Annotated in this window: 100 protein-coding genes, 5 tRNA genes, 2 rRNA genes and 1 pseudogene (2 of these 108 cut by a window edge); 42 read left to right on the top strand and 66 right to left on the bottom strand. The window is 64.0% G+C overall.

Going from position 1 to position 113912, the window contains the following annotated elements:
* The 8 genes from H9K76_RS22770 to H9K76_RS22735 form a co-directional block, all read right to left on the bottom strand.
* On the bottom strand, nt 1-64 hold the beginning of the coding sequence (locus tag H9K76_RS22770; RefSeq protein WP_187597511.1) for a protein-glutamate methylesterase/protein-glutamine glutaminase. The gene continues 1058 nt to the left of window position 1, outside the view; only the first 64 of its 1122 coding nucleotides appear in the window; the start codon lies at nt 62-64; the stop codon falls past the left edge of the window.
* Between the two features lie 4 nt (nt 65-68).
* Nucleotides 69-743, bottom strand: coding sequence for a chemoreceptor glutamine deamidase CheD (gene cheD / locus H9K76_RS22765; protein ID WP_187597510.1), 675 nt, complete (start codon nt 741-743; stop codon nt 69-71).
* A complete protein-coding gene (locus tag H9K76_RS22760; RefSeq protein ID WP_187597509.1) occupies nt 740-1663 on the bottom strand; it encodes a CheR family methyltransferase in 924 nt (307 codons plus the stop codon). The genes cheD and H9K76_RS22760 overlap by 4 nt, the downstream gene beginning before the upstream one ends.
* Nucleotides 1664-1685: 22 nt before the next feature.
* Nucleotides 1686-2171, bottom strand: a complete 486-nt coding sequence (locus tag H9K76_RS22755) for a chemotaxis protein CheW (protein WP_425489715.1) — start codon at nt 2169-2171, stop codon at nt 1686-1688.
* Nucleotides 2172-2173: 2 nt separating this feature from the next.
* Entirely contained in the window at nt 2174-4423 is a 2250-nt protein-coding gene (locus H9K76_RS22750) for a chemotaxis protein CheW (RefSeq protein ID WP_187597507.1), read from the bottom strand.
* Nucleotides 4424-4466: 43 nt separating this feature from the next.
* On the bottom strand, nt 4467-4829 hold the full coding sequence (locus tag H9K76_RS22745; RefSeq protein ID WP_187597506.1) for a response regulator: 363 nt from the start codon (nt 4827-4829) through the stop codon (nt 4467-4469).
* A 66-nt stretch (nt 4830-4895) separates the two neighbouring features.
* Complete coding sequence (locus tag H9K76_RS22740) at nt 4896-5336, bottom strand: hypothetical protein (RefSeq protein ID WP_187597505.1); 441 nt, start codon at nt 5334-5336, stop codon at nt 4896-4898.
* A gap of 337 nt (nt 5337-5673) precedes the next feature.
* Nucleotides 5674-7173, bottom strand: a complete 1500-nt coding sequence (locus tag H9K76_RS22735) for an aminotransferase-like domain-containing protein (RefSeq protein ID WP_187597504.1) — start codon at nt 7171-7173, stop codon at nt 5674-5676.
* Between the two features lie 163 nt (nt 7174-7336).
* Here H9K76_RS22735 and H9K76_RS22730 point away from each other — a divergent pair, with 163 nt between their 5' ends.
* The 10 genes and pseudogenes from H9K76_RS22730 (at nt 7337) to H9K76_RS22685 (ending at nt 17274) form a co-directional block, all read left to right on the top strand.
* Nucleotides 7337-7936, top strand: coding sequence for a LysE family translocator (locus tag H9K76_RS22730; protein ID WP_187597503.1), 600 nt, complete (start codon nt 7337-7339; stop codon nt 7934-7936).
* A 152-nt stretch (nt 7937-8088) separates the two neighbouring features.
* The gene (locus H9K76_RS22725) at nt 8089-9279 is read left to right on the top strand and encodes an aminotransferase-like domain-containing protein (protein ID WP_187597502.1); all 1191 of its coding nucleotides are present in this window, start codon (nt 8089-8091) and stop codon (nt 9277-9279) included.
* A 103-nt stretch (nt 9280-9382) separates the two neighbouring features.
* The gene (locus H9K76_RS22720) at nt 9383-10003 is read left to right on the top strand and encodes a glutathione S-transferase (protein WP_187597501.1); all 621 of its coding nucleotides are present in this window, start codon (nt 9383-9385) and stop codon (nt 10001-10003) included.
* Between the two features lie 96 nt (nt 10004-10099).
* Nucleotides 10100-11026, top strand: a complete 927-nt coding sequence (locus H9K76_RS22715; RefSeq protein WP_187597500.1) for a PhzF family phenazine biosynthesis protein — start codon at nt 10100-10102, stop codon at nt 11024-11026.
* Entirely contained in the window at nt 11023-11742 is a 720-nt protein-coding gene (locus H9K76_RS22710) for a VOC family protein (RefSeq protein WP_246475205.1), read from the top strand. The genes H9K76_RS22715 and H9K76_RS22710 overlap by 4 nt, the downstream gene beginning before the upstream one ends.
* Nucleotides 11743-11762: 20 nt before the next feature.
* On the top strand, nt 11763-12752 hold the full coding sequence (locus H9K76_RS22705) for a threonine dehydratase (protein WP_187597499.1): 990 nt from the start codon (nt 11763-11765) through the stop codon (nt 12750-12752).
* A 226-nt stretch (nt 12753-12978) separates the two neighbouring features.
* On the top strand, nt 12979-14055 hold the full coding sequence (locus H9K76_RS22700; protein WP_187597498.1) for a cyclase family protein: 1077 nt from the start codon (nt 12979-12981) through the stop codon (nt 14053-14055).
* Between the two features lie 45 nt (nt 14056-14100).
* Nucleotides 14101-15375, top strand: a complete 1275-nt coding sequence (locus H9K76_RS22695; protein ID WP_187597497.1) for an ABC transporter substrate-binding protein — start codon at nt 14101-14103, stop codon at nt 15373-15375.
* A gap of 9 nt (nt 15376-15384) precedes the next feature.
* Nucleotides 15385-16269, top strand: a pseudogene (locus H9K76_RS23630) (SDR family oxidoreductase); the annotation flags it as partial.
* 333 nt (nt 16270-16602) lie between these two features.
* Nucleotides 16603-17274, top strand: a complete 672-nt coding sequence (locus H9K76_RS22685; protein WP_187600802.1) for a histidine phosphatase family protein — start codon at nt 16603-16605, stop codon at nt 17272-17274.
* Nucleotides 17275-17277: 3 nt separating this feature from the next.
* Here the strand turns inward: H9K76_RS22685 and H9K76_RS22680 are convergent, their stop codons facing one another.
* Both H9K76_RS22680 and H9K76_RS22675 read right to left on the bottom strand, forming a co-directional pair.
* Nucleotides 17278-17721 (bottom strand): PaaI family thioesterase, encoded by a 444-nt coding sequence (locus H9K76_RS22680; protein WP_187597496.1) that lies wholly within the window; start codon nt 17719-17721, stop codon nt 17278-17280.
* Nucleotides 17722-17802: 81 nt separating this feature from the next.
* Nucleotides 17803-18678: a creatininase family protein gene (locus H9K76_RS22675; protein ID WP_187597495.1), complete on the bottom strand. Its 876-nt coding sequence runs from the start codon at nt 18676-18678 to the stop codon at nt 17803-17805.
* Between the two features lie 149 nt (nt 18679-18827).
* Here H9K76_RS22675 and H9K76_RS22670 point away from each other — a divergent pair, with 149 nt between their 5' ends.
* Nucleotides 18828-20282 (top strand): MATE family efflux transporter, encoded by a 1455-nt coding sequence (locus H9K76_RS22670; RefSeq protein ID WP_187597494.1) that lies wholly within the window; start codon nt 18828-18830, stop codon nt 20280-20282.
* On the opposite strand, the gene H9K76_RS22665 is transcribed toward H9K76_RS22670, so the two are convergent.
* The gene (locus H9K76_RS22665) at nt 20269-21243 is read right to left on the bottom strand and encodes a Bug family tripartite tricarboxylate transporter substrate binding protein (protein WP_187597493.1); all 975 of its coding nucleotides are present in this window, start codon (nt 21241-21243) and stop codon (nt 20269-20271) included. The two genes, H9K76_RS22670 and H9K76_RS22665, sit on opposite strands and share 14 nt — an antisense overlap.
* A gap of 243 nt (nt 21244-21486) precedes the next feature.
* Between H9K76_RS22665 and H9K76_RS22660 the strand changes: the two genes are divergently transcribed.
* From H9K76_RS22660 to priA, 9 genes are all read left to right on the top strand, one after another.
* Nucleotides 21487-23721 carry a protein-disulfide reductase DsbD family protein gene (locus tag H9K76_RS22660; RefSeq protein WP_187597492.1) on the top strand — a complete coding sequence of 745 codons (2235 nt, stop codon included), beginning with the start codon at nt 21487-21489 and terminating at the stop codon, nt 23719-23721.
* 262 nt (nt 23722-23983) lie between these two features.
* On the top strand, nt 23984-24514 hold the full coding sequence (locus tag H9K76_RS22655; protein ID WP_187597491.1) for a hypothetical protein: 531 nt from the start codon (nt 23984-23986) through the stop codon (nt 24512-24514).
* 234 nt (nt 24515-24748) lie between these two features.
* The gene (gene nhaA / locus H9K76_RS22650; protein WP_187597490.1) at nt 24749-26023 is read left to right on the top strand and encodes a Na+/H+ antiporter NhaA; all 1275 of its coding nucleotides are present in this window, start codon (nt 24749-24751) and stop codon (nt 26021-26023) included.
* Between the two features lie 98 nt (nt 26024-26121).
* A complete protein-coding gene (locus tag H9K76_RS22645; RefSeq protein WP_187597489.1) occupies nt 26122-27327 on the top strand; it encodes a GGDEF domain-containing protein in 1206 nt (401 codons plus the stop codon).
* 73 nt (nt 27328-27400) lie between these two features.
* A complete protein-coding gene (locus H9K76_RS22640) occupies nt 27401-27919 on the top strand; it encodes a CoA-binding protein (protein WP_187597488.1) in 519 nt (172 codons plus the stop codon).
* Nucleotides 27920-27948: 29 nt separating this feature from the next.
* Complete coding sequence (locus tag H9K76_RS22635) at nt 27949-29271, top strand: O-acetylhomoserine aminocarboxypropyltransferase/cysteine synthase family protein (protein ID WP_187597487.1); 1323 nt, start codon at nt 27949-27951, stop codon at nt 29269-29271.
* Nucleotides 29272-29300: 29 nt separating this feature from the next.
* The gene (locus H9K76_RS22630; protein WP_187597486.1) at nt 29301-29723 is read left to right on the top strand and encodes a hypothetical protein; all 423 of its coding nucleotides are present in this window, start codon (nt 29301-29303) and stop codon (nt 29721-29723) included.
* A gap of 90 nt (nt 29724-29813) precedes the next feature.
* The gene (gene hemE, locus H9K76_RS22625) at nt 29814-30932 is read left to right on the top strand and encodes a uroporphyrinogen decarboxylase (protein ID WP_187597485.1); all 1119 of its coding nucleotides are present in this window, start codon (nt 29814-29816) and stop codon (nt 30930-30932) included.
* Nucleotides 30933-31671: 739 nt separating this feature from the next.
* Nucleotides 31672-33852, top strand: coding sequence for a replication restart helicase PriA (gene priA, locus H9K76_RS22620; protein WP_187597484.1), 2181 nt, complete (start codon nt 31672-31674; stop codon nt 33850-33852).
* Nucleotides 33853-33867: 15 nt separating this feature from the next.
* On the opposite strand, the gene H9K76_RS22615 is transcribed toward priA, so the two are convergent.
* Nucleotides 33868-35073: a M48 family metalloprotease gene (locus H9K76_RS22615; protein ID WP_187597483.1), complete on the bottom strand. Its 1206-nt coding sequence runs from the start codon at nt 35071-35073 to the stop codon at nt 33868-33870.
* 293 nt (nt 35074-35366) lie between these two features.
* Between H9K76_RS22615 and H9K76_RS22610 the strand changes: the two genes are divergently transcribed.
* Nucleotides 35367-36509 carry a type II asparaginase gene (locus H9K76_RS22610; protein ID WP_246475579.1) on the top strand — a complete coding sequence of 381 codons (1143 nt, stop codon included), beginning with the start codon at nt 35367-35369 and terminating at the stop codon, nt 36507-36509.
* 349 nt (nt 36510-36858) lie between these two features.
* Here the strand turns inward: H9K76_RS22610 and H9K76_RS22605 are convergent, their stop codons facing one another.
* The 5 genes from H9K76_RS22605 to H9K76_RS22585 form a co-directional block, all read right to left on the bottom strand.
* The gene (locus H9K76_RS22605) at nt 36859-37815 is read right to left on the bottom strand and encodes an AEC family transporter (RefSeq protein WP_187600801.1); all 957 of its coding nucleotides are present in this window, start codon (nt 37813-37815) and stop codon (nt 36859-36861) included.
* A 155-nt stretch (nt 37816-37970) separates the two neighbouring features.
* On the bottom strand, nt 37971-38330 hold the full coding sequence (locus H9K76_RS22600) for a hypothetical protein (protein WP_187597481.1): 360 nt from the start codon (nt 38328-38330) through the stop codon (nt 37971-37973).
* 164 nt (nt 38331-38494) lie between these two features.
* Nucleotides 38495-38905, bottom strand: a complete 411-nt coding sequence (locus tag H9K76_RS22595) for a roadblock/LC7 domain-containing protein (protein WP_187597480.1) — start codon at nt 38903-38905, stop codon at nt 38495-38497.
* A complete protein-coding gene (locus H9K76_RS22590; protein WP_187597479.1) occupies nt 38902-39438 on the bottom strand; it encodes a GTPase in 537 nt (178 codons plus the stop codon). The genes H9K76_RS22595 and H9K76_RS22590 overlap by 4 nt, the downstream gene beginning before the upstream one ends.
* Before the next feature lie 7 nt (nt 39439-39445).
* A complete protein-coding gene (locus H9K76_RS22585; RefSeq protein ID WP_187597478.1) occupies nt 39446-40198 on the bottom strand; it encodes a hypothetical protein in 753 nt (250 codons plus the stop codon).
* A 519-nt stretch (nt 40199-40717) separates the two neighbouring features.
* Between H9K76_RS22585 and H9K76_RS22580 the strand changes: the two genes are divergently transcribed.
* From H9K76_RS22580 to H9K76_RS22570, 3 genes are all read left to right on the top strand, one after another.
* On the top strand, nt 40718-42787 hold the full coding sequence (locus H9K76_RS22580; protein WP_187597477.1) for an ATP-dependent helicase: 2070 nt from the start codon (nt 40718-40720) through the stop codon (nt 42785-42787).
* Between the two features lie 54 nt (nt 42788-42841).
* Entirely contained in the window at nt 42842-43285 is a 444-nt protein-coding gene (locus tag H9K76_RS22575; RefSeq protein ID WP_187597476.1) for a hypothetical protein, read from the top strand.
* Nucleotides 43286-43355: 70 nt separating this feature from the next.
* Entirely contained in the window at nt 43356-44510 is a 1155-nt protein-coding gene (locus H9K76_RS22570) for a phospholipase A (protein ID WP_187600800.1), read from the top strand.
* 67 nt (nt 44511-44577) lie between these two features.
* Here the strand turns inward: H9K76_RS22570 and H9K76_RS22565 are convergent, their stop codons facing one another.
* Genes H9K76_RS22565 through H9K76_RS22535 form a run of 7 tightly spaced genes read right to left on the bottom strand, consistent with a single transcriptional unit; the run spans nt 44578 to nt 52379 of the window.
* Complete coding sequence (locus tag H9K76_RS22565) at nt 44578-44994, bottom strand: RidA family protein (protein ID WP_187597475.1); 417 nt, start codon at nt 44992-44994, stop codon at nt 44578-44580.
* 37 nt (nt 44995-45031) lie between these two features.
* The gene (locus tag H9K76_RS22560; RefSeq protein ID WP_187597474.1) at nt 45032-45505 is read right to left on the bottom strand and encodes an acyl-CoA thioesterase; all 474 of its coding nucleotides are present in this window, start codon (nt 45503-45505) and stop codon (nt 45032-45034) included.
* Nucleotides 45502-47133, bottom strand: a complete 1632-nt coding sequence (locus H9K76_RS22555) for a benzoate-CoA ligase family protein (protein WP_187597473.1) — start codon at nt 47131-47133, stop codon at nt 45502-45504. The genes H9K76_RS22560 and H9K76_RS22555 overlap by 4 nt, the downstream gene beginning before the upstream one ends.
* Before the next feature lie 33 nt (nt 47134-47166).
* Nucleotides 47167-48330 carry an acyl-CoA dehydrogenase family protein gene (locus H9K76_RS22550; RefSeq protein ID WP_187597472.1) on the bottom strand — a complete coding sequence of 388 codons (1164 nt, stop codon included), beginning with the start codon at nt 48328-48330 and terminating at the stop codon, nt 47167-47169.
* Nucleotide 48331: 1 nt separating this feature from the next.
* Complete coding sequence (locus H9K76_RS22545; RefSeq protein ID WP_187597471.1) at nt 48332-49192, bottom strand: enoyl-CoA hydratase family protein; 861 nt, start codon at nt 49190-49192, stop codon at nt 48332-48334.
* 34 nt (nt 49193-49226) lie between these two features.
* Nucleotides 49227-50018 carry an SDR family NAD(P)-dependent oxidoreductase gene (locus tag H9K76_RS22540; protein ID WP_187597470.1) on the bottom strand — a complete coding sequence of 264 codons (792 nt, stop codon included), beginning with the start codon at nt 50016-50018 and terminating at the stop codon, nt 49227-49229.
* A 9-nt stretch (nt 50019-50027) separates the two neighbouring features.
* Nucleotides 50028-52379: a bifunctional salicylyl-CoA 5-hydroxylase/oxidoreductase gene (locus H9K76_RS22535; RefSeq protein WP_187597469.1), complete on the bottom strand. Its 2352-nt coding sequence runs from the start codon at nt 52377-52379 to the stop codon at nt 50028-50030.
* A 141-nt stretch (nt 52380-52520) separates the two neighbouring features.
* On the opposite strand from H9K76_RS22535, the gene H9K76_RS22530 reads away from it, so the two are divergent.
* Nucleotides 52521-53051, top strand: a complete 531-nt coding sequence (locus H9K76_RS22530; protein ID WP_187597468.1) for a MarR family winged helix-turn-helix transcriptional regulator — start codon at nt 52521-52523, stop codon at nt 53049-53051.
* A 188-nt stretch (nt 53052-53239) separates the two neighbouring features.
* Nucleotides 53240-53632: a hypothetical protein gene (locus tag H9K76_RS22525; RefSeq protein WP_187597467.1), complete on the top strand. Its 393-nt coding sequence runs from the start codon at nt 53240-53242 to the stop codon at nt 53630-53632.
* Nucleotides 53633-53669: 37 nt separating this feature from the next.
* Here the strand turns inward: H9K76_RS22525 and H9K76_RS22520 are convergent, their stop codons facing one another.
* Complete coding sequence (locus H9K76_RS22520; RefSeq protein WP_187597466.1) at nt 53670-54149, bottom strand: universal stress protein; 480 nt, start codon at nt 54147-54149, stop codon at nt 53670-53672.
* Between the two features lie 100 nt (nt 54150-54249).
* Between H9K76_RS22520 and tgt the strand changes: the two genes are divergently transcribed.
* The gene (gene tgt / locus H9K76_RS22515; protein WP_187597465.1) at nt 54250-55422 is read left to right on the top strand and encodes a tRNA guanosine(34) transglycosylase Tgt; all 1173 of its coding nucleotides are present in this window, start codon (nt 54250-54252) and stop codon (nt 55420-55422) included.
* Between the two features lie 232 nt (nt 55423-55654).
* On the top strand, nt 55655-57094 hold the full coding sequence (locus H9K76_RS22510) for a GGDEF domain-containing protein (RefSeq protein WP_187597464.1): 1440 nt from the start codon (nt 55655-55657) through the stop codon (nt 57092-57094).
* 42 nt (nt 57095-57136) lie between these two features.
* Here the strand turns inward: H9K76_RS22510 and H9K76_RS22505 are convergent, their stop codons facing one another.
* The 5 genes from H9K76_RS22505 to H9K76_RS22485 all read right to left on the bottom strand — a co-directional run bounded on the left by H9K76_RS22505 (nt 57137) and on the right by H9K76_RS22485 (nt 62010).
* The gene (locus H9K76_RS22505) at nt 57137-57949 is read right to left on the bottom strand and encodes a DUF2145 domain-containing protein (RefSeq protein WP_187597463.1); all 813 of its coding nucleotides are present in this window, start codon (nt 57947-57949) and stop codon (nt 57137-57139) included.
* 19 nt (nt 57950-57968) lie between these two features.
* A complete protein-coding gene (locus H9K76_RS22500; protein ID WP_187597462.1) occupies nt 57969-58433 on the bottom strand; it encodes a hypothetical protein in 465 nt (154 codons plus the stop codon).
* Nucleotides 58434-58513: 80 nt separating this feature from the next.
* Nucleotides 58514-58996, bottom strand: a complete 483-nt coding sequence (locus H9K76_RS22495) for a YiaA/YiaB family inner membrane protein (RefSeq protein WP_187597461.1) — start codon at nt 58994-58996, stop codon at nt 58514-58516.
* 151 nt (nt 58997-59147) lie between these two features.
* Nucleotides 59148-61094, bottom strand: coding sequence for an MFS transporter (locus H9K76_RS22490; RefSeq protein ID WP_187597460.1), 1947 nt, complete (start codon nt 61092-61094; stop codon nt 59148-59150).
* Between the two features lie 109 nt (nt 61095-61203).
* Entirely contained in the window at nt 61204-62010 is an 807-nt protein-coding gene (locus tag H9K76_RS22485; protein WP_187597459.1) for a hypothetical protein, read from the bottom strand.
* A gap of 121 nt (nt 62011-62131) precedes the next feature.
* Here H9K76_RS22485 and H9K76_RS22480 point away from each other — a divergent pair, with 121 nt between their 5' ends.
* A complete protein-coding gene (locus H9K76_RS22480) occupies nt 62132-62884 on the top strand; it encodes a helix-turn-helix domain-containing protein (protein WP_187597458.1) in 753 nt (250 codons plus the stop codon).
* A gap of 141 nt (nt 62885-63025) precedes the next feature.
* Nucleotides 63026-63445 (top strand): YXWGXW repeat-containing protein, encoded by a 420-nt coding sequence (locus tag H9K76_RS22475; RefSeq protein ID WP_187597457.1) that lies wholly within the window; start codon nt 63026-63028, stop codon nt 63443-63445.
* Nucleotides 63446-63482: 37 nt separating this feature from the next.
* Here the strand turns inward: H9K76_RS22475 and H9K76_RS22470 are convergent, their stop codons facing one another.
* Both H9K76_RS22470 and H9K76_RS22465 read right to left on the bottom strand, forming a co-directional pair.
* Nucleotides 63483-64781, bottom strand: coding sequence for an FIST signal transduction protein (locus tag H9K76_RS22470; protein WP_187597456.1), 1299 nt, complete (start codon nt 64779-64781; stop codon nt 63483-63485).
* 28 nt (nt 64782-64809) lie between these two features.
* Nucleotides 64810-65652, bottom strand: a complete 843-nt coding sequence (locus tag H9K76_RS22465) for a PhaM family polyhydroxyalkanoate granule multifunctional regulatory protein (protein WP_187597455.1) — start codon at nt 65650-65652, stop codon at nt 64810-64812.
* Between the two features lie 254 nt (nt 65653-65906).
* On the opposite strand from H9K76_RS22465, the gene H9K76_RS22460 reads away from it, so the two are divergent.
* On the top strand, nt 65907-66341 hold the full coding sequence (locus H9K76_RS22460) for an HU family DNA-binding protein (RefSeq protein WP_187597454.1): 435 nt from the start codon (nt 65907-65909) through the stop codon (nt 66339-66341).
* Nucleotides 66342-66455: 114 nt separating this feature from the next.
* Here the strand turns inward: H9K76_RS22460 and H9K76_RS22455 are convergent, their stop codons facing one another.
* From H9K76_RS22455 to H9K76_RS22425, 7 genes are all read right to left on the bottom strand, one after another.
* The gene (locus tag H9K76_RS22455; RefSeq protein WP_187597453.1) at nt 66456-67214 is read right to left on the bottom strand and encodes a tyrosine-protein phosphatase; all 759 of its coding nucleotides are present in this window, start codon (nt 67212-67214) and stop codon (nt 66456-66458) included.
* A gap of 129 nt (nt 67215-67343) precedes the next feature.
* Entirely contained in the window at nt 67344-67619 is a 276-nt protein-coding gene (locus tag H9K76_RS22450) for an H-NS histone family protein (protein WP_187597452.1), read from the bottom strand.
* 117 nt (nt 67620-67736) lie between these two features.
* Nucleotides 67737-68540 (bottom strand): 2,5-didehydrogluconate reductase DkgB, encoded by an 804-nt coding sequence (dkgB, locus tag H9K76_RS22445; RefSeq protein ID WP_187597451.1) that lies wholly within the window; start codon nt 68538-68540, stop codon nt 67737-67739.
* Between the two features lie 178 nt (nt 68541-68718).
* Entirely contained in the window at nt 68719-70716 is a 1998-nt protein-coding gene (locus H9K76_RS22440; RefSeq protein WP_187597450.1) for a TonB-dependent receptor domain-containing protein, read from the bottom strand.
* 118 nt (nt 70717-70834) lie between these two features.
* A complete protein-coding gene (locus tag H9K76_RS22435) occupies nt 70835-71176 on the bottom strand; it encodes a DUF3325 domain-containing protein (RefSeq protein ID WP_187597449.1) in 342 nt (113 codons plus the stop codon).
* Entirely contained in the window at nt 71173-72894 is a 1722-nt protein-coding gene (locus tag H9K76_RS22430; RefSeq protein WP_187597448.1) for a PepSY-associated TM helix domain-containing protein, read from the bottom strand. Before H9K76_RS22430 ends, H9K76_RS22435 begins: the two co-directional genes overlap by 4 nt.
* A complete protein-coding gene (locus tag H9K76_RS22425) occupies nt 72891-73220 on the bottom strand; it encodes a DUF3649 domain-containing protein (protein WP_343066295.1) in 330 nt (109 codons plus the stop codon). Before H9K76_RS22425 ends, H9K76_RS22430 begins: the two co-directional genes overlap by 4 nt.
* A gap of 273 nt (nt 73221-73493) precedes the next feature.
* Here H9K76_RS22425 and H9K76_RS22420 point away from each other — a divergent pair, with 273 nt between their 5' ends.
* Both H9K76_RS22420 and H9K76_RS22415 read left to right on the top strand, forming a co-directional pair.
* Nucleotides 73494-74195 (top strand): response regulator transcription factor, encoded by a 702-nt coding sequence (locus H9K76_RS22420; RefSeq protein ID WP_187597447.1) that lies wholly within the window; start codon nt 73494-73496, stop codon nt 74193-74195.
* The gene (locus H9K76_RS22415) at nt 74179-75492 is read left to right on the top strand and encodes a sensor histidine kinase (protein WP_187597446.1); all 1314 of its coding nucleotides are present in this window, start codon (nt 74179-74181) and stop codon (nt 75490-75492) included. Before H9K76_RS22420 ends, H9K76_RS22415 begins: the two co-directional genes overlap by 17 nt.
* A 2-nt stretch (nt 75493-75494) precedes the next feature.
* Here H9K76_RS22415 and H9K76_RS22410 read toward each other — a convergent pair whose 3' ends face one another.
* The gene (locus H9K76_RS22410; protein ID WP_187597445.1) at nt 75495-76238 is read right to left on the bottom strand and encodes a type 1 glutamine amidotransferase; all 744 of its coding nucleotides are present in this window, start codon (nt 76236-76238) and stop codon (nt 75495-75497) included.
* A gap of 378 nt (nt 76239-76616) precedes the next feature.
* Here H9K76_RS22410 and H9K76_RS22405 point away from each other — a divergent pair, with 378 nt between their 5' ends.
* A complete protein-coding gene (locus H9K76_RS22405; protein WP_187597444.1) occupies nt 76617-78752 on the top strand; it encodes a TonB-dependent receptor in 2136 nt (711 codons plus the stop codon).
* Between the two features lie 63 nt (nt 78753-78815).
* Here the strand turns inward: H9K76_RS22405 and H9K76_RS22400 are convergent, their stop codons facing one another.
* Nucleotides 78816-79736, bottom strand: coding sequence for a LysR family transcriptional regulator (locus tag H9K76_RS22400; RefSeq protein ID WP_187597443.1), 921 nt, complete (start codon nt 79734-79736; stop codon nt 78816-78818).
* 43 nt (nt 79737-79779) lie between these two features.
* The gene (locus H9K76_RS22395) at nt 79780-79926 is read right to left on the bottom strand and encodes a hypothetical protein (RefSeq protein ID WP_187597442.1); all 147 of its coding nucleotides are present in this window, start codon (nt 79924-79926) and stop codon (nt 79780-79782) included.
* On the opposite strand from H9K76_RS22395, the gene H9K76_RS22390 reads away from it, so the two are divergent.
* Both H9K76_RS22390 and H9K76_RS22385 read left to right on the top strand, forming a co-directional pair.
* Nucleotides 79925-81031: an agmatine deiminase family protein gene (locus H9K76_RS22390; protein ID WP_187597441.1), complete on the top strand. Its 1107-nt coding sequence runs from the start codon at nt 79925-79927 to the stop codon at nt 81029-81031. The genes H9K76_RS22395 and H9K76_RS22390 overlap by 2 nt on opposite strands.
* A gap of 10 nt (nt 81032-81041) precedes the next feature.
* Nucleotides 81042-82133 carry an agmatine deiminase family protein gene (locus tag H9K76_RS22385; protein WP_187597440.1) on the top strand — a complete coding sequence of 364 codons (1092 nt, stop codon included), beginning with the start codon at nt 81042-81044 and terminating at the stop codon, nt 82131-82133.
* Between the two features lie 30 nt (nt 82134-82163).
* Here H9K76_RS22385 and H9K76_RS22380 read toward each other — a convergent pair whose 3' ends face one another.
* Nucleotides 82164-83141 (bottom strand): NAD(P)/FAD-dependent oxidoreductase, encoded by a 978-nt coding sequence (locus tag H9K76_RS22380; RefSeq protein ID WP_246475577.1) that lies wholly within the window; start codon nt 83139-83141, stop codon nt 82164-82166.
* Nucleotides 83142-83453: 312 nt separating this feature from the next.
* Between H9K76_RS22380 and H9K76_RS22375 the strand changes: the two genes are divergently transcribed.
* Nucleotides 83454-83984, top strand: a complete 531-nt coding sequence (locus tag H9K76_RS22375) for a GNAT family N-acetyltransferase (RefSeq protein WP_187597439.1) — start codon at nt 83454-83456, stop codon at nt 83982-83984.
* A gap of 74 nt (nt 83985-84058) precedes the next feature.
* Here the strand turns inward: H9K76_RS22375 and H9K76_RS22370 are convergent, their stop codons facing one another.
* A complete protein-coding gene (locus tag H9K76_RS22370) occupies nt 84059-85561 on the bottom strand; it encodes an IPTL-CTERM sorting domain-containing protein (protein ID WP_187597438.1) in 1503 nt (500 codons plus the stop codon).
* A 517-nt stretch (nt 85562-86078) separates the two neighbouring features.
* On the opposite strand from H9K76_RS22370, the gene H9K76_RS23735 reads away from it, so the two are divergent.
* Nucleotides 86079-87266: an IPTL-CTERM sorting domain-containing protein gene (locus H9K76_RS23735; protein WP_425489640.1), complete on the top strand. Its 1188-nt coding sequence runs from the start codon at nt 86079-86081 to the stop codon at nt 87264-87266.
* Nucleotides 87267-87384: 118 nt separating this feature from the next.
* On the opposite strand, the gene H9K76_RS22360 is transcribed toward H9K76_RS23735, so the two are convergent.
* Nucleotides 87385-87831, bottom strand: a complete 447-nt coding sequence (locus H9K76_RS22360; protein WP_187597436.1) for a hypothetical protein — start codon at nt 87829-87831, stop codon at nt 87385-87387.
* 590 nt (nt 87832-88421) lie between these two features.
* On the opposite strand from H9K76_RS22360, the gene H9K76_RS23610 reads away from it, so the two are divergent.
* The 3 genes from H9K76_RS23610 (at nt 88422) to H9K76_RS22345 (ending at nt 89944) form a co-directional block, all read left to right on the top strand.
* Nucleotides 88422-88994 carry a hypothetical protein gene (locus H9K76_RS23610; RefSeq protein ID WP_187597435.1) on the top strand — a complete coding sequence of 191 codons (573 nt, stop codon included), beginning with the start codon at nt 88422-88424 and terminating at the stop codon, nt 88992-88994.
* 371 nt (nt 88995-89365) lie between these two features.
* Nucleotides 89366-89563, top strand: coding sequence for an IPTL-CTERM sorting domain-containing protein (locus H9K76_RS22350; protein ID WP_187597434.1), 198 nt, complete (start codon nt 89366-89368; stop codon nt 89561-89563).
* Between the two features lie 24 nt (nt 89564-89587).
* The gene (locus tag H9K76_RS22345; protein WP_187597433.1) at nt 89588-89944 is read left to right on the top strand and encodes a DUF1304 domain-containing protein; all 357 of its coding nucleotides are present in this window, start codon (nt 89588-89590) and stop codon (nt 89942-89944) included.
* 216 nt (nt 89945-90160) lie between these two features.
* On the opposite strand, the gene H9K76_RS22340 is transcribed toward H9K76_RS22345, so the two are convergent.
* From H9K76_RS22340 to H9K76_RS22250, 19 genes are all read right to left on the bottom strand, one after another.
* Nucleotides 90161-90236, bottom strand: a tRNA-Phe gene (locus H9K76_RS22340).
* 83 nt (nt 90237-90319) lie between these two features.
* On the bottom strand, nt 90320-91045 hold the full coding sequence (locus H9K76_RS22335) for a response regulator (protein ID WP_187597432.1): 726 nt from the start codon (nt 91043-91045) through the stop codon (nt 90320-90322).
* Between the two features lie 40 nt (nt 91046-91085).
* Nucleotides 91086-93380, bottom strand: a complete 2295-nt coding sequence (locus H9K76_RS22330) for a sensor histidine kinase (RefSeq protein ID WP_187597431.1) — start codon at nt 93378-93380, stop codon at nt 91086-91088.
* The gene (locus H9K76_RS22325; protein WP_246475200.1) at nt 93377-94003 is read right to left on the bottom strand and encodes a DUF4390 domain-containing protein; all 627 of its coding nucleotides are present in this window, start codon (nt 94001-94003) and stop codon (nt 93377-93379) included. Before H9K76_RS22325 ends, H9K76_RS22330 begins: the two co-directional genes overlap by 4 nt.
* 19 nt (nt 94004-94022) lie before the next feature.
* Entirely contained in the window at nt 94023-95444 is a 1422-nt protein-coding gene (gene rsmB / locus H9K76_RS22320) for a 16S rRNA (cytosine(967)-C(5))-methyltransferase RsmB (protein ID WP_187597429.1), read from the bottom strand.
* Between the two features lie 35 nt (nt 95445-95479).
* Complete coding sequence (locus H9K76_RS22315) at nt 95480-96034, bottom strand: LemA family protein (RefSeq protein ID WP_187597428.1); 555 nt, start codon at nt 96032-96034, stop codon at nt 95480-95482.
* 209 nt (nt 96035-96243) lie between these two features.
* On the bottom strand, nt 96244-100479 hold the full coding sequence (rpoC, locus tag H9K76_RS22310; protein WP_187597427.1) for a DNA-directed RNA polymerase subunit beta': 4236 nt from the start codon (nt 100477-100479) through the stop codon (nt 96244-96246).
* A gap of 22 nt (nt 100480-100501) precedes the next feature.
* Nucleotides 100502-104626, bottom strand: a complete 4125-nt coding sequence (gene rpoB / locus H9K76_RS22305; protein ID WP_187597426.1) for a DNA-directed RNA polymerase subunit beta — start codon at nt 104624-104626, stop codon at nt 100502-100504.
* Nucleotides 104627-104988: 362 nt separating this feature from the next.
* Nucleotides 104989-105366: a 50S ribosomal protein L7/L12 gene (gene rplL / locus H9K76_RS22300; protein ID WP_187597425.1), complete on the bottom strand. Its 378-nt coding sequence runs from the start codon at nt 105364-105366 to the stop codon at nt 104989-104991.
* 52 nt (nt 105367-105418) lie between these two features.
* Nucleotides 105419-105925 (bottom strand): 50S ribosomal protein L10, encoded by a 507-nt coding sequence (gene rplJ / locus H9K76_RS22295; protein ID WP_187597424.1) that lies wholly within the window; start codon nt 105923-105925, stop codon nt 105419-105421.
* 246 nt (nt 105926-106171) lie between these two features.
* Nucleotides 106172-106867: a 50S ribosomal protein L1 gene (gene rplA, locus H9K76_RS22290; RefSeq protein WP_187597423.1), complete on the bottom strand. Its 696-nt coding sequence runs from the start codon at nt 106865-106867 to the stop codon at nt 106172-106174.
* A gap of 2 nt (nt 106868-106869) precedes the next feature.
* Complete coding sequence (gene rplK / locus H9K76_RS22285; protein WP_187597422.1) at nt 106870-107301, bottom strand: 50S ribosomal protein L11; 432 nt, start codon at nt 107299-107301, stop codon at nt 106870-106872.
* 127 nt (nt 107302-107428) lie between these two features.
* Entirely contained in the window at nt 107429-108016 is a 588-nt protein-coding gene (gene nusG / locus H9K76_RS22280; protein ID WP_187600798.1) for a transcription termination/antitermination protein NusG, read from the bottom strand.
* An 18-nt stretch (nt 108017-108034) separates the two neighbouring features.
* Nucleotides 108035-108418 carry a preprotein translocase subunit SecE gene (gene secE / locus H9K76_RS22275; RefSeq protein WP_187597421.1) on the bottom strand — a complete coding sequence of 128 codons (384 nt, stop codon included), beginning with the start codon at nt 108416-108418 and terminating at the stop codon, nt 108035-108037.
* An 89-nt stretch (nt 108419-108507) separates the two neighbouring features.
* Nucleotides 108508-108583: transfer RNA gene (locus H9K76_RS22270), tRNA-Trp, on the bottom strand.
* A 13-nt stretch (nt 108584-108596) separates the two neighbouring features.
* On the bottom strand, nt 108597-109787 hold the full coding sequence (gene tuf / locus H9K76_RS22265; protein WP_187597420.1) for an elongation factor Tu: 1191 nt from the start codon (nt 109785-109787) through the stop codon (nt 108597-108599).
* Nucleotides 109788-109853: 66 nt separating this feature from the next.
* Nucleotides 109854-109928: transfer RNA gene (locus H9K76_RS22260), tRNA-Thr, on the bottom strand.
* A gap of 42 nt (nt 109929-109970) precedes the next feature.
* Nucleotides 109971-110044, bottom strand: a tRNA-Gly gene (locus H9K76_RS22255).
* Nucleotides 110045-110095: 51 nt separating this feature from the next.
* Nucleotides 110096-110181 (bottom strand) — tRNA-Tyr (locus tag H9K76_RS22250).
* 345 nt (nt 110182-110526) lie between these two features.
* Here H9K76_RS22250 and H9K76_RS22245 point away from each other — a divergent pair.
* Complete coding sequence (locus H9K76_RS22245) at nt 110527-111057, top strand: GspH/FimT family protein (RefSeq protein WP_187597419.1); 531 nt, start codon at nt 110527-110529, stop codon at nt 111055-111057.
* A gap of 259 nt (nt 111058-111316) precedes the next feature.
* On the opposite strand, the gene rrf is transcribed toward H9K76_RS22245, so the two are convergent.
* Nucleotides 111317-111429 (bottom strand): 5S ribosomal RNA (rrf, locus tag H9K76_RS22240).
* Between the two features lie 136 nt (nt 111430-111565).
* Nucleotides 111566-113912, bottom strand: a 23S ribosomal RNA gene (locus H9K76_RS22235) (it continues 532 nt past the right edge of the window).

The raw sequence follows: 113912 nt of genomic DNA, 5'->3' as shown, positions 1-113912 counted from the left end.
CCTTGAGCAGGTTGCGCACCAGCGCCGAATCGTCCACCACGAGCACACGCGTTCTGGCTGCCATGCCCTCACCCCCTGCGCTGGCCGAAGATGTCCACCGACCCGCCGCGCGTCGCGCGTACCACCGAGGCGGCATTGCCGCGCGCCTCCTGGGCGGCCAGTTCCTCTCGGTGCGTATGGGCAAGCCGCTTGACCATCGCCTTGCCCGAGGTGCCGAAGAAAACCACCTTGCGCGGAAAGATGTCCAGCACATCCTCCGAGACGACCGGAATGCGTTCGGTGCGCAGGTAGTCGCGCACGAACTGCGTGTTGCGTTCACCGACGTTCATGTTGGTGAAACCATGGATCACCTGCGCCCCTCCGAAGATCTTGGCCTGGATGTATTCGCGCCGCGCGCCGCGCTTCATCATTTCGTTGATCAGCAACTCCATCGCGTAGGAACCATAACGGCCCGAGAGATCCGTCGAATCGCCCACCGGCAGCATGAAGTGGTTCATTCCCCCCACTCCCATGCGGCTGTCCCACAGGCAGGCCGCAATGCACGAACCCAGCACGGTGACCAGCAGCAGGTTCTCGTCGGTGACGTAGTACTCGCCCGGCAGCACCTTCACTGCATTGTGCTGGAAATGGTTGTCGTGAAAGAAGAACGACGCCTGGCCGGGCCTGGCCGGACGCTCGCGCAGCTCCTCCAGCGAGATGGCGCGGGGCAGGCGGCTGCCGGGAAGGGACAAGTCGGCACTCATAGGCGCTCGTACGTCGTCTTGCCGCGCAGGACGAAGAGGTCCCTGGCATCGCTGAAATGTTCGGCATGCCCCACGAAGAGCAGCCCGCCCGGCCGGATCACGCGGTGCAGGCGCTCGAGCACGCGGCGCTGCGTCGGCGCATCGAAGTAGATCATCACGTTGCGGCAGAACACGACGTCCAGCGGCGTCTTGAACGGCCAGTCGTCATCGATCAGGTTGATGTGCATGAATTCGACCGCCTGGCGCAGTTCCGGACGAACGCGCACCAGTCCCGAATTCGTGCGGGTGCCGCGCAGGAAGAAGCGGCGCAACCGTTCCTCGCTCAACCCCTTGAGATGATCGGAACGATAGACGCCCTCCTGCGCACGCGCGATCACACGCGAATCGATATCGCTCGCCAGCACCTTGAAAGACGCATGGCCTCCGAGAACTTCCTGCGCCGCCATCGCGATCGAGTAGGGCTCCTCGCCGGTCGATGCCGCGCAACTCCACACATTCCAGGGGCCCTGCGGATGCCGGGACAGCCATTGCGCGAACAGATCGAAGTGATGCGGCTCGCGAAAGAAGGCCGTGAGGTTCGTGGTCAGTACATTCACGAACTCCTGCCATTCGGCGTCCTCCTGGAGTTCCAGCCAGTTCAGGTACTCATGAAAGCTCGTGTGTCCGGTTTCACGCAGGCGGCGGGCCACGCGGCTGTAGGCCATGGCCTGCTTGCCGCTGTGCAGGTGGATGCCTGCACGCTCGCGGATCATCGTCCTGATGCGCTCGAAGTCTTCTCGCGTCCAATGGAACTCGCGCGCCTCGGCCCCGTCATCCGGATCTTCGACGAGGCGTGCAGCCGCACGCCGGCGCCGCGTATCCGAACGATCCTCCGGATGGTCCGGACGATCCGGGTACAGAGAGCCGATTGCGCCGTTCATGGTCGCCACATCCATGTCGTCGTCAGGCGTCCGCCGCGACCAGTCCCATGTCCACGTTGGACATGAGCTTCTCGATATCCAGCAGGATCAGCATGCGGTCACCCACCGTGCCCAGCCCCTCGATGCTGTCCACCTCGATGGCGCCTTCGAACTCGGGCACATCGCTGATCTGTTCGTCCGACAGGCGCAGCACGTCGCTGACCGAGTCCACCACGATCCCGACCACCCGGTCGAGCAGATTGAGTATGACCACGACGGTGAACTCCGAGTACACAGGCCTGCAGTCCTGATGCAGCTTCATGCGCAGATCGACGATGGGCACGATCGTCCCGCGCAGGTTGACCACCCCCTTGATGAAGGCCGGTGTGCGGGCGATGCGCGTGGGCGCCTCGTAGCGGCGGATCTCCCGCACCTTGAGAATGTCGATACCGTACTCTTCCTGCGCAATGCGGAAGGTAAGGTATTCGCGGCCCTCCACCGTGCCATCGAGCCCGTGCGGCAACCCCATGGTCATGCCAACTCCCCCAGTTCCTGATATCCGATCTCGTGTGGCAGCGGGCGCGACCCGCGCGCACGGCGCACGATCGCGGCGGTGTCCAGAATCAACGCAACGGAGCCGTCTCCCATGATGGTGGCCCCCGACACGTTGGGTATCTTGCGGTAGTTGGTCTCGAGATTCTTGACCACCACCTGGTGCTGCCCGAGCAGCTGGTCTACCTGCAGGGCTGCGCGGTTGTCATCGACCTCGATCACGACCATGATGGCTGCATGCCCCGTACCCGTACCCGTACCCGTACCCGTCACCGCACCGGCTACCGCGCCCTTGCGCGGCACGTCGAACAGCCTGTCCAGTTCGACGACCGGCATGTATTCGTCGCGCACCTTCACCAGTGGCGTGCCGCGCGCCACCGTATTCACGCTGCCGGCCGTCACCTGGAATGACTCGACCACCGCCGAGAGCGGCAGGATGTAGACCTCATCGCCCACGGCCACGGACATGCCGTCCATGATGGCCAGGGTGAGCGGCAGGCGCACCGAGATACGTGTGCCGTAGCCTTCGGCTGAATCGATCTCCACGCTGCCGCCCAGTGCGGCGATGCTGCGCTTGACGACATCCATGCCGACGCCCCGGCCCGAGATGTCGGTGATGACCTCGGCGGTGGAAAACCCGGGCTCGAACACCAGGCTCCAGACCTCCGCATCGCTCATCAGGTCCGACACCGCCAGGCCACGTTCGCGCGCCTTGCGCAGGATCTTCTCGCGCGAGAGTCCGCGCCCGTCGTCATGCACCTCGATCATGATCGAGCCGCCCTGGTGCGACGCGGACAGCGTGATCGTCCCGTGCTCGGGCTTGCCCGCAGCCACGCGCTCCGCAGGCGTCTCGATGCCGTGGTCGCAGCTGTTGCGCAGCAGGTGCGTCAGCGGATCGGTGATCTTCTCGACCAGGCTCTTGTCGAGTTCCGTCGCCTCGCCGATCGTCACCAGTTCCACGTTTTTTCCGCATTTGAGCGCCAGGTCACGCAGCATGCGCGGAAAGCGGCTGAAGACCACCGACATGGGAATCATGCGGATCGACATCACCGATTCCTGCAGCTCTCGCGTGTTGCGGTCCAGATCCGCCAACCCCGCCAGCAACTGCTGGTGCAGGCGCGGATCGAGGTCGCGGCTGTTCTGCGCCAGCATGGCCTGCGTGATCACCAGTTCGCCCACCAGGTTGATGAGCTGATCGACCTTGTGAACCGCGACCCGTATCGTCGCGGCCTCGATGCCCGCGCCGGTGCCGTTGCCGTTGCCGTTGCCGTTGCCGTTGCCGCCCACCTTGTGCTCGAATGCGGCAGCCGACAATGCTGTCGGCCGCTCAGGCGCTGCACCGGCAGGCACGGCCGCCGACTCTGCCGCGTTCTCGGCGGGCAAGCCCGGTGCTCCGGAGAACAGGCCGAAGAACTCGTCCTCCATGTCGCTCATCGCCGAATTGAAGCTGCTCGCCGCAGGCAGGGCCTCCCGCGCATCGTGGCCCGGATCGACCTCGATGCCCAACTGGTCCGTCGTGGCATGGAACGCCAGCAGATCGCGCAACTCCTCGTCGGTGAGCGTGGTCTCCACGACCAGCGCGCGGACATTCGCCTGCAGCACCGGCAGCTCATGCAGTTGCTCCACATGGGGAAAGCTGCACAGCAGGCTGGCAATCTCGTCCGCGGCTTCGGCCGTCGCCATGGGGCCGATGCGCAGGACCAGCTTGCGCGGGCGCCTCTGCTCATCGACGGGAAGATGGGTGGCCTCGAAACCGCTGTCGATGACCGAGTCGATGACGGAGGGCAGCGCAGAGGGCTGGCTGCCCGCCATCACCTCGCTGATGCGGCGCACCAGCTCCGCCGTCGATGGCGGCTCGCCGGACTGGTGGCCCTGGTGCCTTGCCAGCAACACGCGCGACAGGTCGGCCGAATCCAGCAGCACGTCCACCACATGCGGGGTCAGGGAGAGTTCACGGCGGCGCACGCGGTCCAGCAGGGATTCCATCTGGTGCGTGAGTTCGGCGATGTCCGCGAAGCCGAACGTGGCCGCGCCGCCCTTGATGGAATGCGCGCAGCGGAAGATGGCGTTGAGCTGTTCGTCGTTGGCCGTGGCCAGATCGACATGCAGCAGCATGTGCTCCATCTGATCGAGGTTCTCCGCAGCCTCGTCAAAGAAGATCTGGTAGAACTGGCTGAGGTCGAACTGGGATCCTGCTCCAGTGCCCGGCGGCGGGTGGGTATCGGCCATGCTGTTCTCCACGAATGTCGGCAACGCAGCGCCCGCTGCGGCTTCAGCGCAAAACCTTTTGGATCACCTCGATCAGGCGGTTGGGATCGAACGGCTTGACCAGCCAGCCCGTCGCGCCTGCGGCGCGCCCTGCCTGCTTCATCTGCTCGCTCGACTCGGTCGTCAGGATCAGGATCGGCGTGCTCTTGAACTTGGGGTGTTCGCGCAGCTTGCGCGTGAGGCCGATGCCATCGAGGCGCGGCATGTTCTGATCCGCCAGCACCAGGTCGATATCGTGCGTCTCGGCCTTTTCGAGCGCATCCTGTCCATCCACCGCCTCCACCACCTGGTAGCCCGCGCCGGTCAGCGTGAAGGACACCATTTTTCGCATGGAAGGCGAGTCATCAACAGCAAGAATGGACGGCATGTACGTGTGAACCTTATAGAACTTTCAATATTTCGGGGACGGGCACTGGCGGGTGGTACGCGGCCATCAGAACAGCTCGATGGAGCCTGCCGCCATTTCGCTCTGCGTGACGGGATTGGGACGTGCCGGCGCGGCATCGGGCTCCGCTGCGGGCTCGTCCCCCTGCCCCATGGCCTCGGCACCCAACTGGAACGCACAGGAGCGAACCACCTGGGTGGTATGCGTGATCAATTGCGTGGCCATGTCGTGGAACTGCAGTTCGGTGACGGCGCTGCGCAGCGCCGCCCGGGCACGCTCCAGCCGCTCGGAATGCATGACCAGGTCGTCGCCCAGCAATCCGTTGGCCTCGCCAAAGCGCTGCAGCAGGTTGTCGGTGGCGTCGCCCAGCAATCCTTCGAGACGATGCAGGTCATGCATCACCATCAGCAGCGAATCCTGCAGCTCTGCCACCGTCATCACTGACACGGGGACCGCGGGATCACCAGAGCTTGTCAGTCGAGATTGCATTGTTTCTCCATGTACGGGCCTCATCGCCGAACTCATCTTCATCGTGCGCATTGCTGGTGCGGCCACGGTCCATTCCGATACCAACCGTTTCAGAAAAACGGACATGCGGCGATGTACACGCTCATTTCAGGATGTAAGCGAAATGATACCGGCTTCTCACTATCAAAGGCCGTATGTGCAAACCCACTGCCAATCAAACAACCTGGGCTCCGAACACGCCAATTGTTATTTCGAATGTTTGACGATAAGCCAATACATGATGCCTTGATTGAAAGCACCGATTCAATTGGTGAGATTAAACGCTGATTGTTAACAATCTCGCAGCGTATCGCCGGTTTCAGGCGCCTCCGCTCGCAGCGGCACCACTCTCGGCCACCACGCGCTTCCACACGCGCCAGAAGTTCGGGTCCTGCGAGTTGGCGAAGTTGATGCGCATGAGCGTGCAGGGCTGGCGGGTCGCGTGGAACAGCGCGCCGGGCGCTATCAGATAGCCCTCGTCGAGCATGCGCTGCGTGAGCATGTCGGTATCGACGCCGGTCTCCACCCAGCCGAACATGCCGGCCGGTTCGGAGGCGAACGTGACGCCCGCCTCCAGCGCCACCTGCACGGCACGCGCACGCGCCGCGGCGATGCGCATGCGCATGCGATCCGAATGGCGCCGCAGCTGCCCCTGGTCGATGCACAGCGCGAGCGCCTTCTCGAGAATGCTGGGCGTGGTCAGCGTGGACAGCAGCTTGGTATCGAGCAGCCGCTCCACGATCTCCTCCGGCGCCGCGATGTAGCCGATGCGCCAGGCGGGCGCGAGGATCTTGGCGAAGCCGTTCACGTAGATGGTGCGCCGCAGGCCGTCCAGCGTGGACAGCCGCGTGGCATGGGGTGGAGCGATGTGCCCGTAGGTGTCGTCCTCCACCACGTGGAAGTTGTAGCGCTCGGCCAGTTGCAGGATCTGGTGCGCACTGCCGGGCGACAGGCTGTAGCCCGTGGGGTTGTGCAGCACGCTCACGCTCACGAACAGCTTGGGGGCATGGGTCTCGCAGTAGCGTGCCATCACGGCCAGGTCGGGGCCGTCGGGGCCGCGCGGCACCGGCAGCACCTTCATGCCGAGCGCATCGAGCCGCGCGAACTCTACGGACCAGCCCGGCTCCTCCACCATTACCGGATCACCCGCCTTCAGCAGCGAGCGGCTGATGATGTCGAGCGCGTGGGTCGCGCCCACCGTGGTCATGATCTGGTCCGGCCCCACGGCAATATCGACGTCCGTCAGCCGCTGCGCCAGTGCCTCGCGCAGGCCGCGGTCCCCCATCGGCTCGCCATAGGTCAGCGATCCCTGCCGCAGGGTCTCGAGGTTGGTGATCTTGCGCACCGCCGCCGACATGAAGCGCGCCTCTTCGAGCCAGGCGACGGGCAGCACGCCCGAGCCCGGCTGCGGATGATCGGACGCGTGATAGAACATGCCGCGGATCAGGGCCGCGGCATTGATGCGCGAGCCCGAGGAGCGCGCGGTGCTCGGCCGCGACGGAGAGGCGGCCCTGACAATCTCCGCCAGGCCGACGCCCGCAGAGGTCGCCTTGCCATCCTGCGCCGGCGCAGCAGCGGTCTTCTGCAGCAGGTCCCGCACATAGAAGCCGCGCTGGCGGCGTGCCTCGACCAGCCCCTGGGCCAGCAGCTTGTCATAGGCGGCCACCACCGTATAGGCGCTCACGCCCTGCTGGTGCGCACAGGCGCGCACCGAAGGCAGGCGCGCACCGGCGGGCAGGAGCCGCATGCGGATGCGCTCGGCAAAGCGGTCCACAAGCTGGTCTGTCAGGGTCTGATCCGAGGTGCGGGTGAGTGCCATGGCTGCTGTTGCAATGCGTGGGGTTGCGCTCTTCGTTCACGGTCTGTACTGGAGAGCAGACCAATACAGAACATGATTTGTAGAGCCTGACTGTATCGGTACTGTAATGGTTTTTTAACCTACAGTGGTTTCCACACCCTCGAAAAACACAACGCGTCAGCCCATGCCTTTCGTTGAATTCTCCGCACTGCTGGTTCTCGCCACGGCGATGAGCTTCTCGCCCGGCCCCAACACCACGTTGGCCGCCGCGCTCGCGGCCAATCGAGGCATCCGCCCCGCCATGCGGTTCGTGCTGTCGGTTCCCGTGGGCTGGTGCGCGCTGCTGCTGCTGTGCGCCGGCGGGCTCGGCGCCGTGATGATGGCGGTCCCCGCGCTGCGCTGGGGCATCAAGATCGTGGGCATCGGCTATCTGCTGTGGCTTGCCTGGAAGCTCAGCCGAAGCGCGCGCCTGTCGGACGCCGATGCCTCGCGCATGGACATCACCTTCTGGCAGGGCGCGGCACTGCAATTCGTGAACATCAAGGCATGGATGCTGGCGCTCACCATCGTCGGCAGCTGGATCATCGGGCACGACAACATCGGCCAGCGACTGGCGGTCGTGGTTCCCGTGATGGCCCTCTTTGCCTTCAGCAGCAACCTGCTGTATGCCTCGGTCGGCGCCGTGCTGCGCCACTGGCTGGCCATCGGGCAGCGGCTGCTGTGGTTCAACCGCTTCATGGCCCTGATCCTGGTGCTCACGGCGTTCTGGATGCTCCGCACCTGAAAACGCCCCACCCGCCCAGGCACCGCCGATGCACCCGTTTTTTAGCGTCTAATTCCACTACCTTCCCACTGTTTTCACCCACGTTCGATCATCCTGGCACCTCGCGAAGACGATGTGCCCCTGACCGCCACACCACTGACCCTAGCAGCATCATGACCCAATGGACCCTGGCCGCCCGCGCCGAAAAAATGAACCCCTCGGTGATCCGCGAGATCCTCAAAGTGACCGAGAAGCCCGGCATCATCAGCCTGGCAGGCGGCCTTCCCTCGCCCAAGACTTTCCCGATCAGCGAGTTCGCGCAGGCCGCCGCGGCCATCCTGGACACTGACGGCTCCTCCGCGCTGCAATATGCCGCGAGCGAAGGCTACATCCCGCTGCGCAATGCGATTGCCGACTTCCTGCCCTGGGACGTGAGCCCGGACCAGATCCTGATCACCACCGGCTCGCAGCAGGCACTGGACCTGATCGGCAAGGTCCTGATCGATGCCGGCAGCCGCATCCTCGTGGAGACGCCCACCTACCTCGGCGCACTGCAGGCGTTCTCGCCGATGGAGCCGAACGTGGTGTCGGTGGCCAGCGACGAGGAAGGACCGATCGTCGAAGACTTCGCCGCCAAGGCCGGCACGGGCGCCGACAAGGCGCGTTTCATGTACCTGCTGCCCAACTTCCAGAACCCGACAGGCCGCACCATGACCGAGGCACGCCGCGCCGCGCTGGTGGCCAAGGCCATGGAGCTCGGCATTCCGCTGGTGGAGGACAACCCCTACGGCGACCTGTGGTTCGACGAGCAGCCGCCGCTGCCGCTCACCGCGCGCAACCCGGAGGGTGGCCTGTACATGGGATCCTTCTCCAAGGTCCTCGCCCCGGGCCTGCGCCTGGGCTACGTGGTCGCGCCGAAGAACATCTACCCCAAGCTGCTGCAGGCCAAGCAGGCGGCCGACCTGCACACGCCAAGCTTCAACCAGCGCCTGGTGGCCGAGGTCATGAAGAACGGCTTCCTTGATCGCCACGTTCCCAAGATCCGCAAGCTCTACAAGGAACAATGCGACGCCATGGTCGCCGCGCTCGAGCGCGAGATGAAGGGCCTGGACGTGAAGTGGAACCGTCCGATCGGGGGCATGTTCATGTGGCTGCGCCTGCCCGAAGGCATCGACACGGCGAAGCTCCTGCCCAAGGCGGTCGACCGCAACGTCGCCTTCGTGCCCGGTGCCGCGTTCTATGCCGACAACGCCGATGTGCGCACCCTGCGCCTGTCCTTCGTGACCGCGACGGTCGAACAAATCAACACAGCCATCGCCGCACTGGCCGCCACAATCAGGGAAGAGCTGGGCGCCCAGCGCTGAGCCATGTGAATCCGGCCGATCCGGCCCGCAGGGCGGCGCGCTCCATGCACGAAGCGCCCGCCTGTGCCGTCACCCGACTAACCGACAACCCGCAAGGCACACCATGCTGAGACTTTGGGGCAGGACTTCTTCGATCAACGTGCGAAAGGTCGTGTGGACGGCGCAGGAGCTGAACCTGACCCTGCAGCGCACCGACGCCGGCGGCCAGTTCGGGCTGGTGCGCGAGGCCGAGTTCCTCGGCCACAACCCCAACGGTCTCGTCCCGCTCATCGAGGACGAGGGCTTCCGCCTCTGGGAATCCAACGTGATCGTGCGCTATCTCTGCGCCCGCCACGCGAGCGGATCGCTCTGCCCCGAAGACCTGCAGGCACGCTTCATCGCCGAGCAGTGGATGGACTGGCAGCAGACCACATTCAATCCTGCGGGCCGCGACGCCTTCATCCAGCTGATCCGCACCCCGGAGGGCGAGCGCGATGAATCGCGCATCGCCCATTCGATCCACGCCACCGTGCCGCTGCTCGCGCTGCTCGAGGCACACCTGGGCAGGCAGGCCTACATGACGGGCGAGCAGTTCACCATGGCCGACATTCCCATCGGCTGCGAAATCCACCGCTGGTTCGGCCTCCCGCTGCAACGCCCGGCCATGCCGAACATCGAGCGCTGGTTCCAGGCGCTCTGCGAGCGCTCCGGCGCGCGTGGCGTACTCGATCAGGCCCTGGCCTGAGCCAAGCCCCAGACCCGGAATCGGACCCGGCCGACATGGCCCGGGTTCCTCGCCTCTCCTCTTTTCTTTCCATTCACTCTCTCTTTCCTTCAGACCATGCGCCAACGCCGCTTCATGCAGATCGATGTGTTCTCGTCCACGCCCTTTCGGGGCAACCCGCTCGCCGTCGTCGTCGACGCGGAGGGGCTGAGCGACGCGGAGATGCAGAATTTCGCGCGCTGGACCAATCTGTCGGAGACCACTTTCCTGCTGCCGCCAAGCCACCCCGACGCCGACTACCAGGTGCGCATCTTCACGCCCAGCGATGAGTTACCGTTCGCGGGCCACCCCACCCTCGGCAGCTGCCACGCATGGCTGACGGCCGGCGGCAAGCCGCGCAGCAGCAGCCATGTCGTGCAGCAGTGCAAGAAAGGCCTGGTGCGCATTCGCATGGATGCCGACAACACAACAGCGCCGCTCGCATTTGCCGCACCCGATTCGACACGCCACGCGGTCACCGAGGAAGAACTCGCTCCGGTGCTCCAGGCGCTGGGGCTTGAGCGCGCAGAGGTCGGCGCGCACAGCAAGCTCGACAATGGCCCGCTGTTCTGGGCGCTGCTCGTGAACAACCCCGACCGCCTGCTGGAGCTGCAGCCCGACTGTTCCAAGCTCTATGCGATGGGCGTGAACATCGGCATCGCGGCGCCCTATCCGCAGGAGAACGCCGGGCTCATCGGCCGTGCCAGCCGGGAAGCCCGTGCCTTCGCGCGCAGCGAGCCAGACAAGGCGGCCACGCCCGACCTGGAAGTGCGTGTGTTCTTCGATGCCACCACCACCTCCGTGGAGGACCCGATCACCGGCAGCTTCAACGCCTCGCTCGCGCAATGGCTGATCGAGGAAGGACATATCCGTGCGCCCTACATCGCCGCGCAGGGTACGTGCCTCGACCGCGACGGCATCGTCGAGATCACGCAGGATGAACACTCCCAGGTATGGGTCGGCGGCGCCAGCCATACCTGCATCTCCGGAACGATCACGATATGAGTGGCGACATGGGAGCCCCCGCGCAGCTCGACCACCTGGTGGTCATGGCCGACACGCTCGAGGCCGGCGTCTCCTGGTGCGAACGCACGCTGGGCATCACGCCCGCCGCGGGCGGCGCGCATCCGCTGATGGGCACGCACAACCGCCTGATCAACGTGTCGGGCGCTGCGTTTGCGCGAGCCTATCTCGAGATCATCGCCATCGACCCCGAGGCCCAACCAACACGCGCAGCGCCCCTCCGACGCTGGTTCGACATGGACGACGATGCGCTTCGCACCGAGGTCGCACAGAACGGCCCGCGGCTCATTCACTGGGTGGTATCCGTGCCCGACCTTGCGCACGTTCATGCGGAGTGGTCGCGACTCGGCATCGACCGTGGCGCCGTTCTCGAGGCAAGCCGGCCGACTCCCGATGGCCTGCTGCAATGGCAGATCACCGTACGCGACGATGGTCGGCGGCTGTTCGACGGCTGCCTGCCCACGCTCATCCAGTGGGGCGCGCAGCACCCGGTGCAGAGCCTTCCCGCGAGCGGCGTGCAGCTGCAGTCGCTGCATCTCGCGCATCCCGAGGCACCGCGGCTTGAGCAGGCACTGCACGCCGCCCATCTGCCGCCAGGCGAGCTCGCCACCACCATGACCACGGCCCATGCGCCCGCGCCCGTGCTGCGTGCCACCTTCAGCACACCGCGCGGCCCCGTCACCCTTTCCAACCGCTGATCGCCAGCCCTGCCCTACCCATGAACGCCGTTCTCTCCCCTTCCCCTGCAACCGCCCTGCCCACGCTGGCCGACATCGAGACCGCGGCCCGCACGGTCCACGCGGAATTCCAGGCCACGCCCCAATATCGCTGGGCGCTGCTCTCCGAACGCCTTGGCACGGACTGCTGGCTCAAGCATGAGAACCACAACCCGGTCGGCGCGTTCAAGATCCGCGGCGGACTCACGTTCTTCGAGCAACTGGCGCAGAGCGGTACACTGCCCCGACAGGTGATCAGCGCCACGCGCGGCAACCACGGGCAGAGCATCGCCTGGGCCGCGCGCAAGAATGGCGTGGCCTGCACCATCGTCGTTCCACATGGCAATTCAGTGGAGAAGAACGCGGCCATGCGCGCGCTCGGTGCAGACCTCATCGAGCACGGCGACGACTTCCAGGCCGCGCGCGAGCATGCGATCGCGCTGGCCGCGCAGGGCAGTGCCATGATGGTGCCGAGCTTTCACACCGATCTGCTGCGCGGCGTCTCCACGCTCTGGTGGGAGTTCTTTCGCGCCGTGCCGGACATGGACGTGGCCTATGTCCCCATCGGCCTGGGCTCGGGTGCCTGCTCGGCCATTGCCGCCAAGCTCGCACTGAAGCACCGCGTGCGCATCGTCGGCGTGGTGAGCGATCGCGCCACCACCTACGCCGATTCGATCCGGGCCGGCCGGGTGGTCGAGGCCCCCGTCTCCACTCAGATCGCCGACGGTCTTGCCGTGCGGGTGGCCGATCCCGGCGCGCTCGAGGTTCTGATGGAACATCTCGACCACGTGGTGCAGGTGAGCGATGAGGAAATCGCCGCGGCGATGAAGGCCATCTTCGAGGATACGCACAACGTTGCCGAAGGCGCGGGCGCAGCCGCCTTCGCCGCCGCGATGCAGGAGCGCGGGCAGCTCAAGGGACAGGTGGTGGGTGCCGCGCTCACGGGCGGAAACGTCGATACCGCCGTTTTCTCCCGGGTCCTCGCCGGCTGACAAGCGGCCCCTTCCACTGTTTTGTCTGTCAAAACAGAATTTCCATGCTGCGCGGCATCCCGCCGGCATCGCGGTGCGCACCCCTTGAAAACAGGAATGTTTGCAAGGGTTTTCCCGAAAATCAATTTCACGGAACGAAACTTTTCGGAAGAGGTTTGACTACCTCGCACCTCGCTTCCACCATTGCGCCTCAATGCCCGAACACAACGGCCAAGGAGACACAGCAATGCGATGGAAGCGGCGCCCTGAAGGTTCCAACTGGGGCGATTTCGGAGCGGACGACCAGCTTGGCCGTACCAACCTCATCGGCCCCGAGCAGGTGCGCAAGGGCGTCGCCGAGGTGCGCGAAGGCCTGAGCTTCTGTCTCTCGCTGCCGCTTGATTTCCCCGGCGGCAACACCCTGAACGTGCGCCGCCATGCACCTCGGCTGCAGCCCACGCGGCGCGACGACGTCGACTACCTGAACTTCCCGCTGGGCCACGTGCACCCGGGCGCGAGCGATGTCGTGAGCGACGACCAGGTGCTGCTGTCGCTGCAATACTCCACGCAGTGGGATTCGTTCGCGCATGTCGGCTCACTGTTCGATGCACAGGGCGACGGGCAGGAGCGCATCACCTACTACAACGGCTATCGCGGGCACGAACATGTGCTGGGCCCGGTCGATCATGGACTTCCGTCCCGCGGCCGCTACCAGCCGACATGCTGCGCGGGGGCCGCCGGCGCCAGCGGGTCGAGCGCCGCCAGGGCCCTCGGCATCGAGAACCTGGCCGTCAAGGGCATGCAGGGCCGCGCGGTGCTTATCGATATCGCCCGCGTGTTCGGAATGGAGTTCCAGGACATCGGCTATGAACAGCTCATGCACGCCATGCAGGTGACCGGCGCCACCGTGGAGCCCGGCGACATGGTCGTGCTGCGCACCGGTTTCGCCGAACTCGTGCTGTCCATGAATCGCCAGCCCGACGCGCACAGGCTGCACAACAGCTGCGCCGCGCTCGACGGCGGCGACCCGCGTCTGCTGCAATGGATCACCGACAGCGGCCTCACGGCGCTGATCGCCGACAACTACGCCGTCGAACGCCATCCCCCACGCCATGCACCCACCGATGGGGCGCGCCACGCGGTGCTGCCGCTGCACGAGCACTGCCTGTTCAAGCTGGGCATTCCGCTGGGCGAGCTCTGGCATCTCCAGGAACTGGCAGACCGGCTTCACGCGCTGGAGCGCACCCGCTTTCTGCTGACCGCACCGCCGTTGCGGCTGCCCGGAGCCATAGGCTCGCCGGTCACGCCGATCGCCACGATCTGACCCCTCATCCACACCGAAGACAACCCAGGAAAACAGGAGACAAGCATGCACAACATCACACGACAGGTCCGGCAAGGCACCACATCCTCCCTCACCCGGGCCGCCCGCAAGCTGGCCTGCGCCACGGCGCTGCTGGGCCTTGCAGCCACCGCCGCACACGCACAGGATGCACAGGTATCCGACGATGTCGTGCGCCTGGGCGTGATCTCCGACCTCGCGGGGCCGTTCGCCGACATCACCGGCCCGGGCACGGTGACCGCAGTACAGATGGCCATCGATGACTTCGGTGGCAAGGTGCTCGGCAAGAAGATCGAACTCGTGACGGCCGACCACCAGAACAAGGCGGACATCGCAGCGAGCAAGGCACGCGAATGGTTCGACACGGGCAAGGTCGACGCGCTCATGGATGTCGCCGTCTCGGCGCCTGCGCTGGCCGTGCTGGAGGTGGCCAAGCAGAAGAACAAGGTCATTGTCTTCAACGGCCCCGGTATCGACCGCCTCACCAACGACCTGTGCATGCCGAGCACCGTGCACTACGTCTACGACACCTATGCGCTCGCCAATGTGACCGCCAGCGCCATCACGCAGCGCGGCGGCAAGGACTGGTTCTTCCTCACCGCCGACTATGCCTTCGGCAACAGCCTGCAGGAGGAGGCGAGCAAGGTGATCACGGCCAACGGCGGCAAGGTACTGGGCGCGGCCAAGCATCCGATTGCGGCGACCGACTTTGCATCGTTCATGATGACCGCGCAGCAGAGCAAGGCGCAGATCATCGGGCTGGCCAATGCGGGCGCCGACACGGTCAATGCGGTGAAGGCTGCACGCGAGTTCGGACTCATCGGCAACAACAGCAAGCAGACCATGGCGGGCCTGCTCATGTACATCACCGACGTGCATGCGCTCGGCCTGCGCACCGCATCGGGATTGATGCTGACCGAAGGCTTCTACTGGGACATGAACGACGAGACCCGCGCGTGGTCCAAGCGCTACTTCGCGAAGATGAAGAAGATGCCCAACATGAGCCAGGCCGGCGCCTACTCGTCGACCATGCACTACCTGAAGGCGGTGCAGGCCGCGAAGTCGGACGATACCGCCAAGGTGATGGCGCAGATGAAGTCCACCCCCATCAATGACTTCTTCGCCAAGAACGGCCGCATCCGCGAAGATGGCCGCATGGTGCACGACATGTATCTCTTCCAGGTGAAGTCGCAGGCGGAGTCCAAGTACCCATGGGACTACTTCAAGCTCGTCGCGACGGTTCCGGGCGACAAGGCCTTCCTGCCACTGTCGCAGTCGAAGTGCCCGATGGTCAGGAAGTGACCCCCGGCCATGGATTCGAACAGCATGAAGACGGCGCTTGTCGTGGGTGCCACCGGCGTGGTCGGCCAGGCCTGCCTTGGCCACTTCGCCAGCCTCGCGGACTGGAACGTGATCGGGGTGGCACGCCGCCCGCTGCAGTTGCCGGAGGGCGTGACGTCGCTGCAGCTCGATCTGCAGGATCGCGCCGCGTGCGATGCCGCGCTCGCGGGCCGGAACGACATCACGCATGTCATCTACGCCGCCGTCTACGAGCAACCCGGGGGGCTGGTCGGGGGCTGGCGCGACCGGGATCAGATGCGCATCAACCTCGAGATGCTGCGCAACGTGATCGAGCCGCTGGATCATGCCGGCAGCGCGCTGGCGCATGTGAGCATCATGCAGGGCGGCAAGGCCTATGGCGTGCACATCCACCCGCGCATCGCCGTGCCCGCGCGCGAGCGCTGGCCACGGGATGAGCACGAGAACTTCTACTGGCTGCAGGAAGATTTCCTGCGCGAGGCACAGGCTCGCTCGCAGCGCTGGCACTTCAGCATCTTCCGTCCGCGCATCGTGTTCGGCGACGCCATGGGCAGCAACATGAATCCGATTCCCGCGATCGGCGTGCATGCCTGGCTGCGCCATGAGCGCGGCCTGCCGCTCGCCTATCCCGGCGGGCCGGAACGCGTCAACCAGGCCATCGACGCAGAGCTGATCGCACAGGCCTGCGCCTGGGCTGCCACCTCGCCGAACGCGCGCAATGAAACCTTCAATCTCGACAACGGCGACGTGTTCGTGTGGCAGAACGTCTGGCCTGCCATCGCCGATGCACTGGGCATGGAAGCCGGCGATCCCGAACCGCAGTCGCTTGCGCAGACGCTCCCCAACGAGCAGGCGGCCTGGGAGCAACTGGTCGACAAGTACGGGCTGAAGGCGCCGCGTGATCTCCGGGCATTCATCGGCCAGGGCGCCGCCTATGCCGACTTCCAGATGAACCATGGCAAGCAGGCGCCGCTGCCGCCCGTCATCATGAGTTCGGTGAAGATCCGGCAGGCCGGATTCAACGGCTGCATCGACACCGAAGACATGTTCCGCAAATGGTTCACGCGGCTGCAGGAACGCGGACTGCTGCCCCCGCGCGCATGGCGCGGATCCACCGCCACTGACCCACAGCCCCAGCCCGGCCCGGCCAACGTGCGGGAGTCTCCGCAGAGACAGCCCCGCACGCATCCTGCGAACACAATCCGCGCCATGGGAACGCTATATCTTGTACGCCACGGACAGGCCTCCTTCGGCGCTGAAAACTACGACCAGCTGAGCGCGCGCGGCCATGAACAGGCCGTGCGTCTCGGCGAGTACTGGCGCGAGCGCGGAATGAAGTTCGATGCGGTGATCCGGGGATCGCTGCAGCGCCACGCGCAGACGCTGGAGGGCATCTGCGAGGGTCTGCAGATGCAGTGCGATCCCCTGGTGACGCCCGCGCTCAATGAGTACGAAAGCATGGCGCTGATCGAGGCCATCCAGCCGGGCCCTCATCCGGCGGCCGACACGCCCGAGCGCTACCGCCAGCACTTCCGCTTGCTGTGCGATGCACTGGCGCAGTGGATGGGCGGCACGATCACGCCACGCGGCATGCCGAGCTGGAGCGATTTCGCGGGTGGTGTTCGCGGGGTGCTGGAACTGGTGCGCGAGCGCCACGCCAACCACAACGTGCTGCTGGTGTCGAGCGGCGGACCCATCGCCACGGCCGTCGGCGAAGTGCTCTCCACGCCTGCCGAGGTGATGATTGCGCTGAACATGCGTGTCCGCAACAGCGCGGTGAGCGAATTCAGCATCAGCCCCAAGCGCCTGATGCTGCAGACCTTCAACACGCTGCCGCACCTCGACTCCGAGCAGCACGCCAGCTGGGTGACGCACGCCTGAGGCTCAGCCGGTCTGGCGAGCCCGGTCCACCAGCTTGAAGGTGCCGCTTGCCATGCCAAGCAGCTCGCCCGCGTCGTTCCTGATTTCGCCACGCACGAAGCTCAGGCTCAGCCCGCGCTTCTCGCACACCGCCGTGCAGATCACGTCTGCCGCCGCGGGGGCGATGTAGTGGATCGTGAGGTCCACGGTGATCACGCCGTAGCGCGTGGGATCATGGGCACGCGCGGCAGCTGAAAGGCCCACGTCGAGCAGCGTGGCGAGCGCACCGCCGTGCATGTCGCCGCGGCTGTTGGTGAACTGCTGCCGGTAGGGCATGCGTACACGGCAACGGTCGTTGCCGATGGCCTCGCCCTTCAGGCCGAAGGCCTGCGCCATGGCCATCGGCAGGCCGAAGATCAGGTTGTCGGCCTCGGGGGGATACGCTGGAATGTCGATGGGCATGTTCATGGTGAGTCTTCGTTCGGAAATGCGCGGGCGGGGACGCAGCCGGATGCTCGCGAGCTCGCGCGAAAGCGCCGGCGGTTCGGTTCAGCGCCCGACGGGTGATTCGAGTGCGTGCAACTCCGCCAGCAGGCGTGCGAGCGAAGCCGCCGCGGCCTGCACGACGCGCGCGCCCTGGTCCGCGGTAGCCGATGCCGAGTCGCCCACCGCACCGCTGGGGTTGTAATCCTCGATGGCCCAGCCCATCTTGGCGCTGCGGCCGTTGCCGAGAATGGCGAAGCGTTCGGCACGGTCCTGCGAGGTGGACCGCCAGTTCTGCGCACGCTCCATATGCACCAGATGCGGTGCGAGGTGCAGCATCATCGACGTCTCGACCTGCCCGGCATGGATGCCGAAGCGATGCTCCTGCGCGCTGAACTGGCCGCTCACGTCGTCGGGCAGCGGCAGGCTGAACCAGCTGGCGCTGTAGACCATCAGCCCATGCTGCACGCGCAGCTCGCGTGCGACGATGTCCATCACGCTGACCTGGCCTCCATGCCCGTTGAGCAGCAGCAGCTTGCGCACGCCTGCGCGCGCCACACAGGCACCGAGCTCGGTCCACAGCGCAATGATGGTCGAGGGAGAAAGCGTCAGCGTGCCCGGGTAGCTGATGTGCTCCGTGCTGAAGCCGATGCTCTGCGGCGGCATGAACAGCACCGGCAGCGATGCGTCGATCTGCGGCAGCGCCGCATCGATCACGCCCTGCAGCAGCAAGGCGTCCACGTTCAACGGCAGATGCGGCCCATGCTGCTCGACAGCGGCCACCGGCAGCACGGCAATGGTTTCAGCCGCGAGGCCATGGGTCTGTGCGAGCGCGAAGTCATGCGCGCTGACCTCGGCCCAATGGCGCGAGGGCCAGGCACTGGCCCCAGGGGCGGCCGCGGGTGGTGGCGTTGCCGATGAATGGGAAGCGGAAGCGGTCATGCTGGATTGTCTTGCGGTCCAGCGTGCATTGTGGCAGGAAGCGCCGGCGTCTGCGGCGGCCGTGCCATTCGCTGCATGTATGCGGTACTGCCCGCTTCGCGCCCTTGTCTGGCAGACTGTGCAGGTCCCATGCCCCACACTGCGCGCTCATGCCCGATCCCGTTGCCAGCGACCCCAGCATCACTGCACTCCCCGAACGCTCCACGCGGCGTGCCCCGACGCGCGACCTGACCCGGGGGCCCATCGGCTATACCCTGTTCGTTTTCTCGCTGCCGATTCTTGCCGGCAATGTGCTGCAGTCGCTCAACGGCTCGGTCAACGCGATGTGGATCGGCCGCTTTCTCGGCGAGGCCGCACTCACTGCCACGGCAAACGCCAACAACGTGATGTTCGCGCTGATCGGCTTGATCTTCGGTGTCGGCATGGCCGCGACCATCCTGGTGGCCCAGTCGATGGGAGCGCACGACCTGGCACAGGCCAAGCGCGTGCTGGGCTCGAGCGCCACGTTCTTTGGCGCGGCATCGGTGGTGATTGCGGCAGCGGGCTGGCCGCTCTCGCGCAGGATCATGGTGTGGATGGGTACCCCCGCGGATGCGCTGCCACTGGCCGAGGCCTATCTGCAGGTGATCTTTCTCGCGATTCCCCTGCTCTACCTGTTCGCCTTCGTCTCCGCCGTGCTGCGCGGCGCGGGGGATACCCGCACGCCGTTCTGGTTTCTGCTGCTGGTGGTGATTCTGGACACCGCGCTCAACCCCTTGCTGATCTTCGGCTGGGGCCCGGTGCCGCGCCTGGGCATGACCGGTTCGGCGCTCGCCACCTTCATCGCCAATGCCATCGGCTTCGCCTTGATGCTGGCATGGCTGCGCATGCGCCAGCATCCCCTGTGGATCGGCAGCCACGAACTGGCATTGTTCCGGCCCGATGGCGCCATCATCCGCGCGCTGGTCACCAAGGGCCTGCCGATGGGTGCGCAGATGGTGATGATCTCGCTGGCGATGATCGCCATGATTTCGATGGTGAATGCCTACGGCGTCCACACCGCGTCGGCCTATGGCGCGGCACTGCAGCTGTGGACCTATGTGCAGATGCCCGCGATGGCGATCGGCGCGGCATGTTCATCGATGGCCGCGCAGAACGTCGGTGCGCAGCTCTGGGATCGCGTGGAAGGCACGGCGCGCGCGGGCGTGCTCTGCAATGTCGCGATGACGGGAACCCTGATCGCCCTCATCATCGCGGCCGACCGCTACATGATGGGCTGGTTTCTGCCCGCCGGCAGCGAGGCCATCGAAACCGCGCGTCACCTCAACCACATCGCGATCGGCTCGTTCCTGTTCTTCGGCGTGACCTTCGTCCTCTCGGGCGTGATCCGCTCGACCGGCGCGGTGATCCCGCCGCTGGTGATGCTGGCGATCGCCATGTGGGGCATCCGGGTGCCGGCGGCGCATTTCCTGCAGCCCTACTGGGGGGCGGACGCCATCTGGTGGAGCTTTCCGATCAGCGCGTTCTGCTCGATGCTGATGACGATGGCCTACTACCGCTACGGCAACTGGCGCAAGGCGCACATGCTGGCACGCGCACCGACTCGCGGCGTCAACCCAGCTTGAAGTTGGTCTCCTTGACCACGCGCTTCCAGCGCTCGTTGTCGGCCTGGATGATCCTGCCGAATTCCGCGGGCCCTGCGGCATGCGGCAGGTAGTCGTAGGTCTTGAGCCTGGCCAGCACGTCCGGGCTCTGCGCCGCCTTGCGCAGATGCTGCGACAGCGTCTCGACGATGTCCCGGGGCGTTCCCTTGGGGGCGAGCATGCCGGCCCAGGAGGCGAAATCCATGTCCTCGATGCCTGTCTCCCGGAACATCGGCACCTGCGGGAACGATTCCGCGCGCTTGGGCAGGATCACGCCCAGGGCCTTCACCTTGCCTGCCTTGATCATTTCCACCGAGACGAAGGAGTCGAACGAGAAATCGACTTCGCCCGAGACCACGGCCTGCATCTGCGGGCTGGTCCCCTTGTACTGCGCGTTGATGATGTTCGGCGCGTTGATGACGCGCTTGAACTGTTCGGTGATCAGCGCGATCATGCTGCTGCCCGATGACGCGGTCAGCGGCTTGTCGCTCTTGTGGGCCAGCGCGATCAGCTCCGCCATGCTGTTGGCGGGCAGGTCCTTGCGGGCGATGACGACGAAGCCCACGTCGCAGACCATGCCGATGGGCTCGAAGCTGCCGAGCGCCTCGTAGTTGGCGTTGTAGAGCACCGGGCTCAGGGTCTGTGCCCCGGCGGTGTTGAACAGCAGCGTGTAGCCGTCGGCCGGTGCGCGCGCGACCAGTTCCGTGCCGATGATGCCGTTGGCACCGCCCTTGTTGTCCACGATGAAGGACTGCCCCATGCTCTCGCCCATCTTCTGCAGGATGAGTCGCGCCACCACGTCCGTCGTTCCGCCTGCCGGGAACGGCACGATCACCTTGACGGTCTTGTCCGGATACCTGGATGCCGCTGCCGTCCATTGCGGCAGGCCGATGGCGGCTGCGGCGCCCGCCGCCAGAAATCCACGACGCGAAGTTGCATGCATGTGCCTGTCTCCTTTATCGGATGGTGTGCGCACATGATCACGGCTCACCCGCCAAAGTCCAATTGCAAAAGGCAATGCGTGCATTCGTTTCGCGTATCGTTCATCGCGGCACCGGAGCGTCCCTCTCGGAGGGCGTGTGGATGCTGCACCGCAGCACGTCGCACCCGGTGAAAACCATGAGCCATCCGCCGCTGCCACAATAGCGGGAAACTTTAGCCGCGCCGCAGGCTCTCAAGCAAGGCCATGTCATTCATACGTCCGCAGCGCTGGCTGCCTTCACTTCTTCTTTTCATAGCAGCAAGCACCCTGTTCATGGGGGCTTCTGCGCAGATCCAGCTCAAGAGCGGAGGCGCTTCCGCAGCCATGGGCAGCAGCACGGTCACCACCGACCATGTGCAGGCCGAACTCGTGGCGCAGGCACCCGACGGCATCGGCCCGGGCAAGCCGCTGTGGCTGGGCCTGTCGATCACGCACCAGCCAGAGTGGCATACCTACTGGAAGAATCCGGGCGATTCCGGCCTTCCGACCCAGCTTGAGTGGAAACTGCCCGAAGGCATCGACGCCGGCGAGATCGCCTGGCCGGTGCCGCACAAGATTCCGCTCGGCACGCTTGCCAATTTCGGCTACGAAGGCACGGTGCTGCTGCCGGTTCCCATGACCGTGGCGAGCACGTTCCAGCCCGGCCCGCTGGCCAAGGATGTGACGTTCGAGCTGCACGCGACGTGGCTGGTCTGCCGCAAGGAATGCATCCCCGAGGAAGGCACCTTCGTGCTGCAGGTGCCCGTCCAGGGCACCACCGCGCTGCACTCCACCGCCTTCGATGCCGCCGCCAAGGCCCACCCCGTCAACCTGCCAGCCCAGGCAAGCGCCAAAAGTTCGGTCACGGTCGATGGCAATGCGATCCGCCTGCGCGTCGAGGGCCTTCCCGCAGAGCTCCAGGGCAAGACGCTGTCGGTGTTTCCCGAGACGGAGGCCGTGATCGAGACCGCCGGCGAGATCAGCCAGCAATGGGACGGTGCCGTCTGGACCGCGCGCGTTCCGCTGTCGCCGCACCGCAGTGAAAGCCCCTCGCCGATGCCCTTCGTCCTGGCCAGCGAGGGACGCGGCTGGCGCGCGGAGTTGCCGGTCGAAGGCGGCTGGCCGAAGACGGCCGATGCGGCCAAGGTATCGCCCGCGCTCGAGGCCGCACTCAAGGCGAATGCCCAACTCGGCAATGCGGGGGGCAACACGGGACCTGCCCCATCGTCCATTTCGGCCGCGCCCGCGGGCATTTGGGTCACCGCGCTGCTGGGTGCACTGATCGGCGGCCTGATCCTGAACCTCATGCCCTGCGTCTTCCCGGTGCTGGCGATCAAGGTGGTGGGCTTTGCGCAGCATGCGCAGGACCGCCGTGCGCACCGTGCGAGCGGCCTGGCCTACACGGCCGGGGTGATCCTGTCCTTCCTTGCGCTCGGCGCTCTGATGCTGGGCCTGCGCGCAGCGGGCGAGGCCGTGGGCTGGGGTTTCCAGCTGCAATCGCCTGTCGTCGTGGCCGCGCTCGCCGCGCTGTTCACCGTCATCGCGCTGAACCTGTCGGGTGTGTTCGAATTCGGACGCATGCTGCCCTCGTCGGTCGCCAGCATGCAGGCCCGCAATCCCGTTGCGGACTCGTTTCTCACGGGCATCCTGGCCGTGGCCGTGGCCTCTCCCTGCACCGCTCCGTTCATGGGGGCCTCGCTGGGCCTGACGGCGACGCTGCCGTCCTACCAGGCGCTGTCGATCTTCGCGGCGCTGGGCCTGGGCCTGGCGCTGCCTTATCTTCTCGCGAGCTGGATTCCCGCCGTCGCACGGGCCATGCCGCGTCCCGGCGCGTGGATGGACACGCTGCGCCGCTTCATGGCGTTCCCGATGTTCGCCACGGTGGTCTGGCTCGTCTGGGTGCTTGGGCAGCAGAGCGGCATCAACGGCGCAGCGGCGCTGCTCGCGCTGCTGGTGGCACTGGCGATGGCGATCTGGGCGCTGTTCAGCCTGCAGGGCCGCAGCCGCATGGTGGTCGCGCCCCTCTCCCTGATCGTGCTGGGGTTTCTGGCATGGACCTTCGCTCCGCGCATCACGCAGCTGCAGGCCGAGCCGCAGGCTGCACTGGCATCAAGCGATGGCACGGCCTGGCGTGCATGGGAAAGCGGCCTGCCCGAGCAGCTCGTGGCACAGGGCCGGCCGGTGTTCGTGGACTTCACCGCCGCATGGTGCGTGACCTGCCAGTACAACAAGTCCACGACGCTGGCGGACGCCGCGGTGATGAAGGATTTCGCCGATCGCAACGTGGCCCTGCTGCGCGCCGACTGGACGCGCCGTGACCCACAGATCACCGCCGCATTGCGCGCCCTCGGCCGCAGCGGCGTGCCCGTCTACGTGCTCTATGCCCCTGGCCGCGAGCCCGTGGTGCTGACCGAGTTGCTGAGCAAGGGCGAAGTGCAGTCGGCCCTCGCCGCGCTGTAGCCTGCCGCACCCCGATGGGGCTGCCAGCGCGTTCTGTCGTGAAGAAGGCTGGCTCCATCGGGTTAATACCCGGCCCGCGGGCGGTTGGCCTACATGCGCGCCGGGACGCAAACACCTAAACTGAAGCGGTCCGAAGGACACTGCATCCAATCACTCGGCGCCGCAGCGGCCGCGTCCGCCTTCGGATGTATTGCGCAGATTTCCCAAGCGCACCCTGACACGAGCGGCCACTGCCCGCCCTGTACCGCACAGGAGGTGGGCCATGCATGCTTCTTCAACCCTTCAGCATTCGATACTGCACCCGTCGCAACGCAGCAAGAACCTGCTGCTGGCCGTCGCGCTGGCCAGTCTCGCGATCGCAGGCTTCGTGTTGCCGTTCGTGTGGAATGTGCTGGCCTTCATCGACGCCATGCCCAAGATGGCCTGGCTGCAGCAGCTGCTGCACTCCGTCCCCGTCGCCAGCTGGCTGCTGATGTTCGCCTGGGGTGCGGCGATTCCCCTGATGCTGCTGTTCGCACTGCACCAGTCGCCACGGCATCGCGTTCGCAATGGCATCTTCGTGGCCGTTCTGATGTTCATTGCGATCACCTGGTACGTCCACATGCCCGCCGCCTACCGCTGCGACGCCATGTATCCTCAGGCCGAACTGGCCTGCAGCGCCTTGAAATGGGGCTTCAGCACCAGCCTGGGCCTGGCGACGGCCGCCTATGTCTTCGCGATTTTCGTGGTCGCGTTCTCGTCCGTGGGATTGCTGGCGCAATGCATCGAGGACAAGTCATCGACCCCTCGTTGACTGGGGCTCCTCCACGCTAAACAGGCACATGTGCAGGGGGCATTGGACATGTGCCTTCCTGCTTTTTTCTTAAAATAGCGGCTGGGTGTCCCCGGAGCAATGGAGCTCTGGGACAGGTTTGTTCAGCGCGGGTCGGGCCGCCCGCGCACACGCTGCAATGCGATTGCCGCAGCTGCATGTCTTGCATGCAGCCTGCGCACCGGCACCGCATGCGGCAGACCTACCGAGCCCATCATGTCCCGACTCCATTCCCCTACGGAAGGCGCAGCATGCGCGCGCCAGCCCGCACTCCTCGCCTTTTCCGATCGTCTTCGCGCACTGCTTTCGCGCATCGCACATTCCGACGCTGCCGCGGGCGTGATGCTGCTGCTGGCTGCGGCCGTCGCCCTGGTGTGGGCCAACTCCTCCGCGCAGGACAGCTATCACGCGCTCTGGCATGCCGACATCGGCTTCACGCTGGGGCAGTGGAGCTTTACCCAAAGCGCCCACTTCTGGGTGAACGACGCACTGATGACCGTGTTCTTCCTGATCGTCGGCATGGAGATCCGCCGCGAGCTCCATAGCGGCGCGCTGGCCGAGCCGCGCCAGGCGCTGTTGCCGGTGCTGGCAGCGCTGGGCGGCGTGGCCGTGCCGGCGATGATCTACCTTGCGCTGATCCCGTCGGCCGGGCTGCGCCCGGGCTGGGCCATCCCCACCGCCACCGACATCGCGTTCGCGGTGGGTGTTCTTGCGCTCGTGGGGCGCGGCTTGCCTCCGGCACTGCGGGTGTTTCTGCTCACCCTCGCCATCATCGACGACCTCATCGCAGTGCTGATCATCGCGCTGTTCTATTCGGGCGGGCTGCAGTGGAGCATGCTGCTGGTCGCCGGACTGGGGCTGCTGGGCGTCTACGGACTGCAGGCGCTTGGCGTGCGCCGCGCATGGTTCTACGTGCTGCCCGGTGCCGTGCTCTGGTGGGGCGTCTGGCAGACCGGCGCACATCCCACGCTCGCGGGCGTGGTGCTGGGGCTGCTCACGCCCGTGCACATGCTCGCGGGCCGCGAAAGCGCCGCACCGGTGGAGCGGGTGGCCAGCGCCCTGCACCCCTGGGTGACCTTCGGCATCATGCCGCTGTTCGCGCTGGCCAATGCCGGGGTCACGCTGCAGTCCGGTGGGTTGACGGATGAGGGCAGGTACCTGCTGCCCGCCATCGTCACCGCCCTCGTGCTTGGCAAGCCGCTGGGCGTGATGCTCACCAGCTGGGTCGCCGTGCGGCTGTCCATCTGCTCGCTGCCGCCATCGGTGCGCTGGTCGCACATGCTGCTGGCAGGGATGCTCGCGGGCATTGGCTTCACGATGGCGATCTTCATCGCGACGCTGGCATTTCCCGATCCCGGACTGCTCAATGCATCCAAGCTCGGCGTGCTGATGGCCTCGGGCGGCGCGGCCGTGCTGGCACTGGCGTGGGGTTGGGGCCTGCGATACCTCGACACGCGGGCCGGGATGCAGAGGGAGCAGATCGCGGCCTGACCGGGAGCCCGGGAGGCGCCCTCATGGGGTGAAAGTACATGACGGTGGTCAAGCGCCCGGCAAGACGCTAAACTGGGGTGTTCAACAAATTGTTGCACATGACCGCCCCAGTTACTGACCTTCCGAACACGTTCGGCATGATCGCGATCGCCGCCTGGACCGCCTCGTGGGTGCTCTGGGTGCTGGGTCGCCAGTACGTGCGCCAGGGCATGCCGCTTGCCATCGCCAGCACCGCGCTGCTCGGGCTCTCGTACCTGGGGCTCGCATTGCACGGCACGCTGGAATGGGCGGGACAGCAGGTGTTTTCAAGGGTCATGGCGAGCGCGGCACTCGCCGCCTTCACCATCGCGCTGCAGCGGTTCAGGCAGAGCCGCGAGTGGCAGCGCGACAGCGCCACCGTGCTGATTCCGCTGCTGGGCTCCCTGGCCCTGGCTGCACTGTTCCTGCCGAAGGATCCGAGCGCATTCCACCGCATGCACGCCGTCATCGCCGCGCTGCAGACGGCCTACACGCTCGTGGTGCTTGCCGGAATGCGCTCGAATACGCCGGGCCCTGGATGGGTGCTGGTCACCGTCGCCACCACCGCGCAGCTGCTGGCCCTGCTGCCGCTCATCCTGCTTCACGACCGCCCCTCCGCCGCCTTCGAGCAACATGGGCTGCCCGGAAGCACCCCGGTGTGGTGGGTCGTCGTGGGCCTGCTCCTCTATCTTGCGCTGGCGGGAACCTCCATCGGATTCCTGGTCATGCAGCGCGACCGCGAGGCCGCAAACGCCCCGCAGCGGGCCGAACTCGATCCGCTCACGCAGTTGCCCCGACGCACCGCGTGGCTGCGCACGCTGGGGCGTGCCGCCGATGCGGCGCGCAGCGACAACAAGCCCGTCGCGGTGATGCTGATCGACATTGATCACTTCAGGCGCTTCAACGGAAGGCATGGCCATCTGCTGGGCGACCAGGCGATCCGCTCGCTCGCCGATGTTCTCAAGCAGCAGTCGCGCGGCAGGGACGTGGTGGCCCGCTTCGGTGGCGATGCCTTCATCCTGGTGTTGCCGTCCACCAATTCGGACGAGGCACTGACCATGGCCCAGCGCCTCGTCCGCGCCATCCGCAACCTGCCCATCCTGCCGACCGGCGGCGAACGGCTCGGCGTCACGGTCAGCATCGGCATCCACAGCTGCATTCCCGCCAAGGGCGAGGGCTGCGCCCCGCTGGTCGCGGCAGCGGAAGCCGCACTGCGCAAGGCCAAGAGCACCGGTCGCGACCGCGTAGTGCTCTCCGCCCCGCCGCCCCTCGCAACCGGCGTGTAGGCCGGGCTCGGCACCGCGCCTACGTAGCGCACCCGATAGGCCGCGCCAACGCCCGGCCCTACACTCGTCCTCCATGCCTCTACAAACACCCGATACCGTCAGCACGCTGCGTGACGTTCTCTCGCACTGCCGTACCCTTGCCGTCGTGGGCCTGTCTCCGCAATGGAATCGCCCCAGCCACTTCGCCGCCAAATACATGCAGGCGCATGGCTACCGCATCATTCCCGTGAACCCGCTCGTGGCCCGGGATGGCGGAGACATCCTGGGCGAGAGGGCCTATGCCAGCGTCACGGAGGCTGCCCGGGCGATGAAAGACCAGGGTGTCGCAATCGACATGGTGGACTGCTTCCGCAAGAGCGAGGACATCCCGCCGCTGGCCGAAGAGGCTATCGCCGTCGGCGCGAAATGCCTGTGGCTGCAACTGGGCGTCTTCAACGAGGCTGCGGGCATGAAGGCCGAGGCCGCCGGCCTGCAGGTGATCGAGAACCGCTGCGTGAAGATCGAACATGCACGCCTGTTCGGCGGCCTCGGATGGGTGGGCGTGAACACGCGCGTCATCTCCGCCAAGCGCCTGCGCCAGCTGCCCTATTGATTTTCCTGACCCGTTTTCTCGCCCATCCCATGACAGATTCCACCCGCCCTTCCGGCGACCGCCATTTCGGCTTCGGCACTCGAGCCATCCACGCAGGTGCACAGCCCGACCCCGTGACCGGGGCGCGCGCCACGCCGATCCACCAGACCACCTCCTTCGTCTTCGACGACGCCGAACACGCCTCCAGCCTGTTCAACCTGCAGACCTTCGGCAACGTCTACAGCCGCATCAGCAATCCCACCGTGGCGGTGTTCGAGGAGCGCATCGCCAGCCTGGAGAACGGCCGCGCCGCCATGGCCTGCGCGAGCGGCATGGCCGCCCAGATGGCAGCGCTCCTGGCCATCCTGAAGAATGGCGACCACATCGTGGCCGCCTCCACGCTGTACGGCGGCACCGTGGGCCAGCTCGGCGTCGGCTTCTCGCGCATGGGGATCGAGACCACGTTCGTCGATCCGTCCGATCCGGAGAATTTCGCTCGCGCGATGCGCCCGAACACGCGGGCCGTGTATGGCGAAACCATCGGCAATCCGCTGGTCAACGTGCTCGACATCGCGGCCATCGCCGAGGTCGCGCATGCGCATGGCGTGCCGCTGGTGATCGACAACACCGTGGCCAGCCCGTACCTTTGCAACCCGCTCGCACTGGGTGCGGACATCGTCGTGCACAGCGCCACCAAGTACATCGGCGGCCACGGCACGACCATGGGCGGCGTGATCGTCGAAGGCGGCCGTTTCCCGTGGGACAACGGCCGCTTCCCCGAGATGGTGGAGCCGAGCCGTGCCTATCACGGCGTGAAGTTCTACGAGACCTTCGGAGACTTCGGCTACACGATGAAGGCCCGCATGGAGGTGAACCGCACCTTCGGCGGCGTGCTGTCGCCGATGAATGCATGGCAGTTGCTGCAGGGCGCGGAAACACTGCATCTGCGCATGCGCGAGCATTGCCGCAACGCGCTGGCGATCGCCAGGCATCTCGAGCGGCATCCACTGGTGGCGTGGGTCAACTACCCGGGCCTCGAGAGCTCTCCCTACTTCGATCTTGCGAAAAAGCAGTTCCGCAGCGTGGATGGATTGCCGGGCGCATCGGGCATCCTCACGTTCGGCGTGAAGGGCGGAGCGGCAGCCGGCGAGAAGTTCATCGACGCCTGCGAGTTCCTGAGCCACCTGGCGAACATCGGCGACGCCAAGTCGCTGGTGATCCACCCGGCTTCGACCACGCACCGCCAGCTCACCGAGGATGAGCTGGCCAAGGCCGGCGTCTCGCCCGACATGGTGCGCCTGTCCGTGGGCATCGAGGACCTGGACGATATCCTCTGGGACATCGACCAGGCGCTGGCGCGCTCGCAGCGCTGACCGCCTGCGTTGCCACGGCAGTGCGCGACATGAGCCGCCCTCCCGCCCCGCCAGCGCTGCGCGTGGTCCACTCGATCACGGAACTGGGCGCGCTGGATGCGGGCTGCATCGCGGTCAGCGGTTCGCACGGCGGGCTGTCCGCGGCACGCTACGCGGTGGCGGCACGTCCGCTGCTCAGCGTGTTCAACGATGCCGGCATCGGCAAGGATGATGCGGGCATTGCCGGCCTTGCACTGCTGCAATTGCACCGGCTCGCGGCCTGCACCGTGAGCCACCACAGCGCACGCATCGGCGACGCGCAGAGCACGCTCGACGACGGGGTGATCCAGCACATGAATGCGGAGGCCCGCGCACTCGGCGTCCAGGCGGGCGAGCGCTGCGCGACCGTCGTGCAGCGGCTGCTGGAAGGTGGCGGCGCAATCGCGGGAGCGCCCCGGACCACCCGCCGCTGACTTGACGGACGTCAATAACCGGCCTCACACCGCGGTGCCATGCGGGGAGATTCCGGCCCTCAACCGCCTGCACCCTGCGACAATCGCGGGATGAGCTTCCCAACCCTCTCCAACGACCAGTTTCTGCGTGCCTGCCGTCGCCAGGCCACCGACTACACACCTTTGTGGCTGATGCGCCAGGCTGGCCGCTATCTGCCGGAGTACAAGGCCACGCGCGCCAAGGCGGGCAGCTTCATGGGCCTGGCGACGAATGTGGACTACGCCACCGAGGTCACGCTGCAGCCGCTCGAGCGCTTTCCCCTCGACGCGGCGATCCTGTTCTCGGACATCCTCACCGTGCCGGATGCCATGGGCCTGGGGCTGTCGTTTGCCGAGGGCGAGGGCCCGCGGTTTGCGAAAGTGGTGCGCGACGAAGCGGCCGTGGCGGAACTCGCCGTACCCGACATGGACAAGCTGCGCTATGTATTCGACGCCGTCACCAGCATCCGCCGGGCGCTGGATGGCCGTGTGCCACTGATCGGCTTCTCCGGAAGCCCCTGGACGCTCGCCTGCTACATGGTCGAGGGCAAGGGCAGCGACGACTACCGCCTCGTCAAGTCGCTGATGTATTCGCGTCCCGACCTGATGCACCGCATCCTCGCGGTGAACGCCGACAGCGTGGCCGCGTACCTGAATGCGCAGATCGATGCCGGCGCCCAGGCCGTGATGATCTTCGACAGCTGGGGCGGCGTGCTCGCCGACGGCGCATTCCAGGAATTCAGCCTCGCCTACACCCGGCGCGTGCTCGGACAGCTCAAGCGCACGGGCGTGGACGGCACGGATGTACCGCGCATCGTGTTCACCAAGGGCGGCGGCATCTGGCTCGATGACATGAAACCGCTCGATTGCGAAGTGCTGGGCCTCGACTGGACCGCCAACCTCGGCAAGGCACGCGCCATCGTCGGGGACAGCAAGGCACTACAGGGCAACATCGACCCGAACGTGCTGTTCGCTCCGCCCGCCCAGATCGCCGCGCAGGTGAAATCGGTGCTGGAGAGCTTCGGCACGCCACATCTCGACCCCCACACCACCGGCCCGACGCACATCTTCAACCTCGGCCACGGTATCAGCCAGTTCACGCCGCCCGAGCACGTGGCCGCGCTGGTGGAAGCCGTTCACAGCCAGTCACGCGCCATGCGAGGTGCAACTGCAGCAAAGGTTTCTGCCTGACGCCCCTCCAGGAAGTGGGTGCGTACCAACGCTCTGCTTCCTTACTTATTCACAAATTGCATAGGGCAGAAAATTGCCAACAGTTTGTGACACATGCCCCCTCGCACGCTACGCCCGCATTGCAAAACAACGCGTAAATCTTTGATTTACAATAGTTTTTCAGAACACGTAATTTCCTCTATCGCGGGACATGGGTACCGGTCGCCTTGTCACCGCATTTCGGGGCCTGCTGATATCAACAAAGTTATCCACAGACAATCTGGATGACTTTGTTTTCTCACCAAAAATCAAACACTTACCGCCTGTTCTGCAAGCAGAATCGCGCTTTTTTCGGCGTCACAAATACAAATCTCCACAGTGTTCGGAGATCCGCACCGAACTTGTGCACATGTTGAAGCCAGCGGGAAATGCTCCAGGCCAGAGGCCACTCAATAGCAACATGATATTTTCAATGCAACATAGAGCATTGATTTACTTGACAATTTTCAGAACAACTCTGAATGTCAAGGCATGCTTCAATGGACCGACATTTCCGCACTGCAGCAGTGGCGCCTCAGTAGTTAACAAAGTTATCCACAGAATTGACTTTCCATTGTTGAAAATCAGTACTTACACTTAGAGATACCCAGTTCTAGTGATATCGATGCATGCTTGTCAATTGATTCATCCGAGGCTCCGAACGCCTCGAAAAAGGCGCATCATCTGACCGCGCACACCGGCTCCCCGGTTCCACGGCCCCATGACCCTCGAGACAGCAGTTACCTCCCCCCAGGACACATTTCCGACCGCACGGCACCGGCTGTGGGTGGCCGTGGCCACGCCCGCGCACAGCAATGTGGGCGAGCCGCTCACCTATCTCTGCGACCATGAACTGTCCCCCGGCACGCTGGTGCGCGTGCCTCTCGGACGGCGCGAGGTGCTGGGCGTGGTCTGGGATGCCCCCGAAGAAGGCGAGCCCCCGATGCCTGAGGGCGTGAAGGCCCGCGCGATCACCGGCGTGCTGGAGGGTGTGGCCCCCTTGAGCGCCAGTTGGCGCCGGCTGGCTGCATTCACCGCGCGCTACTACCAGCGCGCACTCGGAGAGGTAGCCCTCGCCGCCCTGCCCCCGCAACTGCGCGATCTCACCCCCGAGCAGATGGCGCGGCGCGTCAAGCGATCCACCAAGGCCGCCGGGGCCGTTGCAGCGGACGCAGCGGCCCTCCCCCACGAACACTCCGTGACGCTATCTGCGGAGCAACTGCACGCGACCGCGCAGATCGCTGGCGAGTCCGGCCCCTTCCTGCTGTATGGATCAACGGGCAGCGGCAAGACCGAGGTGTACCTGCACAGCGTGCAGCAGGCACTGGCAGCCTCCCCCAGCGCACAGGCGCTCGTGATGGTGCCGGAGATCAACCTCACGCCACAGCTCGAGGAGCGCTTTCTCCAGCGCTTCGCACCGATCTATGGCGCTGCGGCCGTGGTCTCCATGCACAGCGGCATGACCCCGGCACAGCGTCTCAAGAGCTGGCTCGCCGCGCACACCGGCGAGGCGCGCATCGTGCTGGGTACGCGCATGGCGGTGTTCGCGAGCATGCCGCACCTCGCGCTCATCGTGGTAGACGAAGAACACGATGCCAGCTACAAGCAGCAGGAAGGCGCCCGCTACTCGGCCCGCGACCTGGCTGTGTGGCGCGCGCGCGAGCAGCATGCCAAGGTGATCCTGGGAAGCGCCACGCCGTCCCTGGAGACCTGGCATGCGAGCCGTCCTCCGACCCCCGAAGACCCGCAGGGCGGGCGCTATCTGCGGCTGAACATGCCGAGCCGCATCGGCTCCGCAGAACTCCCGCGCGTACGGATCGTCGACATGGGCCAGCAGCCCCGTGCCGCGGTGTTTTCACCGCCACTGCTGCAGGCGATCACCGAGCGCGTGGAACGCGGCGAGCAATGCCTGGTGCTGCTCAACCGGCGCGGCTTCGCGCCCGTGCTGCACTGCAAGGAATGTGGCTGGAAGAGCGATTGCCCGCACTGCAGCGCGCACCAGGTGTTCCATAAGATCGACCGCACGCTGCGCTGCCACCATTGCGGCTTCACGCAGCGCGTTCCGCACGCCTGCCCCGCTTGCGGCAATGTGGACATCGCGCCGATTGGTCGCGGCACCGAGCAGCTGGAAGAGCAGCTGGCCGCGCTGCTTCGCAACGTGATCACGCCGGAGCGCCGCGCCGCGCGCGTGGCACGCATCGATGCCGACACCACCAAGGCCAAGGGAGCACTCGAGGAGCAGTTGGCCGCCGTGCACAACGGCGAGATCGACGTGCTGGTCGGCACGCAGATGGTCGCCAAGGGGCACGATTTCCGTCGCATCACGCTGGTGGCCGCCGTGCAACCGGATGGAGCGCTGTTCAGCAGCGACTTCCGCGCCCCTGAACGCCTGTTCGCGCTGCTGATGCAGGCCGCGGGCCGCGCGGGGCGCGATGCGCAATACATCGCGAGCCAGGGCGGGGAGCCGCCCGAGATGTGGATCCAGACCTGGCACCCCGAGCATTCGCTGTACATGGCGCTTCGCCAGCATGACTATCCGCGCTTTGCATCGGAGCAGTTGCAGGAGCGGGCGGACGCCGGCATGCCGCCCTTCGCCCACCAAGCCCTGGTGCGCGCCGATGCGCGTACGCAGGAGGCCGCTCAGGCGTTCCTGAAGGCGGTGAGCAGCGCGGCGCACGAGGCACAGCTGCCGGGCCTTGCGCACGTGTACCTGTTCCCGCCGGTGCCGATGGCGGTGCAGCGCATCGCGAATGTCGAGCGTGCGCAGATGCTGGTGGAGAGCACGCACCGCGGCGCGCTGCAGCATTTCCTCGCGGCCTGGCAGGGCGTGCTGCATGCGGAGCGCGCGCACCACAAGGCGGTGATCCGCTGGTTGGTGGACGTCGATCCGCAGGGAATCTGACGCCCCCGGGCCGAATCAATCCGCCGAATCGTCCTCGCCGCGGCAGGTGAGAGGCAGCGCCTTCTTCATGCGGCGCGTGTCGCCGTCGCAATGCCACTGCACCCGTCCATCCACCTCGGACGGCAGCATCGTGAATGTGCCCAGCCTGGTGTCGATGCTCAGGCTCATGTTGCTCGAGTCGTACTCGAAACGCTGGGCCAGGTCGCCTCGCACGCCTGCGTCCTGCAGGGTGTCGGGCACCTCTTCCCTCGATTGGTAGTACGCACCCAGCGCGTTGCGTGCGCCCGCCGCGTCGTTCCAGTAGCCGGTCAGCTCGGTGCGCGTCTTGTACTCCTGGTAGGCGGGCATGCCCACGGCAGCGAGAACACCGATCGCCGCAACCATCATCATCAAGATCACGAAACCGGCCGCGCCTCCCGCCCGGCCCGCGAACGGAACGAACAGCGCCAGCACATAGGCAAACGGGTTGCGCCCCGGCATCTTGATGTCTGGATTGAGAATGCGCGCGACCCGCTTGGTCAGCCATGGATAGCCACTGATCAGCTCATGCAGGCTGGGGAAGAATCCACGGTTTGCGAGCGTCTGGCGTGCATAGCTCACGAGATTCACCGAGCGCCATTTCTGGGCACCCACGGCCAGGACGGCCATCGCGCGCGCGGCCACCTCGGGGCTGGTGCAGCAGGCCGCGCCATGCATGTCGCAGGTGTACTCCCGCGCACGGGAGTAGGCCGCGCCGATCAGCGGCAGCCAGAGCACCGGAGCGCGCCAGAAATGCCCCGTGAGGTGGCCCTGCTTGATGTGGCCGAGCTCATGCCCGAAGTAGAAATTCACGCCGTCGGGCAGGTCCTGCACCGCGTCCACCGTATCGGAGAGCACGATCACGAAATTGCGGCCGAGAAAGCGTGTGGCGAATGCATTCATCAGGCCGTCGCCTTGAAGCAGGTACGCTTCGGGCGGCTCCTTGATGCCGAGCTTCTCGCAGCAGCCCAGGTATTGGTGATAGAGCTGCGGCAGTTGTTCCTCTGACAGTCGCGCGCCCGTGCCGCGCAGCCAGGCAATCAGTGCCGATTGCGCGAACAGGTAGCCGATGAAGCCGAAGAGCAGGTAGATGAGCGCCGTGCCCAGGGTGCCCACCACCACCAGGATCCAGACGATGATGCCCAGCACCAGCGTGATTGTTCCCAAGGTTTTCTCGCGCGGATAAACCAGTTTCTTGTCCATTCGTTTCCTCCCCGGCCAGGTGCGGCCGCTTTGCCCCGGATTATGTGCGGTTGCACAACTCTATCGAAGCGCGCCTTGCCATCGAGGGTCAGCACTGATGCATCGCAACAACAAACCGTGTTGATCAGCTTGATTGACCATGAAGCCGCCCGTTGGAGACCCTTGCCGGCATCAGGGTATGCCCTGATGCCGGCCGGACAGGCATGCCGCATCGTGCGAGGCTCACGACGCCCCACCCACAAGGCCTGGGCGCATCGCGAGCATTCAATTTCTGGAGCACACACAACATGGCTATCCAAAAACAAGCGTTTCTTCGCAAGACCGTGGCCGCTGCGGCCGTTGCCGCCTCCCTGCTGGGCGGACTCGCCAGCGTTCCCACACTGAGCTTTGCCCAGGATGCATCCGCCGCGGCCAAGGCCGCCGCCGACGCCACCGCCAAGGCGGCCAAGCCCAACGTCGTGGTGCTGGCCACGGGCGGCACCATTGCCGGCGCCGGCGCTTCGTCGGTCAACAGCGCAACCTATGCCGCGGCCAAGGTGCCGGTGGACAAGCTGCTGGCAGGCCTGCCCGAGCTGAGCAACTACGCCAATGTGAAGGGCGAGCAGGTCTTCCAGATCGCCTCCGAGAGCTTCACGAACGACAACCTCGTCACCCTGGCCAAGCGCGTGTCGCAGCTGGTCAAGCAGCCGGACGTGGATGGCATCGTCGTGACGCACGGCACCGATACCCTGGCCGAGACCGCCTACTTCCTGAGCCTGACGGTGCACACCGACAAGCCCATCGTGGTGATCGGCTCCATGCGCCCCGGCACGGCCCTGTCGGCCGACGGCGCGCTGAACCTCGTCGATGCCGTGAGCGTCGCGGGCTCGCAGGATGCCAAGGGCAAGGGCGTGTTCGTCACCATGAACGATGAAATCCAGACCGCCCGCGACGTGAACAAGGATGTGAACATCAAGACCGGGGCCTTCCAGAGCCAGTGGGGCCCGCTCGGCATGGTGGTGGAAGGCAAGAACTACTGGTTCCGCGCGCCCGTGAAGCGCCACACCAACCAGTCCGAATTCAACATCGACAGCATCGACAAGCTGCCCCAGGTGGACATCGTCTACGCCTACGGCAACGTGCAGCCGACGGCTGTGAATGCCCTGGTCGATTCGGGCGCGAAGGCCATCATCCACGCGGGCACGGGCAATGGCTCCGTGGCCGACCGCATGGTCAAGCCGCTGCAGGATGCACGCGGCAAGGGCGTGCTGATCGTGCGCGCATCGCGGGTGCCGTATGGTTTCGTGCTTCGCAATGCCGAGCAGCCGGATGACAAGTACGACTGGGTGGTCGCGCACGACATGCGTCCCGAGAAGGCGCGTATCCTGACGATGCTGGCGTTGACCAAGGGCGCTGCGAGCACGAAGGACCTGCAGCGCATGTTCTGGGAGTATTGAGTACATCCCCCTGAGGCGCTGCGCGCCTTCCCCCTTCTCTCGAACTGCTGCGCAGTTCGGGAAGGGGGACGCAGCCCTCGCTGCGGGGCGGCCCTTGCTTGGCTGCTCTGGCATGGGGCAGTGATCGAACTGGATGCAAGCTAGGTCTTAAACGTCCCTGAGGCGCTGCGCGCCTTCCCCCTTCTCTCGAACTGCTGCGCAGTTCGGGAAGGGGGACGCAGCCCTCGCTGCGGGGCGGCCCTTGCTCGGCAGCCCTCGCTTAGGCCCTGCCAGTTGCATACGGCGCGCTCATGGCTTCCGCTTTCCCATCGACCTTGAGAAGAGTGAGGCGCTCTCGGGCCTGCTTCGCTCAGCCGTGAAACAACATCACCGCGCCTGAAAACGTCACGAAGGCCAGGGTGGTGGACACAAGGATGATCCGCGCGATCCGGCCGCCGTGTGCGCCGAAGCGCTCCACCAGCAAAGCCACATTGCTGGCGCTCGGGAGCGCAGCCAGCAGGACCAGCACCGTCTGCGTGTAGGGCGAGATCTCCGCCCCGAGCAGCCGCGCGGCCTGGCAGGCCAGCCAGATCAGCAGCGGGTGGACCAGCAGTTTGGCCAGCGCCAGCGGCAGGTACTGGCCGGGTGCCACAGTTTCATGCTCGTTCATCTGCGAGCGCGCCAGCACGGCCCCGATGGTGAACAGCGCCACCGGCGAGGCCGCTGCGGCCAGCATGGCGATGGTCTTGTCCACGGGCACCGGCAATTGCCAGCCCGCCGCCGAAGCCACGGCGCCGAGGGCGATGGACCATGGCATCGGGTTGGTCGCCATGCCGCGAAATGCCTTGCCCAGCGCGACCGTCACGCCATGGGCATCCGCACCGTCGAGCCGGGACAGTGCAATGCACAGCGACGTCGTGATGATCATGTCGATCGCCATCGTGAGGATGACGGGGCCGGCGCTCTGCTCGCCCAGCAGCGCCACCAGCAACGGCACGCCCATGAAACCAGTGTTCGGAAAGGCCACGACGAGCGCGCCGAAGGCGGCGTCGTTCCAGCCGATCGCTCCGCGGCGGGTCAGGGCAATGGTCGTCCCCACCAGCAGCAGGCCGCACAGCAGGTAGATACCCGCGACCACCGGGTCGAGCAACTGCGCGATGGGCGTGTTGGCACCAAAGCGGTACAGCATGCACGGCAGCGCAAAGTACAGCACGAACGTGTTGAGTCCCCCGATGGCCGTGAGCGGCAGCACCCTGCCCCGCGTGGCCAGGAAGCCGCAGAGCACCAGCGCGAAGAAGGGAAAGGTGACGGAGAAGACGGACAGCACGATGCGGATGATTGTCGCCGGGTCTGCACGTCCGTGCAGGGCCTGTACGCACCGTGCGACGGAACGCATGCAAAAAAACAAAAACCCGCGAGGCAGGCCTGCGCGGGTTCGAGAGGCGGGATCACCCCGTCGTCGGCCTCATGGCCGTGGCGGTATCAGACGGCCAGCGCCTGCTCCACGTCCTGGGTCTTGCGACGGGCCAGCGCCAGGTTGGACTTGGCCTTGTCGAGCACCAGATAGACGAACAGGCCCTCGTGCTTCTGCAGCGGGCGGATGATGTGGTACCCCTTGCCCAGGGTGATCAGGATGTCGTCGATGCGGTCGTTCAGGTTCAGCGACTTCATCGTCTTGAGCTTGGCACGGACCACTTCGGTGTTGCCGGCGGCCGCCAGTTCCAGGTCCACGCCGGATCCGATGCTGCCCAGCAGCATGCCGCTGCCGCTGTCGACAACGGCTGCGCACATGGCGCCATCGATTGTCATGAGTTGGGTCAGAGATTCTTGAATGCTTGCCATGTAGTTACCTCATTATTGAGATTTGTTCAGAAAGAAAATCTGCGTGGTGGGCCCCGCCCTCACTCCCCCGCGCGGGAAACTCGAAGCTCAAACAATCACCAATTCAATCGATCTACTCAAAAACAATTCGAGTAGTGCAACATTTGCACACTTTATGAAGCATGTCAAAGGTGCAAACGCGAGGCCATTTGCGCACTTGCCTCACTGACCGCCCACAGAGCCCTTCCCAACACTCCGTCCTTGCTTACAACAAGACACAGTATGCAAGGAAAGTCACTGGGGACGTTCTGGAAGATCGCTGTGCCATCGTTGGTTTCAAACGTCAGTCGACGGGTGTCCGCATGTCCGATCTCACTGGCGACCGCACGGGCCATGGCCATCATCGACCCGGCCATGGCGGCCATCTGCGCACCATCGCCATGGGGCTGCGCGCCATGGGTGGCGATCACGAAGCCGTCAGGCGTGGACAGCAACGCCGTCTGCACCTCGGAAAACGGACCGAAGATTTCCTGAAGAATCTGCCGCCCGGTCGCGGCAATCATCGGAGGGACCACGGTGGAGGCCTTGCTCATCATTCCTCGCTTTGCAGTGACAGCATCGATGCAAGCACACCGATCGCATCCAGCATCTGGTTACGGTCGCGCGGATCCGCCTGCAGCACCGGGACGACGCCATGCCCGGCGTGAGTGATCGCTGCGGCAAAGGCATCGAGAGCGGAGGCTGGCGCGGCGCGCGCGCTCAAGATCAGCACCAGCGGCGGCTGCTCGAGCGCGGCCACGTCCTTCAGCAGCCGCGAAGTCTCCTGCAACGCATCGTGCGCATTCACGTCCACCATGACGAAAACGCCCATGGAGACCGACAGAATCCATTTGCGGACAAAGGAAAAACGCTCCTGGCCGGGGCAGCCGCAGACCTGGACACGCTCGCCCTCGCCGAGGTCGATCTCGCCGAATTCGGTGCCCACGGTCGTGAACTCCTTGGCGTTGCTCGCGCGATCGAGGTTCACCACGTCGGACGAGACCATCTTCTCGCCGCACAGCGCACGCAGTGCCGTCGTCTTGCCGATACCCATCGCTCCGACGAGAGCAATGCGGGGTAGGGAATCCATCACCACGTCAGACACGGCCTCCCACACGAACCCAGCGCGTGAGGCGCTGGATCAGGCCCACGCGCACGGGACGGCCGCGCTGGACCTGCTCCTGGGCCGCGTTGCTCGACATGGCGGCAGCCGCTGCCTGATGCTGGGTGTGGCGCAGCACGCCGCGGCGTTGCAGGCTTGCGATCAGCGCACGCGCGGTATCGACGTCCAGGCCGCTGTGTCCGCACAACTGGCGCAGATTGATGGGCGCGCGCGTGAGCAGCGCCATGGCGCGCACGCAGGCACCCGTGTTGTAGGGGGCGTCGAGCGACACCCAGCTGGTGAGCTGGAACTGGTCGTCGGACACCATCGCGCCGGACGGCTCGCCCGCCTGCGCAGGCACCTGGGTCTGCACCGCAGCGGTCGCTGCCCTGGCGGCGACCATCCGCTGACGGACAGCCCAGTCCATCAGGAAGACGGCCGCGCGGTCGAGGGCGTCGATCAGGTCGGAAACAGTGAACTCCGCAGGCAGGTGCGACACCCAGCGCTCGCTGCGCGACTTCTCGGTCCCGCCTGCCGCCTTGCCGACATAGATCACGCATGGCGTAGTCGCGGGCACGGCATCGCCGCTGGAGGAGGCATCCAGCAACGCGAGCTGCGCATCTGCGGTGGGCGCGCGTCTCCACTCGATGAGGGACTTGCGCGCAGCCACACCGAACAGGGCAAGAAAGCGGTCCTGATAGACGGGGGCCAGCAGGTCTGGCGCAACCCCAGCAACGCTATGTTTCATAAACTTTCCACAGGTAAGTCAGTGGCAAGAATAAAGTATATCGACACACCAAAGATAATTGACAATAACTAAAAAGCTGTTGCCAATACCTTACGCGCAACTGACACTTGTTGACCGTTGCCCGTGCGTGGGGTTTGCGCTGGCTCCACAGGTGAAGTTGCGCACCAACCCTTGAATGCAGAATCTGGCGGACAGGCACCGAGGTGGATCGGGCCTGGGTCACGGGGAGCGCTCCTTTTCGAAGAGCGCAAGGGCTGTCAGTGTTCCGGGCACAGGCCGGCTTCTCACATCTTGCGACGGCGAATGTTACTCAATGTTTCTTACCGTTAGGTAAAAGCTGTTTAATGAGCCTCCCTGGCGCTATTGAGAATTACTACCAAATCCGTTGCTGACAGGGAAATGCGCGGGTGGCTATGATTCAGCGCTTCGCCGGCAACGCCAAGCCGGCCTGCTCGGCCCCGTCATGGAGGCTGGCGCCCGTCCATCCCGCAACCGATCCCTGCACTTCCGACCACCCTCATGTCCGCTGGACTCAATCTGGCTCAGCTCCAAGCCGTTCACTACACAGAAGGCCCCTGCCTGGTTCTTGCCGGCGCAGGGTCGGGCAAGACGCGGGTGATCACGCACAAGATCGGCAAGCTGATCGAGAACGGTCTCGCGCCGCGCCGCATCGCCGCCATCACCTTCACGAACAAGGCGGCCGCGGAAATGCGCGAGCGCGCGTCGGGCCTGATCGGCAGGCAGGCCAAGGACGTGCTGGTCTGCACCTTCCACGCGCTGGGCGTTCGCATGGTGCGCGAGGATGGACATGTGCTGGGGCTCAAGCCGCAGTTCAGCATCCTCGATGCCGACGATGTCACCGGCATCATCAAGGATTGCGCGGGCGGCACCACCGACGTGGCCACCGCACGGCAATGGCAGTGGACGATCAGCAACTGGAAGAACAACGGCTGGGATTCGCGCAAGGCGCTCGCCATGGCGCAGGACGACAACGAGCGCAGCATCGCGCTCATCATGCAGCGCTATGAAGAGCGGCTCACCGCCTACCAGAGTGTCGATTTCGACGATCTCATCGGCATGCCCATGCGCCTGCTCAAGCACCATCCTGAAGTGCGTGAGAAATGGCAGCGACTGCTCGGCCATGTGCTGGTCGACGAGTACCAGGACACCAACGCCACGCAGTACGAACTGCTGAAGATGCTGGTGGGCGAGCGTGCCCACTTCACGGCCGTGGGCGACGACGACCAGTCGATCTACGGCTGGCGCGGCGCAACGCTGGACAACCTCAAGAAGCTGCCCATCGACTTCCCGCAGCTCAAGATCATCAAGCTGGAGCAGAACTACCGCTCCACCTCGGCCATCCTGCGTGCGGCCAACAACGTGATCCAGCCCAACCCCAAGCTGTTCCCGAAGACGCTGTTCTCCGAGCTTGGCGAGGGCGAACCCGTGCGCATCGTCGACTGCGATACCGAAGAGCACGAGGCAGAGCGCACGGTGGCGCGCATCCAGGGCCTGCGCGCCTCATACAACCCCCAGCCCGCCTGGAAGGATTTCGCGGTGCTGTATCGCGCCAACCACCAGGCCAAGCCCATCGAGAAGGCCCTGCGCAAGGCCAACATTCCCTACAAGGTCTCGGGCGGCACGAGCTTCTTCGACCGTGCCGAAATCAAGGACCTGTGTGCGTGGTTCCGCCTGTGGATCAACAACGACGACGATCCGGCCTTCCTGCGCGCCATCACCACGCCCAAGCGCGGCATCGGCCACACCACGCTCGGCAAGCTCGGCGAGTTCTCCGCGCAGCACAAGCTCAGCATGTTCGGTGCGCTGTTCAACCAGATGCTCGAATCGCTGCTGCCGCGCAAGGCCTACGACGGGCTGGTCGAGTTCGGCCGCTACATCAACGACCTGGAATACCGCGCGCGCCACACCCTGGGCACCGAGGCGGCACGCACCTTCATGATGGACTGGCTCAAGGAGATCGGCTACGAGCAGTACCTCTACGACAGCGAGGACAGCGAAAGCGTTGCCGCCGCGCGGTGGAGCAATGTGCTTGAGTTCTGCGACTGGATGGTGCAGCGCGCGGGCGGCAAGATCGAGGACGCGGCAGGCACCACGATGCAGACCGAAGTGAAGAGCCTGCTCGAAGTGGCCAGGAACATCGCGTTGCTGTCCACCATCAGCGAGCGCGAACAGGAGCAGGACATGGTCGTGCTTTCCACCCTGCACGCCTCCAAGGGCCTCGAGTGGCCGCACGTGGTGCTTGCGGGCGTCACCGAAGGCATGCTGCCGTTCAAGCTCGACGATGACGACGGCAAGCAGGAAAAGGTCAGCCAGGAAACCGCGCTGCGCCTGCAGGAGGAGCGCCGGCTGATGTACGTCGGCATCACGCGCGCGCAGCGCACGCTCGCCGTGAGCTGGACCAAGCGCCGCAAGAAGGGCCGCGACATGGTCACCACCCAACCCAGCCGCTTCATCGCCGAGATGGGGCTCGACGCAAGCACCGCGCGGGAAGACCCGCGCGCCAAGTTGCGTGCCCTGCGCGAGGAACTGGCACGCAAGGTGCAGACCGCCGCGCCGCCCGCTCCCTGACAGGCGCGACAGGCGCACCTGACGAACCGACAGACCGACCCAGGATTTCCGGATATGAACCGACAGCAACGACCTACACCAGCCCTCAGGCTCCTCTCCAGCCTCGCCGCGGCGGCGCTGCTCACCGCCTGTGCCAGTGCACCGGCGCCGCGCCCCGTCTGCCCCACGGCACAGCAGATGGAGCAGCCCGAGCTGCTGGGCCGCTGGACCGTCCAGATGGACGGCGTGCCGGGCCCCATTTCCATGCAGCTCGGCCCGCATCCCGAGTGGGATGGCACCGTCAAGGGCACGATCACGCGGCCCGGTTTCCAATCCATCGTCGTGGGCGACGTCAACAAGGGCGCGCTCACGATGGAGGAATCCCGCGACGGCAAGAGCGTGAGCGGCAACTGGGGCGGCGACGTCGTGGAAGGCAGCTGCGCCCGCGAGATCCGCGGAGAGTTTTCCGACAGCGAAGACCGCACCCACCGGTTCGTGATGCGCAAGGCAGCCCTTTGAGCGCACCCGCCCCCAGATTCATCCCTTCATCCGCATGACCACCTTTTCCCGCTCCCACCTCTGCCTGGCGATGGCAGCCGTCGCCTGCGGCAGCCTGCCCGCGCTCTCGCATGCCCAGCACGCACAGACCCGCGGCACGCCGCTGCCCGACACCGAAACCGCCTGGCGCCAATGCATGTCGAAGGCCGACGATTCGGCCCGGCTGGCGTGCTTCGACCAATGGTCCAGAAGCCAGCCCACGCCCGACACGGTCGGCCCGTTGCCCGCGGCAGAAACCGTTCCCGCCAGCGGAGCACAGGCGCAGCTCAAGCCCCCAGCCGAGCTGGTCGCCGCCCAGACCACCGGCCCCATCCCGAACGGCGGCTGCCGCGACGCGTCGTTCTCCGAGATGTCGCGCTTCTGGGAGCTCGAGGAAGGCACCGACTGCGGCACCTTCAGCTTCCGTGGCTACCGTCCCCTCACGTTGCAGGCCTCCGCCGGCAGCGACGTCAATCGCCAGCCGATGTCGGACAACCCGGCGAACAGCGCAACCTTCTCCCAGCCCTACGACAAGCAGGAAATGCGCATCCAGCTGTCGGTGCGCACCAAGCTGGCATCGGGGCTGCTGACCAGCGCCGATTCCAAGTACCGTGACTCGCTGTGGCTCGGCTACACGCAGCAGTCGTACTGGCAGCTGTTCAACTCGGACATCTCGCGCCCGTTCCGCAACACCGACCACGAGCCCGAGATCCTCTATGTCTATCCCACCACGGCGGACCTGCCGGGAGGCTGGCGCTGGCGGTACTCCGGCGTGGGCCTTGCCCACCAGTCGAACGGCCAGAGCGATCCACTCTCGCGCAGCTGGAATCGCTACTACGTGATGACAGGCTTCGAGCTGCCGGGCCGCTGGACCGTGGAGGGCCGGTACTGGAAGCGCATCAAGGAAAGCTTCGACAACGATAACAATCCGCAGATCGAAAACTACATCGGCCGCGGCGAGCTGAAGGTCGGCTGGAACGTCAACCAGCAGAACTGGCTGGGTGTGACCGCGCGCGGCTCCCTCGGCGGCCATGGCAAGGGTTCGGGCCGCATCGAGTGGATGCGCGCGCTCGGCGAAGGCTGGCTCGGCGGCAAGAGCAATCTCCGCCTGCACGCATCGGTGTTCAGCGGCTACGGCGACAGCCTGGTGGACTACAACTTCAAGCGCACCGTGTTCTCGGTCGGCTTCAGCCTGCTGGATTTCTGAGGATCCGGTCGTCCTGCCCTGCATCTCCCACCCGGGAGGAGCAAGGCAGGCACCCCCCAACGGTCCATCAGTCGGGCACCACCGCCGTGCACTCGATCTCCACCTTCGCGCGGTCCTCGATCAGCGCGGCCACCTGTACCGCCGTCATCGCAATGTTGAAGTTGCCGATGACCTCGCGAAACGCCCTGCCGATGTCGGCCTGCGCGGCCAGGTACTCGCGCTTGTCGGTGATGTACCAGGTCATGCGCATGATGTGCTCCGGCCCTGCCTCACCCTCCCTGAGCACATCCACCACGTTCTGCAACGCCTGGCGTACCTGGGCGGCAAAGTCGTCGGTCTGGAACTGGCCCTGGGAGTCCCAGCCGATCATTCCGGCCACGAACACCGTGCGGCCGCGCGCCGCGACACCATTGGCATAGCCCTTGGGACGAGGCCAGCCCTGCGGCAACAGAACCTGGGCGTGGGGAGGGGTGGTAGTGGTCATCTGTCTTCCTTCTTCTTCCAAATCGTTCATCCATCCGTCAGGCCTGGGCGGTCGCCTGCATCCAGCGCGTGATTGCATGGCGCACCCGCTCGGGCGCGGCGATGGCTGCATGGGTGTCCAGGTCGGTGAACACCAGCACCTTCTGCGCGCGCACGCGCAGCTCGCCGTCCGCACCGTGGCATGCCATGTCGAGCGTGAGCGAGCGCGTGCCGAGCTTGTGGACGGACAGCTCGAAATTCACCGTCTCGCCCATGCGTGTGATGGCGCGGAAATCGCACTCGAGGTGCACGATGGGCAGGCCCGTGCGCTGCACGCCGATCAGATCCGCATAGGGCACCTGCAGGCCGTCGTTGAACCAATCCTCGACCAGGCCGTTGAACAGCACCAGATACTGCGGAAAGAAGATGATCCCCGCAGGGTCGCAATGCGCGAAGCGGATCGGCACCGGGCGCACGAAGCGGCGCGCGCAACCGTGCGCTGAACCATGCGCGTTGTGGACATCCGTCGTCATGACGCCTCGTGCAGCTTGAAGCGCTGCAGCTTGCCCGTGGCCGTGCGCGGCAATTGCGCCACGAACTGCACGGCGCGCGGATACTTGTAGGGCGCGACCGTCTGCTTGACGAATTCCTGCAATGCCTTCGCCATGGCGTCGTCGCCGCGCTCCTTGAAGGCCGGCGCCAATACGATGAAGGCCTTGACGATCTGGCCGCGCTCCGCATCGGGCACGCCGATCACCGCGCATTCGGCCACGGCCTCGTGCGCCATGAGCGCATCCTCCACCTCGGGAGCCGCAATGTTGTAGCCCGCCGAGATGATCATGTCGTCGGTGCGCGCCTGGTAGATGAAATAGCCGTCGGCATCCATCAGATAGGCATCGCCCGTGAGATTCCAGCCACCCTGCACGTATTTCTTCTGGCGCTCGTCATCGAGGTAGCGGCAACCGGTCGGGCCTCTCACCGCCAGGCGGCCCACGGTGCCCGCTGCGACCTCGTTGCCGTCCTCGTCGATCACACGCGCCTCGTAGCCCGGAACCGCCTTGCCGGTGGCTCCCGGGCGGGCTTCATCTTCGCGGTGCGAGATGAAGATGTGCAGCATTTCGGTCGAGCCGATGCCGTCGATGATCTCGATGCCCGTGCTGCTCTTCCACAGCGCGCGCGTGGAGGCATTCAGCGCTTCGCCGGCCGATACGCACTTGCGCAGCCGGGTCGCTCGAATGCGATCACCGTAGGGGGCCATCGCGCGGTAGGAGGTGGGTGCGGTGAACATCACCGTCGCTCCGTACTGCTCCAGCCCTTCGCCCAGTTGCTGCGGCCCGGCCTTTTCCAGCAGCACCATCGACGCACCGATCGACATCGGGAACAGCACCTGTCCGCCCAGGCCGAACGTGAAGGCGATCGGAGGGCTGCCGATGAACACGTCGTCCGCATTCGCCTGCAGCACATGCCGCGGCCAGCAGGCACACACGGCCATCACGTCGCGATGGAAATGCATGGTGGCCTTGGGAATCCCCGTGGTGCCCGACGTGAAGCCGAGCAGGCAGGTGTCGGTGGCCGCCGTGTCCACGTTGGTGAAATCCGGCGATGCCTGCTGCATCAGCGCCTCCAGCGAGCGAGGATCGTCCGGAACGTTGAAGAACCGCATCTGCGTGAGTGCCGGCGACTTCTGCATGGCCGCTTCGGCCTCGGCACGCAAGGCGTTGTCGCACAGCGCATGGCTGATGCGTGCGATGTCCGCGATGGTCGACAGCTCCTTGGCGCGCAGCAGCGGCATGGCGGCCACCGCAATGCCTCCGGCCTTCACCACGCCAAACCAGCTTGCCACCATCATCGGATTGTTCGGTCCGAACAGCAGCACCCGATTGCCGGGCACGAGGCCCATCTCGTTCACCAGCACGTTCGCGATGCGGTTGGCCTGCTCAAGCAACTGTGCGTAGCTCCAGCTGAGGCCCGGCGCGCGCACGCAGGGGCGGTCGCCACGGCCTTCGCGCACATGGCGGTCCAGCAGTTCGGCAGCGCAGTTCAAATGCTCGGGGAACTGCAACTCGGGCAGGTCGAACACATAGTCGGGCTGCTGGTCCGCAGGCGGCAAGTGGTCTGCGGCAAAGGTATCGATGTGCGCGGTGAATGAAGATGACGGCATGTTGGCGACCTCTCGCGGACTGGTGAAACGACGTCAATGCGCCTGCTTGAGCAGTTCGCGCGCGATGATGAGTTGCTGCACCTCGGTGGCGCCCTCGTAAATCCGCAGTGCGCGGATCTCCCGGTACAGGCGCTCCACCGGCTGCTCGCTCACGACTCCCATGCCGCCCCACATCTGTACCGCGGCATCGATCACCTGCTGCGCGTTCTCGGTGGCGGTCATCTTGGCCATGGCCGCCTCGCGCGTCACGTTCCCGCCCTGGTCGCGCTGCCATGCGGCGCGGTAGGTGAGCAGCGCGGCGCTGTCGATCTGCGTGGCCATCTGCGCAAGCTTGGCCTGCGTGAGCTGGAAGTCGGCCAGCACACCGCTGAACATCCTGCGCGTGGTCGCACGGTGCAGCGCCTCATCGAGCGCCCTGCGAGCGAAGCCCAGCGCCGCAGCAGCCACGGAGGTGCGGAACACGTCGAGCGTGCGCATCGCCACCTTGAAGCCTTCACCGCCCGCGCCCACGCGCTGCGATACCGGCACGCGGCAGTCGGTGAACCTCAGGCGGGCCAGCGGATGTGGCGCAATCACGTCGATGCGCTCCGCGATCTCGAATCCCGGTGTGCCCGCATCGACGATCAGCGCCGTGATGCCACGCGCGCCGGGGGCCTCGCCGGTGCGCACGAAGACCACGTAGACGTCGGCGATGCCGCCGTTGGAGATCCAGGTCTTTTCGCCGTTGATGACGTAGTGGTCTCCGTCCAGCACCGCGCTGCACGACATGGCCGCCACATCCGATCCCGCATCGGGCTCCGAGAGCGCGAAGGCCGAGATCGCCTCGCCCTTCGCCACGCGGGTGAGATAGCGCTGCTTCTGTGCATCCGTTCCCGCGAGCGAAATCGCGCCGGAGCCCAGGCCCTGCATCGCGAACGCGAAGTCCGCGAGGCCGCTGTGGCGCGCCAGCGTCTCGCGGATCAGGCAGATGGAGCGCGTGTCGATCTGCTCTCCCGCACCTCCGAAATCAGCGCCCGCCACCGCATGCCGCAGCCAGCCGGCCTCTCCCAGCTGCTTCACGAGATGACGGCATGCGGCGTCCACGTCGCTGCCGTGTTCCTGCGCGATGTTCTGCGCGGCCCACGCATCGAGTTCCCTCGCCAGAAGCGCATGGCGCGGCTCGAAGAACGGCCATTGCAGATAGCTTTGATCGGCCATGTCAATTTCCTTTGAATACAGGTTTCTGCTTGGCGACAAACGCGTGGTAGGCACGCGAGAAATCCTCGGTCAGCATGCAGATCGCCTGCGCCTGTGCCTCGGCCTCGATGGCCTGCTCGATGGTCATCGCCCATTCCTGGTGCAGCATGGTCTTGGTGATGCCGTTGGCAAAGCTCGGACCCGCCACCAGGTCGGCGGCGAGTTTCTGCGCATCGGCCAGCAGGGCATCCGGCTCGCACAGGCGATTGAAGAATCCCCAGCGCTCACCCTCTTCGCCGCCCAGGCTGCGGCCGGTGTAGAGCAGTTCGCTCGCGCGGCCCTGGCCGACAAGGCGCGGCAGGATGGCGCAGGCGCCCATGTCGCAACCCGCAAGGCCCACGCGGTTGAACAGGAATGCGGTCTTGCTGCGCGCCGTGCCTAGGCGCATGTCGGAGGACATCGCCATGATCGCGCCCGCGCCGGCGCACACGCCGTCGACGGCAGCGATGATCGGCTGGGGGCAGGCGCGCATCATCTTCACGAGCTCGCCCGTCATGCGCGTGAACATCAGCAGCTCGGGCACCTTGAGCTGCACGAGCGGGCCGATGATTTCATGCACGTCGCCGCCCGAGCAGAAGTTGCCGCCCGCGCCCACCACCACCACGGCGTGCACGTCGCTGGCCCATTTGAGCTGGTGGAACAGGTCGCGCAGCTCCGCGTACGACGCGAAGGTGAGCGGGTTCTTGCGGTCGGGGCGGTTGAGCGTGATGGTGGCCACGCCGTCCTTCACGTCCCACAGAAAATGCTCCGCGCCGTAACCGGCCATCGGCCTGCGGTTGCCCGCCACCAGCGCCGGGTCGATCTCATGTTGTGTGCTGCTCATGCCTGTCTCGCTTTCTTGTGTTCTGCAATGGGTTTCACATCACCTCGCCGCCGGCGACCGCGATGCTTTGCCCCGTGATGGCCGAGGCACCCGCGCCGCACAGCCAGAGCACGGCATCGGCCACCTCCTGCGGCTGAACCAATCGGCCCTGCGGGTTGCCCTTGACGAATTCGGCGCGCGCCTGTTCCTCGGTGCGACCGGTCTTCTGCACCACGCGCGCAATGCTGTCGCGCACTATGTCGGTCTCGGTGTAGCCGGGGCAGACAGCGTTCACGGTGATGCCCTTGTGAGCCAGCTCCAGGGCCAGCGAGCGCGTGAGGCCGATCACGCCGTGCTTGGCTGCGCAGTAGGCCGACACATAGCCGTAGCCCTTCAGCCCCGCCGTGCTCGCCACGTTCACAATGCGGCCGGTGCCAAGTTCCAGCATGCCGGGCAGCGCCTGCTGGATGCACAGCATCGTGCCGGTGAGATTCACCGCGAGCATTGCGCTCCAGGTGCTTGCATCCATCTTCATGAAAGGGACGCTCGCTGCCTGACCCGCGTTGTTCACGAGGATCTGCACGGCACCAAAGCGCTGCGTCGCGGCATCGAAGGCGGCCTGCACCTGGTCGGCATTCGACACGTCCGCCTGCACGGCCTGGCACCGCTCGGGGAATGCCTGCACCAGCGCGTCGAGCGGCTCCCGCCTTCTGCCCAGCACCGTGACGCGCGCGCCCTGCGCGAGCAACTGGCATGCGATCGCCTCGCCAATGCCCTGCCCCGCGCCGGTCACCAGCGCATGCTGGTTGCCAAGGGGTGCGCGAAGGGGTGCGTGTAGTTCATTCATGGGCATTCCTCAGTGCGCGCCGGCGGCAGTGGCCGCCGCCTGCTGCGCCTTCTCGCGCTCGAACAGCGTTTCCATCTGGCGCTTGCCCTGGAAATACGGCCTGGGCCAGGCGATCTGCGTGTAGCCGATCTTGGCCGCCTCGGTGAGCGTCCATGCGGGATTCGCAAGATGCGGGCGGGCGACGGCGCACAGGTCGGCACGGCCGGCGGCGATGATGCTGTTGGCATGGTCGGCCTCGCTGATGGCTCCCACGGCCATGGTGGCGATGCCGGCCTCCTGGCGGATACGGTCGGCGAACGGCGTCTGGAACATGCGGCCGAATACGGGCTTTTCCTGCTTGCTGACCTGGCCCGATGAGCAATCGATCAGGTCGGCGCCCGCATCCTTGAACGCCTTGGCGATCAGCACCGCGTCATCCGGCGTGATGCCGCCCGGAACCCAATCGTGCGCGGAGATCCGTACCGACATGGGGCGATCCTCGGGCCACACGGCGCGCACGGCGTGGAAGACCTCGAGCGGATAGCGCAGGCGGTTGTCGAGGCTGCCGCCATATTCATCGGTACGGTGGTTGGTCAGCGGCGAGATGAAGGCGGACAGCAGGTAGCCGTGCGCGCAGTGCAGTTCGAGCCAGTCCGCGCCGATGTCGGCCGCCATGCGGGCGCCATCGACGAATTGCTGCTTCACGAGATCCATGTCGGCGCGCGTCATGGCCTTCGATGTCTGGCTCACACCTTCCAGGTATTGCTGCTCCGACGCCGCCATGATGGGCCAGTTGCCTTCGGTGAGCGGCAGGTCCGTGCCGTCCCACGCAAGGCGTGTCGAGGCCTTCGCTCCCGCATGGCCGATCTGCATCGCGAACTTGGCGTCGGTGTGCGCGTGGATCCAGTCCGCAATGCGCTTCCATGCGGCCTTCTGTTCCTGCGAATAGGTTCCCGGGCAGCCGGGCGTGATGCGGCCCTCGGGGCTCACGCAGGCCATCTCGGCAAACACCAGCCCCGCGCCGCCCATGGCGCGTGCGCCGAGGTGCACGAGGTGGTAGTCGCCCGGCACGCCATCGACGGCGGAATACTGCGCCATCGGCGAGACGACGATACGGTTCTTGAGCGTCAGGCCGCGCAGCGTGTAGGGCAGGAACATCGGCGGCGGCGCCTTGCCGCCGTCCTGCACGGGAACGCCGTTTTCCTCGGCCAGCCATTTCTCGTAGCCACCGAGCCAGCCCGCATCGCGCAGCCGCAGGTTCTCATGGCTGATGCGCTGGCTGCGCGTGAGCATGGAGTACATGAACTGCTCGGGCGCCAGCTGGTCGCAGTAGCGCCTGCCGCAGACCTCGAACCACTCCATCGCGTTCCACGCGGCGTTCTGGATGCGCAGCGTCTCCACGCGCCGCGCCTCCTGGTAGGCGGCAAGCACTTCGGGGATCTGCGCCTTGCCGGCCACCGCGCCGTGCAGCTTGAACTGGCGCGCAAGCTCGATGGCATCCTCGATCGCAAGCTTGGTGCCCGAGCCGATCGCGAAATGCGCCGTGTGCACCGCGTCACCCATCAGCACCACGTAGCTGTCCCGGGGGTTCCTGAGCCACCACTGCTCGCACACCACGCGCTGGAAGTTGATCCACGCGCTGCCGCGCAGATGGCGCGCATTGGTCATGAGCTTCGCGCCCTGCAGGTTGTCCGCGAAGATCTTCTCGCAGAAGGCGATGGATTGTTCCTGATCGGCCTGGTCAAGGCCGCTCGCCTTCCAGGTTTCCTCGGTGGTCTCGACGATGAAGGTCGACGTGTTGTCGTCGAACTTGTAGATGTGCGCCTGGAACCAGCCGTGCTCGGTGCGCACGAAGTCGAAGGTGAAGGCCTCGTAGACCTTGTGCGTTCCAAGCCAGATGAATCGGTTGGGACGCGTGACGATGTCGGGCTTGAACACGCTCTGGTACTTGGTGCGGATGCGCGAGTTCACGCCGTCGCTGGCGATGATGAGGTCGGCATCGGCGTAGTCCTCGTCGGACTGCACGTCGGTCTCGAACACCAGCTTCACGTCCAGCGCCTCGCAGCGCGCCTGCAGGATGTTGAGCAGGTGCTTTCTGCCGATGCCCACGAAGCCGTGGCCGCCCGAGCGGATGGTCCGTCCCTTGAACAGCAGCTCGATGTCGTCCCAGTGGTTGAACGCCTTCTCGATCTGCGCGGCCGTGACCGGATCCCATTCGCGCATGTTGTCCATGGTCGCGTCGGAGAACACCACGCCCCAGCCGAAGGTGTCGTAGGGCTTGTTGCGCTCGACCACGACGACCTCGTGATCAGGGTTCTGCTGCTTCATCAGCAGCGCGAAATACAGGCCGGCGGGTCCTCCGCCGATACAGACGATTTTCATGGCAACGGTCCGTGCAGCAAATTGCTTTAGAACTAAATTATTTAGTTTTCAATGATTTGCTAGAATCCGAAAAAACCCTGAGAGACCGCGAAGCCGCATTGGCAATTTGCATTTCCCTCCTCCATCGAACGTCCTCCGACCATGGCCCTATCCCCACGCGACACTCCCGCACCCGCCATCGCCGATCGCCCGGGCCGCGAGGCCGGCCTGTCGCATGACGACCACCAGGCCGTGCGCCTGTGGCTGCGGCTGCTCACCTGCAGCACGCAGATCGAGCAGACGATCCGCAGCCATCTGCAGGCGCAATTCGGCACCACGCTCTCGCGCTTCGACTACCTCGCTCAGCTCAGCAGGTTTCCCGAGGGCCTGCGCATGAAGACACTGTCGGAATACCTGATGGTGACCGGAGGCAATGTCACGGGCCTGACCGATCAGCTCGTCGCCGAAGGCTGGGTGGAGCGCGTGGCCGACCCGAATGACCGGCGCTCGATGATCGTGCGGCTCACCCCCCAGGGCGTGCGCCAGTTCGACACCATGGCCGCGGAGCACGAGAAGTGGCTGGAGCAGTTATTCGCGCCGCTGGGTGCGGCCGGTGCGCGCGAGCTCTATGCGCAGCTCGGCCAGTTGCGCGAGGTGCTCGACCGCGCCACGGACCAGGGCAGCGGCGCCTGACGCCGGTACCTGACACTTTGCCGGCCGGCCGCTTGCCAACGGCCGTGCATCGCTACACAATGCGTAGCGTTTCTCGCGCTGGTACAGGCGTTATGGATAGAGGAAGCAGGGCCGCCGCAGGCTGGCCGCAGGATGACGCCTTTCGGCGCACAACTGTCGCTACTTCTCTCAGCCCGGAGGATTCCGCCATGGATCTGCAGTACCAGCTCAAGGCCGGCAGCTACTATCTCTACGATCTGCGCGACGAGCCCAGCGCCGTCACCGGCGAGCGCCGCTACCGTCTCCAGACCGACACCGTCGCGGTGGCATTCAACCGCAGCACCGGAGAGATCCACGAACACGGAGCTCCCGCACGGATCCAGTCCTGGGCGGCCCACACACGCCGGCGCCTGCGCGCGGCGGGCGAGTTCGACCGTGCCAACGACCTCGTGGTGGTCTCGGGCCCCTGGCCCGTGGACGAACTCAACAAATGCCTGTGGAGCCGCATCTACTGCCGCCGGACCTTCCAGCGCATCGGCAGCCTGCCGCACGGCAAGTTCCAGCGCGGCTTCCACGACGAGGGCATGCGCAAGGCCGCCTGATCCCGGGTGATGGCCGCGTGACGTACCGCGTACGGTCTCAGGCCTGCGTGTCCTGGGCGTCCTCATCCATCTCGTCGGCCTCCGATGCTTCGCGGTGCTTGACGACCAGCACGGGCAAGGTGCTGTGCTGCACCACCGCCAGCGACACCGACCCCATCACCGCGGCCCGCATGGCGCCGAGCCCGCGGGCTCCCATGACGATGAAGTCGCATCCCTGCGACTCGGCCAGATCGCACAGTGCCGATGCGGGAGACCCCAGCACGATCTCGGTCTCGAACGGCACGCTGGCCTCGCGCACCAGGCGCTCCGCGGGCCGCGTGAGGTGCTTGCCGGCCTCGACGGCGGCCTCCGCGATCGCATCGGCGCCCTGTGTGGCGAGCTCGAGAAACGATGCCTCCTCCTGCACGTGGCCGAGCACCAGCACGGCCTTCAGCCCTTCGCCCACGAGCGTCAAGGCATGACGCACGGCGTCCAGCGCCAACTCCGAACCATCCACTGCCACAAGAATTCGTACCATGTCGTTTCCCTTCACCATGGGTTGTCAGTGCCCCCAGTGTAGGCGTCCAAATACGCTTGCGAAAGATCCTGTATTCGCAGTCTGGGACAATCGGGGCATCATGCTGCAGTTCGAACTCCTCAAAACCGACCCGACAAGCCACGCCCGCCGAGCCCGCCTCACACTCAACCACGGCGTCGTCCAGACCCCCATCTTCATGCCCGTGGGCACCTACGGCACCGTCAAGGGCGTCATGCCGCGCAGCCTCGAGGAGATGGGAGCCCAGATCATCCTCGGCAACACCTTCCACCTGTGGATGCGCCCCGGCCTGGACATCATGCAGAGCTTCGGCGGCCTGCACGGCTTCGAGAAGTGGAACAAGCCCATCCTCACCGACTCGGGCGGTTTCCAGGTCTGGAGCCTCGGCGCGATGCGCAAGATCACCGAGGAAGGCGTGCATTTCCAGAGCCCGGTGAACGGCGACAAGCTGTTCATGTCGCCCGAAGTGAGCATGCAGATCCAGACGATCCTGAACTCGGACATCGTCATGCAGCTCGACGAGTGCACGCCCTACGAGACCAACGGCCACAAGACCACCGAGGCCGAGGCGCGCAAGTCCATGGAGATGAGCCGCCGCTGGGCCAGGCGCTCCAAGGACGAATTCGAGCGCCTGGAAAATCCCAATGCGCTGTTCGGCATCGTGCAGGGCGGCATGTTCAAGAACCTGCGCGAGGAGTCGCTCGCGGCGCTGGTGGAGATGGACTTCCCCGGCTACGCCGTCGGCGGCGTCTCGGTCGGCGAGCCCAAGGACGAGATGCTGGACATCATGGCCCACACACCGCACCTGCTGCCGGCCCACAAGCCGCGCTACCTGATGGGCGTGGGCACGCCCGAGGACCTGGTGCAGGGCGTGGCCGACGGCGTGGACATGTTCGACTGCGTCATGCCCACGCGCAATGCGCGCAACGGCACGATCTTCACGCGCCATGGCGACCTGAAGATCCGCAACGCGCGCCACAAGACCGACCACCGGCCCATCGACACCACCTGCACCTGCCATGCCTGCGCCGGCACGAGCGGCGTGAGCTGGGATGACGGCGGCCGCGAAGGCTTCTCGCGGGCGTACCTGCACCATCTGGATCGCTGCGGCGAAATGCTCGGCCCGATGCTGACGACCATCCACAACCTTCACTACTACCTGAACCTGATGAGCGAGATCCGCGCCTCGCTCGAGGCCGGCACCTTCTCCCAGTTCCGGGCACAGTTCAAGACCGATCGTGCCCGTGGGGTGTGATCCCGGATTCCCCCGTCGATTCTTCTCCGAAAGGGCTCGATGCGTCGGGCCTTTTTTTTCGTCCCGTGTTTCGGCTCAGGGGCCGCTCCCCGCTCTGCCGGCCCTCTTGGAGCGCCATGCCATCAGCACCTCCTGAAAACCCTCGATCGGCATCCTTGACATGGGTTTTGCGGGCAAGCCGTTGTAAGCTATGAAGCAACCACCTTCGTTGTGATTCCACGCTGCCATGGACATGCCCGACCTCCATTCCAAGCCCCCCTCGGCACCGTTGGCGCAATCCGAGGCGTATGCTGCCGCGGCCCTGGGCATCGCGGTCTTCATCGCCTGCGTGATCGGCACGCTGAGCCGCCCGGTCGAATTCCTGGCCTCGTTCTGGCCGGCGAACGCCCTGATGCTGGGCCTGCTGCTGCGCCGCCCCAGCCTGGGATACCACCGCGGCACATGGCTGTGGGGCGGCGGGGCCTTCGTCTCGTCCTCGCTGCTGATGGGCGACGGCATGGCGGCCGCCTTCCTGCTGTCGCTGGCGAATCTGGCGGGCGTCCTGGCCGGCTGGGTCTTCCTCAAGCGCCTTGATCGCGACACGGTGATGCTGCGCGGCACGCTCTCCGCGCTGTACCTGCTGTGCGGCTGCATCGTGTCCTCCCTGGGCGAGGCGCTGCTCGGCGGCATGGCGACACCGTATCTCTTCGGCGGCTCCATGGTCAAGGCCATCGTGATGTGGTTCACCGGCGCACTGATCTGCAACATGCTGATGCTGCCCGTGGTGCTGAGCGCGCCATCATTCGAGGCCATCCGGCGTGCACGCCCGGGCTCCTGGCTCGGGTATCGCGGCCTGCTGCATCTTCTGCCGCTGGCTGCACTGGTCACCAGCGAGGTGGCGGCCGTGCTGCTGGGCGGCCCCGGCTCGCTCGTCTTCGGCGTTCCCGCGCTGATCTGGTGCGCGTTGCGCTACTCGCTGTTCTCCACGGCGCTGCTGTGCCTCGCCGTGGGCATCACCAAGCTGTACACCGCCTCGCTCGGCCTCATCATCTACACGCCCGACCACATGCTGGATGCCGTCTCGCTGCGCCTGGGCATCACGCTGCTGTCGCTGGGGCCCCTGGCGGTGGCCAGCTTCCAGGCCGTACGCAACGAGCTGCTGGACAAGCTGAACTATGCCGCACGCCACGACGCGCTCACCGGGGTGCTGGGCCGCAACACCTTCCTCGAGCAATGCGCCCACTGGCTCCAGCGCCTGGCGAGCGAGCGGCGGCCGGCCGCCGTGCTGATGATCGACCTGGACAACTTCAAGAGCGTCAACGACACCTACGGACATGCCGCCGGGGACGAACTGCTGCGCGGCTTCACCCGGCTCGTGCAGCAGCAGCTCGGGCCCGCCGACCTGCTGGGCCGCATGGGCGGCGAGGAATTCGCGGTGCTGCTGCCCAACGTCTCGCACGCCGAGGCCCGCGAGGTGGCCGAGCGCCTCTGCGAGGCCACGCGCCGCGAGCTCTTCACCTTCAGCGACGACCTGCAGCTGCACATCACGGCCAGCATCGGCATGGTGCACCAGAATGCGCCGCCCGGCCACGAGCGCATCGAGCAATGGCTCAAGGAGGCCGACTACGCCCTGTACGAGGCCAAGGGAACGGGTCGCAACCGCGTGGTGACCCGCGCCTTCGCCGCCGCCTGACCACGGCGGCAAGGCGCACCGGCGACACACGGGCCAAGAGGATCAGTTCATGCGGATCTGCTGCGCGGGCCCGGCCAGCTGCGCGCGCGGCATCCATTCGATCACCGAGTCCACCGTCACCGTCTCGATCCGGTCGGCGAAGCGCTTCTCGTTGGGGTGATCGTCGAACGCGATGTTGGCCGCCGTCATGCGGCCGCCCAGGCGCGTGAGCGCTCCGACCTTCAGCACCGACGGCTCATAGCCCTTGAACTTGAGCCAGGCCTGCGCCTGCTCGCGGTTGCGCACGCCGGGCTCCATGGCCTCGGCCAGTGTCTCCAGCGCCCACTGGTTGGACTGCTGGTACTTGGTTCCCCACACGTAGCTGACCATGCTGTAGGAGCGCTCGTGCAGCGCCGTCAGCTTGCCGCGGTCGCCAAGCACCGCCAGCAGGCGCTCCTGCACCTCGGGCGTGGGCACCATCCAGACGGCCTCGTAGCGGAAGAGATCGTCCAGGAAGAATTCCCCCAGGCCCTGGCGGTACAGGTGCGACACCGCCGTGCCGCATTCGTTGAGCTTGTGGTCGACGCGCCAGGCTCCTTCGGGCGTCTTGTAGGCCCAGCCGAAGTGCGAGTAGCGCAGGCGGTACTTGCCCAGGTCCTGCCCCGCGCGGCCCAGCAGCACCACCTTGGCGCCGCTCGCATCCAGCACCTTGGCGGTCTGCGCGGCCAGCGCCATGCCCTGCTTCACGGTCTGCACGTTGGGAGGCTTCTGCTCGCAGGAGCGGCCCGCATGGGCCGCGCCCGTCGCGGCGAGGGCCGTCGCCGCAAGGGCGAGCAGCAGGGATGCCTTCGATACCTTCGATGTCTTCGTCGTCATGGCGTTGCGCTCCCGGGGATCACAGACGTTCGTTGTAGAGCAGCGCCTGGCCGATCGCATCGGGGATGAAGGCGATCACCGCGCCGGCCACGGACAGCACCACGCCGCCGGTCACCAGGCTGCACTCCACGGCAGTGCCCACGCCGTGCACCACGGCACGCGAGCCCTTGCCGGCCACTTCGATGCTGGCCTGCGCGCCGTCCGATGCACGCTCCAGCAGATAGACGGTGCCGATCGCGGAAGCCTCCACGGCCTTCACCACCAGCGTGGCGCCACCGACCGACAGCGCCACCGGAATCGCCACCACCGCACCAGCGGCCGCGCCACTGGCGCCGACACCGACGATGACGGATGCCACGGGCATCATCGAGAGCGCCAGCGAGGCATCGCTCTGCGCCCGTGCCTGGACCGGCAGGGCCGCGGCAGCCAGAACACCGGCCGCCAGCGTGAATCGGGCAAGCACTTGACGAATGGAGGTACGCATTTCTTTTCTCCCGAAGCAGCGCGTCGATCGCGCTGCAGTTTCAAATAATCGACTCGAGGGTGAAGGAGGTCAGGCCTGGATCATTCCGGCTGCACCGCTGCCGTCTGGGTGGCCTCGCGGCGCATCTGGATACGGGCCTCGGCCACATCGGCTTCCTGGCGGTCGCGCAGCATCTTGGCCAGCGTGAACGCGGTGGTGATCAGGTAGAGCCAGCTCACGCCAAGGTAGGCCTTGTAGGTGACGTTGATCTCCATGTTCAGCAGACCCCAGCCCGTCAGGCCCATGGCGATCGCGAAGCCGCCCCACACCACGAGACGCCACATCGGTGTATCGCCTGCATCGCGGCGCTGCGCGCTTTCGCGGTCCCGCACGAACTTCGCCAGAACGAAGGTGGCGGAAAGGCAGAACACATATCCCATCACCATGAACACCTGCTCCAGCGGCTGGCCCGGCAGATAGGCGAGACCGGTGGCGCAGAGGAAAGCCGCAATGCCGAACGAAACCCAGACCTGAATTTGCCATGCACGTGTATCACGCTGGACGATGATGGAGTTGGAAGCCATGTCAGTGGTAGCCCGAAGGCTGGTTGTTGAACACGGAACGGATGATGCTCCCGCGCCCCCAACCAGCATCGAATTCGATGACGAGTTTGCCATTGAACCACTTAAGGTATCGCTATTCGATACTTTTCGTGGTTCAACCCACCGGACCGCATCATGGTTCGAGCAGTGCCTGCACGCGCTCGCGCAGCAGCGCGGGCTGCACGGTCTCTGCCTTCATCGGCACGCCCACGTTCAGACCCACGCGATTGAGCATGCCGCGGCGGAACGGACGCACCATGGCTCCGCCCTGCTCGATGCGGCTGAAGAACGATCCCCACAGGTTGGTCAGCGCCATCGGCACCACGGGCGCCTCCACGCCGTCGGCCCGTGCGCGCTCGATGATCTTCATGATGCCGCCCTTGAACTCCTGCAGCGTGCCATCGCGCGTGATGCCGCCTTCGGGGAAGATGGCCAGCAGGTCGCCCTCGCGCAGCACTTTCGCAGCCTGCTCGAATGCGGCCTCGTAGGTGGCCGGGTCCTCCTTCTGCGAGGCGACGGGAATGGCCTTGGCCAGCCTGAAGATCCAGCCGAGCACCGGCACGCGGAAGATGCGGTGGTCCATGATGAAGTAGATCGGACGGGGGCTCGCGGCCATCAGCAGCACGGCGTCCACGAAACTCACGTGGTTGCATGCCAGGATCGCCGCGCCCTGCGACGGAATGTGCTCGTCGCCGCGCACCTTGAAGCGGTAGATGATGCGCGAGAGCACCCAGGCATAGAAGCGCAGCAGGTACTCGGGCACCAGCATGAAGATGTAGAACGCCACGACGGCATTCGCGATACCGGTGAACAGGAAGATCTGCGGCACCGTGAATTGGGCCGCGAGCAGCGCTCCGGCCATCACCGAACTGGCGATCATGAACAGTGCGTTCAGGATGTTGTTGGCGGCGATGATGCGTGCGCGGTGCGTGGGCTGGCTGCGCAGCTGGATCAGCGCGTACATGGGCACGCTGTACAGGCCCGCGAACAGGCTGAGCAGCAGCAGGTCGAGCATCACGCGCCAGTGGGCAGGCTCCCGCAGGAACTCGACGGCGCCCAGTGGCGACGCATAGGCCTGCAGCCCGCGCGAGGCAAAGTACAGATCGATCGCGAACACGCTCATGCCGATCGCGCCGAGCGGCACCAGGCCGATCTCCACCTGCCTGCGCGAGAGCACCTCGCACAGCAGCGAACCCACGCCGATGCCAACCGAGAACACCACGAGCAGCAGCGAGGCCACCTGCTCGTTGCCGTGAAGCACCTCCTTGGCGAAGCTCGGGAACTGGCTCAGGAACACCGCGCCGAAGAACCACATCCAGCTGATGCCGAGCAGCGAGCGGAACACCACGATGTTGCCGTGCGCAAGGCGGAGATTGCGCCAGGTCTCCGAAATCGGATTCCAGTTCACCACGAGGTGGGGATCGGTGGCGGGCGCCTTGGGAATCCATTGCGCCACCACGCGTCCAAGCACCGCGAGCGCCACACACACCACCGCCACGGCGGTATGGCCGATCTCCGGCATTGCCACCAGCAGGCCGCCCGCCACGTTGCCCAGCAGGATCGCGACGAAGGTTCCCATCTCCACCATGCCGTTGCCGCCGGTGAGCTCGCGCTCGCTCAGCGCCTGCGGCAGGTACGCGAATTTCACCGGCCCGAACAGCGTGGAATGGAGCCCCATCAGGAACACGCAGGCCAGCAGGATGGCCGCATTGCCCATGACGAAGCCTGCGGCCGCGATGAGCATCACCACGATCTCGAAGTCCTTCACGAAGCGGATGATGCGGGTCTTCTCCAGCTTGTCGGTGATCTGTCCCGCCGTTGCCGAGAACAGCAGGAACGGCAGGATGAACAGCGCCCCGATCACGAGGCCGGCCATCGCGGGCTGCAGCCATTGCACGCTGAGCTGGTAGGTGACCATCACCGTGAAGGCGAACTTGAAGAGATTGTCGTTGGCCGCGCCCGCGAACTGCGTCCAGAAGAACGGGGCAAAGCGCCGCTGCCTGAGCAGCGCGAACTGATTGGGATGCGGCTCGTGCGCGGGGGCGCCCGCAATGTCCTGCTCAACTTGCGATGGATTCATGGTGTCTTGGCTTTCCCGGTTTTGTCTTTCTTGGCGTGGGCTCGCGCAGGGCCTGGCTGGCAGCCATTGTGCACGTATCTCATGCAGGCCCTCCCTCTCCCCGATCGTGTCACAGCCACGTCGCAGAGCGCTCGCGCAGCGCCGCCAGGGCATGCAGCACCGGCAGCGCAGCCGCCGCGGCGAACAGGTGCTTGAGGCTGTGACCGGAGATGAATCCATCGCTCCAGGCGAAAACCTGCGCATCGGCCAGCTCGAAGCATTTGGCCACGGCATAGAGCGCGATCACCCACCCAAGGCGGATCTGCAGGCCACCCTCGCGGCGGCGTCGCGCCGCCAGCCACAGCAGCACCAGCATGCCGCCGCCCTGCGCCAGAGCCCAGGACAGCATGTTGCCCGAGTGCTGCCACAGCAGCACGGCCGCCACCGCGCTCGCCAGCATGGCGATGCAGGCAGGCCACGCCGCATCGTCGCCGCAGGCCTGCTGCGCCGCAAGCCCCAGCATGCCGGCGAACGGCACGCACATCGCAAGGCGATCCCAGGCCAGCGATGCGTCGTCGGGATGCCAGTGATAGAAGCTCGACCCCGCAAACGAACAGGCCAGCCCGATGAAGAAGACGGCGGCCATGGAGCGTGCCGCCCGCGTCGTTTCATGGCTCGGCAGCCGCGCCAGCAGCCCCCCGCCCGCGAGGGCTGCGACCAGGAACCCCAGGTTGCTGAGCACGTCGAGCGCATGCGGTATCGCACCCCATGCGCGCTGGTCTGCAAAGCCGTGATAACCGGCCGGCTGCGCCACGAAGGGGCCGAGCAGGGACAGCACAAGCCACAGCGCGCAGGCCGTACCGACGATGATGGCGGTGCGCCGGCGCACAACCGCGCGCCGGGAGGCCGTGCGGCGGGAAGCGAAGATGAGCTGCATGGTGTGGTGCTCCACGAAAGGATGACGATATCCCCAAGTCTGCAAACCATGGGCCCCTGCGGCATCGATTGTCTGCACCGGGCTTGGCGGGCAGCACTCACGGTATAGATAATCGATACCCATGAGCACCACCGCCGATCTCATCACCGCTCTGAAAAAAGAGCTCAAGGCCGCCCAGATGACCTATGCCGACCTGGCGGAACAGCTGGGCATGGCCGAATCCAGCATCAAGCGCATGCTGGCCAAGGGGGACATGCCCCTGTCGCGCATCGATACGATATGCCGCGCGCTGCGCATCGACTTCGCCGACCTCGCGCGGCGCGTGGCCGAGAGCCAGCCGCTGCTCAAGGAGCTCACGGCCGAACAGGAGCGCGCGGTGGTGGCCGACAAGAAGCTGCTGCTGATGGCGATCTGCGTGCTCAGCCAATGGACACTGGAGCAGATCACCACCACCTACCGCCTCACCGAGGCCGAGGGCGTGAAGTACCTGGCGCAACTCGACCGCATCGGCATCATCGAGCTGCGGCCACTCAACCGCTACCGGCTCAAGCTGGCCAAGACGTTCCGCTGGCGACCGCATGGAGCGGTGATGGACTTCTTCCGCGAGAACGCGTTGCTCGACTATTTCTCGGGCAGCTTCGATGGTCCGGGCGAGGGCATGCTGCTTGTGCATGGCTCGATCAGCCGTGCCGTGGCACCGGCCTTCAACGAGCGCCTGCAACGCATCGCGCAGGACTTCTCGCAGCAGCACCTGGCCGACCAGAAACTGCCACCGCGCGAGCTGGAGGGCTACACGCTGGTGCTGGGCATGCGCAGTTGGGAGTTCGCCGTGTTCGGGCAGATGCGCCGGACCCACGCGTCTTCGGGCAACTGACAATCCCCGCACGCACCTCACATTTGTTCACAACACTTTGCCAAGCGCTCAAGGAGCGGCCACCGCCACTTCACAAGCGCTGCGCATCATGCCCTTCATGGTGGAAGCACACAGGCCATCCACCCATGAAAGGAGCACCACATGATTCGCACCGCACCACTGATCGCCGCCGGCATGGCCGCACTGAGCCTGGGCTTCGCCACGGGCGCGGCCCACGCCGGGCCGCAGGTCAACATCCAGATCGGCTCGCCCTACCCCGTGACTGCGCAGCCTGCGCTCGTGGCCGTGCAATACCAGGCGCCGCCGCCTCCACGCTACGAACGCGTTCCCGCCCCACGCCGCGGCATGGTCTGGTCGCAAGGCCATTGGGAATGGCGTGGACACCGCCACGTGTGGGTGCCGGGCAGCTGGATTCGCGTGCGCCCCGGCTACGCCTACCACCAGCCCGGCTGGGTGCAGAACGGCAATCGCTGGCAATACCACCGCGGCGGATGGGATCGCGACGGCGACGGCGTGCCCAATCGCCATGACCGGCGTCCGAGCAATCCGTATCGGGACTGAGCGGCTGCACCGAGCCGAGCGCCCGGACTGACTCTCCCTACATCGGCTCGGCGCTGCCCAGAAACACGGTCAGCACGCCGGTGTAGCCGTACAGCGTGTGTCCGAAGATTTCCCCATTGGCAAAGAATCCCACGAGGGGAACGTCGCCCAGGCCGCGCCGCACGATCTGCAGTTCGGCGCTGGGGCCGCCGAAGAACGGCCCGCCGCGTCCTGAGCAGCTCACATACACCGCACCCAGCATGCGCCGGGAGCTGCCAGCGCCCTCGCCCGGCAGTATCTCCGCAGCCTCGTCCGCCTCATGCGCGGGCAGCACCTCCTGCACGGGCTCGAGTTCCTCGCGGATCTCGGCGCAGATACGCATCAGGTCGGATCTGGCTGCATGCTGCTGGCGCCTGCAGAAGGCCAGCATCGAGCCCGTCTCCACCATCTCCGCCAGGGCCACGCCCCTGCGCGTGGTGTCGAACCCGATGATGTCGCGCACCCGCGCCTGTGCCCCGAAATGTCCCGTGTGATGGGCAGTCGCATGCACACCGGCCTCCATCAGGCCCGCCATGGTCGCGCTCACTGCATCGATCGCCGGCTGCGGGTCGCCGTCAAGCGACACGCCCAGCGTTTCCAGCAGCACGTCGAGTGCGGGCACGCCATCGAGTTCCAGCACCAGGTTGTCCTGCGAAGCCGTCACGACGGACCAGGCACCGATCGGCTGGCATCCATGCGTGATGCGCGATATCCACTGCACGGAAGGCGCGAAGGCCACGCCGGACATACCGCCCTGAAGCACGCCGCTGTCCCGTTCACCGGGCCGGCGAGGCGCATGGACAAGGTCCCGCGCAAACTGCGCCTTCATGCCGCGGCTGGCCACCACGCCACCGAAGACATGGCCCGATGAAGTCCTGGCGGCCATCTCCCGCAGCACGTCGCCCAGGTCCGGCGTGCCGTCATCGGCATGCACCAGCGCCGTGCGGGCGAGGAAGTCATCCCGGCCAGCGCGCGGCAGCGGGGCGACACCCGAGAAGATGCGCCACTGCTCGGCCGGCACGTCGCACAGCATGATCGACAGCGCAGGCTCGTCGAAATACTCGGCATTGTTGGCGGCCACGCCGACGCCCGTCGTCCCGCTCCACGCCTTTACCTCCGGCAGTTGCTGTTCCAGGAATTCCAGCAACTGCTCGGCGCTGTCGGCATAGTGGTCGGTGATGTACACCAGCCCCAGCGCAGGCGCCCGCGCATGCGTGGGCAATGCCATCTGGGCCCTGAGCTGCGCCACCACCAGCGCTGCAGCCATGCGCCATTGGGGATGCGACGCATGACCCGAGGGAAACAGCCTGCTGGTCATCGGCGCGTCCGGGGCTGCTGATGTGGCCTCACTTGGACGATCGGGAAGACGATGTACCCGGCTTGCGCGGCGCGCTCGTCTTCTTGGCAGGCGCCTTCCTGGCGGGCGCCGCCGCCTTCGGAGCGGGCTCCTTCTTCGCCTTGCCCCCCGCGGCGGCCATGGCGCTGCGCGTCATTTCCTGCATGCCTTCCATGCTCTGCGCGGCGAATTGCGCAGCCATGTCGGAGGCCTGCCGGAATGCATCGTTGCCGGCAACCGACGCCGGTGCATTCGCCGCATGCTGCGACACGTCACGCATGGCATTGGCCGCGATGTCCTGGAATTGATGGGTCAGCGAAGTCCACCATTGCACGGGATCGACCATGCCCCCAGCACCCGGCATGAACGCCCCGGCCTGGGCCGATGGCTTGGCACCGGACTCGGCGGACTGCGCCTTGCCCCTGGCCTTGGCTGCTCCCGCCGCGTCATCCTCCGGCCGGGACGCTGGCGCTGGTGCGGGCGACGGCGCCGCAGCGCCACTGCCCGCCTTCTTCATTTGCGGACTCTGCGACATGCCCGCGCCGAACGCACCGGCAATGTCTCCCATGGCCACGTTCATGTTCTCGAGCGTGGCCAGCGTCATCTTCTGCACCTCGAGCGCCTGCACGGTCGCGGCGAGCGCGCGCGAATTCTGTTCGAGCCAGAACTGCACCGACTTGAGCTCGCCGATGCGCTTGTCCAGCTCCTCCACGCTGACCGTGGGCGCGACCCAGTTGGCCAGCCCCGGCATCGCGGAAACGCCTGACGTGGCGCTCTTCGCGAGGTTCTGCAGAAAATCGAACCCCGGAACGAAACGCCCGAAACCGAAGGGTGTGTTGTCGCTGTCGCTCATGATGTGTCTCCTCAATTTCCGTTGAACACGTCGAAGGTTTCCACGCACCCCACAGCTTAACGCCAACACGCGAGAGGCCTTGAAAACCAGTATTCACGTGGCTCTTTCGCCTCAAAACGACGGGAGAATGCAGATTTCCCGCACATTTGATCCTGCACTGTGCACACGCCTTTGAAATCTCGTCCTAGAATGCCGAGACCAGCTATTGCTGGCGAGTATTCCGTTAAGCAAACAGACAAATAACCAACTTCATCATGGCAACTGCAAAGAAAGCGAGCGCGCCCGCCAAGAAGGCCGCTCCAGCGAAAGCAAAGGCAGCTCCTGCTGCCGCAAAGAAGACCGTGGCCGCAGCGCCTGCTGCACCAGCGGCCGTGAAGCCGATCAAGGACGCGTTCAACAAGTCCACTTTGATCGCTCACCTGGCAGCCCAGAGCGCCGTCGAGCCCAAGGCCGTCAAGGCCGTGCTCGCAGCACTCGAAGGCGCCATCCTGGCATCGGTGCACAAGAAGGGCGCAGGCGAGTTCACGCTGCCAGGCCTGCTGAAGGTTGGCGTGCAGCAAGTGCCCGCCAAGAAGAAGCGCTTCGGCAAGGATCCCTTCACAGGTGAAGAGCGCTGGTTCGACGCCAAGCCCGCCACAGTGAAGATCAAGGTCCGCGCGCTCAAGAAGCTCAAGGACGCGGCAGCCTGATCGGCGCAGCATCTCAAGCAAAAAAACCGGCTTTCGAGCCGGTTTTTTTTCGTCACCACGGATGGCAACGGGCAAGGCGCCCAAGCACCCCGCCACCAGAGGTCCCGTGGCGCATCACCCCTGCACGCGTGGTTCGAGATAGAGTTGCTTGAGACGCGCGCGCTCTGCATCGCCCACCGACAGCTGATCCGAGAGATAGCGATCGAGGCCGCCGTAGTCGCCATCCACCGCATCGAGGGCCGCATCGAGAAAGTCTTCCTGCACCCGCCAGATCACATTGAGCACCTCTTCAGGTGCGCTGCCGGTCACGAGGCTCGTCGGCCGCTGGTAGAGCCCATTGGTGAGCAGGTAGTCCTCCATCACCACCGAGCGCGGAACGCCCAGCGCCATGAGGATCAGCGCTGCGGCAAAGCCCGTGCGGTCCTTGCCTGCCGTGCAGTGGAAGACCAGCGGTGCATCGTTTTCCAGCAGATGCTCGAACAGCTCCGCGTACTGCCTTGCATTGTTCGCGACGAATGCGCGGTAGGTGTCCTGCATGAGGCGCACGGCCACGGGCGCGGTCATCTCCTCGCCCGCCAGCGCCATCTCCTTGGCGCGCTGCACCACCGTGGGTTCGATGGAAAGCGCGTGGTAGCGCACGTTCGGCAGGGCGTAGGCTTGCGCTGCACGTTCGGCATCGCCGCGAAAATCCAGCGTGCGCGTCACGCCCAGGCCAGCCAGCGCCAGGGTGTCCTGCGCCGTCAGCGCAGCAAGGTGATCGGAGCGGAAGAGGCGGCGCCAGCGCACCACCCGTCCGTCCTCCCCGGCATAGCCCCCAAGGTCGCGAAAGTTCGAGGCACCGGCCAGATTGAGCGTACGTGAATATTGGTCCATGCCCACATCCTATGCCAAACCGATGAGCAGGCGATGACAGCACCTCCCACCATGAAAATGAAAAGGGCAGCCCGTTCGGCTGCCCTTTTCCCTCATCGCGCGGTGGATGGCGCGACAACGTGATCGTGTTTACTGGATCTCGAACTGTGCGCGGTCCTTGTCTGCGATCCACTTCGGCGGCTTTCCGCGACCACTCCAGGTCTGGCCACTCACCGGGTCACGGTACTTGGCCGGTGCCTTCACGGCGGCCGGCTTCCATGGGAACACCTGCTGAGCGGTGAAACCGAATTCGGCAATCAGTGCGTGAATATTGGCCAGTGCGGCCTTGGCTGCGGTTTTCTTGGCGTCTGCGATCTGCTGGTCCAGCGATTCTTTCTGCGCCAGAAGTTCTTTGTAGGTAGTCATTGAATGTGGTTGGATGGGGGAGCGAACAAAAAAACCTGCGCAATATTTTAGCGTTGGCCCAGTGCGGTCCAGGCCACCCCATCCCCCCAACCAGATGTCCGGCGAGCGGACCCGCCTTCAATCCCAGGCTGGTGCCAGCCCTTCGGGATTGACCTCGCGGCCATTGCGTTCGAGCTGTGCGATGCGCGCCATGTCGTCGGCATCGAGCTTCAGATCCTGCGCCAGCAGGTTGCTGGCCAGGTTCTCCCGTTTGGTCGACGAGGGGATCACCGCATAGCCCAGTTGCAGTGCCCAGGCCAGCGCGACCTGTGCGACGGTGGCCTGGTGCTTGTGTGCGATCTCGGCCAGCACCGCGTCCTTGAGGACCTTGCCGTAGGCCAGTGTCATGTACGAGGTGACGTGGATGCCCTCCTCCTTCAGGAAGGCCGTGAGCTTGCGGCTTTGCAGATAGGGGCTCAGTTCGATCTGGTTGGTCGCGATCTCGCCCTCGCCCACCACCGCCACGGCTTGGCGGGTCAGCTCGATGTTGAAGTTGGAGATGCCGATCTGGCGTGTCAGCCCCTGGGACTTGGCCTCCGCCAGCGCCTCCATGAATTCGGGCAGCGCGACGCCATTGCCCGGTGCCGGCCAGTGGATCAGCGTCAGGTCGACACGATCGGTGCGCAGCTTGTCCAGGCTTTCGCGCAGGCTGGGAATCAGCTTCGTCCGTGCATAGCTGTCGGTCCAGATCTTGGTGGTGATGAACAGCTCATCGCGCTTCACCCCGCTCGCGGCGATCGCCTGGCCGACCTCCGCCTCGTTGCCATAGATCTGCGCGGTGTCGATCGCGCGGTAGCCCACGTCGAGCGCATTGCGCACGGAATCGATCACGGTCTGTCCGGTCAGGCGGAAGGTGCCAACGCCAAAGGAAGGGATGCTCATGGGAAATCCTTTTCGGTTCAGTGAATGAAGAAAGCACGGGGCTTCTCGGTGAACGAAAGTTTGCGCGCTTTACCTTTGCCAATAAAGCCCTGTATTCGTCAAAATCTTTTGAATCCAAATCAAATATCCAGACGATAGCGACCTGACGTACAGGTCCTTATCCGAATCCGCCTGCCATTCAGAACTCGGCCGTCAGCCCCACATACAGGCGCCGGCCGTCAAGCGTCTTGCCGTAGTCCGCGGTGTTCACGGTCTTGTCCAGCAGGTTGTACAGGCCGCCGAAGATATGCACGTTCTGGTGCACCTTGTAGTTCACGCCGACATCGACCAGGGTATAGGCCGGAATCTGCGCCGTGCCGCCGTCGATGCTTTTGCTCTTGTATCGCGCCTTGCCCCAGAACTTGAGCTGGCTGTTGGCCGACCAGTCCGCTCCCACGTTGAACATGTGCCTGGGCAGGTTGTTCAGGGGCTTGCCTTTGTCCGCGCCGGTATCGATCTGGCTGTCGGTGAAGGTGTAGGAGGTGTTCAGCTTCAGGGCTCCCACGCGCCGGCCGAACGTCGCTTCCAGTCCGTTGATGGTGGCCGAGCTGACGTTCACGTACTGGTTGATCCGCGCGCGCGTCTCACCGTTGTATACGCAGGCCGGTGCCGTGGTGGGGCTTGTGCAGATCGTCTGCGTGCTGATCTTGTTGCGGAAATCGGTCTTGTAGATCGTGACGCCCGCGTTGGTTTCCGCATCCGGCGTCCAGTTCACGCCAAACTCGTAGTTGGTGCTCTTCTCGGGCTTGAGGTCCTTGTTGCCCATGTCCCAGGCCGCGCCTCGGGCCGCGATTTCAACGATGTTGTCGTCTGCCTGCTTGAGTGTGGGAGCCTTGTAGCCGCCGCTCACCCCGCCTTTGAGCGTGACGGACGGATTCAGCTTGTAGACCCCATACAGGCGGGGAATGAACTCGCTGCCATAGTGCTCGTTGCGGTCGTAGCGCAGTCCTCCGACGAGGGACAGCTGCTCCGTCAGGAAGTACTCGTCCTCGACAAACGCGGCCATCTGCCAGCGCGAAAGATTCACGTTGCGGGAACCCGGGAATCGGCTGGCATCGTGGTTTGTCTTCTCCGACTTGTACTCGCCCCCCACGGTGACCATGTGGTCGCCGAGCGGAAGCACCGTCTTGGTATTGAAGAAGCTGGCCTGGTATTCGGAGTAGTTGCTGCCGTTCTGAATTTCCACGTTCTCGCGCGTCAGGAATGAGCTGGTGCGAAAGCGTTCTCCCCAGTTCAGGTCGTGCGAGAGCGCCAGATAGTTGCGCTCGTTCTGCACCTCTCCCGCTGCGCCCGTGCGCACCGTACGCTGGTTGTCGCCTTCCCCATGGGTGGCTTCGAGTCCCAGCGTCTGGCTGTCGGACAGCTTCCATGCCAGCTTCGCCGTGATGTCCTTCATCTCCTTGCCCGCATATCCACCGGTGAAGCGGTCTTCGTTGCGCTTGAAGCGCGAGCCGTAGACCGTCAGGCCCAACCGATCGGACGCGATCGGGCCGCTCAGATAGAAGCGTTGCTGGTTCTCGCTGCCCGCCTTGGAGTTCTCCTGCACCGTACCGTCGACGGTGACGCTGCCGGTCCAGGCCGAAGCCACTTTCTTGGTGATGATGTTGATGACGCCGCCCAGCGCACTTGAACCGTACAGCGACGACATCGGACCGCGGATGACCTCGATGCGTTCGATGGCCGACACCGGTGGCAGCCATCCCGTCTGCTGCGCACCGCCAAAGCCGTTGTAGTAGGCCTGGGAAGAGGATCCGAGCGGTTTTCCATCCACCAGGAACATGGTGTAGTCCTCGCCCAGGCCGCGAATGTAGATCTGCGTGGATTCGATCTTTCCACCGGCTCCACCTTCAATGGTCACTCCCGGAATGTCCTGCAGGGCATCGGTCACGTCGCGGTAGCGGCGGCCCTCCAGTTGCTCCCTGGGAATCACCGTGATGGACGCGGGCGCATCAACAATCGATTGTTCGAATCCCGTGGCGGTGACGACCACGTCGGGCAGCGGGGCGGGCGCGGCCTGTGCACCACTCTCCTGCGCGTGGACCAGCAAGGACGAACAGCTTGCAAGGGCAAGAATCGTGGATTGAACCAGCGCACCCGGCGATCGTTGGCGGGTTGCAGTACTGGGGAATGTGGCCATGGAAATCTCTCCTGTCGGGCGAAATGAAAAAGGTGTTGTGGAGGGGGCTCGGAATTCGAGGCGCAGCAGTGCCCCACGGTGCCTCGCGGCACCGGTTTCACGAGCAGGTCAAATCAGGTCAGAGGGGCGGGACAAGCCACAGCAGCGCTCCCAACGCCGCCGTGCAGCAGGCGAGCTGCCGGGCCTTGTGGGGCGCGTAGGTGAGGACCAGGCCCAATGCCATTGCGGCAAACGTCAACAGGCCCAGCCAGGCGGCGATGGCGATCGAGGTGTTCCAGTGCTGCAGGCACTTCAGCAGCGAGACACCCAGCAGCACGAAGCCGCCCGCTCGCCACCACAGAATCCGGCCGGAGCTGAGCGCCTGCGTCTTCATACCGAACTGGTCGCCGTGCCGGTCCATGGAGGCCGCAATGGCGGCAAATGCCGCAAAGGCCAGAAGCAAGGCAGCGCCGTACGTCATGTCGATTTCTCCAGGGCCATCGATGCACCGGCAACACCTGCCGCCGTCCCGGCTGCGGTGCCGCTCTCCCTCGTCGCGAGCACACCGGACTTCTGCTCGCCGGTACTTTTCCTGACGCCCGCCTTGGCGGCCGGCCTGGCTGCAGCCTGCGGCCTTGCGAGCCACCAGACGATGACCCCGTGGATGACAGCCAGCGCCATCATCATCAGGTCGAACCCGGCGATGCTCCATTGCGAGTGGGCAAGGCTCTGCGCGAGAGACGCGCCACCGGTCAGCGGATTGAGCACCGGAAGCAGCGCAAACAGAAGCGCCGCCACAGCCATCTGCTCGCGCCATGCCTGGCGTGGTGCGCGCAGGAGCGGATGAAGCAGGCACAGCAGCCACACCGTGAAGAATCCGCGGATTTCCCAGTCTCCGCGCCCCGCGAGTTCCACCGGAATCAGCCGGTTGAACCAGAAGTAGGCGGCGGTCGCCACGGAAAGCCCGGCAATGGAGCCGACGTTCAGGACTTCCACAAAGCGGTGCCCCTTCGGGGTGTAGCCCAGCTTGCGGCGCTCGGGCAGGCGCTTGACCACCCACAGCACCATGCCCGTGGCCGCCATCAGCGTTCCGACGACCCCGCTCAGGAACAGCAGCCAGCGCACCGCAGGCTCCGCAAAGCGCCCCAGGTGAAGGCTGGTGAACACGTTGCTGGTGGCGCGAGGCCAGGACACGGCCAGGGCCTCGTGCGGCTGGCGGGAGGCTCCGCTCACGCCGTCGAACAGCAGCGTGGAAGACGCACCGCGATTGACCAGGCTGGAGCCACCGCCCTCGCGCAACTCGATCGTGGCCCGCGCCGTGCCGGGCGCATTCACCGTGATGCTGCCCACGCCATGGCGGGGCCATTGCTGCTGCGCCTGTGCCAGCAGAGGCGCAATGGAAGCAAGCGGAGCGTGCTGGCCAGGCTCTGCCTGCGCCCTGCCGCCTGCGCCCTGCCCCCCTCCTGCCGCCTGCCTGTTGCCGCGCATCTCGGAGAAGTACGCCCCGGTATCGCCGTTGTAGGCCGCCTGGATACCCCAGGGCATCAACAGGTTCATGAGCAGCAGCAAGCCGCTGAAGGTGATCAGGATATGGAAAGGCAGAGCCAGCACGGCCGTGGCATTGTGGGCATCGAGCCAGGAACGCTGCCCCTTGCGCGGGCGGAATGTGAAGAAGTCCGTGAAGATCTTCTTGTGCGTGATGACGCCGCTGATGATGGCGACGAACATCAGCATGGTGGCGAAGCCCACGATCCAGCGCCCCCAGATCCGCGGCATGGCATAGAGCTCGAAATGGAAGCGATAGAGAAAATTGCCGCCGCGGGTTTCCCTGTGTTCGATCCGCTCTCCCGTGCCGGCGTCAAGCGTGGCGCGGCTGGTTCCCGCGCGCCCCGCGGCAGCACCTGGCTCGCGCCATGACGCCTCGATGGCCGTTTGCCGTGCATTGGGCAGCGACAGGGTCCATGTGGTCGCGTTGGGCGCCAGTTTCTGCATGGCGTCGAGGCCCAGCTGTGCCGTCTCGGCGCTGGCCACGGAGCGATGCAGCTCGGGACGCATCCAGTCGTCGATCTCATCGCGGAAGAAACTCAGCGTCCCCGTGAAGAACACGGCATACAGCAACCACCCCAGCACCAGCCCGCTCCAGGTGTGCAGCCACGACATGGATTGCCGCAGCCCCTCCGGCTTTCCGTCGATTCTCACGCCTGGCCTCCGCGCATCAACCACCACGTGAGCACGCCCAGCACCACCGCCGGCAGGCCGATCCCCGACCACGCACGCCCGGCGCTCGCGCACCCGAACGCCCACATCGCTGCGATCGCGTAGAGGACGAACGAGAGCATGGTCGCCGCCAGCGTGGCATCCGGCCGCGACAGGCCCATCAGCTGGAACCCGAGCGCACCTGCTGCCGCACTCATGGCGGCCAGGACATATCCGCCGCCAATGGCCGCCACGGATCTTGACGCCACCTGGACGCGATACCGCCCCAGGCTCGGGGCCTGGGGCATCGATGTAGATTCACTGCTCACGGTTTCCTCTCTCTCCCACTGTGTTCCCCGCACACGCGCGCTGGTCGCGACAAGCCGTGCGGGGTGGGATCAGCTTTGTTCGGATGGGATGGCTGCGGCTCCGCTCATGCACAGCCACGGGCCCTTATTTTATAAATGCGACTCATTCTCACAAAAATCCAGGGGAATGCCACCGAACCAGTGGTGAGCCGCCCTGCATTGCTCATCATGGACTGCATTTAGAATGCGCATCATTCCTATTTGTAATTTAAATTCCTGATCAACGTCTGACGGATGAAGCTGCTCGTAGTAGAAGACCATCGGGAGCTGCGTGCATTGCTCAGGTCCCATCTGGAACGCGCCGGATTCGCCGTGGACACCGTGGCCAGCGGGCAGGCGGCCCTGGATGCCATGGCTGCGGCAGACTTCGATGCGCTGGTGCTCGATCTGGGCCTGCCGGACATGGACGGCATGGCAGTGCTGGCAGCCTGCCAGAAGCTGCCGCACAAGACGCCCTGCATCGTGCTCACCGCGAGGGACGCACTGGACTGCCGCATCGCCGGGCTCAATGGCGGCGCTGACGACTACGTGCTCAAGCCCTTTGACATGTCGGAGTTCGAAGCGCGCCTGCGAGCGGTGCTGCGCCGCACCCACGGAACGCGTGAAAACCGGCTCGGGCTTGGCAACGTGGCGTTCGAGAGCGTCTCGCGCCTGGCCACGGTGCAGGGCCATCCCATCGATCTGCTGCGGCGCGAGGCGATGCTGCTCGAAGAAATGCTGCGCGTGTGGCCGCGCATTGTGGTCAAGGAGCGCCTCGAAGAACACATCTACTCCACGCGCGAAAGCGTGACGCTGAATGCGATCGAAGCACTCGTGTCGCGCCTGCGGCGCAAGCTCCGCGATGGCGGCGCCGATGTTCTCATCGACACCGTGCGAGGCCTCGGCTACCGGCTGGTGCTCGCGCACGATACGGGGCGCCATGGGCATCAGCCTTGAACGCCGCACGCTGATCTGCCTGACGCTGGCATTCGCAGCAGGCGCCGGAGCGCTCGCGCTGTCGCTCTACGACACGAGGGATCATCTGCGCCGCACCACCGTGGCGATCCAGGCCCGGGAGATCGCAGAGGGCTTCACCATGCAGAGCGATCCGGCAAGCCTGCCGAGGACCTATGCCGGGGGTGAGCTTTCGTACACGCTCTATTCGCCTTCGGGGGAGGTGCTGTGGTTCTCCGATGACCTGAAGCGCCCGCGGCGGCTGCGGCCACACCCGGATCAGGTGCCGCAGCGGCCCTTCAGCTGGCCCCTCCACAGCGGCGAAGTGGTCAACGTGCCCACCCGCCTGTCGGATGGCGCGACGCTGATGGTGGCCAAGCGCGATCTTCTGGAGCGCCAGGCCATCGGGGTGTTGCTGCAGGCCAAGCTGCTGCAAAGCCTGGCCATGCTCATCCCCATCGGGCTGCTGGCGCTCGGGTTGATCTATTGGATGATGCGCTGGACGCTTCGCCCCGTTCAGGAAGCCGCGCGCTTTGCCCAGGGCATATCGCCACAGCATGTCCAACCGATCCCCACCACCGGACTGCCACGCGAAATCCGGCCCCTGGCGGATGCGGTCAACATGGCCGTGGACAACCTCGCGCAGGCACTGGCCAACGAAAAGCGGCTCGTCGCCGATGCCGCACATGAACTGCGCACGCCACTGACGGTGCTCGACCTGCGCCTGCAGAAAGCGCGTGCCGAAGCGGCACCGGACTGGCCATCCATCGATGCCGACCTGTCCACCTTGCGCCAGATCACCGGCCAGTTGCTGCTTCTCGCCAGGCAAGACCAGCACACCGGGATCGGAGAGGGAACATCGACAGCGGCATCGACCCACCTCTCGCGTACCGTGCGAGAGGCGGCGGCCGCCCTGCTCCCCCTCTTTGAAGCCCAGGGCCGGGAACTGCGCGTGCACATCGCGGACGCCGTGCACTGCCAGGGTGAAGCCAGCCTCCTGCGCACCGCCATCGGCAATGTGCTCGAGAACGCGCTGCATCATGGCCGAGGCCCGGTTTCTCTCATTCTGGCCGCATCGACGGAGGCGATCCGGCTGACGGTGGAAGACCAGGGAGCGGGTGTACCGGGCGCGCTTCAGGACTCGATGTTCATGCGTTTCCAGAAAGGTTCGCAAGGCAGTCGCGGCGCGGGACTGGGGCTGGCCATTACGCGGCAGATCCTGCGCAATGCAGGAGGTGACGCGCGGTTCGTATCCAGCAGCGGCTGTGCTGTGGAGCTGAGCTTTCGCGCTCCCGCATGACTTCAAGCTGGAACGGAGGAGCCCGCACGAAGTCCCACCATCAGGTCCCGGTCCAGTCCCCGCATCCAGGCGGCATAGACTCTTCGTGCGACGGAATGCAGCGTACCCACGCGTGCCTGCACGTTTTCCAATATCTGTTTCTCGCATTGGCACGAAGGGCCGCTTGCGCACCGCAGTTCATGCCGGCCTTCCTCGCACCATGCCCTGAGGCTTGCGGCAGTGACTTCAAGATGCCCCTGAAAAGCCCAGTTTCGGCCGTGGCGAAATCCCTTGTTCAGGCAATACGTGCCATACATGGTGCGGGTTGCGCCTCGCGGGATCTCGAAGGTGTCGTAGTGCCAGTTGAACGTCATCATGCGGGCAGGCAGATGCAGGTCGCGCTGTGCGTCGGGAGTGGCCCACACCTGGCCCCATCCGATGTCGGGACAGGCATTGCGCGAGACCTTCGCCCCCATGGCATGGGCCAGCATTTGCGCCCCGAAGCAGTGCCCCAGCACGGGCACGTCGCTCGCCAGGGCCGACTGGAGCAACGCACACTCTTCTTCCATCCATGCCAGGCGTTCATTCACCCCGTGGTTGCTGCCGAGCACGACAATGCCGCGGTAATCGCGGGCGTTGCGCGGGACCGCCCCGCCCTCGATCTGGCTGATGATGCGGCACGGAATGCCCTGCTGCTGCAAGCACTCCAGCAGGACACCAGGACCTTGGTTGGTTTCATGCTGCAGGATGGCGACGGGTTTCGTCATGGAGAGTGAGCTTGCCAGCGCAAGCTGCGTGTTGCGAAGGCTCCAATCTAGCCATGCACGCATCATGACGGGCTTTAGTCTTGGGCCCCCGACATCAAGGCAGCATCAAGAATCCAGGCGTGGAACGGGTGCATGAACAACCGGTCGGAGGCATTTCGTGATTTGCTCAGAGGCGATATCGGAAAGTGCAGCAGCAAAGAAGGGAAAAAAATGCACCACGCAAGTGCAGTGAGATATTCAACCGGCGTGTGAAAGCACCCGGCATCGCCTGGAAACGAAAAGGCCTTGCATGCTCCGCTGACACCGGAGCAAGGTCGCCGTGGCACGGTTCTTGTATGAATTTTTTTGAAGACATCATACGCATCGAACGTGAGCCACATGAAGACTACACCGAGGCACCAGACTCGCCTGCGGCTGGGACCCGTCACCATTACCGTCGCCGCCCTTTGCTCGTCCGTGAGCGGACAAGCCCGGGAGATCGGGCACATCGGCGCGTCCGGCGATCCCGCTGAACACAGCGCATCCTTGCCGGCCATCGAGGTCGCCGCACGTCACTATGACAACTCCGTGGGGAGCAGCGATGCCGCGTCGCAAGGTGTCATCGAGTCGTCTCTGCTGCTCAGCCGGCCAGCCTTGCGGCCCGGCGAGGTGCTCGAGTTCGTCCCAGGCATGATCGTCACGCAGCATTCCGGCGACGGCAAGGCCAACCAGTACTTCCTGCGAGGCTTCAACCTCGATCACGGTACCGATTTCGCCACCACCGTGGACGGCGTTCCGGTCAACATGCCCACCAACGGGCACGGGCAAGGCTATTCCGATCTGAACTTCCTGCTCCCCGAACTGGTGGATCGCATCGACTACCGCAAGGGCCCTTATTTCGCGACACATGGCGACTTCGCCGCGGCGGGCGCCGCCGATATCCTCTACAAGAGCCAGCTGGCAGAACCATTCGCACAGGTATCGCTCGGCCGGAATGGCTACAAGCGCGGCGTCGTGGCCGGCTCATTCCAGTTGACGGACGATGTGGTGTTCCTGGGAGCCGCGGAATGGATGGGCAACGACGGCCCCTGGACGGTGCCTGAAGACCTGCGGCGAAAGAATGCGGTATTGCGATTCACCCAGGGAACCGCACAGCGCGGCGCCTCGCTCAGCTTGATGGCCTATGACGCCCGATGGACATCGACGGACCAGGTCCCTCGCCGCCTGATCGCTGCCGGAACCTACGAGGGGAAGCCTTTCGGGCGCTTCGACTCGCTCGATCCGACAGACGGCGGCAACACGTCGCGCTACAGCCTATCAGGGGAGTGGCACGATCGCGACCCTGACGGAGAAACACGCATTTCAGCCTATGCGATGAGATATTCGCTGCGGCTGTTCTCGAACTTCACCTACGCCATGGATCGGCCTGAGACCGGCGACCAGTTCTCGCAGCAGGATGACCGCAACGTTTTCGGTGGCAAGATTTCACGGGCATGGAATCATTCGATTGGCGACTTTCCCATGCGCTCCGAGTGGGGTGTTCAGCTGCGAAACGACAGGATTCGCGTAGGGCTGCATGACACCCGGTCACGAAGGATTCTGGGCACGACCCGCGTGGACAAGGTGCGCGAGACGCTGCTGGGCGTCTATGGACAGAGCACGATTGAGCTGACGCCCTGGCTCCGCGGCATGGCTGGGCTGCGCGGTGACATGGCACGGTTTGCTGTGGACAGCCTGACCCATTCCGCGAACTCGGGCCATGCCAGGGCCAGCTTGCTGTCACCGAAATTCTCGCTGGTGGCGGGTCCCTGGCAACGGACAGAATTCTTCCTCAATGCCGGCAAGGGCTTCCACAGCAACGATGCTCGCGGTACGACGGCACAGGTCGATCCCAGGACGGGCGAACCCGTGGATGCCGTGCCCGGCCTGGTTCCCGCCCGCGGATGGGAGGTGGGCGTGCGTACAGAGGTGATCGCCTATCTCCAAAGCTCGCTTGCCTTCTGGGGTTTGAAATCCAACTCGGAACTGGTCTATGTGGGAGATGCCGGAACCACCGAAACCAGCGGGGCGAGCAAACGACATGGCATCGAGTTCAGCAACCGCTGGACACCCCATCGCCATTTCCTGCTGGACGCCGACATCGCGCTGACTCGCGCGCGCTTCACCAACGGGGACCGCATTCCCAACGCCGTGGACTCGGTTGCGTCGATCGCCGCGACGGTCAAGGACATCGGCCCCTGGTCGGCCAGTCTCCAGTGGCGCTATCTCGGCAGCGGCGCACTGGTCGAAGACAACTCGGTGCGCTCCCAGGCAGCATCCACCTTCAACCTGCGAATTTCCCGCGACCTCAGGGATCTGACCCAGCGCACCTCGCGCCTCACGCTGGATGTATTCAACCTCTTCAACCGGAAGGTGGACGACATCCAGTACTTCTATGCCTCGCAGCTTCCCGGGGAGTCCTCCCCGGTCGACGGCCGGGTCGTCCATCCAGGTGAACCGCGAACGGTACGAATCACATACAGGACAACGTTTTGAGGCTTTTCCGGTACTGAGCGGGCATCGCGCAGGCTCAGTTCAGGCACGCAGTCTTGCATGCCTTCATCCTCGCGAAGAAGGACTGTTGGCTTCAGTGAATTCCAGGCCCTGTGCAATCAGCCAATGGAATACCTGCATGACAATTTCCGAACGCGCGTCTCCCGCAACACCTGACAGCCACCACGTCGTACCGGGCAGCCGGGGGTACTGTGGAAGCACCTGCAATTGGCCCCGCGCGAGGCTGGAGTCCACCAGCAGGCGTGGCAGGCACGCGATGCCCCGCCCGTCCAATGCGGCATCCAGCATGAGACGCGCGTCGTCATAGATAGCCCGCTTCCGGAAACGTTCTAGCGGCCCCAGGAATATCGAGGCAGTCGCTTCGCCGGTCAGGCTTTCCTCCAGGCAAATCAGGTCCGCATGCAAGTGATGCTGTTCCTGCGGCATACCGGCCAGGTTTCCTGCCAAATCGACGCTCGCGACGACCAGCCACTCGTCCTGCAGAAACGGGCTCTCGTTCAGACCGGGCTGCAGAAGAGGCCTGCTGCCAATAGCGATGTCGACATCGATTTCATCGACAAAACGAGCGCTCTCGTCAACAGACAACAGCAGGCACAGCTCGGGGATCCGGGACTCCAGGGCGCGCAACCTCGGCTGAAGCCAGCCGTGCAGCAAAGGCGCCGGGCACACCAGAACCACCAGCCCCGGATCGAGGTATGTGGCGATTCGCCCAAGGCCGCTGCGCAAGACGGCGAGCGTGCGTTGAACGCTGCGCAACAGCACCTCGCCCGCCACCGTCAGCTCCACGCCACGTCCCGCACGGCGGAACAGAGGCTGCCTGACGTGCTCTTCCAGCTGTTGAATCTGGTGGCTGATCGCCGACTGCGTCACGTGCAGCTCGTCCGCCGCACGCGAAAAGTTGCCATGGCGAGCCGCCGACTCGAACCCCATCAACAGCTTCAGCGAGGGAATCCGATGCTCTGACATATGAAAAACTCTAATTGATTACCCATTATTTTATCATTTGTCCTCATGCCTCACCCCATCCACAATGCCAGTCTTTCAGATAACGGCAGCCATTTTCATGACCGAAATGGGCTGCTCCCCGAGGATGGATGATGAACACACGTCGATATTTCATGCGCCATTGCGCAGCCGGCGGCAGCACGCTGGCCATGGGCAGCCTGCTGGCTGCCTGCGGCGGCGGTAGCGGTAGCGGTAGCGACGGCGGACCGGACACCGACACGCCCACCCGACCGTTGCCAGGCGACGTCTCCGGCTGGTACATGCCGGACGAGGCCGATCCCCACAAGGCAACATGGATGGCATATGGCGCCTCAAGCGCCATTTGGACAAGAGCGCAAGTGCCGCAGGTGCAACAGGCCCTGGTGCGTATCGCCAATGCCATTGCTGCCTACGAGCCTGTCCGGATGCTGGTCCGCCAGGCTGAGCTGCACAGTGCGCGGCAACTGCTCGATGCACGCGTCACGCTCATTCCCGCCGAGCTGGACGACCTGTGGATGCGCGACACAGGCCCCGTCTTTGTGCGCAGGCAGAACGGCGAGCGGGCCTGCGTGAAGTTCAACTTTAACGGGTGGGGCCGAAAGCAGCCATTCGATCATGACGGCAAGGTGGCCGATGTGGTCAGCGCCTGCGCGCAACTGCCATTGCTTGCAACGAGCCTGGTGCTCGAAGGCGGGGCATTGGAGGTCGATGGCAAGGGAACGGCCATCATCACGGAAAGCTGCGTACTGAACAGCAATCGCAACCCTGGCTGGAGCCGGAGCGATTGCGAAGCGGAACTGCGGCGCTTGCTGGGTGTCCGCAAGGTCATCTGGCTGCCAGGCATCAAGGGCCATGACATCACGGATGCCCATACGGACTTCTATGCGCGCTTCGTGCGTCCCGGGGTCGTGGTCGCGCACCGCGAGATGACTCCCGACTCCTACGACTACGCGCTGACCCGTCAGCATCTGGACATCCTGCGTGGTGCCACCGATGCCGACAACCGGCCGCTGCAGATCGTTGTCGTCGACGGCCCGAGCCGGATTCGGCCGGGAAACAATCCGGACACCTTTGCCGCCGGCTACATCAACTACTATGCCACCAGCAAAGCCATTTTCCTGCCGGAGTTCGGTGATGCGCACGCTGACCTTCAGGCCAGGGACCTGTACACGCAGCTGTATCCAGGACGTGCTGTGATACAGGTCAATATTGATCCTATCGCCGCCGGTGGCGGTGGCATCCATTGCACCACGCAACAGGAAATCATCCAGGGTTGAGGCGAGCGACATGCAACGACGACATTTCCTCTCGACAGCGATCGGCCTCGGTGCCGGTATCTCCGCCGGCTGGTCCGGCTCGCTCGCCCTTGCCGCGGGCAGCGGCTGGAGCATGCCCGATGAAGGCGAGCGCCATGCCGCCACCTGGATGGCCTTCGGAGCCAACGACGATGTGTGGGGCAAGCGCCTGAAAGCCGGCGCACAAGCGAACCTGGCGCGCATCGCGCAGGCAATTGCCAGCGTAGAGCCCGTCCACATGCTGGTCAATGAAGAAGACTACGATCTGGCCGCCCGGCTGTGCGGTAGCAAAGTCAACCTGGTTGTGCAGCCCATCGACGACCTCTGGATGCGCGACACGGGGCCTGTCTTCGTCAAGAAGGCAGACGGGGCACTGACGGGCGTGAATTTCAACTTCAACGGCTGGGGCAACAAACAGGACCACGAGGACGATGCCCTGGTGGCTGACTTCGTCGCCCGGCGTGCCGGTGCGCCGGTACTCGAGAGCACGCTGGTGCTGGAAGGAGGAGGCATCGAGGTCGATGGCAGGGGAACGGCCATCATCACCGAAAGCTGTGTGCTGAACGCCAATCGCAATCCCGGTGTCGGCAAGGCGCAATGCGAGCGGGAGCTGCGCCGGGTTCTGGGCATCGAGAAGGTCATCTGGCTGCCTGGCATCGCCGGTCACGACATTACCGATGGCCACACGGATTTCTACGCCCGCTTCTGCGCGCCCGGCGTGGTGGTGGCGGGGCTCGAAAACGATACGTCCTCTCCGGAACATGCGGTCACGCAGCGCCATCTCGACATCCTGCGCAAAGCCACCGACGCACGCGGCCAACGACTGAAGGTCATCCCCCTCGCGGGACCGGACCGTGTCCGCCCGCAATACGAAAACAAGGACTTTGCGGCTGGCTACATCAACTTCTATGTATGCAATGGCGCGGTGATATGTCCCGAGTTTGGTCACGCGCAAGCCGACCGGAACACGAAGGCCATCTTGCGCGAACAGTTTCCCGGGCGTGACATCGTGCAGCTCAACATCGACGCCATCGCTGCAGGCGGCGGAGGCATCCACTGCACCACGCAGCAGCAGCCCGCGTGAACCGCGGCGGCAACTCGCGGAACCGGGCCGTCAGTCCCTCGGCTGCAGGAAACGCGCGGGCCTGTAGGAGTCCAGGGACGAATCGAGCACTCCATGAACGATCTCTTCGCTCGCCAGGCGCCCCACCGCCGCAGCCAGCGTGACTCCTGGATGCATCACGCATACATACAGGCCCGTGGTGCCGGGCAGATATCCAATGATCGGGGCGCCATCGCGCGGGATCGGCCGGAAGCCAACGCAGGACCACTCGGGCTCAACAGGTGCCGCGCCTTCCAGTTCGCCCTCCATGGCCCTTGCCGTTCGTTGCGCAACCGCCGCGGGCTGGTTGTCCGGAGAGTCGTCCAGGTAATCCTCCGCCGCAAACAAGACCCCATCCACGTCCTGCCTCACCTCCATGGCAGGGCTGGAGATGATGGTGTGTATCAGCTTGGGCTGCGGCTTATAGCGAATGAAGATGGCCGGTGACGCATCCACAGGCAAGGTCACATTGAACTGTTCGATCAGCTTTTCAGTGCCCGTGCCCGCTGCCAGTACAACCATGTCGGCCTCCAGCATACCGACACTGGTCTCGACCCCTGTCAGCCGAGAGCCCCTGCAGAGCAGGCGAAGAACAGGGGTCCGGGTGAGCACCTTGGCCCCGTGTGCCTGCGCGCCGGCTATCAGGGTATGCGTCGCTTTCACGGCATCCAGTGCGCCTTCTTCAGGTGCAAACCGCGCTTGGTCAGGTGGATGTTTCAGACGGGGCTCCAGATCGCGGATCCTAGCGCTCGTGGCCATCAGCACTCCATCGGCCGGATCCGACCCCTGCATTGCCTCAGATGCGGCACCGTAGGTCAATGCACCAATCCACTGCACGGCCAATTCGGGAAGCTCCTGCTCCAGCCGGTGGTATTCCTGAATAGCGATTCGACGCAACACCCCCATGGGATCCGGCACCGGACGCAATGACGTATTGATCCAGCCGAATGATCGACCCGTAGTGCCGGAGGCAATGTCTCCACCCTCCACCACCGTGACGTGCGCCCCCTGCTGGCGAGGTGGTATGCCAGAGACGCCCCGACGATGCCCGCACCGACCACAATGACTCGCATGGGCGCGCGACGACTCAGGTTGTTTGTTGGCGATGCCACGATAGCTGCTGGCTCCATTGCTTGCTGATGCCTGTATGTTCGTATATATGTGGTGAACGATACCGCGAATGCCTTCCCGGACGCACTGCCGAGGATTGGGTGGGCCCGGCGGCGTCTGGTTCGCCCGCCTCGGCTCCCTCACGCGTGTGAGAATGAACGATCATCGCCAACCGACAGCGGAGGACATTCCTTGATCTCAATTCGTCCCATTGCCCCTCACGAATGGCCCACCTACAGGGATATCCGCCTGCAGGCGCTCCGGGACTCGCCCGACGCCTTTGGCAGTACTTGGGAGGCTGAAGCAACGGGGAGGGATGAACACTGGTCCACGCGGATCGCATCGGCAACGGCGGGGAACACGGACCGCGCGCTTTTCGCCGTCAACGGTGACGATGTATGCGGCCTCGTCTGGTGCAAGCTGCCCGCTGCAGAGCCCGGTATCGCAGACATCTACCAGATGTGGGTTCATCCCGCCGCGCGTGGCCAGGGCGTCGGGAGCGCCCTTCTCGGAGAGGCTCTGGCCTGGGCCAGGAGCCGCGGATCTCACCGCGTGCGACTCGGAGTCACCGCCAACGCCGGCTCCCCGGCCATGCGCCTGTATCTGGCGCATGGGTTTCTTCCTGTCGGCCAGGTCGAACCATTGCGGGAAGGCTCGGAACTCATGGTGCAGGCCATGGAGTTGGAATGGAATGCTCCCGTCTCGCACCGAGAAGCGCGTTAAGCGGGCCTACCGGAACCGGCCATTCCAACTCATTGGCAAAGAATCGCGCGGCAATAACTGCGCGGATCCGGCATTCACACCCGGCGACGAACGCCCAGGAAGCCCAGCATGGCAGCCAGACACGCCAGTGCCCAGGCACTCAAGGTGGGCACCGGGGTGGGTGCCTGCGACGACGGGATGGTGTTCGCTACCGGGCCAACAGCCAGGGTACATACTTCCAGCCCAGGCGTGGCGCCGGTCTGTGCCGCGGGTGTAACGCAAAAATAGACATACTTGTTCAGGTCCGACGGCTGCAAGGTGTAGGTCGCTGGATGGCCCACGCCGCCTGTCGAGCCGCTCGCGACAACCGTGCCATCGCCGGAACCGGAAATCGTCGAGCTGGTACTGGTCACGAACTTGTAGGAAGTCTGTGCAGGTGCTTCAATGTCTCCCTCGGTGTCCGCATAGGAGTAGTTCCCGCTCACCACGGAGCCGACCTTCGGGACACCTGAAATGGTGGGAATTGCGGTTGGCACAACGTTGACCGGCTCAGCAGCCACGGGCCCCGATGCCACGGTGCACGCTTCCAGCCCGGGCGATGCCCCGGTGATGGCGGCCGGCGTCACGCAGTAATACAGATACTGGTTCAAGTCTGCTGGCTGCAGTGTGTATGGAACACTGCTCGATGCACCGCCGGTCACACCGCTCGCTACGGTCGTTCCTGCGCTGGAGTTTGCAATGGAAGAATTGGGACTGGTGACAAATTTATAGGTCGTGCCACTGGGGTCTTCAACATCCGCATTGTTGTCGGCGTAGGTGTATTGGCCTGTCACGGATGATCCAACCTGCGGCGTTCCGGTGATGGACGGCACGGCAATCGGCACGGTGTTGGGCGGAGCCTTCTCGATCAGCGCCACCATGTGCTGATATCTGGAATCCCGGTTGCGGAACAGATCCATCGTGTAGGTGTTGGACCGGTACGTCGTGCGCAGGGTGGGCAGGTTGGCCCGCATGGCATCGTACAAGGTGTTGTAGGCGCTGACGAATGCAGCCTGGTCCGTGCCTCCGTATTGCGTGACGTCCTCAGCGCTGGGTTTCGATGAACCACTCGCGATGTCGATGCTGGCGGCAGTTCCCTTGTAGTCGTTACCAATCTCCCACAAGGCGTATTGCAGGGCGCGTCGTTGCTCAATGCTGCCGTTCTTGTAGTAACTCAGATAGTACTGATCCAACAGCCAGTAGATGGCGGCCTCGCCAGCGGCACCCGACCCGCCTGTAATGGCGCTGGCACCTGCTTCCGTGTCGAATTGGGCAATGGGGACGGGATCCACTGCATTAGTAAAGGGCGGATCTGTCGCATGATCGATGCAAATCAACATGACCGATTGATCGCTGTATGGTGTGTTATCTGCGTCATAGGTCAGCTCTTGCGAGGTTCCTGAGTAGATCCCGCTGAAGGTATAGGTGACCGGACCAGATACGAACGCGGCCATGGAAAGGCTTGGGACGGCCAGGGAAAGCACAGCGGCAAGGGTCGGAAGTGTTTTGCGCATCATTCTTTTCCGTGGATATTTACAAATGCAGTAATTCGTCTTCATGAAAAAACTCTCGAGCTCCGCATGCGGGATCTGCAGGCTTGCTCAAGCCACTTTTGACATGAAGACTATTTTTGATATCAGCCAATGGGCAGCCACTGCCTTAATGCATCATTAGCTATATGCGCATTAGAGCTATGGATAAGGGCATTTGGTTTTGGAAAAAAATCAAATGATTTGGTTTTGCGCACGCATCATTGTGAAAAATAGTCCTCGAGACATGCGCATGAAGTTACCTGGATGATTCACATTCACCTACAGTGCAGGCGATCGGATGAAAGCAGTGGCCTAAGGCGCGCCAGGGGCCAAGAGGTTGTCTGCAGATCTCGACCCGATCATTGGAAGAATATTGCCGGCTACCGGTGACCGGTGACGCGGTAGCCGGGACGTTGCTGACCTGATTTGCATGCGAATCAATATTCCAATTCTTCCCTCATAAAACCAAACGAATCCTCATTGTGTTTTCGGTAGTGTTTGGAAGCAGAGATGTTTATCTGTTTGCACACAGGAGAGAAGAACAATGGGACTTTCCAAGCGGGCCAAGGCGGCAGCGCTACTTTATTGGGGGGTAGCGGGTCACGCCATGGCGGCAGATTGCGTGAACGGTATCAACGCTGCGGGGAGCTGCACCGTGCCTACGGGAGTGACCAGCATGACCTTCGAAGTATGGGGTGGTGGTGGCGGTGGCGGATCCAGGGACAAAGGATGGGATGGGCTCCCGGGTAGCGGTAGCGGCGGCGGGGGTGGCTCCTATTGCAAGGCCACTCTGGCGGTATCTCCTGGCAGTTCCCTGGTGGTTCAGGTGGCAGCAGGCGGAACGGCAGGCATCGCCAACACCAATCCGGAGCGTTGGCATCTTCCAGGCACCTCCAGCACAGGCGGTGGCTTGTCTTCGGTCACAGGCCCTGGTGTGGTGGGCGTGACAGCCAACGGCGGCGGCGGCGGTGGCGGCAGTTCGGTCAACCTGGTGTATTTCGATACGGCTCGGGGCCGCTCCGGTGGTGGTGCAACAGCAGGGAGCGGAGGTCTTGGTGGGGCTGGCGGGGATGGCGTGCTGGGCCCATCTCCGGGCGCGCCGGGTGGCGGTGGCGGTGCGGGTGCCCAGGGAGGCACCGGCGGAACGGGTGGCCAGGGAGGTGCCGGTGCACAGGGGTCTGATGGCCCTCCGTGGGATGGTGTGACCCCGGGAGATGGTGCCAATGGCAGCGATGGCAGCGACGGCGGAAACGGTGGACAGGGCGGACCGGGAGGTGACGGCACCATCGCCGGTGCAGGGGGCGCTGGCGGAGAGGCCGGCTTTGGGGGACAAGGAGGATTGGGAGGCGGAGGCGGTCCTCGGCCCGACTATTTTGATGGCGAGCCAGGTAGGAGCGGAGTCAATGGCACTCCTGGCATTCCTGGCGAGAATGGCCAGACACTGAGTGGTCCCCTGCTTGTCACTGCGTGTACCGGCGATGCCCTGGCGGGCATGGATGGATCGGGTCCTCATGGCGGCCTTGCAGGCGGCCCTGAAGTCGGTGCGGGCGGAGGTGGGGAGGCTGGCACTGCCGGCCAACCCGGCTTGGTCCGCATGAGCTTCACCGTGGACCAGGTGCCCCCCACTATGCCTGCCCAGCCGACGCCCGTTCCCACATTGGGTCAGTGGGCCCTGATGTTGTTGACCTTGGCCTTGGCCGGCTTGGCCGCTATCAGATCGCGCCGCACGTGAGCGCATGGACCGAGGATATTCCTACTCCAGGTTTTGTGGCCCTCTCCAAGTTGGAGTTAATTGATGCCTAGCTGCACGGCAACCATTTGCGTGATTCAGAGATTGGTGTGGCCTTTGCTCAAACTTCATACGCATAGGTGCATCTGAGCTCAACCCCTTTCAGAGCAATTGCAAAGGGTTCAGGTGCCTCCTTGAGGACAGCGTCAAAGCTGGCGCTGAGTCGTCCACCTCCCCTGCTGCCTTTGTACCGGATGCTCTTGGGCATGGCTTGGAGTTGAAGCCGGTTGGAACCAGACAGCGTCGCCTCCAACCGAAAGATGCGATGACGGAAATCAGTGGATTCCGAGGTTGTGGCCGCCGGAGACGCCAGGCGTATGGTTTGCCCACCGTAGGAGAGTTTGAGATCAACCTCCACAATGGAGGCTGGAACATCACCTATCAAGGTAAGCGCCTGCCCAGCGTGACGCCCCTTGCAGTTCAGTTGCGCTGTATTTGCACCTGCGATGGCGTGACCCGCAAGGGCGGACAGCACCACAAAGAATCCGAGAGGCCAGGTTTTTCTCATATACCCTCCATGGGCGAACGCGGCGTGTTCCACATGGCCCGCGAGACCGAGGTCTCGGGGCCCACTTCGGTTTGGAATAGTTCGGCATTCCGGGAGGCGGCTGCAGCAATCCCTGAGCCTCCATAGATTCGATTTTTTTCCAAGAGCAACGGGCTCCAGTTGGAGGTCGACATAGCATTGTCACCTGGGGCATCCGGGCAGTCTCACGCCCGCATTCTCCGCGATCCGGCCCACCGCCATGCCACGAGACCCATCACATGTTTTCTTGGAAACGTCCAAGCCGGAGCAGCGGATTGGCTGCAGACATGCGACTGTTTCCTTGCAGGATCAGTATTGTTGATAGTCGGATGTGTATACGAGCCCATATTCCAATGCCATTTTCATAAAACCAAAAGAATCCTCACGGTGCTTTCGGTAGTGTTTGGAAACTAAAGTATTTATATGTTTCCACACAGGAGAGAAGAACTATGAGGTCTTTCAGGCACGCCAAGGCGGCAGCGCTTCTTTGTTTGGGGGCGGCAGGGCCTGCAATGGCTGCAGATTGTGTCAGCGGCGTCAATGCTGGGGGCAGTTGCACGGTACCCGCCGGGGTGAGCAGCATCACCTTCGAAGTCTGGGGCGGCGGTGGTGGTGGCGGCACGAATGCAGGCTCCTTCAGCGGCGGTGGAGGTGGTGGCGGCAGCTACTGCAAGGCGACCGTCGCCGTTGCGGCGGGCGCTTCATTGGTTGTGCAAACGGGCGCAGCGGGTGAAGTTTCTCATGGTGGCGGTATTTCGTCGGTTACAGGCACCAATATCTATGGGATTACCGCCAATGGGGGCGGTGGAGGCGGTAACGCGGGCACCGGCGGAGCGGGTGGGCCTGGCACTGGTGCCAGCGCGACACATGGCGGCGCAGGTGGTGCAGGTGGCTTGGGTGCGATCGGCTCCATGGGGGCCCCAGGAGCCAAGGGCATCACGGGCGCCCCTGCAACCAACAATCCGACGAATCCATCGCGTGGGGGCAATGGTGAGGATGGGCTCTATGGAGACAATGGTGGCGTGGGTGCCAGCGGCGGTGGCGGGGGCAATGGCATTACCGGAGGCAATGGCGGTGCAGGCGGTGTGGGCGGCACCGGTGGCGTAGGGGCAGCGGAGGTGCTGGCGGAGATGCGGGGGCGGTGACGCCTCCCACATTTATCTACGCGACAGGTGGCGACGGAGGCAACGGTGGCGGCGGAGGCCGTGGTGGCCAAGGCGGTAGCGGAGGGCCCGGCGGCAGTGGAGTAACCCCTGGCACAGGTGGCGCACCAGGAGCTGGCGGATTGGGCGGTAAGAGCGGCCTGGCCGGTGACGCAGGTGCCATGGGCAATCCCGGCAGTGCAGCGGCGCCCCAGGACGGTATTGGAGGGAAGACAGGTTTATCTGGTCCCTATGGGGTGGCCGGCGTCTCAGGAAGTGCGCTCCAGGAACTGGCGGCCTGTACCGGCGGCAGCAACGGTAGCAGCGGCAGTGGCCCCAATGGTGGCGCCGCAGGCGGACCGCAGCAAGATGGGATGGGTACAGGGGGTGCAGCAGGCGCACCAGGTCTCCCAGGCTCGGTGCGCATGAGCTTCACCGTGGATCAGACGCCACCGACGACGCCCGCAGTGGCGACTCCCGTGCCGACCCTCGGCGAATGGACCCTGGCGTTGCTGTCTACCGTACTGGCGGGTTTTGCAGCATTGCGCCTGGGCCGGCGCCGCTTAAACTGACACATTTGCGCAGGAGGAGAGAGGATGTCGCTTGCTGTGAATGTCGTGGTCGTTGTCGTCGCGCTGATCCATGTTTACATCCTCGTGCTGGAGATGTTCCTTTGGGACAAGCCTGCGGGCATGAAAGCTTTCGGCACCACTCCTCAACGTGCTGCTGACACCAAGGTTCTTGCAGCCAACCAGGGGCTATACAACGGCTTCCTGGCGGCGGGGCTCCTGTGGGGCCTGACACTGGGCCCGGAGGGTCACGGCGTGAAAGTATTCTTTCTGGCCTGCGTCCTGTGTGCTGGCTTGTACGGTGGCGCAACGGTGGGTAGAAAGCCGCTGCTGTTCCAGGCACTTCCAGCGGCCATCGGCATCCTGCTGCTCGTGCTTCAATAGCCGTCCTTGTGGGGCGTGCCCTGACCGGCCCCGTACTGTGAAGACAATCAATGTGCGCGACCATTGCTGGCACTTGAAGGCGTGAGCAAGCAACAGAGAGACACGAAGCTGACTCAGCGGTTGAGCGAGTTCGCCTGAAGCTCGGACAAGCCACTTTGCTGGAAGCCAGAACGACAAAAGCCCGTCCAATTTCTTGAACGGGCTTTTGAAGGATTCTGGTGGCCTGGCGCGGAATCGAACCACGGACACGCGGATTTTCAATCCGCTGCTCTACCAACTGAGCTACCGGGCCTCACTAAGCAAGACTTGAATTATATACAGATTTTTTGGCTCTTTTTGCAAATCAGCGAAAAAATCTTTTTTAATGAATTCTTGTCAGCTTCGTTTGTTACGGCCCAAGTCTACACCGAGTTGGCGCAGCTTTCGGTAAAGATGGGTGCGTTCGAGCCCTGTTTTTTCTGCAACACGGGTCATGGAGCCGCCTTCGCGGGCCAAATGAAACTCGAAGTATGCTTTTTCGAAGCCATCGCGTGCTTCACGCAAGGGGCGGTCGAGGTCAAAGCCCTGATGGGCCAAGGGGCCTTGGTCCACTTCCGGAGCCGGTGCGACAGCCGTTGCCTGCGCGCCCGCTGCACCATTCACTGCCAGGCCCGGGGCACCCCCTGCCGGGCGTGCCGCCTGCGCAGCGCCTGAGCTGGCCTGGGTACCGGCCGCCGGTGCAGGCACACCGTTGCCGTTGTTGCGGGCGAGGCCCTGCTCCACTGCCTTGAGCAGTTTCTGCATGGTGATGGGTTTTTCGAGAAACGAGAAGGCGCCGATACGTGTGGCTTCCACGGCCGTATCGATGGTGGCGTGGCCGCTCATCATGATGACCGGCATGTTCAACATGCCCGACGTGGCCCATTCCTTGAGCAGGGACACGCCATCGGTGTCGGGCATCCAGATGTCCAGCAGCACCAGGTCATAGACATTGTCCAGACGAGCGTTGCGAGCCTGGGTGGCGTTCTCTGCGAGGTCGACGCTGTGACCTTCGTCGTTCAGGATTTCCGACAACAGATCCCGGATCCCCAGTTCGTCGTCTACCACCAGAATGTTTGCCATTTGTTTTGATACGCCCTTATTGCACGATATGCGCGTGTTGTTAAAGTGCTGAAGCGATGTCGAAAGGGAATGATAGCGACACTTGCGCCCCCTTTACCACATCGTTTTCCACACGATTGACCAAATCGACACGTGCACCGTGTTCGTCTGCTATTTTTTTCACCACCGCGAGCCCCAATCCCGTGCCGCGCGGCTTCGTCGTTACATAAGGCTCGAACGCCCGCTGCAGTATATGAGCAGGAAAGCCCGGCCCCGAGTCTGACACAGTCAGACGCACACGTTGGGATGAAGCACTCACCGCGGTGCTGATGCGAACCGGCCTGAGCGGCTCGCCGCTTTGTTCCGCGGCCTGTTGCGTGGCATCCTGGGCATTTTGTAAAAGATTATGTATGACCTGCCGCAGCTGCTGCGCATCGCCGTTGATGTGGGGGTTGCGAGGATCGAGTTCGGCCTCGACCGACACGGTCGCGTTCTCGGCGCCGTACAGGTGGAGCACGTCGTTGACGAGTGCGTTCAGGTCAAGGCTCTGCAACTCGGCGGCCGGCAGTCGTGCGTAGTCGCGGAACTCGTTGACCAGGCGCTTCATGGCATCGACCTGCTCCACGATGGTCTTGACCGACTTGGTCAGCACGGCCTGTTCGGGTGGCGGCAGCTTGCCTTCGAGCTTGATTTCGAGGCGCTCGGCAGACAGCTGGATCGGAGTGAGCGGATTCTTGATCTCATGCGCGAGACGGCGTGCGACCTCGCCCCAGGCCTGGGCGCGCTGCGCGGAGACGATCTCGGAGATGTCATCGAACACCAGGAGACGCGTGCCCTCTGGCAGCTCGGCACCGCGTGCCACCAGGCTGGTGCCCTGCGTGCCCACGCCCGAGGGAGGCGCATCCAGCTCGAACGGGTGCTGCCAGTGATCGAGGCCGTGGTGGCTGCGTTCGCGGTGGAACTCGTCGAAGTGGTGCTGCACCGAGGCACCGAAGTCCGCGAGCCCCGGCACGTCAACCAGCAGTCGGCCTTCGAAGGCGGCCATGGGTGCACGCAGGATCCGCGTGGCACCAGGGTTCGAGGAGAGGATGGTGCCCTCGGCGTCCAGCACGATCACGCCGGCGGTCAGGTTGTCCAGGATGGTCTGCAGGTTGGCGCGCGCGGCGTCGACGTCGCCCATGCTGCGCTCGACGGCGGCTCGCGCGTCGGCCAGCTGCTGGGTCATGGTGGCGAAGGACCGTGTGAGCCCGCTGAGCTCGTCATGGCTCTGCATCGCCGCCTTCGGGCTCAGATTGCCCGAAGCCACCTCGCGCACACCATCGGCGAGCAGCAGCAACGGCCGCACCAACTGGTTGCCCAGCAGCACGGCCAGCAGGACTGCGCCGAAGACGGCAAGAAACAGACTCAGGGTGAGAGTGCCGATGTACATGCGCCGCAGGCCGCCGCGCGCAAGCGCCCTCTCCTGGTATTCGCGGTTGGCCTCCTGCACGGCGATCGCGTTGGCGACCAGCGCGGGCGGCAGCAACACGGTCGACTGCAGGAAGCGCGGCTCGACGAGCAGGCCCACCGTGGGGCTGCTGACCACGACGAGCGCCTTCACGCGCACGTTCTCCTCGACCTGCGCCGAGCCGAGATCGTCCAGCCCCTCGATCTGAAAGGACACACGATCCTGTCGCACATTGCGCAGTTGCTGCTGCGTGGGCCGCTCGGGGTTGAGCGAGTAGCGGGACTGCCCTGCGCTGGCGATGGGCTGGCCGGACGAGTTCCACAGCACCATGTCGGTCGCGCCCAGCTGGTCCTTGATACGGTCGAGCACAAGACCCGCTGCTGCGTCGGGCACCTGGGCGAGCTGGCTGCTGGCCTCGCGCGTCTTCGATGCGATGTCCGCGCCCATGGTGTCGAGCGACGTCCGTGCGAGGCTCACGCCCGCGGACAGCGCGCCTTCCACGCGCACGTCGAACCAGCTCTCGATCGAGCGCGATACGAACTGATAGGACACCACGTAGATCAGCAGGCCCGGAATCACCCCGACGACGGCAAAGATGCCGGCCAGCTTCATGAGCAGGCGGCTGCCGAAGCGGCCACGCTTCAGGCGCACGACCAACCGCGCGGCGCCCCAGACCAGCACGGCCAGCAGCACCACGGCGACGAGCACGTTCACGCCCATCAGCCAGGCAAAGTTGCGTTCGTAGAGGTCGCGGTTGTTGGTGGCCAGCGTCAGCAGGAACAGCAGCACCACGGCAATCGCGCACATCACGGCCGCACCGATGGCCAGTGCATAGCGCACCGTGCGCGCGCGGGTGGCCTGCTTGCGTGCAGCCTCCGAGACAGGCACGGGCCGCTGCTCGACGCTCATTTTTCGCTCTCCACCGTATTGCCCGTCAAACGCACGCTGCGCGAGAGCAGCAGGTTCCAGCCGGAACGGCCGACGGTGCTCAGCTGCAGCGGCCGCGGCAGCTGCGACATGTCGAGGCGGAACTGGAAATGGAGGATCTGCTGTCCGCTGCCATCCAGCGCATCCGCGGGCGCAACGCTCCAGCGCGTGATGCGCTGCATGACGGCCAGCGCGTCGCCAAGCTCATCGAAGTTCTGCCCCAGCGAAACGCCCAGGCCGCTGTCCGAAAAGGGAGTGGACGACTGGCTCAGTCGCCAGCGGCGTGTGAGCGGCTGATAGCTCAGGCGCATGTGGCGCGTGGCCTGCGCCACCATCCTGTCGGACCAGTACCAGCGCTCACGCACCACCTGCGCCTCGGCCACGAAATACATCGCGATGCCCTTGTAGAGCGCATCTTCGACCTGTTCTGGCAGATCGAAGCGCATGGTCGTGGTGAGCAGCAGGCCTTCGGACGACTCGGTCAGCCGGAAATCCTTGATCTCGCCCGGTGCCTGATTGGAGTGTTGCTGCGCATGCGATGCGGGAAGTGCAAGGAACGCCAAGGTCGCAGCCAGCAGTAGCACCTGCAGGCATGATGCAAGCATTCTGCTGCGTGGCTTCAGCTCACGCAGCCAGCTTTTGCAGAAGTGCGTAGTAAAAGCCGTCATGGTCACCTGTTGCATTCTGGCCGAGCTTGTCGCCCCCTGCGGAATGGCCGGGCATTAAATGCCCGGGCGAGGTGAGTAATTGTGCGCGATTGTTGCGTGAGAGAAACGCTTTGACCTGATTCTCGCCCTCCTCGCGGAAGACCGAGCAGGTGCAGTACAGCAGCCTGCCGCCGGGCTTGAGCAGCGGCCACAGCGCATTCAGCAGCCGCTCCTGCAGCCGTGCCAGCTGCGACAGGTCGCTCTCGCGGCGCAGCCAGCGCACGTCGGGGTGGCGTCGCACAATGCCGGACGCGCTGCACGGCGCGTCCAGCAGGATCGCATCGAAAGGCGCCTTGCCGTTGGCCTGGGCCCACCAGTCCTCGACCTGGGCCGCGTCGCAGACGATCACGCCGGCTTTCAGGTGCAGGCGCTCCAGCGTCTCGCCGATGCGGCGCGCGCGCACGCCGTCCATCTCGAGCGCCGTCACCTGCACGGGCGAGCCTGCCCCAGCCATCTCCAGCAGGTGTGCCGTCTTGCCACCAGGGGCCGCGCAGGCATCGAGTATCTGCAGCGGTGCCGCGGTATCAAGGCCCTCGAGCAGCAATGGCGCCGCCATCTGCGCGGCGGCATCCTGCACCGACACATCGCCCGCCTCGAAGCCCGGCAGACGCGAGACAGGTGCAGGCTGCGACAGCTCGATGCCGACCGGGCCGACCAACACGCCAGACAGCTCAGCCTCATCGGCGAGGCGCTTCAGATAGTCCTGCGCCGTGCCATGTTGCTGGTTCACGCGCAGCGTCATCGGTGCATGGGCATTGTTGGCCTGCAGGATCTGCTGCCAGTGGTCGGGATAGTCCTTCCGCAGCCGGCGAATCCACCATTCCGGATGGTTCCATTGGGCGACCGGGTCCTTGTCCGTGGATGCCACCAGGGCATCGCGCTCGCGCAGAAAGCGGCGCAGGCAGGCATTGATGAAGCCCGACTGCCCGCGCATGGCGGGATTGTTCTTCGCAGCCTCGACGGCCTGGCTGACCAGCGTGAAGGGAGGATAGGGCGCGCCCTCCTCTTGCCAGGCCAGCGCCAACGCGGTGCACAGCAGGTTGTCCACGCGCGGCGGCGGGTTGCGCGGAGCGAGCGCCTTGCGCAACGCAACCGCGCGGCCCAGTTGGCGCAGCGCCTGGAACAGAAGGGCCTGCACGCCGGGGCGCAGGCTGCGCTCCACCTGCTCCAGGACGGCCGTGGCCGACTGGCCGCCGCGCACCGCCTGCAGGCATTGCGCGGTTGCGTCGAGCTGCTTCCACAGCGCCAGGCCCTGCTGCGGCTGCGATGCGGCGGCTCCTTGGCCGCGCGTGGGCGCACGCTTGTTGGAGACGGTGGGGATGTTTGCCGGTGTCGACATGGGTCGGAAAGCCAATCAGGAGCGCGCAGCGCGGATCAAAGCGTCTGCGCCTGCTTGAAGCCGAAGACCCATGCCAGCAGGTTGGCTGGAAACTGGGCTACGGCCTGGTTGTAATGGTCCACCGCGGCATTGAATTGCGCGGTGGCGTTTTCGATCTGCGAGCGTTGCTGCTCGCTGCGCTGGATCAGCGAGTTCAAGGTCTGCACGGCATCGACGGCCTCGCCTTCACGCGCGGGCTCGGGCGATGACTCCAGCAGCTTCTGCCAGGCCGCATCGAGCACCTTGCCGCCGGCCACCAGCGCGGAGCCCGCGCTGGCATCCAGAGGCCTTGCACGCATCACGGCAAGCGAGGCAGCGTACTGGGTGACGGATGCCCTCAATGCCTCATGCATCTGCGCATCCTCCGGCAGGCGCGGCCCCGTCACCGTGGCATCGTATTCGGCAAGCAGCGCGGTGCGGCGCAGCAGTTCGGCATCGAGCGCGCCAAACGCCTGGATCGCCGACGAGCGCAGGCGCATCAGCCGGTTGTAGGCGCCGACAGCCCAGAACAGCAGCACTGCCAGAACGATGAGCCAGCCCGTGAGGAACATATGTGGCGATCCGTTTGGTGAGACATGAGAGTTCGCAGTATCCAGTATCGCCTGCGAAAGCGGCATGCGGAAAGCCGCACACCTGAAAAAATGAAACTCCCGCGCCGCTTGTGCAGGTCATGCACAGCAGGGCGGGAGTTGATCGAACCAGGATTCACGCGGTCATGCATGAATCCCGGTGGTCACGATGGACGCCAGGCGCTGCGGAATCACTCTGCAGCTTGCGTGCCCTCGTTCTGGGCGGCGGGCTCGACCGCATCGTCGGCGCTGTCCACGGCAGCCATTTCGGCGGCTTCCGATTCGGCGATGGCGCGGCGCTCGGCTTCGTCCATGGCGTCCTTGGCCTTGCGTGCCTGGTGGTATGCCAGACCCGTACCTGCCGGGATCAGACGACCCACGATCACGTTTTCCTTCAGGCCACGCAGCTCGTCGCGCTTGCCCATGATGGCAGCCTCGGTGAGCACGCGGGTCGTTTCCTGGAAGGACGCGGCCGAGATGAACGAGTCGGTGGACAGCGATGCCTTCGTGATACCCAACAGGATGTTGGAGTACGTGGCAGGAATCTTGCCTTCCTTCTGCAGCGCTTCGTTCGTGTTGAGGATTTCCGAACGTTCGACTTGTTCACCCGAGATGTAGGTGGACTCGCCGATGTTCTCAACCACCACACGACGCAGCATCTGACGCACGATCACTTCAATGTGCTTGTCATTGATCTTCACGCCCTGCAAGCGGTACACGTCCTGCACTTCGTCCACGATGTAGCGCGACAGTTCCTCGATACCCAGCAGGCGCAGGATGTCCTGCGGATCCGCCGGGCCGTCGACGACCAGCTCGCCCTTGTTCACGACCTGGCCTTCGTGCACCAGCACGTTCTTTTCCTTGGGAACCAGTTCGTCCCAGACCTTGCCTTCCGGATCGGTGATCTGGAGGCGGACCTTGCCCTTGGTTTCCTTGCCGAACGAGATCGTGCCGGTCATTTCGGCCAGCATGCCCTTGTCCTTCGGCGAACGCGCTTCGAACAGTTCGGCCACACGTGGCAGACCACCGGTAATGTCGCGGGTCTTCTGACCTTCGACCGGGATACGCGCCAGCACTTCGCCCGGGCCCACGTCCTGGTCATCGCGCACCTGGATCAGCGCGCCGATCTGGAAGCCGATCGTCACCGAATGATCGGTGCCGGGGATCTTCACTTCCTGACCGTTCGCGTCGATCAGCTTGACCTGCGGACGCACCACCTTGGCGGAGCCGCGGCGCTTCGGATCGATCACAACGAGCGTGGACAGACCGGTCACTTCATCGACCTGCTTGGCGACGGTGAGGCCTTCCTCAACGTTCTCGAACTTCACACGACCGGCGTACTCGGTGATGATCGGGCGAGTCAGCGGATCCCAGTTGGCGAGAATCGCGCCAGCCTTGATCGTCTGATCGGCCTTGATCGTCAGCGTAGCGCCGTAAGGCACCTTGTGACGCTCACGCTCGCGACCGTTTTCGCTGATGACGATTTCGCCGGAACGCGAAATCACCACCAGTTCACCCTTGGTGTTGGTCACGTAGCGCATCGTGCTGTTGAAGCTGATCGAACCGTTCGACTTGGCTTCCACGCTCGAGGCGATGGCGGCACGCGAAGCCGCACCACCGATGTGGAACGTACGCATGGTCAGCTGGGTACCCGGTTCACCGATGGACTGGGCGGCGATCACACCCACGGCCTCGCCGAGGTTGATCAGGCCGCCACGGCCCAGGTCGCGGCCGTAGCACTTGGCGCACAGGCCGTAGCGCGTTTCGCAGGTCAGGGCGGTGCGCACCTTCACTTCGTCCACGCCCTGGGCTTCCAGTTCCTCGATCGTGTCTTCGTCCATCATCGTGCCGGCGGGAGCCAGCACGGCGCGGGTCTCGGGGTGCAGGATGTCTTCTGCAGCCACGCGGCCGAGGATACGGTCGCGCAGCGACTCGATCACTTCACCGCCTTCGACGATGGCGCGCATCAGCGAGCCATTGTGGGTGCCGCAGTCCAGCTCATTCACCACGAGGTCCTGCGTCACATCCACCAGACGACGCGTCAGGTAACCCGAGTTCGCGGTCTTCAACGCCGTATCCGCCAGACCCTTACGGGCACCGTGGGTGGAGATGAAGTACTGCAACACGTTCAGGCCTTCGCGGAAGTTCGCGGTAATAGGCGTCTCGATGATCGAGCCGTCAGGCTTGGCCATCAGGCCACGCATGCCGGCGAGCTGGCGAATCTGCGCTGCGGAACCGCGGGCGCCGGAGTCGGCCATCATGTAGATCGAGTTGAACGATTCCTGGTCGACTTCGTTGCCGTGGCGGTCGATGGTCTTCTGCTTGGCCAGCTGGGCCATCATGACCTTGGAGACTTCGTCACCGGCCTTGCCCCAGATGTCCACGACCTTGTTGTAGCGTTCGCCCGTGGTCACGAGACCGGAGACGTACTGCTGCTCGATCTCCTTCACTTCCTTCTCGGCGCGGCCGATGATCTCCGCCTTCTGCGGCGGCACGAGCATGTCGTCCACGCAGATGGAGATACCGGCGCGCGTGGCCAGGCGGAAGCCGTTCTGCAGCAGCTTGTCTGCGAACACCACGGTTTCCTTCAGGCCGCACTTGCGGAAGCTGGTGTTGATCAGCTTGGAGATTTCCTTCTTCTTCAGCGCCTTGTTCAGGTTCGAGAACGCCAGGCCCTTGGGCAGGATCTCGGACAGCAGCGCACGGCCGACGGTGGTTTCCGTCAGCTTGGTTTCGGGCTCGAACTCGCCTGTCGCCTTGTTCTTGGTCCACTCGACCAGGCGCACGCTGATGCGTGTGGCCAGCTCGACCTCGTTGGCGTCGAGTGCGCGCTGCACTTCGCCCACGTCGGAGAACACCATGCCTTCGCCCTTGCCGTTGATCTTGTCACGCGTTGCGTGATAAAGACCCAGCACCACGTCCTGGGAAGGAACGATGGAAGGCTCGCCCGAAGCCGGGAACAGCACGTTGTTCGATGCCAGCATCAGTGTGCGGGCTTCGAGCTGCGCTTCCACGGACAGCGGCACGTGAACGGCCATCTGGTCACCGTCGAAGTCGGCGTTGAACGCCGCGCAGACCAGCGGGTGCAGCTGGATCGCCTTGCCTTCGATGAGGATGGGCTCGAAGGCCTGAATACCCAGGCGGTGCAGCGTAGGAGCACGGTTCAGCATGACCGGGTGCTCCTTGATGACCTCTTCCAGGATGTCCCACACCACTGGCGTGCCGGCTTCCACTTCCTTCTTGGCAGCCTTGATGGTCGTGGCGATGCCCATCGCTTCGAGGCGCGAGAAGATGAATGGCTTGAACAGCTCGAGAGCCATCAGCTTGGGCAGGCCGCACTGGTGCAGCTTGAGGTAAGGACCCACGGTAATCACGGAACGACCGGAGTAGTCCACGCGCTTGCCCAGCAGGTTCTGACGGAAACGACCGCTCTTGCCCTTGATCATGTCGGCCAGCGACTTGAGGGCACGCTTGTTCGCACCGGTCATCGCCTTGCCGCGACGGCCGTTGTCCAGCAGCGAGTCCACCGCTTCCTGCAGCATGCGCTTTTCGTTGCGCGCGATGATTTCCGGAGCCTTCAGCTCCAGCAGGCGGCGCAGACGCGAGTTGCGGTTGATGACGCGGCGGTACAGGTCGTTCAGGTCGGAGGTCGCGAAGCGGCCGCCGTCCAGTGGCACCAGCGGACGCAGGTCCGGTGGCAGCACGGGCAGCACTTCCAACACCATCCACTCGGGCTTGATGCCCGACTTCTTGAACGCCTCGAGCACCTTCAGGCGCTTGGCGTTCTTCTTGACCTTGACTTCCGAGCCGGTCAGATCGCCACGCAGACGCTCGATCTCGAGGTCGATGTCGATGTTTTCCAGCAGGTCCTTGATGCCTTCGGCGCCCATCTTGGCGATGAATTCATCGCCGTATTCCTTGCGCTTGGCGTCATAGTCGTCCTCGGACATGATGCTGAACTTCTTCAGCGGGGTCATGCCGGGGTCGGTCACCACATAGGCTTCGAAGTACAGCACGCGCTCGATGTCGCGCAGCGTCATGTCGAGCACCAGGCCCAGACGCGACGGCAGCGACTTCAGGAACCAGATGTGCGCGCAGGGAGCGGCCAGGTCGATGTGACCCATGCGCTCGCGGCGAACCTTGGTCTGCGTGACTTCAACGCCGCACTTCTCGCAGATCACGCCGCGGTGCTTCAGACGCTTGTACTTGCCGCAAAGGCATTCGTAGTCCTTGATCGGGCCGAAGATCTTTGCGCAGAACAGGCCGTCACGCTCGGGCTTGAACGTGCGGTAGTTGATCGTCTCAGGCTTCTTCACCTCGCCGAAAGACCACGAGCGGATCTTCTCGGGCGAAGCCATGCCGATCTTGATGGCATCGAAATGCTCATCAGGCGTGAATTGCTTGAACAGGTCGAGTAACGATTTCATGGACTCTTTCCCTTTTCAATAATTAAGAACGTTCCAGTTCGATGTCCAGGCCCAAGGAACGGATTTCCTTGACCAGCACATTGAACGATTCCGGCATGCCGGCTTCGATCGAGTGTTCGCCCTTGACGATGTTCTCGTACACCTTGGTACGGCCCACCACGTCGTCGGACTTCACCGTCAGCATTTCCTGCAGCACGTAGGCGGCGCCGTAAGCTTCCAGCGCCCACACTTCCATTTCACCGAAACGCTGGCCACCGAACTGGGCCTTGCCGCCCAGCGGCTGTTGCGTCACGAGCGAGTACGGACCGGTGGAGCGGGCGTGCATCTTGTCGTCGACCAGGTGGTGCAGCTTCAGGTAGTGCATGTAGCCGATGGTGGTCGGGCGCTCGAAGCGCTCGCCGGTACGGCCGTCATACAGGTACGCCTGCGTGCGTGTCTCGGTCAGGCCCTTGGCCTTCGCGATATCGTCCGGATAGGCCAGCTTGAGCATGTCCTTGATCTCGGCTTCCGATGCGCCATCGAACACGGGCGATGCGTACGGCACGCCGCTGCGCAGGTTGCCGGCCATGTTCATGATCTCGTCGTCAGACAGCTGCGACAGCTCTTCCTTGCGGCCGCTCGAGTTGTAGATCTGCTCCATCAGGGCACGGATCTCTTCGGCACGTGCGTGGTCGCGCAGCATCGCGTCGATGCGCTGGCCCAGGCCCTTGCCGGCCCAGCCCAGGTGGACTTCCAGCACCTGGCCGATGTTCATGCGCGATGGCACGCCCAGCGGGTTCAGCACGATGTCTGCGGTGGTGCCGTCTGCCAGATAAGGCATGTCCTCGACCGGGGTGATCTTGGAGACCACACCCTTGTTGCCGTGACGACCGGCCATCTTGTCACCGGGCTGCAGGCGACGCTTGACGGCCAGGTACACCTTGACCATCTTCAGCACGCCAGCCGGCAGCTCGTCGCCCTGCGTGAGCTTCTTGCGCTTCTCTTCGAAGGCCAGGTCGAACGCGTGGCGCGTCTGCTCCAGCGCGTTCTTGATGGACTCGAGCTGGGTAGCGACGTTGTCGTCGGCAGGACGGATGTCGAACCAGTGGAACTTGTCCACGCCGTCGAGGTAGGCCTTGTCGATCTTCGTGCCCTTGGCGAGCTTCTGCGGGCCGCCGTTGGCCACCTGGCCGATCAGCAGCTTCTCGATACGGTCGAACGCGTCGGCCTCCACGATGCGCAGCTGGTCGTTCAGGTCCAGGCGGTAGCGCTTGAGTTCATCGTCGATGATCTGCTGGGCGCGCTTGTCGCGCTGGATGCCTTCGCGGGTGAACACCTGCACGTCGATCACGGTGCCCGAGGAGCCCTGATCCACACGCAGCGAGGTGTCCTTCACGTCCGAAGCCTTCTCGCCGAAGATGGCGCGCAGCAGCTTCTCTTCAGGCGTGAGCGTGGTCTCGCCCTTGGGCGTGACCTTGCCGACCAGCGTGTCGCCGGGCTGCACTTCCGCACCCACGTAGATGATGCCGGACTCGTCGAGGCGGTTCAGCTGCTGTTCCGACAGGTTCGGAATGTCGCGCGTGATTTCCTCAGGGCCGAGCTTCGTGTCGCGGGCCATCACCACCAGTTCCTCGATGTGGATCGAGGTGTAGCGGTCTTCTGCCACGATGCGCTCGTTGATCATCACCGAGTCTTCGTAGTTGTAGCCGTTCCAGGGCATGAACGCGATCAGCATGTTCTGGCCGATGGCGATTTCGCCCAGGTCGGTCGACGCACCGTCAGCCACCACGTCGCCCTTGGCCAGCTTGTCGCCCTTCTGGACGATCGGACGCTGGTGGATGTTGGTGTTCTGGTTGGAGCGCTGGTACTTGATCAGGTTGTAGATGTCCACGCCGACTTCGCCGGCAACGGCTTCGTCGTCGTTCACACGCACCACGATGCGGGTCGCGTCGACATAGTCGACCACGCCACCGCGCATGGCGGTCACGACGGTGCCGGAGTCCACGGCGGCCACGCGCTCGATCCCGGTGCCGACCATCGGCTTTTCGGGACGCAGCACAGGCACGGCCTGACGCGACATGTTGGCGCCCATCAGCGCGCGGTTCGCGTCATCGTGCTCAAGGAACGGAACCAGCGAGGCAGCCACGGAAACGATCTGGGCAGGCGACACGTCCATGTACTGCACGCGCTCTGCCGACACCAGCGTGGATTCACCCTTTTCACGGGCCGACACGAGGTCACCGGTCAGGCGGCCTTCCTCGTCCAGGGTCGCATTGGCCTGGGCGATGATGTACTTGCCTTCCTCGATGGCCGACAGGTAGTCGATTTCCATCGTGACCTTGCCGTCCACCACGCGGCGATACGGCGTCTCGATGAAGCCGTATTCGTTCAGGCGGGCGTACAGGGCCAGCGAGTTGATCAGACCGATGTTCGGGCCTTCAGGCGTTTCGATAGGGCAGACGCGGCCGTAGTGGGTCACGTGCACGTCGCGCACTTCAAAGCCTGCGCGCTCGCGTGTCAGACCACCCGGGCCAAGGGCCGAAACACGGCGCTTGTGGGTGATTTCGGCCAGGGGGTTGGTCTGGTCCATGAACTGCGACAGCTGCGATGCACCGAAGAACTCCTTCAGCGCCGCGGAGATCGGCTTGGAGTTGATCAGGTCGTGCGGCATCAGTGGCTCTTGCTCCGCCTGACCCAGACGTTCCTTCACGGCCTTCTCGATACGTGCCAGGCCGGTGCGGTACTGGTTTTCCGCCAGTTCGCCCACGCAGCGCACGCGGCGATTGCCCAGGTGATCGATATCGTCGACTTCGCCCTTGCCGTTGCGCAGGTCCACGAGGATCTTCACCACGGAGAGGATGTCGTCGTTGTCCAGCACCATCGGGCCGGTCGCGCCATCGCGGCCGACCTTGGCGTTGAACTTCATGCGGCCCACGCGCGACAGGTCGTACGTGTCCGGGTTGTAGAACAGACGCTGGAACAGCGCCTGCACGGCGTCTTCCGTTGGAGGCTCGCCGGGGCGCATCATGCGGTAGATGGCCACGCGTGCGGCGAACTCATCGACGGTTTCGTCGATGCGCAGCGTCTGCGAGATGTAGGCGCCCTGGTCCAGCTCGTTCGTGTAGATGCACTGGATTTCGCGCACGCCGGCGGAGCGCAGCTTCTTGAGCAGCGCTTCGGTCAGCTCGTCGTTGGCCTTGGCGATGATTTCACCCGTGTCGCCGTCGACGATGTTGCGTGCCACCACGCGGCCGATGAGGAAGTCCTCGGGCACGCTCACGTGGGTGGTACCGGACTGCTCCAGCTCACGCGTGTGGCGTGCGGTGATGCGCTTGTCCTTGGCCACGACGACCTTGCCGGACTTGTCGGTGATGTCGAAACGTGCCACTTCACCCTTCAGGCGCTCGGGCACGAATTCCATCTGTGCGCCGCTGTCCATCAGGCGGAAGTTATCGTTCACGAAGAAGTTCGCGAGGATGGATTCCGGATTCAGGCCGATGGCCTTCAGCAGGATCGTCACGGGCATCTTGCGGCGACGGTCGACGCGGAAGTACAGGATGTCCTTCGGGTCGAATTCGAAGTCGAGCCACGAGCCGCGGTAGGGAATGATGCGTGCCGAGAACAGCAGCTTGCCCGAGCTGTGCGTCTTGCCCTTGTCATGCTCGAAGAACACGCCTGGCGAACGGTGCAGCTGGGACACGATCACGCGCTCGGTACCATTGATGATGAACGAACCCTTGTCCGTCATCAGCGGCACTTCACCCATGTAGACTTCCTGCTCCTTCACTTCCTTGACGACCTTGGAAGCGGCGGTGGAGGATTCGCGGTCATAGATGATCAATTGCACCTTGGCGCGCACGGCCGATGCAAAGGTCAATCCACGGGTCTGGCACTCACGCACATCGAAAGCAGGCTTGGCGAGGTTGTACTCGACAAACTTCATCTCGACGAAGCCGTTGTGCGAAACGATGGGGAATGCGGCGTTGAACGCGGCCTGCAGGCCATCATCGCTGCGTTTTTGAGGGGCTGTACCAGCTTGCAGGAATGCGGTGTAGGCATCACGCTGCATCTGCAACAGATAAGGCACTTTGAGCACACTGTCACGGCTGCCGAAGCTCTTGCGAATCCGCTTGCGCTCGGTGTAGCTGTACGTGGAAGTTTGGGCCATGAGATCTCCAGGCAAAGACATGAAACTGGTCTTCGACGACTGCCCTACAAGGCACGCTTGTAGGCTTGGCGGTTGGCCACTACCAACCATGGCGGACGGCGATGCGTTGCACATCGCCCGAACCAAGGCACCTTCTGCTGTCGGATGAATCAGAAGGCACTAGAAAATGGTTGCCGGAACAGGAACCGCTTTCTGGTGCGCTCTGGACACAATGGCCCGAAATTACCACCTCGATCTGACGACAAAACGACCATCGAGGTCGTCAGACAAGGCGTCTTCCAGCTGACGGACATTGCCGCGCGCTAGAAGCACCAAAGGCTGGAGGCCCCAAATGGAACCTCCAGCCCTCAGAACTGAGCGAATTACTTCAGTTCAGCCTTGGCACCGGCTTCAACCAGCTTCTTGGCAGCGGCTTCAGCGTCAGCCTTGGGCATGGCTTCCTTCAGGGTCTTGGGAGCGCCGTCGACCATGTCCTTGGCTTCCTTCAGGCCCAGACCGGTGATTTCACGCACGGCCTTGATCACGCCAACCTTGTTGGCGCCTGCTTCGAGCAGAACCAGGTTGAACTCAGTCTTTTCTTCAGCAGCAGCAGCGCCACCAGCAGCGCCGCCAGCAGCGGGAGCAGCCATAGCAGCGGCGGACACGCCGAACTTCTCTTCAATGGCCTTCACCAGGTCATTGAGTTCCATAACCGTCATGCTGTCCAGAGCGGTCAAGAATGCGTCTTTATCGAATGCCATTTTGATTTCCTAACAATTGGTTTATATGGGGATAACTGCGTGCTTTTCAAATTTAAGCAGCTGCAGCTTCGCCTTCGCCCTTCTTTGCCGCCAGAGCGCCCAGCACAACGGCTGTACGCGAGATAGGCGACATGAGCAAGCCACACAGTTGGGCCAGCAGCACTTCCTTGGAAGGGATGCTTGCCAGTTGCTTCACGCCATTGACGTCCAGGGCCTTGCCTGCGAAAGCGCCACCGCGAATCACCAACTTGTCGTTGGTCTTCGCGAAATCGGCCACCACCTTGGCAGCGGCCACAGCGTCTTCGGAGAAGCCATAGATCAGCGGACCGGTCATCTGGTCTGCCACCACGTCAAACTGGCCGCCAGCCACCGCACGACGTGCCAGAGTGTTCTTCAGAACGCTCAGGCTGACGCCTTGGTTGCGGGCTTCAACGCGCAGCTTGGTCATGTCGGCGACCGTGATGCCACGGTATTCCGCGAACACCAGCGTTTGAGCTTTTGCGGCGAGGCTGGTCACTTCATTGATGACCGCTTCTTTCTCACTGCGATTAAGACTCAAGGTCTACTCCTTCATATGCGCACTTCGAACAGGTTCTCCGTGCGCGCTCTTGGGTTTCAGCGACCAACTGTTGAGGAAAAATTTCTCGTTCCATCTGCAGCGGGATCGCCATCTGCGTTGGCATCATCGTGATTTAAGTGCAGCCTGCCTGCACACCAACGGTCTTGGATGACCTGACACCGACGGATCGGTGCCAGCCCACCACATCGAGCACTCTTGCGAGCACCCGAAGATTTCTTGAAGCGATTACGCTGCGATGGTCTGTGTATCCACGCGGACGCCAACGCCCATGGTGGAGGACACAGCGACCTTGCGCAGGTACACGCCCTTGCTCGTAGCTGGCTTGGCCTTGTTCAGGGCTTCGACCAGAGCAGCCAGGTTACCCTGCAGCTTCTCGTTGTCGAACGAACGACGACCGATCGTGCCGTGGATGATGCCGGCCTTGTCGACGCGGAACTGGATCTGACCAGCCTTGGCGTTCTTCACAGCCGTGGCCACATCAGGAGTCACCGTGCCCACCTTGGGGTTAGGCATCAGGCCGCGCGGGCCCAGGATCTGACCCAGGGTACCCACGATGCGCATTGCGTCGGGAGCAGCGATCACCACGTCGAAAGGCATGTCGCCAGCCTTGACTTGGGCAGCCAGATCGTCCATGCCGACGATGTCGGCGCCGGCGGCCTTGGCTTCTTCAGCCTTGGCGCCTTGGGCGAACACAGCCACGCGGGTGGTCTTGCCGGTGCCGTGAGGCAGCACGACAGCGCCACGAACCACTTGGTCCGACTTCTTCGCGTCCACGCCGAGTTGCACGGCAACGTCGATGGACTCGTCGAACTTGGCGGTAGCGGCTTCCTTCACGATAGCCACAGCGTCGGCGAATGCGTACAGCTTGGTGCTGTCGACCTTGCCGGCCAATGCTTTTTGCTTCTTGGTCAACTTTGCCATGATTACAGTCCCTCCACCGTCACGCCCATGGAGCGGGCCGAACCTGCCAGAGTGCGCACAGCAGCGTCAACGCTGGCTGCGTTCATGTCCTTCAGCTTGGTCTTGGCGATTTCTTCCAGCTGAGCGCGGGTGATCTTGCCGACCTTCGTGGACAGGGCGTTCGAAGAACCCTTGTCCAGCTTGATGGCCTTCTTGATCAGCACGGTCGCTGGAGGCGTCTTGATGATGAACGTGAAGCTCTTGTCAGCAAAGGCCGTGATCACCACAGGCAGTGGCAGACCTGGCTCGACACCTTGAGTCTGCGCATTGAATGCCTTGCAGAACTCCATGATGTTCAGACCACGTTGACCCAGTGCCGGACCAATTGGAGGAGATGGATTTGCCTTACCAGCTGGAACTTGCAGCTTGATAAAGCCGACGATTTTTTTCGCCATGGCTAGATTCCTTACGGGTCATAACGCGAACCTTGGAATGCAAGGCCCGCTCCCCGGGGTTGCAGCTCGAAAACAAAGCGATGCCGGTGCTGAGCTGTAGCGCACCGACGCGCTGATCTTTGACAGATCAGGTCTTCTCGACCTGACCGAATTCCAGTTCGACCGGAGTGGAGCGTCCGAAAATCATCACCGACACGCGCAGGCGGTTCTTTTCGTAGTTGACTTCTTCCACCGTGCCGTTGAAGTCCGTGAACGGGCCTTCCTTCACGCGGATCAGCTCACCCACAGTGAACTCGATCTTGTGGCGCGGCTTGTCCGTGCCCTGCTCCATCTGGCTCACGATCTTCTGAACTTCTTCTTCAGAGATCGGCGCAGGACGGTTCTTGGCACCACCCACAAAGCCCGTGACCTTGCTGGTGTGCTTGACCAGGTGCCAGGTGTCGTCTTCCATTTCCATTTCGACGAACACGTAGCCCGGGAACAGACGACGCTCGGTCGTCTTGCGCTGGCCATTCTTCATCTCGACCACTTCTTCGGTCGGAACCAGAATGCGGCCAAACTTGTCCTGCATGCCCGCACGCGCGATGCGCTCGAGAATGTTGCGCTCGACCGCCTTCTCCATGCCGGAGTAGGCGTGAACGATATACCAGCGCAGATCCGGATTACCGGAAGAAACAGTGACCGGAACTGCGGATGCAGCGCCAGCATTTTCCATGGCGTCATCAGTCATCGGTTACTTCCTCCAGCCCAGAATCAGATCGTACAGAACCCACTCGAGGGTTTTGTCCGTAAACCACAAGAACAAAGCCATGATCACCACGAAGGCGAACACATAGCCCGTCATCTGCAGGGTTTCCTTGCGCGTAGGCCAGACGACCTTGTTGACTTCCCTCCAGGCGTCACGCGCAAAGGCCACGAACTGGCGGCCAGGCTCGGACACGAGGAATACGACAGCCGCAGCCACCAACCCCACCAGGAGAACAGCCCACTGAACGACCGGGCCTTGCTTGGCAAGCAGATAAAAACCCGCGATAGCCGCCAGCACCAGTACAGCGACAAACGCGAGCTTCGCCTTGTCAGCTCCAGTACTAACGGTTTCAACCTGAGAAGTGGCCATATGTGACTGCAATCTTTACTTAACACAGCGTCGCACAAGACGCCGAAGCCCGCCAAGGCTTGGCGGGCTTGTTGTTCACCACCCTTAGGTGGCAGGGGCAGTAGGAATCGAACCTACAACCTTCGGTTTTGGAGACCGACGCTCTGCCAATTGAGCTATACCCCTACGATCTCACGAATTACGCAATGATCTTGGCAACCACGCCAGCGCCGACGGTACGGCCGCCTTCGCGGATGGCGAAACGCAGACCTTCTTCCATGGCGATCGGGGCGATCAGCTTCACGGTGATGGACACGTTGTCACCAGGCATCACCATTTCCTTGTCTGCGGGCAGCTCGATGGAGCCGGTCACGTCAGTCGTACGGAAATAGAACTGTGGGCGGTAGTTGTTGAAGAAAGGAGTGTGGCGGCCGCCTTCGTCCTTCGACAGAACATACACCTCAGCGGTGAAATGCGTGTGCGGCTTGATCGAGCCGGGCTTGCACAGCACCTGGCCGCGCTCGACGTCTTCGCGCTTCGTGCCGCGCAGCAGCAGACCCACGTTGTCGCCAGCTTGACCCTGGTCCAGCAGCTTGCGGAACATTTCCACGCCAGTGACCGTGGTCTTCTGGGTGTCACGGATACCGACGATTTCGATTTCTTCGCCGACCTTGATGATGCCGCGCTCGACACGACCCGTCACCACGGTACCACGACCGGAGATCGAGAACACGTCTTCCACGGGCATCAGGAAGGCACCGTCCACAGCGCGCTCAGGCGTGGGGATGTAGGTGTCCAGGGCTTCAGCCAGGCGCATGATGGCGGGCTCACCCTTGTCGGACTGGTCGCCTTCCAGGGCCAGCTTGGCGGAACCACGGATGATCGGGGTGTCGTCGCCAGGGAAATCGTACTTGTCGAGGAGTTCGCGAACTTCCATCTCGACCAGCTCGAGCAGTTCTTCGTCGTCCACCATGTCGCACTTGTTCAGGAACACGATGATGTAGGGCACGCCCACCTGACGAGCCAGCAGGATGTGCTCGCGGGTCTGGGGCATCGGGCCGTCAGCAGCGGAGCACACCAGGATGGCGCCGTCCATCTGAGCAGCGCCAGTGATCATGTTCTTCACATAGTCGGCGTGACCAGGGCAGTCCACGTGAGCGTAGTGGCGGTTAGCCGTTTCGTACTCGACGTGAGCGGTGTTGATGGTAATGCCGCGGGCCTTTTCTTCCGGAGCCGCGTCGATCTGGTCGTAGGCCTTGGCTTCGCCGCCAAACTTCTTCGACAGAACGGTAGCGATAGCAGCCGTCAGCGTAGTCTTACCGTGGTCAACGTGACCGATGGTACCGACGTTCACGTGCGGCTTGGTCCGTTCGAATTTTTCCTTTGCCATTTCTTGACTCCGAAAACTTACACCCAAAAATAAAGGCGCTACCCGAACGGACGCACCTGAAACTTGTGGTGCCCATGGCGGGAATCGGACCCGCGACCTCTCCCTTACCAAGGGAGTGCTCTACCACTGAGCCACATGGGCAACTTCACAGCGCATTGCGCTCAAACATTCTCCAAACCAACATGGAGCGGGAGACGGGAATCGAACCCGCGTCATTAGCTTGGAAGGCTAAGGTTCTACCATTGAACTACTCCCGCTTGGCTTCTCAACCAGCGTCGCACCCCAACGAGGACCTCGACTCTCAAATTTGGTGGAGGGGACTGGATTCGAACCAGTGTAGGCGTAAGCCAACAGATTTACAGTCTGCCCCCTTTAGCCACTCGGGCACCCCTCCGGAGAACTTGCAATTATAGCGGATTTTTTTTAACTCTACCAACAAACCCCTAAAAATTTTTTAGTTGCCTGCCGTTTCGTCGAACCAGCCTTACTGCGACTCGCATTGTAGCCTGCGAATGAATGCCCTTTTGGCAAAACGAGCACTAATTTTTGCTTTTCCCAAGGCTGTTCAGCAGCACTCATGAATGCGCACCCTCCAGTGGATCGGAGACTTGTCCACCTGCATCAACCCCGCCGCCTGGCTTTCTGCGACAACTGCGATTTCTCACTCACAGAAGCAGTCACACGGATGCACCAAGACCCGCCCTGCCTCATCACGAGCAGGCATAGACCAGCCGGAGGCTTGACCCTGGTCGAGCTATTGTGCGTGCTCGCCCTGCTTGCCATCCTGGCCACGCTTGCCACACCCGGGGTCGGCAGTCAGATCAGCCGCCTGCGCATTCACCAAAGCGCTTCCGAACTCAAGGGCGCCCTGCTCCTGGCGCGCTCCGAGGCGGTACGCAGGGGCGAGGACATCAAGATCCGCAAGCACAACGTCCTGGACCACGGGGCATGCAGCAGCATTGCTGCCTCCGACTGGAGTTGCGGCTGGATTGTTTTCCTTGATCGCAACAACAACGGAACCTTCGAGGAGCGCGCCCCTATCACCCACGATAGCGACGAGTTGCTGCAGGTCTTCACGCCTGGCCGTGGCACCGTGGTGCACTTCAGCAGCCATGCATCCGTTCTGACCGTGAACCGCTGGGGTGCCCTCAACGGCATCGGAGCGAGTTTCACGATCTCGAGCCATGTGATCGATAGCGCTCAAGGGATCATCATCTGCATTTCTTCGGGCGGAAGAATTCGGGCTATTGATGGCGGTGTATGCACCTAGATTGCGGGTTTCTATGGGACCTTGCTTTGTGAGATGCTGTGTTGTTGCGGGTGTGCTGTGTAGAACGGCCTTGATCTGCCTGGAGGTCAGGTGCCTGCGGTCAGTCCCGGCCTCTGCGGTGTGGCCAGGTGAGGAGATGTTCTACAGGGCAGAGGGAGCCCTTTTCATGCCCCTGCAATGGAGTGCTGTGCGATTGTGGCGCCCCCAAAGCAAAACGCCCTCCGACTCTGTCGAGTGGAGGGCGGTTTGGGCTGTAAGAGCCTGACGATGACCTACTTTCACACGGGAACCCGCACTATCATCGGCGCAAAGTCGTTTCACTGTCCTGTTCGGGATGGGAAGGAGTGGGACCAACTTGCTATGGTCATCAGGCATAACTGGGTGCTTGGCAGTTCATTTGGTGAACTGCGTTGCGAATTCATAGAGTCTTCAATCAGCTCAATCGTATTGAGGTTAATTTGATTGCGTACTTGGCATAACTACAAGTCTTTGAACATATCAAAGTTATAGGGTCAAGCCGCACGGGCAATTAGTACTGGTTAGCTTAACGCATTACTGCGCTTCCACACCCAGCCTATCAACGTCGTGGTCTACAACGACCCTTCAGGGGGCTCGAGGCCCCGGCAGATCTCATCTTGAAACGAGTTTCCCGCTTAGATGCTTTCAGCGGTTATCTCTTCCACACATAGCTACCCTGCGATGCCACTGGCGTGACAACAGGTACACCAGAGGTGTGTCCACTCCGGTCCTCTCGTACTAGGAGCAGGCTTCCTCAAATCTGCAGCGCCCACGGAAGATAGGGACCAAACTGTCTCACGACGTTTTAAACCCAGCTCACGTACCTCTTTAAATGGCGAACAGCCATACCCTTGGGACCGACTACAGCCCCAGGATGAGATGAGCCGACATCGAGGTGCCAAACACCGCCGTCGATATGAACTCTTGGGCGGTATCAGCCTGTTATCCCCAGAGTACCTTTTATCCGTTGAGCGATGGCCCTTCCATACAGAACCACCGGATCACTATGTCCTGCTTTCGCATCTGCTCGACTTGTCAGTCTCGCAGTTAAGCACGCTTATGCCATTGCACTATCGTCACGATGTCCGACCGTAACTAGCGTACCTTCGAACTCCTCCGTTACACTTTGGGAGGAGACCGCCCCAGTCAAACTGCCTACCATGCACTGTCCCCGATCCCGATAAGGGACCTAGGTTAGAACCTCAAACACACCAGGGTGGTATTTCAACGTTGGCTCCATGAGAACTAGCGTCCTCACTTCAAAGCCTCCCACCTATCCTACACAGATCTGTTCAAAGTCCAATACAAAGCTACAGTAAAGGTTCATGGGGTCTTTCCGTCTTTCCGCGGGGAGATTGCATCATCACAAACATTTCAACTTCGCTGAGTCTCAGGAGGAGACAGCGTGGCCATCGTTACGCCATTCGTGCAGGTCGGAACTTACCCGACAAGGAATTTCGCTACCTTAGGACCGTTATAGTTACGGCCGCCGTTTACTGGGACTTCAATCAAGAGCTTGCACCCCATCATTTAATCTTCCAGCACCGGGCAGGCGTCACACCCTATACGTCCACTTTCGTGTTTGCAGAGTGCTGTGTTTTTATTAAACAGTCGCAGCCACCGATTTTTTGCAACCCCTTTGGGCTCGCTCTGTACGAGTCCACCTACTTGGGGCATACCTTCTCCCGAAGTTACGGTATCAATTTGCCGAGTTCCTTCTCCTGAGTTCTCTCAAGCGCCTTAGAATACTCATCTCGCGCACCAGTGTCGGTTTGCGGTACGGTCGTCAATAGCTGAAGCTTAGTGGCTTTTCCTGGAAGCAGGGTATCACTCACTTCGTCTGCAAGCAGACTCGTTATCACCCCTCATCTTAGCCCGGCGGATTTGCCTACCGGGCACGACTACAGGCTTGAACCAACATATCCAACAGTTGGCTGAGCTAACCTTCTCCGTCCCCACATCGCACTATTGATCGGTACAGGAATATTGACCTGTTTCCCATCAGCTACGCATCTCTGCCTCGCCTTAGGGGCCGACTCACCCTACGCCGATGAACGTTGCGTAGGAAACCTTGCGCTTACGGCGAGCGGGCTTTTCACCCGCTTTAACGCTACTCATGTCAGCATTCGCACTTCTGATACCTCCAGCATCCGTCTCCAGACACCTTCACAGGCTTACAGAACGCTCTCCTACCACGTGCAATAAATTGCACATCCGCAGCTTCGGTAACTGGCTTAGCCCCGTTACATCTTCCGCGCAGGACGACTCGATCAGTGAGCTATTACGCTTTCTTTAAATGATGGCTGCTTCTAAGCCAACATCCTGACTGTTTTAGCCTTCCCACTTCGTTTCCCACTTAGCCAATTTTAGGGACCTTAGCTGGCGGTCTGGGTTGTTTCCCTCTTGAGTCCGGACGTTAGCACCCGGTGCTCTGTCTCCCAAGCTGTACTCTGCGGTATTCGGAGTTTGCCTTGGTTTGGTAAGTCGCCATGACCCCCTAGCCAAAACAGTGCTCTACCCCCGCAGGTAATACTTGAGGCACTACCTAAATAGTTTTCGGAGAGAACCAGCTATTTCCAAGTTTGTTTAGCCTTTCACCCCTATCCACAGCTCATCCGCTAGTTTTGCAACACTAGTCGGTTCGGACCTCCAGTACCTGTTACGGCACCTTCATCCTGGCCATGGATAGATCACTTGGTTTCGGGTCTACACCCAGCGACTAAGACGCCCTATTCGGACTCGATTTCTCTACGCCTCCCCTATTCGGTTAAGCTTGCCACTGAATGTAAGTCGCTGACCCATTATACAAAAGGTACGCCGTCACCCCTTACGAGGCT

This window comes from Diaphorobacter ruginosibacter, assembly GCF_014395975.1.
Classification (GTDB): domain Bacteria; phylum Pseudomonadota; class Gammaproteobacteria; order Burkholderiales; family Burkholderiaceae_C; genus Diaphorobacter_A; species Diaphorobacter_A ruginosibacter.
The sequence above is the reverse complement of the archived record's forward strand: the minus strand, read 5'-3'. Positions and strand labels throughout refer to the sequence as shown.

What these genes read in the sequence shown, in the direction of transcription:
- secE (WP_187597421.1), bottom strand. Translation starts at nt 108,418, where the DNA reads ATGGCCACTTCTCAGGTTGAAACCGTTAGTACTGGAGCTGACAAGGCG.
- H9K76_RS22325 (WP_246475200.1), bottom strand. Translation starts at nt 94,003, where the DNA reads ATGCTTGCATCATGCCTGCAGGTGCTACTGCTGGCTGCGACCTTGGCG.
- H9K76_RS22595 (WP_187597480.1), bottom strand. Translation starts at nt 38,905, where the DNA reads ATGATGAGCAAGGCCTCCACCGTGGTCCCTCCGATGATTGCCGCGACC.
- H9K76_RS22525 (WP_187597467.1), top strand. Translation starts at nt 53,240, where the DNA reads ATGGATCTGCAGTACCAGCTCAAGGCCGGCAGCTACTATCTCTACGAT.
- H9K76_RS22455 (WP_187597453.1), bottom strand. Translation starts at nt 67,214, where the DNA reads ATGGACCAATATTCACGTACGCTCAATCTGGCCGGTGCCTCGAACTTT.
- H9K76_RS22390 (WP_187597441.1), top strand. Translation starts at nt 79,925, where the DNA reads ATGGGCAGCCTGCTGGCTGCCTGCGGCGGCGGTAGCGGTAGCGGTAGC.
- H9K76_RS22400 (WP_187597443.1), bottom strand. Translation starts at nt 79,736, where the DNA reads ATGTCAGAGCATCGGATTCCCTCGCTGAAGCTGTTGATGGGGTTCGAG.
- cheD (WP_187597510.1), bottom strand. Translation starts at nt 743, where the DNA reads ATGAGTGCCGACTTGTCCCTTCCCGGCAGCCGCCTGCCCCGCGCCATC.
- H9K76_RS22565 (WP_187597475.1), bottom strand. Translation starts at nt 44,994, where the DNA reads ATGACCACTACCACCCCTCCCCACGCCCAGGTTCTGTTGCCGCAGGGC.
- H9K76_RS22615 (WP_187597483.1), bottom strand. Translation starts at nt 35,073, where the DNA reads ATGGACAAGAAACTGGTTTATCCGCGCGAGAAAACCTTGGGAACAATC.
- H9K76_RS22580 (WP_187597477.1), top strand. Translation starts at nt 40,718, where the DNA reads ATGTCCGCTGGACTCAATCTGGCTCAGCTCCAAGCCGTTCACTACACA.
- H9K76_RS22435 (WP_187597449.1), bottom strand. Translation starts at nt 71,176, where the DNA reads ATGACGTACGGCGCTGCCTTGCTTCTGGCCTTTGCGGCATTTGCCGCC.
- H9K76_RS22395 (WP_187597442.1), bottom strand. Translation starts at nt 79,926, where the DNA reads ATGGCCAGCGTGCTGCCGCCGGCTGCGCAATGGCGCATGAAATATCGA.
- H9K76_RS22600 (WP_187597481.1), bottom strand. Translation starts at nt 38,330, where the DNA reads ATGGCAAGCATTCAAGAATCTCTGACCCAACTCATGACAATCGATGGC.
- H9K76_RS22725 (WP_187597502.1), top strand. Translation starts at nt 8,089, where the DNA reads ATGACCCAATGGACCCTGGCCGCCCGCGCCGAAAAAATGAACCCCTCG.
- H9K76_RS22540 (WP_187597470.1), bottom strand. Translation starts at nt 50,018, where the DNA reads ATGAATGAACTACACGCACCCCTTCGCGCACCCCTTGGCAACCAGCAT.
- H9K76_RS22475 (WP_187597457.1), top strand. Translation starts at nt 63,026, where the DNA reads ATGATTCGCACCGCACCACTGATCGCCGCCGGCATGGCCGCACTGAGC.
- H9K76_RS22660 (WP_187597492.1), top strand. Translation starts at nt 21,487, where the DNA reads ATGTCATTCATACGTCCGCAGCGCTGGCTGCCTTCACTTCTTCTTTTC.
- H9K76_RS22530 (WP_187597468.1), top strand. Translation starts at nt 52,521, where the DNA reads ATGGCCCTATCCCCACGCGACACTCCCGCACCCGCCATCGCCGATCGC.
- H9K76_RS22350 (WP_187597434.1), top strand. Translation starts at nt 89,366, where the DNA reads ATGGGTACAGGGGGTGCAGCAGGCGCACCAGGTCTCCCAGGCTCGGTG.
- H9K76_RS22560 (WP_187597474.1), bottom strand. Translation starts at nt 45,505, where the DNA reads ATGACGACGGATGTCCACAACGCGCATGGTTCAGCGCACGGTTGCGCG.
- H9K76_RS22330 (WP_187597431.1), bottom strand. Translation starts at nt 93,380, where the DNA reads ATGAGCGTCGAGCAGCGGCCCGTGCCTGTCTCGGAGGCTGCACGCAAG.
- dkgB (WP_187597451.1), bottom strand. Translation starts at nt 68,540, where the DNA reads ATGAGCATCCCTTCCTTTGGCGTTGGCACCTTCCGCCTGACCGGACAG.
- H9K76_RS22495 (WP_187597461.1), bottom strand. Translation starts at nt 58,996, where the DNA reads ATGGCTTCCAACTCCATCATCGTCCAGCGTGATACACGTGCATGGCAA.
- H9K76_RS22710 (WP_246475205.1), top strand. Translation starts at nt 11,023, where the DNA reads ATGAGTGGCGACATGGGAGCCCCCGCGCAGCTCGACCACCTGGTGGTC.
- H9K76_RS22500 (WP_187597462.1), bottom strand. Translation starts at nt 58,433, where the DNA reads ATGCGTACCTCCATTCGTCAAGTGCTTGCCCGATTCACGCTGGCGGCC.
- rpoB (WP_187597426.1), bottom strand. Translation starts at nt 104,626, where the DNA reads ATGGCCCAAACTTCCACGTACAGCTACACCGAGCGCAAGCGGATTCGC.
- H9K76_RS22520 (WP_187597466.1), bottom strand. Translation starts at nt 54,149, where the DNA reads ATGGTACGAATTCTTGTGGCAGTGGATGGTTCGGAGTTGGCGCTGGAC.
- nhaA (WP_187597490.1), top strand. Translation starts at nt 24,749, where the DNA reads ATGTCCCGACTCCATTCCCCTACGGAAGGCGCAGCATGCGCGCGCCAG.
- H9K76_RS22670 (WP_187597494.1), top strand. Translation starts at nt 18,828, where the DNA reads ATGCCCGATCCCGTTGCCAGCGACCCCAGCATCACTGCACTCCCCGAA.
- H9K76_RS22370 (WP_187597438.1), bottom strand. Translation starts at nt 85,561, where the DNA reads ATGAAGACGAATTACTGCATTTGTAAATATCCACGGAAAAGAATGATG.
- H9K76_RS22720 (WP_187597501.1), top strand. Translation starts at nt 9,383, where the DNA reads ATGCTGAGACTTTGGGGCAGGACTTCTTCGATCAACGTGCGAAAGGTC.
- H9K76_RS22745 (WP_187597506.1), bottom strand. Translation starts at nt 4,829, where the DNA reads ATGCCGTCCATTCTTGCTGTTGATGACTCGCCTTCCATGCGAAAAATG.
- priA (WP_187597484.1), top strand. Translation starts at nt 31,672, where the DNA reads ATGACCCTCGAGACAGCAGTTACCTCCCCCCAGGACACATTTCCGACC.
- H9K76_RS22695 (WP_187597497.1), top strand. Translation starts at nt 14,101, where the DNA reads ATGCACAACATCACACGACAGGTCCGGCAAGGCACCACATCCTCCCTC.
- H9K76_RS22640 (WP_187597488.1), top strand. Translation starts at nt 27,401, where the DNA reads ATGCCTCTACAAACACCCGATACCGTCAGCACGCTGCGTGACGTTCTC.
- H9K76_RS22750 (WP_187597507.1), bottom strand. Translation starts at nt 4,423, where the DNA reads ATGGCCGATACCCACCCGCCGCCGGGCACTGGAGCAGGATCCCAGTTC.
- H9K76_RS22685 (WP_187600802.1), top strand. Translation starts at nt 16,603, where the DNA reads ATGGGAACGCTATATCTTGTACGCCACGGACAGGCCTCCTTCGGCGCT.
- H9K76_RS22315 (WP_187597428.1), bottom strand. Translation starts at nt 96,034, where the DNA reads ATGTTCCTCACGGGCTGGCTCATCGTTCTGGCAGTGCTGCTGTTCTGG.
- H9K76_RS22575 (WP_187597476.1), top strand. Translation starts at nt 42,842, where the DNA reads ATGAACCGACAGCAACGACCTACACCAGCCCTCAGGCTCCTCTCCAGC.
- H9K76_RS22735 (WP_187597504.1), bottom strand. Translation starts at nt 7,173, where the DNA reads ATGGCACTCACCCGCACCTCGGATCAGACCCTGACAGACCAGCTTGTG.
- H9K76_RS22700 (WP_187597498.1), top strand. Translation starts at nt 12,979, where the DNA reads ATGCGATGGAAGCGGCGCCCTGAAGGTTCCAACTGGGGCGATTTCGGA.
- rplA (WP_187597423.1), bottom strand. Translation starts at nt 106,867, where the DNA reads ATGGCAAAGTTGACCAAGAAGCAAAAAGCATTGGCCGGCAAGGTCGAC.
- H9K76_RS22510 (WP_187597464.1), top strand. Translation starts at nt 55,655, where the DNA reads ATGCCCGACCTCCATTCCAAGCCCCCCTCGGCACCGTTGGCGCAATCC.
- H9K76_RS22730 (WP_187597503.1), top strand. Translation starts at nt 7,337, where the DNA reads ATGCCTTTCGTTGAATTCTCCGCACTGCTGGTTCTCGCCACGGCGATG.
- H9K76_RS22465 (WP_187597455.1), bottom strand. Translation starts at nt 65,652, where the DNA reads ATGAGCGACAGCGACAACACACCCTTCGGTTTCGGGCGTTTCGTTCCG.
- H9K76_RS22740 (WP_187597505.1), bottom strand. Translation starts at nt 5,336, where the DNA reads ATGCAATCTCGACTGACAAGCTCTGGTGATCCCGCGGTCCCCGTGTCA.
- H9K76_RS22405 (WP_187597444.1), top strand. Translation starts at nt 76,617, where the DNA reads ATGAAGACTACACCGAGGCACCAGACTCGCCTGCGGCTGGGACCCGTC.
- H9K76_RS22490 (WP_187597460.1), bottom strand. Translation starts at nt 61,094, where the DNA reads ATGAATCCATCGCAAGTTGAGCAGGACATTGCGGGCGCCCCCGCGCAC.
- H9K76_RS22360 (WP_187597436.1), bottom strand. Translation starts at nt 87,831, where the DNA reads ATGAGAAAAACCTGGCCTCTCGGATTCTTTGTGGTGCTGTCCGCCCTT.
- H9K76_RS22630 (WP_187597486.1), top strand. Translation starts at nt 29,301, where the DNA reads ATGAGCCGCCCTCCCGCCCCGCCAGCGCTGCGCGTGGTCCACTCGATC.
- H9K76_RS22755 (WP_425489715.1), bottom strand. Translation starts at nt 2,171, where the DNA reads ATGGGGTTGCCGCACGGGCTCGATGGCACGGTGGAGGGCCGCGAATAC.
- H9K76_RS22585 (WP_187597478.1), bottom strand. Translation starts at nt 40,198, where the DNA reads ATGAAACATAGCGTTGCTGGGGTTGCGCCAGACCTGCTGGCCCCCGTC.
- H9K76_RS22535 (WP_187597469.1), bottom strand. Translation starts at nt 52,379, where the DNA reads ATGAAAATCGTCTGTATCGGCGGAGGACCCGCCGGCCTGTATTTCGCG.
- H9K76_RS22335 (WP_187597432.1), bottom strand. Translation starts at nt 91,045, where the DNA reads ATGGCAAACATTCTGGTGGTAGACGACGAACTGGGGATCCGGGATCTG.
- H9K76_RS22705 (WP_187597499.1), top strand. Translation starts at nt 11,763, where the DNA reads ATGAACGCCGTTCTCTCCCCTTCCCCTGCAACCGCCCTGCCCACGCTG.
- H9K76_RS22440 (WP_187597450.1), bottom strand. Translation starts at nt 70,716, where the DNA reads ATGGCCACATTCCCCAGTACTGCAACCCGCCAACGATCGCCGGGTGCG.
- H9K76_RS22680 (WP_187597496.1), bottom strand. Translation starts at nt 17,721, where the DNA reads ATGAACATGCCCATCGACATTCCAGCGTATCCCCCCGAGGCCGACAAC.
- H9K76_RS22645 (WP_187597489.1), top strand. Translation starts at nt 26,122, where the DNA reads ATGACCGCCCCAGTTACTGACCTTCCGAACACGTTCGGCATGATCGCG.
- H9K76_RS22415 (WP_187597446.1), top strand. Translation starts at nt 74,179, where the DNA reads ATGGGCATCAGCCTTGAACGCCGCACGCTGATCTGCCTGACGCTGGCA.
- H9K76_RS22480 (WP_187597458.1), top strand. Translation starts at nt 62,132, where the DNA reads ATGAGCACCACCGCCGATCTCATCACCGCTCTGAAAAAAGAGCTCAAG.
- H9K76_RS22345 (WP_187597433.1), top strand. Translation starts at nt 89,588, where the DNA reads ATGTCGCTTGCTGTGAATGTCGTGGTCGTTGTCGTCGCGCTGATCCAT.
- tgt (WP_187597465.1), top strand. Translation starts at nt 54,250, where the DNA reads ATGCTGCAGTTCGAACTCCTCAAAACCGACCCGACAAGCCACGCCCGC.
- H9K76_RS22505 (WP_187597463.1), bottom strand. Translation starts at nt 57,949, where the DNA reads ATGACGACGAAGACATCGAAGGTATCGAAGGCATCCCTGCTGCTCGCC.
- tuf (WP_187597420.1), bottom strand. Translation starts at nt 109,787, where the DNA reads ATGGCAAAGGAAAAATTCGAACGGACCAAGCCGCACGTGAACGTCGGT.
- H9K76_RS22410 (WP_187597445.1), bottom strand. Translation starts at nt 76,238, where the DNA reads ATGACGAAACCCGTCGCCATCCTGCAGCATGAAACCAACCAAGGTCCT.
- rpoC (WP_187597427.1), bottom strand. Translation starts at nt 100,479, where the DNA reads ATGAAATCGTTACTCGACCTGTTCAAGCAATTCACGCCTGATGAGCAT.
- H9K76_RS22570 (WP_187600800.1), top strand. Translation starts at nt 43,356, where the DNA reads ATGGCAGCCGTCGCCTGCGGCAGCCTGCCCGCGCTCTCGCATGCCCAG.
- H9K76_RS22590 (WP_187597479.1), bottom strand. Translation starts at nt 39,438, where the DNA reads ATGGATTCCCTACCCCGCATTGCTCTCGTCGGAGCGATGGGTATCGGC.
- rsmB (WP_187597429.1), bottom strand. Translation starts at nt 95,444, where the DNA reads ATGTCGACACCGGCAAACATCCCCACCGTCTCCAACAAGCGTGCGCCC.
- H9K76_RS22485 (WP_187597459.1), bottom strand. Translation starts at nt 62,010, where the DNA reads ATGCAGCTCATCTTCGCTTCCCGCCGCACGGCCTCCCGGCGCGCGGTT.
- H9K76_RS22420 (WP_187597447.1), top strand. Translation starts at nt 73,494, where the DNA reads ATGAAGCTGCTCGTAGTAGAAGACCATCGGGAGCTGCGTGCATTGCTC.
- H9K76_RS22555 (WP_187597473.1), bottom strand. Translation starts at nt 47,133, where the DNA reads ATGCCGTCATCTTCATTCACCGCGCACATCGATACCTTTGCCGCAGAC.
- hemE (WP_187597485.1), top strand. Translation starts at nt 29,814, where the DNA reads ATGAGCTTCCCAACCCTCTCCAACGACCAGTTTCTGCGTGCCTGCCGT.
- H9K76_RS22450 (WP_187597452.1), bottom strand. Translation starts at nt 67,619, where the DNA reads ATGACTACCTACAAAGAACTTCTGGCGCAGAAAGAATCGCTGGACCAG.
- H9K76_RS22655 (WP_187597491.1), top strand. Translation starts at nt 23,984, where the DNA reads ATGCATGCTTCTTCAACCCTTCAGCATTCGATACTGCACCCGTCGCAA.
- H9K76_RS22665 (WP_187597493.1), bottom strand. Translation starts at nt 21,243, where the DNA reads ATGCATGCAACTTCGCGTCGTGGATTTCTGGCGGCGGGCGCCGCAGCC.
- rplL (WP_187597425.1), bottom strand. Translation starts at nt 105,366, where the DNA reads ATGGCATTCGATAAAGACGCATTCTTGACCGCTCTGGACAGCATGACG.
- H9K76_RS22635 (WP_187597487.1), top strand. Translation starts at nt 27,949, where the DNA reads ATGACAGATTCCACCCGCCCTTCCGGCGACCGCCATTTCGGCTTCGGC.
- H9K76_RS22460 (WP_187597454.1), top strand. Translation starts at nt 65,907, where the DNA reads ATGGCAACTGCAAAGAAAGCGAGCGCGCCCGCCAAGAAGGCCGCTCCA.
- H9K76_RS22470 (WP_187597456.1), bottom strand. Translation starts at nt 64,781, where the DNA reads ATGACCAGCAGGCTGTTTCCCTCGGGTCATGCGTCGCATCCCCAATGG.
- H9K76_RS22385 (WP_187597440.1), top strand. Translation starts at nt 81,042, where the DNA reads ATGCAACGACGACATTTCCTCTCGACAGCGATCGGCCTCGGTGCCGGT.
- H9K76_RS22545 (WP_187597471.1), bottom strand. Translation starts at nt 49,192, where the DNA reads ATGAGCAGCACACAACATGAGATCGACCCGGCGCTGGTGGCGGGCAAC.
- H9K76_RS23735 (WP_425489640.1), top strand. Translation starts at nt 86,079, where the DNA reads ATGGGACTTTCCAAGCGGGCCAAGGCGGCAGCGCTACTTTATTGGGGG.
- H9K76_RS22760 (WP_187597509.1), bottom strand. Translation starts at nt 1,663, where the DNA reads ATGAACGGCGCAATCGGCTCTCTGTACCCGGATCGTCCGGACCATCCG.
- rplK (WP_187597422.1), bottom strand. Translation starts at nt 107,301, where the DNA reads ATGGCGAAAAAAATCGTCGGCTTTATCAAGCTGCAAGTTCCAGCTGGT.
- nusG (WP_187600798.1), bottom strand. Translation starts at nt 108,016, where the DNA reads ATGGAAAATGCTGGCGCTGCATCCGCAGTTCCGGTCACTGTTTCTTCC.
- H9K76_RS22550 (WP_187597472.1), bottom strand. Translation starts at nt 48,330, where the DNA reads ATGGCCGATCAAAGCTATCTGCAATGGCCGTTCTTCGAGCCGCGCCAT.
- H9K76_RS22675 (WP_187597495.1), bottom strand. Translation starts at nt 18,678, where the DNA reads ATGACCGCTTCCGCTTCCCATTCATCGGCAACGCCACCACCCGCGGCC.
- H9K76_RS22715 (WP_187597500.1), top strand. Translation starts at nt 10,100, where the DNA reads ATGCGCCAACGCCGCTTCATGCAGATCGATGTGTTCTCGTCCACGCCC.